Annotated in this window: 109 protein-coding genes and 2 pseudogenes (1 of these 111 running past the window's edge); 88 read left to right on the top strand and 23 right to left on the bottom strand. The window is 70.0% G+C overall.

All coding sequences use genetic code 11. The annotated features are described in order from the left end of the window. Together infB and rbfA are read left to right on the top strand one after the other, a co-directional pair. A protein-coding gene (gene infB, locus AC3RX1_RS13770) for a translation initiation factor IF-2 (protein WP_491501820.1) crosses the window boundary here: on the top strand, window positions 1-1663 show its 3' portion. The gene continues 1085 nt to the left of window position 1, outside the view; the window shows 1663 of its 2748 coding nt (coding positions 1086-2748); its start codon lies beyond the left edge, outside the window; the stop codon is at window positions 1661-1663. Between the two features lie 52 nt (window positions 1664-1715). Further along, window positions 1716-2147, top strand: a complete 432-nt coding sequence (gene rbfA / locus AC3RX1_RS13765; RefSeq protein WP_491501819.1) for a 30S ribosome-binding factor RbfA — start codon at window positions 1716-1718, stop codon at window positions 2145-2147. 141 nt (window positions 2148-2288) lie between these two features. Here rbfA and AC3RX1_RS13760 read toward each other — a convergent pair whose 3' ends face one another. After that, the gene (locus AC3RX1_RS13760; RefSeq protein WP_491501818.1) at window positions 2289-3173 is read right to left on the bottom strand and encodes an iron-sulfur binding domain-containing protein; all 885 of its coding nucleotides are present in this window, start codon (window positions 3171-3173) and stop codon (window positions 2289-2291) included. Window positions 3174-3250: 77 nt separating this feature from the next. Between AC3RX1_RS13760 and AC3RX1_RS13755 the strand changes: the two genes are divergently transcribed. From AC3RX1_RS13755 to AC3RX1_RS13745, 3 genes are read left to right on the top strand one after another with little or no spacing between them, the layout of a single operon-like run. Further along, window positions 3251-3772 carry a nucleoside/nucleotide kinase family protein gene (locus AC3RX1_RS13755; RefSeq protein ID WP_491501817.1) on the top strand — a complete coding sequence of 174 codons (522 nt, stop codon included), beginning with the start codon at window positions 3251-3253 and terminating at the stop codon, window positions 3770-3772. After that, window positions 3769-4692: a tRNA pseudouridine(55) synthase TruB gene (truB, locus tag AC3RX1_RS13750; protein WP_491501816.1), complete on the top strand. Its 924-nt coding sequence runs from the start codon at window positions 3769-3771 to the stop codon at window positions 4690-4692. The genes AC3RX1_RS13755 and truB overlap by 4 nt, the downstream gene beginning before the upstream one ends. After that, window positions 4689-5057 carry a hypothetical protein gene (locus AC3RX1_RS13745; protein WP_491501815.1) on the top strand — a complete coding sequence of 123 codons (369 nt, stop codon included), beginning with the start codon at window positions 4689-4691 and terminating at the stop codon, window positions 5055-5057. The genes truB and AC3RX1_RS13745 overlap by 4 nt, the downstream gene beginning before the upstream one ends. Window positions 5058-5088: 31 nt before the next feature. Here AC3RX1_RS13745 and AC3RX1_RS13740 read toward each other — a convergent pair whose 3' ends face one another. Then, entirely contained in the window at window positions 5089-6288 is a 1200-nt protein-coding gene (locus tag AC3RX1_RS13740) for a peptidoglycan DD-metalloendopeptidase family protein (protein WP_491501814.1), read from the bottom strand. Between the two features lie 160 nt (window positions 6289-6448). Here AC3RX1_RS13740 and AC3RX1_RS13735 point away from each other — a divergent pair, with 160 nt between their 5' ends. From AC3RX1_RS13735 to AC3RX1_RS13680, 12 genes are all read left to right on the top strand, one after another. Continuing rightward, window positions 6449-6898, top strand: a complete 450-nt coding sequence (locus tag AC3RX1_RS13735) for a hypothetical protein (protein ID WP_491501813.1) — start codon at window positions 6449-6451, stop codon at window positions 6896-6898. After that, window positions 6895-7869 carry a bifunctional riboflavin kinase/FAD synthetase gene (locus AC3RX1_RS13730; RefSeq protein WP_491501812.1) on the top strand — a complete coding sequence of 325 codons (975 nt, stop codon included), beginning with the start codon at window positions 6895-6897 and terminating at the stop codon, window positions 7867-7869. Before AC3RX1_RS13735 ends, AC3RX1_RS13730 begins: the two co-directional genes overlap by 4 nt. A 241-nt stretch (window positions 7870-8110) precedes the next feature. Next, window positions 8111-9142, top strand: a complete 1032-nt coding sequence (locus tag AC3RX1_RS13725; protein WP_491501811.1) for a galactitol-1-phosphate 5-dehydrogenase — start codon at window positions 8111-8113, stop codon at window positions 9140-9142. Between the two features lie 10 nt (window positions 9143-9152). After that, window positions 9153-10109 carry a sugar-binding transcriptional regulator gene (locus AC3RX1_RS13720; protein WP_491501810.1) on the top strand — a complete coding sequence of 319 codons (957 nt, stop codon included), beginning with the start codon at window positions 9153-9155 and terminating at the stop codon, window positions 10107-10109. Between the two features lie 37 nt (window positions 10110-10146). Beyond that, window positions 10147-11172: a deoxyribose-phosphate aldolase gene (gene deoC, locus AC3RX1_RS13715; RefSeq protein ID WP_491501809.1), complete on the top strand. Its 1026-nt coding sequence runs from the start codon at window positions 10147-10149 to the stop codon at window positions 11170-11172. Window positions 11173-11186: 14 nt separating this feature from the next. Beyond that, a complete protein-coding gene (locus tag AC3RX1_RS13710; protein ID WP_491501964.1) occupies window positions 11187-12656 on the top strand; it encodes an aldehyde dehydrogenase family protein in 1470 nt (489 codons plus the stop codon). Then, entirely contained in the window at window positions 12653-13516 is an 864-nt protein-coding gene (locus AC3RX1_RS13705) for an aldehyde dehydrogenase family protein (protein ID WP_491501808.1), read from the top strand. Before AC3RX1_RS13710 ends, AC3RX1_RS13705 begins: the two co-directional genes overlap by 4 nt. A gap of 346 nt (window positions 13517-13862) precedes the next feature. Then, window positions 13863-14852 carry a zinc-binding dehydrogenase gene (locus AC3RX1_RS13700; protein WP_491501807.1) on the top strand — a complete coding sequence of 330 codons (990 nt, stop codon included), beginning with the start codon at window positions 13863-13865 and terminating at the stop codon, window positions 14850-14852. Then, window positions 14849-16390 carry a xylulokinase gene (locus tag AC3RX1_RS13695; protein ID WP_491501806.1) on the top strand — a complete coding sequence of 514 codons (1542 nt, stop codon included), beginning with the start codon at window positions 14849-14851 and terminating at the stop codon, window positions 16388-16390. Before AC3RX1_RS13700 ends, AC3RX1_RS13695 begins: the two co-directional genes overlap by 4 nt. Before the next feature lie 48 nt (window positions 16391-16438). Then, window positions 16439-17395, top strand: coding sequence for a substrate-binding domain-containing protein (locus AC3RX1_RS13690; protein WP_491501805.1), 957 nt, complete (start codon window positions 16439-16441; stop codon window positions 17393-17395). A gap of 2 nt (window positions 17396-17397) precedes the next feature. Next, window positions 17398-18945 carry a sugar ABC transporter ATP-binding protein gene (locus tag AC3RX1_RS13685; protein ID WP_491501804.1) on the top strand — a complete coding sequence of 516 codons (1548 nt, stop codon included), beginning with the start codon at window positions 17398-17400 and terminating at the stop codon, window positions 18943-18945. Window positions 18946-19028: 83 nt separating this feature from the next. Further along, window positions 19029-19934 (top strand): ABC transporter permease subunit, encoded by a 906-nt coding sequence (locus AC3RX1_RS13680; protein WP_491501803.1) that lies wholly within the window; start codon window positions 19029-19031, stop codon window positions 19932-19934. On the opposite strand, the gene AC3RX1_RS13675 is transcribed toward AC3RX1_RS13680, so the two are convergent. Further along, window positions 19931-21343, bottom strand: a complete 1413-nt coding sequence (locus AC3RX1_RS13675) for an MFS transporter (protein WP_491501802.1) — start codon at window positions 21341-21343, stop codon at window positions 19931-19933. The two genes, AC3RX1_RS13680 and AC3RX1_RS13675, sit on opposite strands and share 4 nt — an antisense overlap. A 93-nt stretch (window positions 21344-21436) precedes the next feature. Here AC3RX1_RS13675 and AC3RX1_RS13670 point away from each other — a divergent pair, with 93 nt between their 5' ends. The 4 genes from AC3RX1_RS13670 to AC3RX1_RS13655 all read left to right on the top strand — a co-directional run bounded on the left by AC3RX1_RS13670 (window position 21437) and on the right by AC3RX1_RS13655 (window position 27429). Continuing rightward, on the top strand, window positions 21437-21655 hold the full coding sequence (locus AC3RX1_RS13670; RefSeq protein ID WP_491501801.1) for a heavy-metal-associated domain-containing protein: 219 nt from the start codon (window positions 21437-21439) through the stop codon (window positions 21653-21655). Next, the gene (locus tag AC3RX1_RS13665) at window positions 21591-23888 is read left to right on the top strand and encodes a heavy metal translocating P-type ATPase (RefSeq protein WP_491501800.1); all 2298 of its coding nucleotides are present in this window, start codon (window positions 21591-21593) and stop codon (window positions 23886-23888) included. Before AC3RX1_RS13670 ends, AC3RX1_RS13665 begins: the two co-directional genes overlap by 65 nt. Window positions 23889-24126: 238 nt before the next feature. After that, window positions 24127-26280 carry a DEAD/DEAH box helicase gene (locus AC3RX1_RS13660; protein ID WP_491501799.1) on the top strand — a complete coding sequence of 718 codons (2154 nt, stop codon included), beginning with the start codon at window positions 24127-24129 and terminating at the stop codon, window positions 26278-26280. A gap of 120 nt (window positions 26281-26400) precedes the next feature. After that, window positions 26401-27429 (top strand): ATP-dependent 6-phosphofructokinase, encoded by a 1029-nt coding sequence (locus AC3RX1_RS13655; protein ID WP_491501798.1) that lies wholly within the window; start codon window positions 26401-26403, stop codon window positions 27427-27429. Window positions 27430-27713: 284 nt separating this feature from the next. On the opposite strand, the gene AC3RX1_RS13650 is transcribed toward AC3RX1_RS13655, so the two are convergent. From AC3RX1_RS13650 to AC3RX1_RS13640, 3 genes are all read right to left on the bottom strand, one after another. Further along, complete coding sequence (locus tag AC3RX1_RS13650) at window positions 27714-27953, bottom strand: putative endonuclease domain-containing protein (protein ID WP_491501797.1); 240 nt, start codon at window positions 27951-27953, stop codon at window positions 27714-27716. Between the two features lie 32 nt (window positions 27954-27985). Next, window positions 27986-28249, bottom strand: a complete 264-nt coding sequence (locus AC3RX1_RS13645) for a hypothetical protein (RefSeq protein ID WP_491501796.1) — start codon at window positions 28247-28249, stop codon at window positions 27986-27988. 741 nt (window positions 28250-28990) lie between these two features. After that, complete coding sequence (locus AC3RX1_RS13640; protein ID WP_491501795.1) at window positions 28991-31126, bottom strand: S9 family peptidase; 2136 nt, start codon at window positions 31124-31126, stop codon at window positions 28991-28993. A 167-nt stretch (window positions 31127-31293) separates the two neighbouring features. Between AC3RX1_RS13640 and AC3RX1_RS13635 the strand changes: the two are divergent. From AC3RX1_RS13635 to AC3RX1_RS13615, 5 genes and pseudogenes are all read left to right on the top strand, one after another. Then, a pseudogene (locus AC3RX1_RS13635) lies at window positions 31294-32491 on the top strand (inorganic phosphate transporter); the annotation flags it as partial. 445 nt (window positions 32492-32936) lie between these two features. Next, complete coding sequence (locus AC3RX1_RS13630; RefSeq protein WP_491501794.1) at window positions 32937-33269, top strand: peptidase; 333 nt, start codon at window positions 32937-32939, stop codon at window positions 33267-33269. A 25-nt stretch (window positions 33270-33294) separates the two neighbouring features. After that, entirely contained in the window at window positions 33295-34218 is a 924-nt protein-coding gene (locus AC3RX1_RS13625; protein WP_491501793.1) for a phosphodiesterase, read from the top strand. A 112-nt stretch (window positions 34219-34330) separates the two neighbouring features. After that, on the top strand, window positions 34331-35803 hold the full coding sequence (locus tag AC3RX1_RS13620; protein ID WP_491501792.1) for an aspartate ammonia-lyase: 1473 nt from the start codon (window positions 34331-34333) through the stop codon (window positions 35801-35803). Between the two features lie 87 nt (window positions 35804-35890). Next, entirely contained in the window at window positions 35891-36427 is a 537-nt protein-coding gene (locus AC3RX1_RS13615) for a DUF4190 domain-containing protein (protein WP_491501791.1), read from the top strand. Window positions 36428-36511: 84 nt separating this feature from the next. Here the strand turns inward: AC3RX1_RS13615 and AC3RX1_RS13610 are convergent, their stop codons facing one another. The 3 genes from AC3RX1_RS13610 to AC3RX1_RS13600 all read right to left on the bottom strand — a co-directional run bounded on the left by AC3RX1_RS13610 (window position 36512) and on the right by AC3RX1_RS13600 (window position 38586). Then, window positions 36512-37378, bottom strand: coding sequence for a fumarylacetoacetate hydrolase family protein (locus AC3RX1_RS13610; RefSeq protein WP_491501790.1), 867 nt, complete (start codon window positions 37376-37378; stop codon window positions 36512-36514). 61 nt (window positions 37379-37439) lie between these two features. Continuing rightward, complete coding sequence (locus AC3RX1_RS13605) at window positions 37440-37628, bottom strand: hypothetical protein (protein WP_491501789.1); 189 nt, start codon at window positions 37626-37628, stop codon at window positions 37440-37442. A 112-nt stretch (window positions 37629-37740) separates the two neighbouring features. Beyond that, window positions 37741-38586 (bottom strand): endonuclease domain-containing protein, encoded by an 846-nt coding sequence (locus tag AC3RX1_RS13600; protein WP_491501788.1) that lies wholly within the window; start codon window positions 38584-38586, stop codon window positions 37741-37743. Between the two features lie 466 nt (window positions 38587-39052). Between AC3RX1_RS13600 and AC3RX1_RS13595 the strand changes: the two genes are divergently transcribed. Further along, window positions 39053-39421, top strand: coding sequence for an FKBP-type peptidyl-prolyl cis-trans isomerase (locus AC3RX1_RS13595; RefSeq protein WP_491501787.1), 369 nt, complete (start codon window positions 39053-39055; stop codon window positions 39419-39421). A 136-nt stretch (window positions 39422-39557) separates the two neighbouring features. Beyond that, a complete protein-coding gene (locus tag AC3RX1_RS13590; RefSeq protein ID WP_491501786.1) occupies window positions 39558-40121 on the top strand; it encodes a YceI family protein in 564 nt (187 codons plus the stop codon). A gap of 53 nt (window positions 40122-40174) precedes the next feature. Here the strand turns inward: AC3RX1_RS13590 and AC3RX1_RS13585 are convergent, their stop codons facing one another. Continuing rightward, on the bottom strand, window positions 40175-41485 hold the full coding sequence (locus tag AC3RX1_RS13585) for an MFS transporter (protein WP_491501785.1): 1311 nt from the start codon (window positions 41483-41485) through the stop codon (window positions 40175-40177). A gap of 178 nt (window positions 41486-41663) precedes the next feature. On the opposite strand from AC3RX1_RS13585, the gene rpsO reads away from it, so the two are divergent. Continuing rightward, a complete protein-coding gene (gene rpsO / locus AC3RX1_RS13580; RefSeq protein WP_491501784.1) occupies window positions 41664-41933 on the top strand; it encodes a 30S ribosomal protein S15 in 270 nt (89 codons plus the stop codon). Between the two features lie 205 nt (window positions 41934-42138). Here rpsO and AC3RX1_RS13575 read toward each other — a convergent pair whose 3' ends face one another. Further along, complete coding sequence (locus tag AC3RX1_RS13575; RefSeq protein WP_491501783.1) at window positions 42139-43149, bottom strand: isopenicillin N synthase family dioxygenase; 1011 nt, start codon at window positions 43147-43149, stop codon at window positions 42139-42141. A 220-nt stretch (window positions 43150-43369) separates the two neighbouring features. Here AC3RX1_RS13575 and efeU point away from each other — a divergent pair, with 220 nt between their 5' ends. From efeU to AC3RX1_RS13545, 6 genes are all read left to right on the top strand, one after another. Next, window positions 43370-44314 (top strand): iron uptake transporter permease EfeU, encoded by a 945-nt coding sequence (gene efeU / locus AC3RX1_RS13570; protein WP_491501782.1) that lies wholly within the window; start codon window positions 43370-43372, stop codon window positions 44312-44314. Continuing rightward, window positions 44311-45540, top strand: a complete 1230-nt coding sequence (efeO, locus tag AC3RX1_RS13565) for an iron uptake system protein EfeO (protein WP_491501781.1) — start codon at window positions 44311-44313, stop codon at window positions 45538-45540. The genes efeU and efeO overlap by 4 nt, the downstream gene beginning before the upstream one ends. Further along, the gene (efeB, locus tag AC3RX1_RS13560; RefSeq protein WP_491501780.1) at window positions 45537-46841 is read left to right on the top strand and encodes an iron uptake transporter deferrochelatase/peroxidase subunit; all 1305 of its coding nucleotides are present in this window, start codon (window positions 45537-45539) and stop codon (window positions 46839-46841) included. The genes efeO and efeB overlap by 4 nt, the downstream gene beginning before the upstream one ends. A 121-nt stretch (window positions 46842-46962) precedes the next feature. Next, window positions 46963-48180, top strand: a complete 1218-nt coding sequence (locus AC3RX1_RS13555) for an LLM class flavin-dependent oxidoreductase (RefSeq protein ID WP_491501963.1) — start codon at window positions 46963-46965, stop codon at window positions 48178-48180. Further along, entirely contained in the window at window positions 48177-48821 is a 645-nt protein-coding gene (locus tag AC3RX1_RS13550) for a CE1759 family FMN reductase (RefSeq protein WP_491501779.1), read from the top strand. The genes AC3RX1_RS13555 and AC3RX1_RS13550 overlap by 4 nt, the downstream gene beginning before the upstream one ends. Window positions 48822-48844: 23 nt before the next feature. Further along, complete coding sequence (locus AC3RX1_RS13545; protein ID WP_491501778.1) at window positions 48845-49609, top strand: fructosamine kinase family protein; 765 nt, start codon at window positions 48845-48847, stop codon at window positions 49607-49609. Here the strand turns inward: AC3RX1_RS13545 and AC3RX1_RS13540 are convergent, their stop codons facing one another. Both AC3RX1_RS13540 and AC3RX1_RS13535 read right to left on the bottom strand, forming a co-directional pair. Then, complete coding sequence (locus AC3RX1_RS13540) at window positions 49610-49786, bottom strand: hypothetical protein (protein WP_491501777.1); 177 nt, start codon at window positions 49784-49786, stop codon at window positions 49610-49612. It lies immediately after the preceding gene. 67 nt (window positions 49787-49853) lie between these two features. Further along, window positions 49854-50036 (bottom strand): DUF5302 domain-containing protein, encoded by a 183-nt coding sequence (locus AC3RX1_RS13535; RefSeq protein ID WP_491501776.1) that lies wholly within the window; start codon window positions 50034-50036, stop codon window positions 49854-49856. Window positions 50037-50392: 356 nt separating this feature from the next. Here AC3RX1_RS13535 and AC3RX1_RS13530 point away from each other — a divergent pair, with 356 nt between their 5' ends. The 3 genes from AC3RX1_RS13530 (at window position 50393) to AC3RX1_RS13520 (ending at window position 54654) form a co-directional block, all read left to right on the top strand. Beyond that, window positions 50393-52654 (top strand): polyribonucleotide nucleotidyltransferase, encoded by a 2262-nt coding sequence (locus tag AC3RX1_RS13530; protein ID WP_491501775.1) that lies wholly within the window; start codon window positions 50393-50395, stop codon window positions 52652-52654. A gap of 239 nt (window positions 52655-52893) precedes the next feature. Beyond that, entirely contained in the window at window positions 52894-53946 is a 1053-nt protein-coding gene (locus AC3RX1_RS13525) for an aldo/keto reductase (protein ID WP_491501774.1), read from the top strand. Window positions 53947-54051: 105 nt separating this feature from the next. Beyond that, the gene (locus tag AC3RX1_RS13520) at window positions 54052-54654 is read left to right on the top strand and encodes a histidine phosphatase family protein (RefSeq protein ID WP_491501773.1); all 603 of its coding nucleotides are present in this window, start codon (window positions 54052-54054) and stop codon (window positions 54652-54654) included. 216 nt (window positions 54655-54870) lie between these two features. On the opposite strand, the gene AC3RX1_RS13515 is transcribed toward AC3RX1_RS13520, so the two are convergent. After that, a complete protein-coding gene (locus AC3RX1_RS13515) occupies window positions 54871-55341 on the bottom strand; it encodes a GNAT family N-acetyltransferase (RefSeq protein ID WP_491501772.1) in 471 nt (156 codons plus the stop codon). Between the two features lie 54 nt (window positions 55342-55395). On the opposite strand from AC3RX1_RS13515, the gene dapB reads away from it, so the two are divergent. Both dapB and AC3RX1_RS13505 read left to right on the top strand, forming a co-directional pair. Then, complete coding sequence (gene dapB, locus AC3RX1_RS13510; RefSeq protein WP_491501771.1) at window positions 55396-56157, top strand: 4-hydroxy-tetrahydrodipicolinate reductase; 762 nt, start codon at window positions 55396-55398, stop codon at window positions 56155-56157. Then, window positions 56154-56603: a tetratricopeptide repeat protein gene (locus tag AC3RX1_RS13505; RefSeq protein WP_491501770.1), complete on the top strand. Its 450-nt coding sequence runs from the start codon at window positions 56154-56156 to the stop codon at window positions 56601-56603. The genes dapB and AC3RX1_RS13505 overlap by 4 nt, the downstream gene beginning before the upstream one ends. Here the strand turns inward: AC3RX1_RS13505 and AC3RX1_RS13500 are convergent. The 4 genes from AC3RX1_RS13500 to AC3RX1_RS13485 form a co-directional block, all read right to left on the bottom strand. Next, complete coding sequence (locus tag AC3RX1_RS13500) at window positions 56564-57514, bottom strand: TIGR01777 family oxidoreductase (protein WP_491501769.1); 951 nt, start codon at window positions 57512-57514, stop codon at window positions 56564-56566. The genes AC3RX1_RS13505 and AC3RX1_RS13500 overlap by 40 nt on opposite strands. Then, window positions 57507-57932 (bottom strand): OsmC family protein, encoded by a 426-nt coding sequence (locus AC3RX1_RS13495; protein ID WP_491501768.1) that lies wholly within the window; start codon window positions 57930-57932, stop codon window positions 57507-57509. The genes AC3RX1_RS13500 and AC3RX1_RS13495 overlap by 8 nt, the downstream gene beginning before the upstream one ends. 64 nt (window positions 57933-57996) lie before the next feature. Continuing rightward, window positions 57997-58575 (bottom strand): DUF4395 domain-containing protein, encoded by a 579-nt coding sequence (locus tag AC3RX1_RS13490; protein ID WP_491501767.1) that lies wholly within the window; start codon window positions 58573-58575, stop codon window positions 57997-57999. Then, on the bottom strand, window positions 58568-58996 hold the full coding sequence (locus tag AC3RX1_RS13485) for a TlpA family protein disulfide reductase (RefSeq protein ID WP_491501766.1): 429 nt from the start codon (window positions 58994-58996) through the stop codon (window positions 58568-58570). Before AC3RX1_RS13485 ends, AC3RX1_RS13490 begins: the two co-directional genes overlap by 8 nt. Before the next feature lie 40 nt (window positions 58997-59036). Here AC3RX1_RS13485 and AC3RX1_RS13480 point away from each other — a divergent pair, with 40 nt between their 5' ends. From AC3RX1_RS13480 to dapF, 16 genes are all read left to right on the top strand, one after another. Further along, entirely contained in the window at window positions 59037-59882 is an 846-nt protein-coding gene (locus tag AC3RX1_RS13480; RefSeq protein WP_491501765.1) for a thymidylate synthase, read from the top strand. 1 nt (window position 59883) lies between these two features. After that, window positions 59884-60387, top strand: coding sequence for a dihydrofolate reductase (locus tag AC3RX1_RS13475; RefSeq protein WP_491501764.1), 504 nt, complete (start codon window positions 59884-59886; stop codon window positions 60385-60387). Between the two features lie 60 nt (window positions 60388-60447). Next, window positions 60448-61206 carry an SDR family NAD(P)-dependent oxidoreductase gene (locus AC3RX1_RS13470; protein ID WP_491501763.1) on the top strand — a complete coding sequence of 253 codons (759 nt, stop codon included), beginning with the start codon at window positions 60448-60450 and terminating at the stop codon, window positions 61204-61206. Window positions 61207-61310: 104 nt separating this feature from the next. Next, entirely contained in the window at window positions 61311-62288 is a 978-nt protein-coding gene (gene dapA / locus AC3RX1_RS13465; RefSeq protein ID WP_491501762.1) for a 4-hydroxy-tetrahydrodipicolinate synthase, read from the top strand. Then, on the top strand, window positions 62285-63964 hold the full coding sequence (locus AC3RX1_RS13460) for a ribonuclease J (RefSeq protein WP_491501761.1): 1680 nt from the start codon (window positions 62285-62287) through the stop codon (window positions 63962-63964). Before dapA ends, AC3RX1_RS13460 begins: the two co-directional genes overlap by 4 nt. A gap of 196 nt (window positions 63965-64160) precedes the next feature. Next, the gene (locus tag AC3RX1_RS13455; protein ID WP_491501760.1) at window positions 64161-66869 is read left to right on the top strand and encodes a DNA translocase FtsK; all 2709 of its coding nucleotides are present in this window, start codon (window positions 64161-64163) and stop codon (window positions 66867-66869) included. A gap of 22 nt (window positions 66870-66891) precedes the next feature. After that, window positions 66892-67458 carry a CDP-diacylglycerol--glycerol-3-phosphate 3-phosphatidyltransferase gene (gene pgsA / locus AC3RX1_RS13450; protein WP_491501759.1) on the top strand — a complete coding sequence of 189 codons (567 nt, stop codon included), beginning with the start codon at window positions 66892-66894 and terminating at the stop codon, window positions 67456-67458. Further along, entirely contained in the window at window positions 67455-67940 is a 486-nt protein-coding gene (locus AC3RX1_RS13445; protein ID WP_491501758.1) for a CinA family protein, read from the top strand. The genes pgsA and AC3RX1_RS13445 overlap by 4 nt, the downstream gene beginning before the upstream one ends. A gap of 156 nt (window positions 67941-68096) precedes the next feature. After that, window positions 68097-68405 (top strand): helix-turn-helix domain-containing protein, encoded by a 309-nt coding sequence (locus AC3RX1_RS13440; protein ID WP_491501757.1) that lies wholly within the window; start codon window positions 68097-68099, stop codon window positions 68403-68405. Window positions 68406-68408: 3 nt separating this feature from the next. Next, window positions 68409-68633, top strand: a complete 225-nt coding sequence (locus AC3RX1_RS13435) for a DUF3046 domain-containing protein (protein ID WP_491501756.1) — start codon at window positions 68409-68411, stop codon at window positions 68631-68633. A gap of 232 nt (window positions 68634-68865) precedes the next feature. Next, window positions 68866-69918 carry a recombinase RecA gene (gene recA, locus AC3RX1_RS13430; RefSeq protein WP_491501755.1) on the top strand — a complete coding sequence of 351 codons (1053 nt, stop codon included), beginning with the start codon at window positions 68866-68868 and terminating at the stop codon, window positions 69916-69918. Window positions 69919-69920: 2 nt separating this feature from the next. Continuing rightward, entirely contained in the window at window positions 69921-70586 is a 666-nt protein-coding gene (locus AC3RX1_RS13425; RefSeq protein WP_491501754.1) for a regulatory protein RecX, read from the top strand. A gap of 65 nt (window positions 70587-70651) precedes the next feature. Then, on the top strand, window positions 70652-72205 hold the full coding sequence (miaB, locus tag AC3RX1_RS13420) for a tRNA (N6-isopentenyl adenosine(37)-C2)-methylthiotransferase MiaB (protein WP_491501753.1): 1554 nt from the start codon (window positions 70652-70654) through the stop codon (window positions 72203-72205). Between the two features lie 50 nt (window positions 72206-72255). After that, window positions 72256-73203: a tRNA (adenosine(37)-N6)-dimethylallyltransferase MiaA gene (miaA, locus tag AC3RX1_RS13415; protein ID WP_491501962.1), complete on the top strand. Its 948-nt coding sequence runs from the start codon at window positions 72256-72258 to the stop codon at window positions 73201-73203. Between the two features lie 61 nt (window positions 73204-73264). Next, entirely contained in the window at window positions 73265-73810 is a 546-nt protein-coding gene (locus AC3RX1_RS13410) for a dihydrofolate reductase family protein (RefSeq protein WP_491501752.1), read from the top strand. A 24-nt stretch (window positions 73811-73834) separates the two neighbouring features. After that, window positions 73835-74698: a diaminopimelate epimerase gene (gene dapF / locus AC3RX1_RS13405; protein WP_491501751.1), complete on the top strand. Its 864-nt coding sequence runs from the start codon at window positions 73835-73837 to the stop codon at window positions 74696-74698. 19 nt (window positions 74699-74717) lie between these two features. On the opposite strand, the gene AC3RX1_RS13400 is transcribed toward dapF, so the two are convergent. Then, window positions 74718-75365 (bottom strand): class I SAM-dependent methyltransferase, encoded by a 648-nt coding sequence (locus AC3RX1_RS13400; protein WP_491501750.1) that lies wholly within the window; start codon window positions 75363-75365, stop codon window positions 74718-74720. 53 nt (window positions 75366-75418) lie between these two features. Here AC3RX1_RS13400 and hflX point away from each other — a divergent pair, with 53 nt between their 5' ends. Further along, window positions 75419-76927, top strand: a complete 1509-nt coding sequence (gene hflX / locus AC3RX1_RS13395) for a GTPase HflX (protein WP_491501749.1) — start codon at window positions 75419-75421, stop codon at window positions 76925-76927. A gap of 219 nt (window positions 76928-77146) precedes the next feature. Here hflX and AC3RX1_RS13390 read toward each other — a convergent pair whose 3' ends face one another. Continuing rightward, the gene (locus AC3RX1_RS13390) at window positions 77147-79042 is read right to left on the bottom strand and encodes a prolyl oligopeptidase family serine peptidase (RefSeq protein WP_491501748.1); all 1896 of its coding nucleotides are present in this window, start codon (window positions 79040-79042) and stop codon (window positions 77147-77149) included. Between AC3RX1_RS13390 and AC3RX1_RS13385 the strand changes: the two genes are divergently transcribed. The 3 genes from AC3RX1_RS13385 (at window position 79041) to metE (ending at window position 82707) form a co-directional block, all read left to right on the top strand. Beyond that, window positions 79041-79214, top strand: a complete 174-nt coding sequence (locus AC3RX1_RS13385; protein WP_491501747.1) for a hypothetical protein — start codon at window positions 79041-79043, stop codon at window positions 79212-79214. The two genes, AC3RX1_RS13390 and AC3RX1_RS13385, sit on opposite strands and share 2 nt — an antisense overlap. A gap of 158 nt (window positions 79215-79372) precedes the next feature. Beyond that, window positions 79373-80371, top strand: a complete 999-nt coding sequence (locus AC3RX1_RS13380; protein ID WP_491501746.1) for a methylenetetrahydrofolate reductase — start codon at window positions 79373-79375, stop codon at window positions 80369-80371. After that, entirely contained in the window at window positions 80368-82707 is a 2340-nt protein-coding gene (metE, locus tag AC3RX1_RS13375) for a 5-methyltetrahydropteroyltriglutamate--homocysteine S-methyltransferase (protein WP_491501745.1), read from the top strand. The genes AC3RX1_RS13380 and metE overlap by 4 nt, the downstream gene beginning before the upstream one ends. 44 nt (window positions 82708-82751) lie before the next feature. Here the strand turns inward: metE and lexA are convergent, their stop codons facing one another. Beyond that, entirely contained in the window at window positions 82752-83450 is a 699-nt protein-coding gene (lexA, locus tag AC3RX1_RS13370; protein ID WP_491501744.1) for a transcriptional repressor LexA, read from the bottom strand. Window positions 83451-83705: 255 nt separating this feature from the next. On the opposite strand from lexA, the gene AC3RX1_RS13365 reads away from it, so the two are divergent. From AC3RX1_RS13365 to AC3RX1_RS13340, 6 genes are read left to right on the top strand one after another with little or no spacing between them, the layout of a single operon-like run. Further along, window positions 83706-84056, top strand: a complete 351-nt coding sequence (locus AC3RX1_RS13365; protein WP_491501743.1) for a LysM peptidoglycan-binding domain-containing protein — start codon at window positions 83706-83708, stop codon at window positions 84054-84056. Between the two features lie 43 nt (window positions 84057-84099). Next, window positions 84100-85194 (top strand): histidinol-phosphate transaminase, encoded by a 1095-nt coding sequence (locus tag AC3RX1_RS13360; protein ID WP_491501742.1) that lies wholly within the window; start codon window positions 84100-84102, stop codon window positions 85192-85194. After that, window positions 85191-85802 carry an imidazoleglycerol-phosphate dehydratase HisB gene (gene hisB / locus AC3RX1_RS13355; protein ID WP_491501741.1) on the top strand — a complete coding sequence of 204 codons (612 nt, stop codon included), beginning with the start codon at window positions 85191-85193 and terminating at the stop codon, window positions 85800-85802. The genes AC3RX1_RS13360 and hisB overlap by 4 nt, the downstream gene beginning before the upstream one ends. Before the next feature lie 25 nt (window positions 85803-85827). After that, complete coding sequence (gene hisH / locus AC3RX1_RS13350; protein ID WP_491501740.1) at window positions 85828-86478, top strand: imidazole glycerol phosphate synthase subunit HisH; 651 nt, start codon at window positions 85828-85830, stop codon at window positions 86476-86478. Between the two features lie 4 nt (window positions 86479-86482). After that, a complete protein-coding gene (gene priA, locus AC3RX1_RS13345; RefSeq protein ID WP_491501739.1) occupies window positions 86483-87232 on the top strand; it encodes a bifunctional 1-(5-phosphoribosyl)-5-((5-phosphoribosylamino)methylideneamino)imidazole-4-carboxamide isomerase/phosphoribosylanthranilate isomerase PriA in 750 nt (249 codons plus the stop codon). Continuing rightward, complete coding sequence (locus tag AC3RX1_RS13340; protein WP_491501738.1) at window positions 87216-87998, top strand: SseB family protein; 783 nt, start codon at window positions 87216-87218, stop codon at window positions 87996-87998. The genes priA and AC3RX1_RS13340 overlap by 17 nt, the downstream gene beginning before the upstream one ends. Before the next feature lie 7 nt (window positions 87999-88005). Here the strand turns inward: AC3RX1_RS13340 and AC3RX1_RS13335 are convergent, their stop codons facing one another. Beyond that, on the bottom strand, window positions 88006-88401 hold the full coding sequence (locus tag AC3RX1_RS13335; RefSeq protein WP_491501737.1) for a DUF1844 domain-containing protein: 396 nt from the start codon (window positions 88399-88401) through the stop codon (window positions 88006-88008). 234 nt (window positions 88402-88635) lie between these two features. Here AC3RX1_RS13335 and infC point away from each other — a divergent pair, with 234 nt between their 5' ends. The 22 genes and pseudogenes from infC to AC3RX1_RS13225 all read left to right on the top strand — a co-directional run bounded on the left by infC (window position 88636) and on the right by AC3RX1_RS13225 (window position 109993). Continuing rightward, window positions 88636-89259, top strand: coding sequence for a translation initiation factor IF-3 (infC, locus tag AC3RX1_RS13330; RefSeq protein ID WP_491501961.1), 624 nt, complete (start codon window positions 88636-88638; stop codon window positions 89257-89259). Between the two features lie 67 nt (window positions 89260-89326). After that, window positions 89327-89521 carry a 50S ribosomal protein L35 gene (gene rpmI, locus AC3RX1_RS13325; protein ID WP_491501736.1) on the top strand — a complete coding sequence of 65 codons (195 nt, stop codon included), beginning with the start codon at window positions 89327-89329 and terminating at the stop codon, window positions 89519-89521. A 33-nt stretch (window positions 89522-89554) separates the two neighbouring features. Next, window positions 89555-89935, top strand: a complete 381-nt coding sequence (gene rplT / locus AC3RX1_RS13320) for a 50S ribosomal protein L20 (protein WP_491501735.1) — start codon at window positions 89555-89557, stop codon at window positions 89933-89935. Window positions 89936-90003: 68 nt separating this feature from the next. Further along, window positions 90004-90819, top strand: a complete 816-nt coding sequence (locus AC3RX1_RS13315) for a TrmH family RNA methyltransferase (RefSeq protein WP_491501734.1) — start codon at window positions 90004-90006, stop codon at window positions 90817-90819. Window positions 90820-90872: 53 nt separating this feature from the next. Beyond that, a complete protein-coding gene (locus tag AC3RX1_RS13310; RefSeq protein ID WP_491501733.1) occupies window positions 90873-91664 on the top strand; it encodes an amino acid ABC transporter ATP-binding protein in 792 nt (263 codons plus the stop codon). 27 nt (window positions 91665-91691) lie between these two features. Then, window positions 91692-92606, top strand: a complete 915-nt coding sequence (locus tag AC3RX1_RS13305; protein ID WP_491501732.1) for a glutamate ABC transporter substrate-binding protein — start codon at window positions 91692-91694, stop codon at window positions 92604-92606. 71 nt (window positions 92607-92677) lie between these two features. Beyond that, window positions 92678-93325, top strand: a complete 648-nt coding sequence (locus AC3RX1_RS13300) for an amino acid ABC transporter permease (RefSeq protein WP_491501731.1) — start codon at window positions 92678-92680, stop codon at window positions 93323-93325. After that, window positions 93322-94248, top strand: coding sequence for an amino acid ABC transporter permease (locus tag AC3RX1_RS13295; RefSeq protein ID WP_491501730.1), 927 nt, complete (start codon window positions 93322-93324; stop codon window positions 94246-94248). The genes AC3RX1_RS13300 and AC3RX1_RS13295 overlap by 4 nt, the downstream gene beginning before the upstream one ends. 42 nt (window positions 94249-94290) lie before the next feature. Next, on the top strand, window positions 94291-95334 hold the full coding sequence (pheS, locus tag AC3RX1_RS13290; RefSeq protein ID WP_491501729.1) for a phenylalanine--tRNA ligase subunit alpha: 1044 nt from the start codon (window positions 94291-94293) through the stop codon (window positions 95332-95334). Next, window positions 95334-97859 carry a phenylalanine--tRNA ligase subunit beta gene (pheT, locus tag AC3RX1_RS13285; RefSeq protein WP_491501728.1) on the top strand — a complete coding sequence of 842 codons (2526 nt, stop codon included), beginning with the start codon at window positions 95334-95336 and terminating at the stop codon, window positions 97857-97859. Before pheS ends, pheT begins: the two co-directional genes overlap by 1 nt. A gap of 86 nt (window positions 97860-97945) precedes the next feature. After that, complete coding sequence (locus AC3RX1_RS13280; protein ID WP_491501727.1) at window positions 97946-98686, top strand: dienelactone hydrolase family protein; 741 nt, start codon at window positions 97946-97948, stop codon at window positions 98684-98686. Between the two features lie 262 nt (window positions 98687-98948). Next, complete coding sequence (argC, locus tag AC3RX1_RS13275; RefSeq protein WP_491501726.1) at window positions 98949-99992, top strand: N-acetyl-gamma-glutamyl-phosphate reductase; 1044 nt, start codon at window positions 98949-98951, stop codon at window positions 99990-99992. Further along, the gene (gene argJ, locus AC3RX1_RS13270; RefSeq protein ID WP_491501725.1) at window positions 99989-101146 is read left to right on the top strand and encodes a bifunctional glutamate N-acetyltransferase/amino-acid acetyltransferase ArgJ; all 1158 of its coding nucleotides are present in this window, start codon (window positions 99989-99991) and stop codon (window positions 101144-101146) included. Before argC ends, argJ begins: the two co-directional genes overlap by 4 nt. Then, window positions 101143-102042: an acetylglutamate kinase gene (argB, locus tag AC3RX1_RS13265; RefSeq protein WP_491501724.1), complete on the top strand. Its 900-nt coding sequence runs from the start codon at window positions 101143-101145 to the stop codon at window positions 102040-102042. Before argJ ends, argB begins: the two co-directional genes overlap by 4 nt. Further along, entirely contained in the window at window positions 102039-103262 is a 1224-nt protein-coding gene (locus tag AC3RX1_RS13260; RefSeq protein ID WP_491501723.1) for an acetylornithine transaminase, read from the top strand. Before argB ends, AC3RX1_RS13260 begins: the two co-directional genes overlap by 4 nt. Further along, window positions 103259-104179: pseudogene (gene argF / locus AC3RX1_RS13255) on the top strand (ornithine carbamoyltransferase); the annotation flags it as partial. The gene AC3RX1_RS13260 and the pseudogene argF, both read left to right, overlap by 4 nt. Window positions 104180-104256: 77 nt before the next feature. After that, a complete protein-coding gene (gene argH / locus AC3RX1_RS13250; RefSeq protein ID WP_491501722.1) occupies window positions 104257-105681 on the top strand; it encodes an argininosuccinate lyase in 1425 nt (474 codons plus the stop codon). 84 nt (window positions 105682-105765) lie between these two features. Continuing rightward, window positions 105766-106410, top strand: coding sequence for a SatD family protein (locus AC3RX1_RS13245; RefSeq protein ID WP_491501721.1), 645 nt, complete (start codon window positions 105766-105768; stop codon window positions 106408-106410). Beyond that, window positions 106407-107195, top strand: a complete 789-nt coding sequence (locus tag AC3RX1_RS13240) for a hypothetical protein (RefSeq protein ID WP_491501720.1) — start codon at window positions 106407-106409, stop codon at window positions 107193-107195. The genes AC3RX1_RS13245 and AC3RX1_RS13240 overlap by 4 nt, the downstream gene beginning before the upstream one ends. A gap of 42 nt (window positions 107196-107237) precedes the next feature. Continuing rightward, a complete protein-coding gene (gene tyrS / locus AC3RX1_RS13235; RefSeq protein WP_491501719.1) occupies window positions 107238-108545 on the top strand; it encodes a tyrosine--tRNA ligase in 1308 nt (435 codons plus the stop codon). A 2-nt stretch (window positions 108546-108547) separates the two neighbouring features. Further along, entirely contained in the window at window positions 108548-109357 is an 810-nt protein-coding gene (locus AC3RX1_RS13230; RefSeq protein ID WP_491501718.1) for a DUF4184 family protein, read from the top strand. Window positions 109358-109366: 9 nt separating this feature from the next. Further along, entirely contained in the window at window positions 109367-109993 is a 627-nt protein-coding gene (locus AC3RX1_RS13225; RefSeq protein ID WP_491501717.1) for a UdgX family uracil-DNA binding protein, read from the top strand. A 52-nt stretch (window positions 109994-110045) separates the two neighbouring features. Here the strand turns inward: AC3RX1_RS13225 and AC3RX1_RS13220 are convergent, their stop codons facing one another. Continuing rightward, window positions 110046-111389, bottom strand: a complete 1344-nt coding sequence (locus AC3RX1_RS13220) for a CoA transferase (RefSeq protein ID WP_491501716.1) — start codon at window positions 111387-111389, stop codon at window positions 110046-110048. Window positions 111390-111785: the final 396 nt, after the last annotated feature.

Below are 111785 nucleotides of genomic sequence, written 5' to 3'. Positions count from 1 at the left end.
GTTCGAGGTGCTGGGCGAGGAGCTCGGCTACAAGATCCAGATGGTGTCGCCCGAGGACGAGGACAAGGAGCTCCTCGAGGGCTTCGGTCTCGACCTCGAGGCGGAGCTCGCCGAGGAGGACGACGAGGACCTCGAGATCCGTCCTCCGGTGGTCACCGTCATGGGCCACGTCGACCACGGCAAGACGCGACTGCTGGACGCGATCCGGCAGACGAACGTCGTGGCGGGCGAGGCCGGCGGGATCACCCAGCACATCGGTGCGTACCAGATCTGGACCGAGCACGAGGGCAACGAGCGCGCGATCACGTTCATCGACACCCCGGGTCACGAGGCGTTCACCGCCATGCGTGCCCGCGGTGCGCAGGTGACCGACATCGCGATCCTCGTCGTCGCGGCCGATGACGGCATCATGCCGCAGACGGTCGAGGCCCTGAACCACGCGCAGTCGGCGGATGTGCCGATCGTGGTCGCGGTGAACAAGGTCGACAAGCCCGACGCCAACCCGGCCAAGGTGCGTCAGCAGCTCACCGAGTACGGACTGGTCGCCGAGGAGTACGGCGGCGACGTGATGTTCGTCGATGTCTCGGCGCGCGAGAACATCGGCATCCAGGAGCTGCTCGACGCCGTGCTGCTGACCGCCGACGCGGGTCTCGACCTGCGGGCCAACCCGAACAAGGCCGCCCGCGGCGTCGCGATCGAGGCGAAGCTCGACAAGGGCCGCGGCTCGGTCGCCACGGTGCTCATCCAGTCCGGAACGCTGCGTGTCGGCGACGCGATCGTCGCGGGCACGGCCTTCGGCCGCGTGCGGGCGATGGTCGACGAGAACGGCGACGCCGTCGAGGAGGCTCAGCCTTCGCGTCCGGTGCAGGTGCAGGGTCTGAACTCCGTGCCGCGCGCCGGTGACACGTTCATCGTGACCGACGACGACCGCACCGCCCGGCAGATCGCCGAGAAGCGCGAGGCTGCCGAGCGCAACGCGCAGCTGGCGAAGGCCCGCAAGCGCATCTCGCTCGAGGACTTCACGAAGGCGCTCGAGGAGGGCAAGGTCGAGTCGCTCAACCTCATCATCAAGGGTGACGTCTCCGGTGCCGTCGAGGCGCTGGAGGAGTCGCTGCTGAAGATCGAGGTCGACGACTCCGTGCAGCTGCGCATCCTGCACCGCGGTGTGGGTGCGATCACCGAGTCGGATGTGGACCTCGCGACGATCGACAACGCGATCATCGTGGGCTTCAACGTCCGCCCCGACCAGAAGGCGCGCGAGCGCGCCCAGCGCGAAGGCGTGGACATCCGGTTCTACTCGGTCATCTACTCGGCGCTGGAGGACATCGAGAACTCGCTGAAGGGGATGCTCAAGCCGGAGTTCGAAGAGGTCCAGTCGGGCGTCGCCGAGATCCGCGAGGTGTTCCGCTCCTCCAAGTTCGGCAACATCGCCGGTGTCATCGTGCGGTCGGGAACGATCACGCGCAACGCCAAGGCGCGGGTCATCCGCGACGGCGTCGTGCTGGCCGACGGCCTCGCGATCGAATCGCTGCGCCGCTTCAAGGACGACGTCACCGAGGTCCGCACGGACTTCGAGGCGGGCATCGGCCTCGGCAAGTTCAACGACATCCAGGTCGGCGACGAGATCGAGACCACGGAGATGGTGGAGAAGCCCCGCGCGTGAGCGCACCAGCGTGGGGGACGCGGGAGCGTCCCCCACGCACTCAGGAGGAATCATGTCTTCAGAGCGACAGGCACGCCTTGCCGACCGCATCCGCGTTCTCATCGCGCAGCGGCTCGAGAAGGGGCTGCGCGACCCGCGGCTCGGCTTCGTCACGATCACCGATGTCCGTGTGACGGGCGATCTGCAGCACGCGTCGGTGTTCTACACGGTGCTCGGGGACGAGAAGGAGCGGCAGGACACGGCCGAGGCCCTGCGGGCGGCGACCGGGATGCTGCGCAGCGAGGTGGGTCGACAGCTGCAGGTGCGGCTGACCCCGACGCTGGAGTTCATCCACGACGCGATCCCGGAGAGCGCCGGGCACATCGAAGACCTGCTGCGCGAGGCGCGTGAGCGCGACGAGCACGTGGCGGGTCTCGCCGCCGGCGCCACCCACGCCGGCGAGGCCGACCCCTACGTCAAGCCCCGCGAGACCGACGCGGAGTAACCCGCCTGGTTCGTCGAGATCGTACGATTTCGACGAGAGCACATCAGTCTGCGTGCGAATCGGTGTGCAGTCGAGAAGATGATGTGCAGTCACGGCGGGAGCGGTCGTCCCCGGCGGCTCCTCGCCCGGCATCCGCCGCCGTTACCGGGGGAGGCGCAGCATTCCGTCGACAGCTTCGGCCAGTCCGTCGGCGATGAGTGAGTCGATCGCCCGGTCGCGCTGCCGCTCGTCGTTCCAGTCGACGATCACGACGGGATGCGGCAGCTCGTGCCCCGGTGCATCCCGGAGCGCCCGGAGCACTGCGCCGCGCGCCTGCCGGTCGCTGCCCTCATAGCGCGCCTGCTTGCGGCGGGCGTCGCCGGTGTCGGGGTAGCCGGCGGCGCGCCACGCGCACAGTCCGGCGATCGGGCACGCCTCGCATCGGGGCGTCCGCGCGATGCACACGACGGCGCCCAGCTCCATCGTCGCGGCGTTCATGGTCGCGGCGTCGCCGTCGTCGGCGGGCAGCAGCCGCGCCATCCTGTCCAGATCGCGCGGCGACGGCGCGCCCGGCTGCGACCGCCCGTCGAGAGCCCGGGCGAGCACGCGACGCGTGTTGGTGTCGACGACGGGGTGGCGCTGCCCGTACGCGAAGACCGCGACGGCGCGCGCGGTGTACGCGCCGATCCCCGAGAGCGCGAGGAGCGCATCGACGTCGGCGGGAACGATGTCGCCGTGCAGGTCGCGCAGCTGCACCGCCGCGCGGTGCAGCCACAGGGCGCGGCGCGGGTAGCCGAGGTTCGCCCACTGCCGCACGGCCTCGGCCGGCGGCTCGGCGGCGAGAGCGCCGGGCGTCGGCCATCGTGCGAGCCAGGCGTCGAGGTGCGGGATGACCCGCGTCGTCGGCGTCTGCTGCAGCATGAACTCGCTGACCAGCACTCCCCAGCCCCCGAAGCGCTCGTGGAAGTCGGCGCGCCGCCACGGCAGATCGCGGGCATGGCGCCGGTACCAGGCCACGAGCGGCGTGGCGAGATCAGGTGCGGGCACGAGAACCAGCCTATGCACATGACCGCCGCCGGCAGCGATCGGGGGGCGCCGCCGCCGCGCCGCAATAGGCTGGAGGGATGCGCCTCCCGATCACTCCCGCGAACACGCTGTGGCGTGCGCTGCGCGACGAGATCCGCGCATCGCGACCCCGCGGTCGCGTGATCGTCGGGGTGGACGGCTCGAGCGCCGCGCTCATCGCCGACGGGCTGGCTGCGGCGTTCGCCGAGCAGGATGTCGCGGCCTTCCGCGCGTCGACGATCGACTTCCTGCTGCCTCGTGCCCAGCGCGCGCCGCACGACGATTACGACTGGACGGCGTTCCGTCGCGTGCTCGCCGATCCGTTCCGCGAAGGGTGGCAGACCTCGGCGACCACCGGATTCCAGCTCGCCGCCTACGACCCCGCGCGCGATGCCCCGGCCGAGGCGCGGTGGGTCACGACCGATGCCGATGCCGTGCTCGTCGTCTCGGGCCCCGACCTCAGCCTTCCCGCCCTCGCTGACGTGTGGGACTTCCGGGTGGGTGCGGCCGGCGCCGTCGACGCCGTGATCGATGCGACCGACCCGCTCCTGCCCGTCCGGCTCCCCGGGAAGGCCACGTGAACGATCCCTGCGGCATCCTGCTCGTCGACAAACCCGGCGGCATCACGAGCCACGACGTCGTCGCCCGCGCGCGGCGCGCGCTGAACACCCGCAAGATCGGCCACGCCGGCACGCTCGACCCGATGGCCACCGGACTGCTCGTCCTCGGCGTCGGCCCCGCGACGCGCCTGCTCACCTACCTCGTCGGCCTCGACAAGACGTACGCCGCGACGATCCGGCTCGGGCAGTCCACCGACTCCGACGACGCCGACGGCGCCGCCACCGCGCGGGCCGACGCATCCGCTCTCGCCGCCGTCACCCCGGAGCGCGTCGCCGCCGGCATCGGCCGGCTCACCGGGCCGATCGCCCAGGTGCCGAGCACTGTGTCGGCCATCAAGGTGAACGGCCGGCGGGCGTACGACCTGGCGCGGGAGGGCGCGACCGTCGACCTGAAGGCGCGGAACGTGGTGATCTCACGGTTCGACGTGCTCGAGACCCGCACGGCAGACGGATGCGTCGACCTCGACGTCGAGGTCGACTGCTCGAGCGGCACCTACATCCGAGCGCTCGCGCGTGATCTCGGCGGCGACCTCGGCGTCGGCGGTCACCTCACCGCCCTGCGCCGGACGCGCATCGGGCCCTTCTGGGTGTCGGATGCGGCATCCGTCGACGAGCTCGCCGCGGCGCCGCTGCTGACCCCGGCGGAGGTCGCTGCGGCGGTCCTCCCCGTCGTGCACGCCGATGCCGGGCAGGCGCGCGACCTGCGGCACGGCAAGCGCGTCACGGCGCCGGCGTTCGACGGCTCTCAGGCCGCGGCGATCGACCCCGACGGGGTGCTGATCGGCGTCGTGGAGCGTCGCGGAAGCCGGGTTGACTCGCCGGAATCGACCCTGACGACCGTCAAGAGCATCATGAACATGCCCGAGGAGCAGCCCCGATGATCCTGTGGTTCACCATCGTCACCGTCGCCGTCGCGGCGGTCGGCGGTCTGCTGTGCGTCGTGCTGGGCCTCGCCGGGCGACGTCCGAGCGACCTCGCCGTGGGTGCCATGGCCCTTGTCGAACTGCTGCTGATCGCCCAGGTGGTGATCGCGATCGTCGCGCCGCTCGCCGGGAACCCGCCGAGCGGCAGTCTGCTCGAGTACTGGGTGTACCTCGTGTCGGCCGTGCTGCTGCCCCCGGCGGGCGTCGCCTGGGCGCTCGTCGAGCGCAGCCGGTGGAGCACCGTCATCATGGGAATCGCTGCCCTCGCCGTCGCCGTGATGGTCTGGCGCATGCAGGTCATCTGGACCGTGCAGGGCGCCTGAGCGGCGCCCTGGCCACACCCCCGCGCGGCGGTCAGCGCCTCGCGAGATACGCCGAGTGCACCCACCCGGTCTTGCCCTTGTAGGTCACCTTGCGCCACACGCCGCTCGTGGCCTTGACGGTGCCGACGCTGGCGCCGCGGGGGATCACGAGGATCTTCGCCCCCTTCAGCGACGGGGACTTCCGCAGGTTCAGGGCGGCGGTCGTCTTGTAGCTCGCGGGCGCCGGCTTCACGACCGGCTTCGGGGCGGGCTTCACGACGGGCTTCGGGGCGGGCTTCACGACGGGCTTCGGCGTGCCGACGGATGCCGGCGCCGTGGGGCCGGGCTTCGGCGTGGTCGTCGGCGTGGGCTTCGCGGTGACGGAGGGCGCGGGCTTCGGCGTGGCCGTCGGCTTCGGCGCCGGCTTCGGAGCCGGGGGCTTCGTCGGGGAGACGTACGACGACGAGACCCAGCCGCTCTGCGACGCGACCTTCACCGGAAGGAACCCGTTCGTGCTCTGTCCGGGGACGTGCACCACCGCGGTGCCCGTCGGGAGCGTCCGGATGACCGCCGCCGAGAGGGAGGCGCCGGTGCGGAAGTTGACCGACGTCGTCGTGTAGTAGGTGCACGTGGCCGGCGCCCTCGTCGCCCAGATCGCCTTCGCGCCCGCGTACACGTCCTGGCCATGCGCCTTCAGGAACGGTGCCGGGTCGATCGAGCTCGCCGAGCCGGGGTTCCCCCTCCAGAGCTCGAGGTGCAGGTGGGCGCCGCTCGAGACGCCGCTCATCCCCACCTCGCTGATGCGCTGGCCGGCGGCCACCGTCTGGCCCACCTTGACGTGGGTCGTGGACTTCCAGATGTGGTAGTAGAACGACGTGTACGTGACGCCGCCGATCCGGTGCCGGATCTTCACGTAGCCCGCCTGCGACGAGGTCCCGTCGAGGGTGCCGACCACGACGCCGGCGGCGACGGCGTAGATGGGCGACCCCTGCGGCGCCGCCATGTCGAGGCCGAGGTGGAACGTCGATGCTCCCGGCAGCGGCATGCAGCGTCCGCCGTAGTACGACGAGACCGAGTAGCTCTTCGACTTCAGGGGCGTCGTGAACGTGGTCGCCGGGGGCGGGGTGGGCTCCGCCGCGGTGACGACGGCGGCGGCCGGAGCGGCGGCAGCGGGGAGGGCGGGGACGGCGAGGGTGCCGACGAGAGCGGCGGCTGCCAGCAGAGCGGGCAGGGTGGAACGGATCGATCGCATGAGCGCACTTCGGGGAGAGGGGTGGACGAGGGATGCGGTCGGGGGCCCGTGCGGTAAATATTGTCATCCAACGGTGTGTCTGTCTACTTCTGGGATCGATGAGGTGTATGTGGCTGGCGATGCGGAGGCCGTCGGAGTACGGAAGTAGGATCGACATGTCATGTCATCGCCCTCCCGCCCGCGCCGCCGGATGACCGGAATCGGTCGCGTCCTCGTCGTCGTCTACGCCGTTCTCGCGCTCGGCGCCACCGGCCGATCCCTCGTGCAGATCATCGAGCGGTTCGCGCACGCCCCGCTCGCCTTCACCCTCTCCGCGGCATCCGCCGTCGTCTACATCGTGGCGACCCTCGCGCTCATCTTCTCGGCGTCGCTCGCGTGGTACCGCATCGCCTGGGTCGCGATCCTGTTCGAACTCGTCGGCGTGCTCGCGATCGGCACACTGAGCCTCGTGCGTCCCGAGCTGTTCCCCGAGGCGACGGTCTGGTCGTCGTACGGCTTCGGGTACCTCTTCATCCCGCTCGTGCTGCCGTTCTGCGGTCTCTGGTGGCTCATCGCCCACCGCCCCTCGGTACCGGCGCGCGCGACCGACGAGACCGTGGCTGCGCGATGATCGTCTTCGACGACCCGGCCGAGGTGCCCGACGGCTTCGGCCCGTCGGTCGTCGCGATCGGGAAGTTCGACGGCGTGCACGCCGGTCATCGCGCGGTGCTGGAACGCGCGAAGACGGATGCCGCAGCCGACGGGGCGAAGGTCGTCGCCGTCACGTTCGACCGCAACCCGCTGGCCACGCTGCGGCCCGACGTCTGCCCCGAAGCGGTCGTCGGCCTTCATCAGAAGCTGCGGCTGCTCGCCGACACTGGCATCGACGCCGCGCTCGTGCTGCGCTTCGACGCCGAGATGGCGGCGCGCACCGCCGAGGAGTTCGTCGAGCACGTTCTCGTCGACGCGCTGGGAGTGGAGACGATCATGGTCGGCCGCGACTTCCGCTTCGGACGCGGCGGCGCAGGCAGTCCCGAACTCCTGAAGCAGCTGGGGGAGCGCTACGGCTACCGCGTCGATGTCGTCGACGACGTGCGGGCGATGACGGGGGAGCGCCGAGTGTCGTCGACGTGGATCCGCGAGGCGCTCGACGCCGGCGACGTCCGCGCCGCGGCGCGGCTGCTGGGCCGGCCGCACGCCGTGTGGGGCGAGGTCGTGCACGGTCGCGAACGCGGACGCGAGCTGGGCTTCCCCACGGCGAACCTGTCCCGCGACCTCGAGGGGTTCGTGCCCGCCGACGGCGTGTACGCGGGCTGGCTCGTCGACGAAGCATCGGAGGGCGGGGCATCCGCGGGCGGGCTGCGGCCCGGCACGCGGCATCCGGCTGCGATCAGCGTCGGCACGAACCCCACGTTCGACGACGTGCCCGAGCGGGTCGTGGAGGCCTACGTCCTCGACGAGACCGACCTCGACCTCTACGGTCACCGCGTCGAGATCGAGTTCACCGACCGCGTGCGCGGGATGGTGGCGTTCGAGGGCATCGAGGCGCTGAAGCGGCAGATGGCGGACGACGTCGAGCAGGTACGCGACGTGCTTAGCTGACCCCGCCACAGTGGACGCACGCAGGGGCGACGTGCACGTGACCGCGAAGGTCGGTGGTCTTGGTGCCCAGGTTCTGCTCAGCTGTGTATCGCGGACTGTGGGTCGTGCTCCAATGAGCAAACTTCAGTTCAACTGTTGTTCGCCGCGGTACCGCTTCCTAGTCTGATGACCGGTGCGAGGTGCACCGGTGGAGAGAGCGGCGCGACGAGGCCGAGACGGGAAGTGCTTGATGGAAGGGACGATGACGGCGGCGGTGCTCTACCAGCCTGGTGACATTCGCGTGGAGCAGATCGACATCCCATCGATCGGTCCCGAGGATCTCTTGGTCAAGGTCGCGGCCTGCGGAGTCTGCGGGTCGGACATCCCCCGTATGACATCGACCGGGGCCTACTATGCCCCGATTGTCTGCGGTCACGAATTTGCGGGACACATCGTCGAGAAGGGTGATGAGGTCACCGGGTTCTCGGTCGGCGACCTGGTCTCGGTTCCGCCCCTTCTGCCCTGCCGCGCGTGCGACAGTTGCCGTGCAGGGAATTTCAGCCTGTGTGAGGACTACGACTACTTCGGGAGTCGGCGGGAGGGGGCGTATGCCGAATACGTCAACGTGCCCGCAAACAACGCTCTTCTGATGCCGGAAGGTCTTGACCCGCGAGCCGCCGCGATGATCGATCCCGCCGCGATTGCGATGCACGCGATTCTGAAGACGGACCTGCGCCCGGGCCAGCGCGTCGCGGTGCTGGGGGCCGGCCCGATCGGCCTGTTCGCGATCGAGTGGGCTGTCCTCATGGGCGCATCGGAGGTTCTCGCTCTGGACGTCAACGAACAGAAGGCATCGATGGCTCGGGAGGCGGGAGCGACGATGACGGCGACAGACTCGGAGCAGGCTCTCGAACTGGCCGGAGATGGCTTCGACGTGCTCATCGAGACCGCGGGTGTCCCGCCCACGATCGCGCTTGCACCGCTCCTCCTCGCGCGTCACGGCCATGCGGCTTTCATCGGCATCCCACACAGCCCCATCGAGCTCGACAAGAAGACCTTCTCCATGTTCCTGCGCCGGGAGCAATCGCTGCACGGGAGCTGGAACTCGTTCTCGGCGCCGTTCCCCGGACGGGAGTGGACGGAGTCGGCCGCTCGGCTGGCCGACGGCAGCCTGGGCTGGAAGTTCATGGTGACGCATGAGCTCGGCCTTAACGCGCTGCCGAGCATGATGGAGCAGCTGGCCCAGCGCTCCATCTTCTCCTCGAAGGTCCTCTTCATGCCGAACGATCTCTAGGCTTGCGCCTATGAGCGAGGACGACGAGCTGCTGGCGGTGAAGGCGGCAGAGCTCTACTACCAGGAAGACAAGACGCAGGGGGAGATCGGCGCGCTGCTGCAAATCACTCGCTGGAAGGCTGGTCGTCTCATCGCTTTCGCCAAGGAGGCGGGGTTTGTCCGCATTGAGATCTACCATCCGCGGGCGCGCCGAGGACACCTGGAACGAGAACTGCGCGATCGATTCGATCTCGATGACGCGATCGTCGTTCCGGGGCTCGGAGAGATCGACTCCCCGCAGCTTCGTGGGAGAGTCGCACAGGCGGCGGCGGACTATCTCACGAGCATGCGGCCCGTCACGAAGGTGCTCGGTATCAGCTGGGGCCGCACGCTGCACGACGTGGCGGCGGAACTTCGTCAGGACTGGACGCGCGGAGTCCGCGTCGTGCAGATCAACGGCGGCGTGAGCCTGAATCGCCGTGCCAGCAGCGCGGCGAGCACGGCGATGTCCATCGCCCAGAAGGGACATGGATCGGCAGAGATGCTCCCCAGTCCTGCGATCCTGGAGCGACTGGAGACCAAGCATGCGATTGAGAGCGATCGGACGGTCGCAGCAGTTCTGGCTGCCGGACGGGCGGCGGATACCTACTTGTTCAGCGCCGGCGTCGTCGACCAGATGTCCGTACTCGCCGAGAGCGGCTATCTCTCGCCGGAGGACCTCGTCGGGCTCCGTGGCCGAGGCGCGGTCGGCGATGTCCTCGGCCGTTTCATCGATGCCAACGGATATCCCGTCGATCCCGAGCTCGACGAGAGGAGCGTGGGTCTGCGCTTGGATGAGCTTCACGCCGCTAGGCGGTCCATCGCCGTGATCTCTGGGGAGCAGAAGCATGACATCTGCCGTGCGGTCGTCACGAACGGCCTCTGCACAGTGCTTGTCACGGACGAGCTCACCGCCGAGCACCTGCTAGACGAATCGCTGTGTCTGTGATGATGACAATGAACCAAGCTTTGAGAAAGGACGCACCATGACTCAGCTGATTGAGGGCGAGCACAGCTCTGCGCTGGCCGCGCGACGTGCAGCGGCAATGGAACTGCTCGGCGGCGACACCAGCGACCTCAGCCTGCGCCGCTTCCTCCATGGACTGCCTGGCGTCGACGGCGTCGGCCTGGAGGCCCGCGCCGCGGGCCTGGGAACCAGATCGATCAAGACCACCTCAAAGTCGTGGGCTCTGGACCGCGTTGTCGAAATGATCGACCTGACCACGCTCGAGGGAGCCGACACGCCGGGGCGAGTTCGTTCCCTGGCCGCGAAGGCACTGGTGCCGGACCCGTCCGACCCGACCTGCCCGCAGGTAGCAGCGGTGTGCGTGTACGGCGACATGGTCGCGACGGCGATCGACGCCCTCGGTGCGGGGCACACTTCGCAGGGCGGCGCGATCTCGGTCGCCGCGGTGGCCACGGCCTTCCCGAGCGGTCGCGCGGCATTGTCGGTGAAGCTCGCGGACACTCGGGAGGCTGTCGCGGCGGGCGCCGACGAGATCGACATGGTCATCGACCGTGGGGCATTTCTGGCAGGTCGCTACGCGGAGGTGTTCGACCAGATCGTCGCGGTCAAGGAGGCGTGCCGCCGCAGCAACGGAACGGACGCTCATCTCAAGGTGATCCTTGAGACGGGCGAGCTGAAGACGTACGACAACGTCCGCCGCGCGTCGTGGATCGGTATGCTCGCCGGCGGCGACTTCATCAAGACCTCCACAGGCAAGGTGCAGCCAGCAGCTACGTTGCCGGTCACGCTTCTGATGCTGGAGGCTGTCCGCGACTGGTACTCGCTGACCGGTGAGCGCATCGGCGTGAAGCCGGCCGGCGGTATCCGCACCTCGAAAGACGCCATCAAGTATGTCGTGACCGTCGCTGAGACCGTTGGCGAGGACTGGCTGACGCCTGAGCTATTCCGCTTCGGCGCGTCGAGCCTACTGAACGATGTCCTGCTGCAACGGCAGAAGGTTGCTTCCGGTCGATACTCCGGCAACGACTACGTGACCATCGATTGAACTTGGAGTACTCGATGTCCTTTCTCGAATATGCCCCGGCCCCGGAATCACGGGCCATTCTGAAGCTGCAGGACGAGTACGGCCTGTTCATAGATGGAGAGTTCGTCGAGGGGCACGGCAGCCCGTTCGACACCATCTCGCCAGCCGACGGCGAGCGGCTGGCCACCATGTCCGCTGGCGACGCGAGCGACGTCGACCGTGCCGTCGCTGCAGCGCGGCGGGCCTACGAGCGTGTCTGGTCGAAGATGTCGGGATCGGATCGCGGAAAGTACCTGTTCCGGATCGCACGCATCGTCCAAGAGCGGTCCCGCGAGCTCGCCGTCGCCGAGAGCCTCGACAACGGCAAGCCGATCAAGGAGACGCGCGACTTCGACATTCCCACCGTTGCCTCGTGGTTCTTCTACTACGCGGGGTGGGCCGACAAGCTGGAGTATGCGGGCGTCCGCAACCCGCAGTCGCTCGGGGTCGCAGCTCAGGTGATCCCGTGGAATTTCCCGCTCATGATGCTCGCGTGGAAGATCGCCCCGGCGCTGGCTGCGGGCAACACGGTCGTACTGAAGCCCGCGTCTACGACGCCGCTGACCGCCATCCTGTTCGCGGACATCCTGCAGCAGGCCGACCTGCCGCCGGGCGTCGTGAACATTCTCACCGGCCCGGGAAGCATGGGCAACGCGCTCGTATCGCATCCGGACGTTGACAAGATCGCGTTCACCGGTTCCACCGCCGTCGGACAAAGCATTTCGCGTGCCGTCGCCGGCACGCGCAAGAAGCTGACGCTGGAACTCGGGGGCAAGGGCGCGAACATCGTCTTCGACGACGCCCCGGTGGATCAGGCGATCGAGGGGGTTGTGAACGGGATCTTCTTCAACCAGGGGCAGGTCTGCTGCGCCGGCTCCCGGCTTCTGGTCCAGGAATCAATCCACGAAGAGTTCGTCGAACGGCTCAAGCGGAGGATGAGCACGCTGCGGGTCGGTGACCCGCTCGACAAGAACACGGACGTCGGTGCGATCAACTCGGCTGCACAGCTGGCGACGATCACCGAGCTCACCCAGGCTGGCATCGACGAAGGCGGCACCGCCTGGGCGCCCGACTGCGCCCTGCCAGAGAACGGGTTCTGGTACAGACCCACCATCGTGACCGGTGTGGCCACCAGTCACCGGATCGCGCGCGAGGAGATCTTCGGACCGGTGCTGAGTATCCTCACCTTCCGCACTCCCGAGGAGGCCGTGGCCAAGGCGAACAACACCCCCTACGGCCTGTCGGCCGGGATCTGGAGCGACAAGGGTTCCCGCGTGCTCGCGATCGCGGATCAGCTCCGCGCGGGCGTGATCTGGACGAATACCTTCAACAAGTTCGACCCGGCTTCGCCGTTCGGCGGGTATCGCGAGTCGGGCTACGGCCGCGAAGGGGGTCGCCCCGGCCTCACCTCGTACCTGAAGGACGGCGACGCGGCGCAGCCGCAGACCAAGGAAGTGGAACGATGACCCGGCTCGAGATTCCAAAGACCTACAAGCTGTTCATCGGCGGCAAGTTCCCGCGCAGTGAGTCGGGCCGCTCCTACCCGGTGCTCTCGAAGAAAGGGGCGTTCGTGGCCAACGCTGCACAGGGTTCGAGGAAGGACGTCCGGGATGCTGTGCGCGCGGCGCGGGCTGCGTTTCCTGGGTGGTCCGGTGCGACGTCATACAACCGCGGTCAGATCCTGTACCGGATCGCCGAGATGCTCGAGGGTAGACGCGCGCAGTTCGTCGACGAGATCCATTCCCTGGAAGGTGGATCCGTTCAGGCGGCGCGACAGCAAGTCGACAGCGCCATCGACGGATGGGTCTGGTATGCGGGGTGGGCCGACAAGTACGCGCAGGTCGTAGGAAGCGTGAACCCGGTGTCGGGTCCATACTTCAACCTGTCCGCGCCCGAGCCCACGGGGGTTGTTGGCATCATCGCGCCTCAGGCCGCGACATACGCCCTGCTCGGCCTCGTCAGTGTGGTGGCACCTGCCATCACGTCCGGCAACACGGTTGTGGTGATCGCGAACGAGACAGCGCCCCTCCCGGCGATCTCGTTCTCCGAGGTGCTGGCCACCAGCGATCTGCCAGCCGGCGTCGTGAACATCCTCAGCGGGTCACCGAGCGAACTCGCCCCCTGGCTCGTGGGGCACGCGGATGTCAACGCAGTCGACCTCGCGGGCGCCGGAAATCTCGATTGGGCAGAACTCGAGCGTGCCGCTGCAGACACCGTCAAGCGTGTGCAGACGCCTTTGACGACCCCGAGTGCGCCATTGGGTCTCGACCGGATCACGGCCTCCGTGGAGATAAAGACCGTGTGGCATACCAAAGCCGTGCTCTGAGGAGCCCGCTTACCAGCCTGCGCTCTCGCACGTTGGGATAGCCGAGGTGTGTTCGAGCGTGCACCCCGCGCCTGAACCCACCGCTCCGCGGTGACCGTGGACCGCCGGCGGGCGCTTCGTTGCGCCAGCAGGCGGTCATCACGGCCCCCTCTGCTCACTTGAGCATGATTGCACCTTTACTGCGCGGAGATGTGGATTGCGTTGACGCGTCCGTTCGGCCCCCGATTGACTGGTGAAATCGACATCACCCGGCGCGACTCACCGGTCGCTCCCTACAACGAGGTATCACCTGATGCTTGCACTCGAGTTCCAATCTCCCGACGCGCTGCGTGCCGTCGAGCGTGCGGTGCCGACCGCCGACGACGGCGATATCCTCCTCGACGTCGTCGCTACGGGGATATGCGGCACCGATCTGAAGATCACTCGCGGCGAACACCGGCTCTACCCGGCCGGCACGGTCCGCGTTCCGGGTCATGAGATCGTCGGCCGCGTCCGTGAGAACCGTTCCCACCGGACGGAACTCACAGACGGGGCCCTCGTGGCTTTGGCGCCCAACATCGCCTGCGGTCACTGCCATGCCTGCGCCCGCGGTCGCGGGAACCTGTGCGAACGGTACGAGAGCGTCGGCCTGACGATGGACGGTGGGCTGGCGGAGGTCGTGCGGGTTCCCCGTGGCGCGGTGGATCAGGGCAATGCGATCCCGGTGCCGGACGGGATGGACGCGCTGGACGCCGTGCTCATGGAGCCGCTGGCAGCGGTTCTGCGTGGCTTGTCTGCTCTGGGTTTCCGAACCGGTGAGTCGTTGGCGGTCCTCGGGGCCGGGCCGATCGGCCTTCTCGCTGTGGCGCTCGCGCGCCAGCTCGGGGCATCCCGCATCATCGTCTCCCAGACTTCGGCGGCGCGCCGCGAGCTAGCGCACCGGTTCGGCGCCGACGTCACCGTCGATCCCCGGGGCCAGGATCTGCCGGCGGCAGTGCGCCAGGCCACGGACGGTGCAGGCGTCGACTGCGTGCTCGTCGCGGTTCCGGCAGTCGGCGCGTATGCAACGGCGCTGGAGCTGCCCGCCGTCGGCGGTCGCATCAATCTATTTGCCGGCCTTCCCGCCCTCGAGCGTGATGTCCTGATGGATGCCAACGCGATCCACTACCGGGAGCTCACCGTCACCGGATCGACGGCGAACACGACCGCCGACTGCCACGCGGCGCTGGAGATCCTGCAGGACCACGGCGAGCTTTACCGGCCCCTCATCACACATCGGTTCCCGCTTCGCGAGGGCGCGGAGGCATTCCGCGTCGCCGCGAGCGGCACGGCGCTGAAGGCGGTGGTTGAGCCATGAGCGAGCCGGTCTTCGTCGCGTGCGACATGGGGACGACGCTGATCAAGGCGGCTGTCGTGGACCTGTCGGGCGCAGTTCTCGCGTCCGCATCGGTGCCGGCACGCCTCGACCGTCCCGGCCCGGGCCTGATCGAGCAGGATCTGCTCGAGATCGAGAGTCAGGCGCACAACGCCATCGGCCGTGCGGTCCATGCGTCGAAGCGTGCGGTCGACATCGCGGGCGTGTCCTTCTCGAGTCAGATGTCGGGGATCGGCGCGGTGGGCGCTGACTTCGCACCGACCGCGCCGTTCGACTCCTGGCTGGACTCGCGATGCGGCACCGACGTCTACGAGATGATGCCGGAGGCGCGCCGCATCACCGAGCTTGCCGGCTGCCCTCCGACCTACTCGCACGGCACGAAGATCCGCTGGATGAAGCGCGAGCGCGCGGACGAGTACCGGCGGACAGTCGCGTTCCAGGTGCCCGGACCGTTCGTCGCCGGGCGGCTGGTCGGCCTGACGGCCGCCCAGGCGTACGTCGATCGCACGAACCTGTGCTTCTCGAACCTCTCCGAAACCGAGAAGGGTGTGTGGTCGCAGGAACTCATCGACGCGTTCGGCGTCGACGAGGAGAAGCTGCCACGCATCGTCGAACCACTTGACATCATCGGCACGGTCACGCGAGCCGCGTCCGAGTCGACCGGCATCCCGGAAGGGGTGCCGGTGGCGGCCGGAGGCGGCGACCAGATTGTGGCGTGCCTTGGGTCGGGCGTCGTGGTGCCTGGCCGCGCCTGCGACAGCGCGGGGACCGCGAGCCAGTTCTCGATGTGTATCGATCGATGGGCTCCCGACACTCAACGCATGTCGATGATCACCTCGACCGCCATACTGCCGGACACCTACATTGCCTTCGCGTTCATCAACGGTGGCGGCCTCGGACCGGAGTGGGTCCGGGGCACGATTGCCGAGCACCCGGGCGCGGCTGACGAGGCCTTCGCCGACCTGGAGCATCTCGCGATGGGGGTCTCCGCCGGCTCGGACGGCCTGATCTGGCTGCCTCACTTTCAGGGCGGTGTGCTTCCCCCGAAGCCTTATCTGCGCAGCGGATGGATAGGACTCACGTCGAGCCACACGCGCGGCCATCTGTATCGGTCCGTGCTTGAGGGCATCGCCTATCAGTATTCGGAATGGGCCGACCGCGCTCCTGTCATCAGCGGCAGTCTGCTCACCGAGATCCGCGCCATGGGCGGCGGCGCGAAGTCGGATCTGTGGGTCTCGATCAAGGCGGACGTCCTCGGCGTCCCGATCTCTCGACTTCGCAAGTCAGAATGCGCGCTTCTGGGTAATGCCCTCATCGGCGCTCACGTGGCTGGCGAGGTGGACGACCTGGCGGCGACGGTGGACGTGTGGCACGACCTCGTGGATGCGGTCCAACCCGACCCTGCGCGGGGCGCACACTATCGCCGATATGTCGACGTCTTCCGACGACTGTCCGACGATGTCGACCCAGTCTTCCGGCTGATCCAAGACCTCGTCAGCTCGCCGACCGTTGAGCATTGATCCCTTCCCTCCATCCCAACACCATCCCGAACAACAAGGAGAACCATCATGGCCAGAGTTGTCCATTCCTTCACTCGCACTTTCACGCTTGCCGCTCTCACCGCGGCCGTCGCCATCAGCGTGACGGCTTGCGCCGGCACTAACGACCCCGGTGCCTCAGGCGGGGATAAGAAGATGGGCGTCACCGTCTCCAACAGCACGAATCCCTTCTTTGTGATGGAATCGCGCACGGCCGAAAAGGCCGGGAAGGACGCGGGGTTCACCGTGCTCTCCCAAGAGGCGGGCGAAGACGTCCAGAAGCAGAGCAATCAGATCGACCAGTTCGTCACGTCCCAGGTGAGCTTCATCGTGATCGACCCGGTCGACTCGGATGGCGTGGGCCCTGCGGTGCAGCGTGCTGTCGCAGCGGGCATCCCGGTGGTCGGAATCGACTCGGTGACCAAGAACGCCGCGGTCTCGGTCACGACCAACAACGTGCAGGCTGGAGAAGTAAGCTGCAAGTCACTTGCCGAACAGCTTGATGGAAAGGGTAAGATCGCGATCCTTGACGGCACGCCCATCTCAGCGGTCGCCGACCGTGTCACCGGTTGCAAGAACGTGCTCAAGGACTACCCGGAACTCGAGGTCGTCGCCGAACAGCGTGGCGACAACAGCCGTGACAAGGCGCTGCCCGTAGCCACCGACATCTTGACGGCACACCCCGACATCGTCGGTATCTTCGCGATCAATGACCCCACGGCTGCCGGCGTGGAGCTAGCCGCGAAGCAGAAGGGGATGAAGATCATCATCACTTCGGTCGACGGCGCGAAGTCCGCCGTTGATTCGATTCTCAACGGTGGCATGATCACGGCGACCGCCGCTCAGGACCCGGCAGCGCTCGCGAGCAAGGGTGTGGAGATCGGTGTGTCGCTGGCCGGTGGCGGCAAAGCCGACGAGAAGGTCATCGAGCTGCCGACAGAACTGATTGACGCGTCGAACGCGGCCGACTACACGCCCTGGGGATAGTGATGACCGAGGTCGAGATCGATCCCGCGCCTTTGGTGCGGATGCGGGCAATCGTCAAGAGGTTCGCCGGGGTCACCGTCGTCGACGGGGTCGATCTCGACCTGAGGCCGGGCGAAGTGCACGTGCTCGCCGGTGAGAACGGCGCGGGCAAGTCCACCCTGATGAAAGTGCTCGCGGGCATCTACCAGCCGGACGGTGGCACCATCGAGGTCGCAGGCCAGATCCAGCAACTCGACGTGGCGACCGCGCGCGAGGCGGGAATCGCGATCGTCCATCAGGAACTGACGATCGCTCCGAACCTCTCCATAGCTGACAACCTGGCGATGGGACGCGAATACCGCAATCGCGTCGGCGGCCTCAGCCTGCGTCACACACGCGAGGCAGCTCGTCGACAGCTCGAGCGCGTCGGAGTCGACTTCCCGGTGTCCATGCGAGCAGGTTCGCTGAGCACCGGACAGCAGCAGCTCATCGAGATCGCGCGAGCGATCTCGGGCGACCCCAAGGTACTCATCCTGGATGAGCCGACGGCGGCACTGTCGACACGGGAGGTTCGCACGCTGTTCTCGATCGTCCGCGGGCTGCGGGAACTGGGATGCGCGATCGTATACATCACGCATCGTATGGACGAGATCGAGGAGCTCGCCGATGTCGTGACAGTGCTCCGCGACGGGAAGTTCGTCATCACGATGCCGAAGGCGGATGCCGCGCCCGACGTGATCGTCACAAAGATGGTCGGCCGTTCGGTCGAGTCCCTGTTCCCCGATCGCGACGCGCATCCGGGTGAGAACCGACTCTCTGTCCGCGGGCTGGGAAATGGAGACGGGATCGGTCCGGTCGATCTGGATGTGCGAGCGGGCGAGATCGTCGGCATCGCGGGGCTGGTCGGCTCTGGTCGGTCGGAGACGGCGCGACTGATCTTCGGTGCCGACCGGGCCGTCACCGGAACTGTGTCGGTCGACGGTGTGGAGGGATCGCCGTTCGGTTCGCCCGCTGCCGCGATCCGAAAGGGCGTCGCGCTCGTCCCGGAGAGCCGTAAGGAGCAAGGACTCGTCCTTGGGCGCAGCGTCGCCGACAACATCGTGATGGCCTCGTATCGCGACGTCTCCTCAGCCGGCATCATCAGGGCGCGCTCCGTGCGCGCCATCGCGCAGCGGCAGCGTCAGGCCCTGGGGATCAAGGCGGCGAGCCTCGATCAGGAGGTGCGTCGACTGTCCGGCGGCAATCAGCAGAAGGTCCTGCTCTCCAAATGGGTGGAGACGCGGCCGAAGGTCCTCATCCTCGACGAGCCCACGCGCGGAGTCGACGTTGGAGCGAAGGCCGACATCTATCGGATCATCGAGCACGCTGCATCCCAGGGAACTGCCGTCATCGTGATCTCCTCCGAGCTGCCCGAAGTCCTTGGTCTCGCCGACCGGGTCCTGGTCATGCGAACGGGACAGATCGTGGCCGACCTGCCGAACGTGGGCCTGACCGAGGAAGCCGTGATGGAACATGCCTTCGGCCTGGTGGGGGCAGCTGGATCGAACAACAGAGAGGAAGCGGCTTCATGAGTGTCGTACAAGCTCCCGTCGAAGGGCGAACGTCGCGCAAGAGCGGCGTCGCGCAGTTCTTCAGCCGGAACGAGCAGCTGGGGGTGGGGATCGCGCTCATCGTCCTGGTCGTCCTGATGGCCTTCATCGCACCGTACTTCTGGTCAGTGAACAACTTGCTCGAAGTGATGCGCCAGGTATCGGCGATCGCGATTCTCGCGGCCGGGGGCACGTTCGTGATCCTCACCGCAGGCATCGACCTGTCTGTCGGCTCTGCACTCGGCGTGACGGCGATGGTTGCGATTGTCTGCGCCAATGCGGGACTGCCCGCGGCGGTTTCGATCCTGTGTGCACTCGCCGCGGGGGTCGTCATCGGAGCGATCAACGGTGTGTTCATCGCCTACCTTGCCCTCCCCGCCTTCATCGTGACGTTGGCGGCGCTGACCTACCTGCGGGGAGTTGTCTACGTGGGGACCGGCGGTACGACCCTGATCCCGGCAGAGGTCGACTTCGCCTGGATCGGGCAGAGCTCATTGTTCGGCGTGCCGTACGCCGTTATCCTGATGCTGATCGTGTATGTCGCCGGCTGGTTCCTGCTGAACCGCACCGTGTTCGGCCGCCAGGTCTACGCGATCGGTGGAAACGCCGAGGCTGCGCGCCTGTCGGGCATCCCGGTGCGTCGGGTCATCATGCTGACGTACATCATCTCGGGAGCGGCCGCGGGCATCGCGGGTCTTATCGTCGCTTCTCGGCTGGAGAGCGCCGTCCCCGACCTCGGATCGGGATATGAGTTGAATGCGATCGCCGCGATTGTCCTTGGTGGCACGTCGCTCATGGGCGGTCGCGGTTCGCTAGTCGGCACATTCATCGGCGCACTCTTTATCGCGGTGCTCTCGAATGGCATGACGCTGATGAATCTCGCGTCGTTTTACCAGCAGATCATCATGGGCGTCGTCATCCTGCTCGCGGTGCTCGTGGACCGGCTGCGACGCGGGAGAGCGGCAGACTAGATTCTTCCGCTCCCGGTTCGCTCCGGCTCGCGGGCGGGGTTCCGGATTCCGACCAAGGAGACCATGCCGCCCAGCGCCATCAGCATCGCCGTCACGACGGCGGCACGCCAGAACCCGTGCAGATCGAGCGTTCCGCCGGCGATCACCCCGATCGTCGCGACGGCGACGAGCCCTGCGACACGTGCCACCGCGTTGTTCACGGCCGACGCGATGCCCGACCGAGCGGGGTCGATCGCCCCGAGGATCGCCGAGGTCAGCGGCGCCACGGTCAGCGTCAGCCCGACCCCGAACACCACGACGGCGGGTAGCACCTGCGTCCAGTAGTCGAAGTCCTCGCGCACCGTCAGCAGCAGTGCCGCCCCGCCCGCCATCACGAGCGGCCCGACCGTCATGAACAGCCGCGGGCCGATCGTTCCCGCCCACGTCCCCACGCGTGAGCTGAAGAAGATCATGATGACGGTCGACGGCAGGCTCGCGAGTCCCGCGAGGGTCGCGGGCAGCCCTGCTCCCTGCTGCAGGTAGACGCCGACGACGAAGCCGTTCAGCGACAGCGCGCCGTAGACGAACAGCGTGGCGAGATTGCCGGCGGAGAAGTTCCGGATGCGGAACAGCGAGAGCGGCATCATCGGCTGCGCCGCGAACCGCTGCCGAACGACGAATCCGACGAGGCACAGGATGCCCGCGCCCATCGGGCCCCAGATCGCGGGCGAGCCCCATCCCAGGCGCTCCTGCTCGATGAGGGCGAACACCGTCCCGGCGAGGCCGGCCGTGCACAGGATCGCACCGGTCCAGTCGACCTTCGCGCCCTCCAGCCGCTCGTCGCGCCGGTGCAGGACCGCGAGCAGCCACAGCGTCGCACCGATCGGCAGCACGTTGATGAGGAACACCAGCCGCCACGACAGCAGATCCACGAACACTCCGCCGAGCACCGGACCCACGAGCATCGCCGCCGTCGTCGCGCCGGTCCAGGTGCCGATCGCGCGGCTCTGCGCCGGCCCGCGGAACGTCGAGGTGATCAGGGCGAGGGAGCTCGGCACGAGCAGCGCCCCCGCCACGCCCTGCAGACCGCGCATGAGCACGAGGAAGAGCGGATCCGGTGCCGCCGCGATCGCGATCGACGTCACGGCGAAGCCGATCAGTCCCGCGCGGAGAACGACGATCCGGCCGAACACGTCGCTGAGCGACCCGGCCACGAGGATCAGCGCGCCGAGCGTGATGAGGTACGCGTCGACCACCCACTGCTGGGTGACGAGGCCGCCGCCGAGCTCCCGCTGGATCGCGGGCAGCGCGACCGTCACGACGGTGCCGTCGAGGAACGAGACGAACGACGCGAGGATCGCCACGAGCAGCACCAGACGCTGTGCCCGTGAGCTCACGGCGTCGGCCGCCGCATCCGTTCTCTCGTCCACTCCTGACACGATAGGCCCTCCTCCGACGCATCCGGGAATACCCCGAGGGGGTATATCGTTGTGGTGATCGAACCAACCACCAGGAGGATGTGGATGAGCACCATCACGTATCGCGTCGACGGCATGACGTGCGGACACTGTGCACAGTCGGTCACCCGCGAGGTGAGCGCGCTGGAGGGCGTCGCCGACGTCGCTGTCGATCTCGCCGCGAAGACCGTCGCCGTCACCGGCGACGCCGAGCAGACGGATGTCGCGGCCGCCGTGGCCGAGGCGGGTTACACCCTCGTGGGGCGTCGTGACGGCGACGCGTGAGACGACCCTCGACATCGAGGGGATGACCTGCGCGAGCTGCGTCGCGCGGGTCGAGAAGCGCCTGCAGGGGGTCGACGGCGTCACGGCAGCGGTGAACCTCGCGACGGAGTCGGCGCGGGTGAGCCATCCCGCCGACCTCGACGAGGAGCAGCTCATCGCCGCCGTGAAGCAGGCGGGGTACGACGCCCGGGTGCGCGTCGCCGCGCACTCCGCGCCGGACGAGCACGGCGAGGACTCCGGTCACGCGCACGACGTCGAGGACGCGCCCGGCGCCACGACGCTGCGGACCCGGCTCATCGTGAGCCTCGTGCTCGCGGTGCCGGTCGTCCTGGTCGGCATGGTGCCGGCGTGGCAGTTCCCCGGCTGGCAGTGGGCGTCGCTGGCGCTTGCGACTCCCGTCGTGCTGTGGGGCGGCTGGCCGTTCCACCGGGCGACGTTCGCGAACGCCCGCCACGGCGCGATGACGATGGACACCCTCATCACGCTCGGAACGGGCGCCGCATACCTGTGGAGCGTATGGGCTCTCGTCTTCGGCAGCGCGGGCCGCATCGGCCTGACGCACGGGTTCTCGCTGTTCGAGCGACCCATGGACGCCACGTCGCTGGTGTACTTCGAGGTCGCGGCGGCCGTCACGGTGTTCCTGCTGCTCGGGCGCTTCATCGAGCAGCGCTCCAAGCGCCGCGCCGGCAGCGCCCTGCATGCCCTCATGGAGCTCGGCGCGAAGGACGTCGAACTCGCCGACGGCACCCGCGTCCCCATCGAGCGGCTGCGCGTCGGGGACGAGTTCGTCGTCCGTCCGGGGGAGAAGATCGCCACCGACGGCACGGTGCGCCGTGGCGAGGCGTCCGTCGATCAGAGCATGCTGACCGGCGAATCGGTGCCGGTGGACGTCGCGCCTTCAGACGCCGTCACCGGGGGCACGATTGTCGCGGACGGCCGGCTCACCGTCACTGCCGCCGCGGTCGGGGCTGACACACGCCTCGCCCGCATCGCGCGCCTCGTCGAGGACGCGCAGACCGGAAAGAGCCGGGTCCAGCGGCTCGCCGACCGCATCTCGGGGGTGTTCGTGCCGATCGTGATCGCGCTCGCCGTCCTCACCCTCGTCGGCTGGCTCGTCGCGGGGCAGCCCCTCGCAGCGGGCTTCACTGCGGCGGTCGCGGTGCTCATCATCGCGTGCCCCTGCGCGCTCGGACTCGCCACCCCGATCGCGACGCTCGTGGGCACGGGCCGCGGAGCACAGCTCGGCATCCTCGTGACGGGACCCGAGGCGCTCGAGCAGGCGGAGCGCATCGACACCGTCGTCCTGGACAAGACCGGAACCGTGACGAGCGGACGGATGAGTCTCACCTCGGTGTTCACCGGATCGGCGGACGAGGGTGAGGCGCTCGGTCGCGCGCTGCGGCTCGTCGGCTCGCTCGAGGCGGCATCGGAGCATCCGATCGCCCGCGCGATCGCCGCCGCGGCCGACACATCGGCCGAGGTCGTGGGGTTCCGCAACCACGCGGGACGCGGCGTCACCGGCTTCGTCGACGGCGTCCCGGTCTTCGCCGGCCGGCCGGGGTTCGCCGCCGAGCAGGGCGCGACGACGCCGCCGGAGTTCGCGAAGGCGGTGGCCGCCGCCGAACGAAGCGGCACGGCGGTCGTGGCGGGATGGGCCGACGAGTCGGGACGTGCGCAGGTGCGTGCCGTGTTCGCCGTCGCCGACACCGCGCGACCGGAAGCCGCCGCATCCGTCGCAGCGCTGCACGCGCTGGGGCTGCACACCGTCCTCCTCACCGGCGACAACCCCTCGGTCGCGCGCGCCGTGGCCGACGAGGTCGGCATCGACGAGGTCATCGCCGGGGTGCTGCCCGAGGACAAGGTCGCCGAGGTCGACCGGCTCCGCACCGCCGGCCACCGGGTCGCGATGGTCGGCGACGGCGTGAACGACGCCGCCGCGCTCGCGACCGCGGATCTCGGCATCGCGATGGGCGGGGGGACGGATGCCGCGATGCACGCGAGCGACATCACTCTCGTGCGCGGCGACCTCGGTGCCGCTGTCGACGCGGTGCGGCTGAGCCGTCGCACGATGCGCGTCATCCGGGGAAACCTGTTCTGGGCGTTCGCGTACAACGTCGCGGCCCTGCCCCTGGCGGCGCTCGGGCTGCTCAATCCGATGATCGCCGGGGCGGCGATGGCGTTCTCGAGCGTCTTCGTCGTGCTCAACAGCCTCCGCCTGCGCAACGCCCCCTGAGCCGCGCCGCCGCGTTCCCGGCGCGTCGCACGGGCATCCCGCACACGGGAGGCCGGCCGCGTGCAGTAGACTGTGGGGCGGGTTCGCCACCGGCACATCGCAGAAGCGATGGATGCCGACCGGCGTCGCCCGCCCCGCGTCCGGTCCCGCTGTCCGAGTCGCCCGTGGGGCATCAGGACCCCCGATCCGGTCGCGCCGGCCCACACCGGCCCACCGGTCACTCACGCTCAGGAGGAGCATGCCGACCACGGCAACCGCCCAGCCGTCCGCCCGCCGCCGCAAATCGTCCGCGCGCCACGACGACGAGGCCCCCATCATCCCGATCCTCGCCCGCAAGGTCCGCGAGGTCGAGGCGAAGGCGCAGCGCGGAAAGCTGGGCCCCACGAACCGCACGAAGTTCCAGGTCATCGCGTTCCTGGTGCGCGAGGAGCGCGCCCGCGTCAAGGCCGACGCCGAGATCGGCGACGCCGCCCGCGCCGAGCTGCTGAAGCGTCTCGACGGCGTCGCGACGATCCTCGCGAAGACCGCGGCGCGCGACACGTCGCTCATCCAGCTGCTCGAGGCCGACCAGGCGACGTCGCCGGTCGCGAAGCGGATGCGGCGCGACTGGCTGCTCGAATCCGGCGCCGAGCTCGCGCCCGACGAGCTCATCATCACCGACATCGCACCGGTGCTCGCGGCTCCGGTCGTGCCGGCCGCGCTCGCTGAGCGTCAGGTCGTGCCGCCGCAGATCGACGCGCGCCGCGAGGCGAACCCCTTCCTCGCCCCGGACCTCTCCTGGCACGCGCCGTCGTCGACGCCCCGGCGTCGCCTGGACGGCTGGGAGCTCATGGGTCCGCTGTACAAGGCGTTCGAGTCCGGTGCCGGCGGGGGGTCGGCGACCATGGACCTGCCCGAGGTCCCCGAGTTCGACCACATCTCACCCAAGGGACTCGAGGTGATGAAGCACCAGTCGCGCTTCCTCGAGGCCGTCCGGGCGGGCCACCGCAGCTTCCTCCTGGCCGACGAGCCAGGCCTCGGCAAGACGGCCGAGTCGGTGCTCGCGGCATCCGTCGCCGAGGCCTACCCGCTGCTGGCCGTCGTGCCCAACGTCGTGAAGATGAACTGGGCTCGCGAGGTCGAGCGGTGGACGCCGCAGCGCCGAGCGACCGTCATCTCGGGCGACGGCGAAGACATCGACGCGTTCGCCGACGTGTTCATCGTGAACTACGAGATCCTCGACCGGCACCTGTCGTGGCTCGGCTCGATGGGGCTCAAGGGCATGGTCGTCGACGAGGCGCATTTCATCAAGAACCTCAGCTCGCAGCGTTCGCAGAACGTGCTGGCGCTGGCCGGACGCATCCGGGAGCAGTTCCGCAACCCGCTCATGCTGGCGCTGACGGGGACCCCGCTCATCAACGACGTCGAGGACTTCGACGCCATCTGGCGCTTCCTCGGCTGGACGAACGGCCAGAAGCCCGGCCCCGAGCTCATGGACAAGCTCGACGCGACGGGTCTCACCCCCGCCGACAAGGCGTTCTACCCCGAGGCGCGCGACGCCGTCATCTCGATGGGCATCGTGCGGCGCAAGAAGAAGGATGTCGCGAAGGACCTCCCCGACAAGCTCATCGCCGACCTCCCCGTCGAGCTCGACGACGAGTACGGCCGGTCGATCCGTGAGGCCGAGCGTGAGCTCGGCGAGCGGCTCGCCGCGCGGTACCGCCGCATCATCGAGGCGCGCGGCGACAGGGGGCTCGCGCCCGGCGAGGTCGACGACGACATCGTGCGCCTCGTCGCCCACAACGAGCTCGAGGAGTCGAAGGCGGCCGGCACCGGCAGCGAGAACGTCTTCACCATGGTGCGCCGCATCGGCCAGGCGAAGGCGCTGCTCGCCGCCGACTACGCCGTGCAGCTGCAGCGATCGGTCGACAAGGTCGTCTTCTTCGCCAAGCACATCGATGTGATGGATGCGGCCGAGGCACACTTCGCCGCATCCGGTCTGAAGTCGGTGTCGATCCGCGGAGACCAGTCGACCCCCGCCCGTCAGGAGGCGATCGACGCGTTCAACAACGACCCCGCAGTCGGAGTCGCGGTCTGCTCGCTGACCGCCGCCGGCGTCGGGCTGAACATGCAGGCCGCGTCGAACGTCGTACTCGCCGAGCTGAGCTGGACCGCGGCCGAGCAGACCCAGGCGATCGACCGCGTGCACCGCATCGGCCAGGACGAGCCGGTGACGGCGTGGCGGATCATCGCCGCGCACACGATCGACACCAAGATCGCCGAGCTCATCGACTCGAAGCAGGGCCTCGCGGCGCGCGCGCTCGACGGCGAAGCGGTCGACCCGTCCTCGAGCGATTCGGTGCAGCTGTCGGCGCTCATGCACCTCACCCGCGAGGCGCTCGGCGCCGACTGAGGCGGCCTGTCGCGTCCGCGCCCGTCCGGCCGCCCTCGGGTGGCAGGGCGGGCGCGTCCGGCAGTAGTGTCGTTCCAGGCAGCGTGGCCGACATCCCCCTTCGGCGAGACTAGGACGAACATGAAGATCGGCATCCTGACCAGCGGTGGCGACTGCCCCGGACTGAACGCTGTCATCCGCGGCGTGGTCCTGAAGGGGACGACGACGTACGATCTCGAGTTCGTCGGCATCCGCGACGGATGGCGTGGCGTGGTCGAGGGCGACTTCTTCCCGCTCACCCGGCACGAGGTGAAGGGCCTGTCGAAGGTCGGGGGCACGATCCTCGGGACGAGCCGGACGAATCCGTACGAGGGGCCGCGCGGGGGAGCGGAGAACATCGCGAAGACCCTCTACGGCCACCGGATCGACGGCATCATCGCGATCGGCGGCGAGGGGACGCTCGCGGCGGCGAACCGGCTCTCCGGCGACGGCATCAACGTGCTCGGCGTGCCGAAGACGATCGACAACGACCTGCGCGCGACGGACTACTCGTTCGGCTTCGACACGGCGGTGAACATCGCGACGGACGCGATGGACCGGCTGCGCACGACGGGCGATTCGCACCAGCGGTGCATGGTCGCCGAGGTGATGGGACGGCACGTGGGGTGGATCGCCCTGCACGCCGGCATGGCCGCCGGCGCGCACGCGATCTGCATCCCCGAGGTGCCGATGTCGATCGAGGACATCTGCGACCTGGTGACGCGTGCGCACGATCGCGGTCGGGCGCCGCTCGTCGTCGTCTCGGAGGGCTTCACCCTCACCGGGATGGAAGAGGCGTACAGCGACAAGGGCCTCGACGCGTTCAACCGCCCGCGGCTCGGCGGCATCGGCGACGTGATCGCCCCCGAGATCGAGCGGCTCACGGGCATCGAGACCCGGGCCACGGTGCTCGGCCACATCCAGCGCGGCGGCTCGCCCTCGGCGTTCGACCGCGTGCTCGCGACGCGGCTGGGACTGCACGCCGCCGACGCGATCGTCGACGAGGCGTGGGGTCAGATGGTGGCGTTGCGCGGCACCGACATCGTGCGCGTGCCGTTCGCGGAAGCGCTCGGCGAGCTGAACACCGTACCCCGCTACCGCTACGACGAGGCCGCCGCCCTCTTCGGCTGATATGCCGGCGTACTGTGCTCCCCGAGCGACGCCCGGCAGACGCGGGTGTCGCACAAGGCGCCCCGGTGCGGCGATCGAGCGGCAGCTTCTGAGACACGCGTAGCGGGTGTCTCACAAGCCACCCGGTCGAGGCGCGGGGGACGGCAGTTTCTGTGACACGACGCAGGGGATGTCTCGCAAGCTGCCCGGGCGAAGCGCGGCGACGCAGCTTCTGTGACACGCCGCAGGGCATGTCTCACGAGCCGCCCGCCCGAGGCGCGGGGCGGCGGCTTCTGTGACACGGGTCAGTCCTGCCCCGGGCGCCAGCCCGCGTCCCAGAGCGCGCGTGCGACCTTTTCGACGGCGCGGTGAGGATCGGGGTGCAGATGGTGGCTGAGGATGCGAACGTGGTTCCACCCCAGTGCTCGGATGTCGTCCCAGCGGTCCGCGTCACGCGCGAACTGCTGCTCGTCGAACGCGTGCGTGCGACCGTCGTGCTCCGGCGCGACGCGGTAGCGCGTGTACGCGAGGTCGAGGCGGGCCACGAAGCGGCCGTCCGGGGTGAAGACGTTGACGTTCAGCTCGGTTCCGGAAGCCCTGCCCGAACCAACTCGAGACGCAGCTGGGTCTCCTCGGGCGTCTCGGCGCCAACACGGATCTCCTCGAGGGCGCGCGCGAGCAGACCACCACGGAGGTCACCAGCGGCCGCTACCTCGCCTCGAAGGTTCTCGATCGTGATGAGCTTCCGTCGAGGCAGCACAAGGAAGTCACCAGCGGCGATGAGGTCATCGAGTTCCCAGAGTTCGCCGGCCTGGCGCCACATGCGTGCGGGATCTTCCACCGGCAGCCCGCGCGCTCGCCATCGGGCAGGAGACCGAGCCTGCAGTCGGTGCCCGACCACCCCCTGGCGACGAGGCTGCGCACTAGGGCGGCGCGCCGACACGTGCACCGGCCGTGACGACTGCCGAGTGAAGGGCAGCGGTGCGCCCACGGCGGCCAGTCCAGTGTCGTGGCTGAAGAACTGATCGGGAGTGAGCGCCGGCGCGATACGCGTAGCTCGTTCCAGCATCTCCTCGCGGAGGCGGACCATCCGCTCTGACACGGTCTCGACCTCTGCTGCTTGCCGGACAGGTACGGCGGGTGCCCGCACACCACGCGTCGGCGCCACAAGGTCACGCGCGCGCAGCCGCTTCGGCGACACGCCGGCAGCACGCGCATCGGCAACGCGGAACGGACGACCCGCGAAGGCGGAGGGCAAGGGCTGTGGACGCGTCATCCTCTCAGTAAGCAGTGCCGGAGGGTCCCGTGGTGGCGACGTGACTCTATCTGTGGAGAATCGCCGGATGACGGCCGGACTGGCGCCGGGCAGGGGAGGCGCCGGTGAGTCCCAGCGGCGCAGCAACCAACCCGTCGTTGCGACGCGTGTCTCAGAAGGCGCCGCCTCGGCGCCGCCCAAGCAGCGACTTGTGTGACACGAGCGTGCTGGTGTCACAGAGGAGGCCGCCGGTCCACGTCCTCGAGGGCGAGTTGTATGACACGAGGGCCCGGCGCCCCGGCCCCGCAGTGCCGCGGACGCGCCGCGCTACGCCTGTGCGACGCCGAGCACGTCGAGCAGCCACGCGAGCTCGAACGCGCGCTCGCGCCACGCGTTGTACCGCCCGCTGACGCCGCCGTGCCCGGCGACCATCTCGCACTTCAGCAGCGCGTCGACACCCTCCTCGCGCAGGCGCGCGACCCACTTTGCAGGCTCGACGTACAGCACCCGCGTGTCGTTCAGGGACGTCACCGCGAGGATGCGCGGATACTCCACCCCGGCGCGCACGTTCTCGTACGGCGTGTACGACTTCATGTAGTCGTACACGTCCGCGCCGTGCAGCGGATCGCCCCATTCGTCCCACTCGATCACCGTGAGCGGCAGCGACGGGTCGAGGATCGTCGTGAGCGCGTCGACGAAGGGCACGTCGGCGAGGATCCCGGCGAACAGCTCCGGCGCGAGGTTCGCCACGGCGCCCATGAGCAGCCCGCCCGCCGAACCGCCCTCCGCGACCATCCGGTCGGGCGAGGTGATGCCCGACTCCACGAGGTGCCGTGCACAGTCGACGAAATCCGTGAACGTGTTGCGCTTGCGCAGCAGCTTGCCGTCCTCGTACCACTGCCGGCCCATCTCGCCGCCGCCGCGCACGTGCGCCACCGCGAACACGACGCCCCGATCGAGCTCCGAGAGCCGCGGCACCGAGAAACCCGGCTCGATCGAGTGCTCGTACGATCCGTAGCCGTACAGATGCAGCGGCCGCGGCGCGTCGCCGAGGGCGCCGAACGACCGCTTCCACACCAGCGAGATCGGCACCCGGGTGCCGTCGGCCGCGGTCGCCCACACCCGCTTCTGGTCGTAGTCGGCGCTGTCGTAGCCGCCGAGCACCGGCTGGCGCTTGCGCAGCAGCCGCTCGCCGGTCGCCACGTCGTAGTCGTAGACGGTGCTCGGCGTCACGAACGAGGCGTACCCGAGACGGATGACCGGCGGCGCCCACTCCGGGTTGCCCCCGGCGCCGGCGGTGTACAGCGGCTCGTCGAACCCGATCTCGTCGATGCGGTTGCTCGCATAGTCGAACAGCCCGAGCCTGGCCAGGCCCTCCCGCCGGTAGCCGATCACGCCGAAGTCGCGGAACGTCGACAGCCCGAGCAGCCGGCGACCGGGTTCGTGCGCAACGACGACCTCACGGTCGCCCTGGGGGTCGGATGCCGCCACCCGCACGAGCTCGAAGTCGAGCGCCTCGTCATTGTGCAGCACGTAGAGCACGTCCTGCCCGTCCACGACGGCGTGGTCGGCCTCGTACTCGACGCCCTCGACACGCGGCCAGACCACGCGCGGCTCCCCGCGCAGATCGTCGGCGTCGAGGATCCACTCCTCCGACGTGATCGACGAGCCCACCCCGATCACGAGGTAGCGGTCGCTGCGGGTGAACCCGGCGCCGACCCAGTACCGCTCGTCGGGCTCGTGGAACAGCTTCGCGTCGTCATCGACCGGAGTGCCGAGCTCGTGCAGCCACACCGTGTCGGGGCGCCACGCGTCGTCGACCGTCGAGTATACGATGCAGCGGCCGTCGGGCGAGAACGAGGCGCCCGCGAACGTGCCCGGGATGACGTCGGGCAGCTGCTCCCCGGTCTCGAGGTCGCGCACCCGCAGCGTGTAGCGTTCGTCGCCCGCGACATCCACGCCGTACAGCATCAGGCGGCCGTCGTTCGAGACCTCGAAGCTGCCGAGCGAGAAGAACTCCTGCCCTTCGGCCTCGACGTTGGCGTCGAGCAGCACCTGCTCGCCGGGGACCTCGACGTCAGGGCGCAGCTCGGGGGGCGTCCAGTCGTCCGGCGAGGCGAGCGGCGCCCGGCACTGGATGCCGTACTGCTGTCCCTCGAGCGTGCGGCCGTAGTACCACCAGTCGCCGCGACGCGAGGGCACCGACAGATCGGTCTCCTGCGTGCGGCCCTTGATCTCGTCGAAGATCCGATTCCGCAGTCCCGCAAGGTGCGCCGTGCGCTCCTCGGTGTAGGAGTTCTCCGCCGTCAGGTGCGCGACGACCTCGGGGTCGTCCTTGCCGCGCAGCCACTCGTACGGATCGCTGAACGTGTCGCCGTGATGGGTGCGCGTCGTCGGGCGCCGGGGAGCGACGGGCGGGACGGGGGAGGAGGATGCCGCGGTCGCGGCCGAAAGCTCTGTCACGCCATCCACGCTACTGCCCGGGCCCGGACACCGGTTCACGGAAGCCCCTCGCTCATGAGAGGATTCAGAAGGCCCGGGAAGCCGGGGAACGTCCGATCCGTGAACTCTTCGTTCGCACCGCCGATCCCGTCGGCACTCCTTGACCTCTCTCATTCGGAAAGCGAACGGTGGAAACCGCAGCTCTCATCGTCGTGCTGGTCATCGCACTGGCCCTCTTCTTCGACTTCACCAACGGATTCCATGACACCGCCAACGCGATGGCGACGCCCATCGCGACGGGTGCCCTCAAGCCGAAGGTGGCCGTCGGGCTCGCGGCCGGTCTCAACCTCGTCGGAGCGTTCCTCTCGACCGAGGTGTCGAAGACCGTCTCGCACGGCATCATCCGCGAAGACCAGATCGCCGATCCGCTCACGTTCCTGCCGCTGATCTTCGCCGGGCTCATCGGCGCCGTCGCGTGGAACATGCTGACCTGGCTGCTCGGCCTTCCCTCCAGCTCGTCGCACGCACTGTTCGGCGGGCTGATCGGCGCGACCCTCGTCGGATTCGGCGTCGCCGGCGTCGACTTCGGCGTCGTGCTGAGCAAGGTGATCCTGCCGGCCGTGCTGTCGCCGCTGACGGCCGGGGTCATCGCGTTCCTGGTCACCAAGCTCGCGTACGTGCTCACGCGGCGCTACGACAACAAGCCCGACGGGCGCGACGGCTTCCGCTGGGGCCAGATCTTCACGTCGTCGATGGTCGCGCTCGCGCACGGCACGAACGACGCGCAGAAGACGATGGGCATCATCACGCTCGCGCTCATCATGGCCGGCTGGCAGAGCGCGGATCAGGCCGATCCGCACATCTGGGTCATCGTCGCGTGTGCCTCGACGATCGCGCTCGGCACCTACATGGGCGGCTGGCGCATCATCCGCACGCTCGGCAAGGGCCTCACCGACGTCAAGCCGGCGCAGGGCTTCTCCGCCGAGACCTCCACCGCCGCCACGATCCTCGCGTCCTCCGCCCTCGGCTTCGCCCTCTCGACGACCCAGGTCGCGTCGGGCTCGGTGATCGGCTCCGGCCTCGGCCGCCGCGGCTCGAAGGTGCGCTGGGGCACGGCCGGTCGCATCGCGATCGGATGGCTCCTGACGCTGCCGGCAGCGGGCATCGTCGGCGCCATCGCGGCTCTCATCGTCCGCTGGCTCGGCACCTGGGGCATCCTCGTCGACGCGGTCCTCGCCCTCGCGATCATCGTCGCGATCTTCGCGCGCTCCCGTCGCAGCCAGGTCACCTCGTCGAACGCCATGAGCGACGTCGCCGAGTCCGCACGCGCCGTGAAGGTCAAGAAGAACCCGCCGCCCACGCGCCGTCAGCGGGCGATCATGCGCGAGCAGGAGCGGCGGAAGGCGGAGGAGAAGGCCCGCCGCCGGGCCGAGGAGCGCGAGCGGGAGCGCCGTCGCACGGATGAGGAAGGCCGCGTGCGCGCCGAGAAGAGGGCGAAGGCGAGGGCCGAGGCGAAGAAGTCCTCGAACGACGAGAGGAACGCCGACGCCAAGAAGCGGGCAGCCGCCAAGAAGCGGGCAGCCGCCAAGAAGCGGGCAGACGCGACGAAGCCGGCGAAGAAGCAGGATGTCGCGAAGAAGCCCGTCGTCGGCAAGAAGCCGGCGAAGCCGGACGCCGCGAAGAAGTCCGTGAAGAAGCCGGAGCCCCCGAAGAAGAACGACCCCGCGAAGAAGCCCGACGCCGCGACGCAGTCCGTGAAGAGCCCTGACGGCAGGACGAAGAAGGTGCCGGCATCGCCCGGGAAGAAGGCTGCTGCCGGAAAGGACGCGAAGTGACCATCCAGATCGACTGGCTCGCCTTCCTCGCGGTCTTCGCCACCGCCCTCGTGGGTGCAGTCCTCGTCGTCGGGTTCTACGCCCTCGGACTGCGTCTGCTGGTGCGGGCCGGGCGGGTGCCGGTGGTGGCACCGGCGGAGTTCACCGACGCGATCACGGTCATCAGCGCCAAGCAGCACGCGCGGGCCGAGAAGGCCGCCGCGAAGGCGGCGCGCAAGAACCCGCTCACCCCGGCGCAGAAGCGTGTCGCGCAGATCGGTGCGTACACGTCGTTCACGCTGTGCGGGATCGCGGTGCTCGGCGGCATCCTGCTGATCGTCCTCCACTGACCGACCCCGCCCCTAGGCTGGCGGAATGAGCACCGATTCCCCCGTGCGGTTCGGCGCGCACGAACCCGCTCGCCGCGTCATCGTCCATGTCAGCGACACGCACCTCCTCGGCGGCGACGCCCGTCTCGGCGGCCGCTTCGACACGGCGGGGAACCTGCGGGCCACCCTGGAGGCGATCGAGGGTCTGGGCGTCTCGCCCGACGCGATCGTGTTCACCGGCGACCTCACCGACCTCGGCGAGCCCGAGGCGTACGCCGCGTTGAAGGCGGCCGTCAAACCCGTCGCCGCCCGGCTCGGCGCACAGCTCGTGTGGGTCGCCGGCAACCACGACGAGCGCCCGGCGCTGCATCGGGCCCTGCTCTCCGCCGAGCCCACCGAGGAGCCCGTCACCGGCGTCTGGGACCTCGACGGGCTGCGGCTCGTGGCGCTCGACACGTCGGTGCCGGGCTGGCACCACGGCGACCTCGATGAGAGGCAGCTGGCGTGGCTGCGCGACGTGCTCGCCGAGCCCGCGCCCCTCGGCACGGTGCTCGCGCTGCATCACCCGCCGCTGCCGAGCCACATCCCGTTCTTCGACATCCTCGAACTGCGGCATCAGGATGCGTTGGCCGCCGTGATCGAGGGAACCGATGTGCGCGGCATCCTGGCGGGCCACCTGCACCATTCCCAGTTCGGCATGTTCGCGGGCGTGCCCGTCAGCGTCGCGGCGGCCACCTGCTACACGATGAACCTCGCCCGTCCGGCCGCGGAGGTGAACGGGATGGACGCCGGCCAGTCGTTCCACCTCGTGCACGTGTTCGACGACACGATCACTCATGCGGTCGTGCCGGTGGTGGATGCGTCGACCTCCGACGTGTTCGACGAGGAGTGGGTGCGACGCATGGCGGCGCTGAGCCCCGAGGAGCGGCTGGAGGCGTTCTCGCGCAAGCCCGCGCGCCCCACCCCGTGACACGATGTACAGAACCACCGGGTGCCATGGACGTGGCGTACACCCGGAGTGCTCAGCGAGACGCGTTAGGCTCGAGGCATCCCGATCCGCTGTGACCCACAAGGACTCATCCATGGCACTGGACGCAACGACGCGCACCCGCATCGAAACCGACTCGCTCGGATCGATGGAGATCCCCGCCGATTCCTACTGGGGGATCCACACGGCGAGAGCCCTCGACAACTTCCCGATCGCCAAGCGTCCCATCTCGGTGTACAGCGACTTCGTGCGCGCCCTCGCGATGGTCAAGCAGGCGTCGGCTCGTGCCAACCGTGAGATCGGCGCCCTGTCGGCCGACAAGGCCGACCTCATCGATCGCGCGTCCCAGCTCGTGATCGACGGCAAGTACCACGACCAGTTCGTCGTCGGCGTCATCCAGGGCGGCGCGGGCACCTCGACGAACATGAACGCGAACGAGGTCATCACCAACATCGCGCTCGAACTCGCCGGGCGCGAGAAGGGCGACTACGCGTTCCTCAGCCCGCTCGACGCCACGAACCGCAGCCAGTCGACGAACGACGTGTACCCGACCGCGGTCAAGATCGGCCTCGCGCTCACGCTGCAGAGCATGCTCGACGAGCTGGATCTGCTCCGCAGGTCGTTCCTCGAGAAGGCGCGTGAGTTCCACGATGTGCTCAAGGTGGGCCGCACCCAGCTGCAGGATGCCGTGCCGATGACGCTCGGTCAGGAGTTCCACGGGTTCGCCACGACGCTCGGGTACGACCTGCAGCGCCTCAACGAGAACGCCTACCTGCTCTACGAGATCAACATGGGCGCCACGGCCATCGGCACGGGCATCACGACGCATCCCGACTACGCCCCGGCCGTGCTGCGCCACCTGCGCGAGATCACCGGGCTCGACCTCGCGACGGCGACCGACCTCGTCGAGGCGACGAGTGACACCGGGTCGTTCATGTCGTTCTCCTCCTCGCTCAAGCGCAGTGCGATCAAGCTGTCGAAGATCTGCAACGACCTGCGCCTGCTGTCCAGCGGTCCGCAGGCGGGCTTCGGTGAGATCAACCTCCCGGCCATGCAGGCGGGTTCGTCGATCATGCCGGGCAAGGTGAACCCGGTGATCCCCGAGGTCGTGAACCAGGTGGCGTTCTCGGTCGCCGGCGCCGATCTCACCGTGACGATGGCGGTCGAGGGCGGCCAGCTGCAGTTGAACGCGTTCGAGCCGGTCATCGCGCACTCGATCTTCCAGTCGATCACCTGGATGCGTCAGGCGATGTGGACGCTGCGGGTGAACTGCGTCGACGGCATCACGGCGAACCGCGAGCGGCTCGGCGCGATGGTGGGCTCGTCGGTCGGCGTCGTCACGGCGCTGACGCCGTTCATCGGCTACGCGGCATCCGCGGCCCTGGCGAAGACGGCGCTTCTCACGCACCGCAACATCGCCGACCTGGTGGTCGAGGCGGGACTCATGACCCGCGACGAGGTCATGAAGCAGATCTCGCCGGCACGCCTGTCGGGCCTGGAGACGGTCACGACGGCGATCCCGGTGGTGCAGGCGGCCGAAAACGTCGTGGCCGACGAACCGGTCTGAGCCGCGACACGGCGCCGCCCGGGGTGTCGGGCGCGGGCACTGCCCGCTAGCGTGGAGGGAATCGCACCGCCACACGGAGGTATTCCCATGACAAACGTCCCCGACTCCGAGAACCCGCGGCCGCCGGCGTCATCCGAGCCTCCGGCAGCTCCCACCGGCAACCCCTCTCCGGAGCCTCCGGCGCCCGAGCAGGCGCCGGCGTACGGCCAGGCGCCGGCCTACGGTCAGGCGCCCGCGTACGGTCAGGCGCCCGCGTACGGTCAGGCGCCCGCGTATGGCCAAGCCCCGGCGCCGGCCATCCCCGGTCGCATGATGGGCATCGTCGCGTTCATCCTGTCGCTCGCGGGTTTGATCACCGGGATCACCGCACTCGTCGGCCTGATCCTCGGCATCGTGGCGCTCGTGCAGAGCAAGAAGGCCGGGCACAAGAACGGCTACGCACTCGCGGCCATCATCATCGGCGCCGTGCTCGTCGTGCTCTCGATCATCGGCATCATCCTGCTGATCGCGTTCTTCAGCGCTCTCTATGGCGCAGCGACAGCGTGTCAGGCCGACCCGACGGGGGTCACCAGCGTATGGGGCATCCCGTTCCAGTGCGCGCAGCTGTACGACTCGTATCGCTGATCCGTCGGCGGATCAGCCCGGGCGGCGCGCACCTCACGGTGCCGCCGCCCTTCTGCTCCTCAGCCGGGGACTCGGCAGCGTTCCTCAGTCGAGGATCCGGCAGTGCGTCGTGAGCTCGCCGATGCCGTCCACGGCGACCGTGACCGTCGACCGGTCGCGCAGGAAGATCTGCGGGTCGCGGGAGTAACCGGCTCCTCCGGGCGAGCCGGTCGAGATGAGCGTGCCGGGCAGCAGCGTCACCGAGCTGGAGAGGTGGGCGACGAGGGTCGCCACCGAACGGATCATCTGCCCGGTGCTCGCGTCCTGCACGGTGTGACCGTCGACGACCGTCCAGATGTGGAGATCCTGCGGGTCGGGGATCTCGTCGGCGGTGACCACGAACGGTCCCGTGGGAGTGAACCCGTCGAACGACTTGCAGCGCGACCACTGTGCCTCGGAGAACTGGATGTCGCGCGCGGTGATGTCGTTCACGACGGTGTAGCCCCACACGTGGTCGAGAGCCTCGTCGGCGGTGACGTTCTTCGCGGGCGCGCCGATGATCACCCCGAGCTCGGCCTCGTAGTCGATCGACTCGCTCAGGGTGCGGGGCCACGAGGTGGTCGCCTCGTGGGCGCTCAGCGAATTCGGCCAGAGGGTGAACACGGTCGGAGCGGTGTCGGCCTTGAGTGCGAGTTCGCTCGCGTGCGCGGCGTAGTTCAGGCCGACGGCGAGCACGACCGGGGGAGCGAGCACGGCGGAGGCGTACGTCACGGACTCGAGCGCGTGACCGGCGGCGGCGTCCGCCGCTGCGGCACGCACCTCGGCGAGCAGCTCGTCGCCGCCGGCGATGAGCGCCTCGAGTGTGGCAGGCCCTCCGGACAGCAGCTCGGGGACCGGGTGCGCCTGTCCGTCCTGCACGACCGCCAGCGTCGGTTCGGTGCGGTCGGGAGTGATGACGTGGGCGAAGCGCATCCTTCCAGGCTACCGTCTGACCCTGAGCCGCGATTCCGCGGTGGCGGGGCGCGCGGGTCCGTCATGAGTGCCACCGGCAGAGGTCGCGGGGCGATGGCGGCGTGCCGGACGGCGCACGGTCGCTGCGCCACCCGGCGAGCTTCCCCGCCTCGGCGCGGACGGCGGACAGAGCCTTCCCCCTGCCGCCGATGTACCGTTCGCGGCACCCGGCCTTGTCGCACGTGAGCGTGACGACGTGATGCGTGCTCATGTCATCCCCCCCCCGCATCCCGGCCGCCCGTGACGGATTCAGGCAGAGACACCGGTTCAGGCGGGACGGTTGCATATCCGCCTGAATCCGTCGCTTCTCCGGAATCCATGACTCACCGTGCCCGGTGCAGTCCCTGGGCAACGGCGTCGAGGACGGTCGCCAGGACGGCGTCCCAGTCGAAGAGGATCTGGAAGTAGTCGAAACGCAGCACGGTGTATCCGTGCAGCACGAGCGCCGCGTCGTGCGCGATGTCACGTCGCCTGTCGCCCGCACTGCTGTGGAATGCGAACCCGTCGATCTGGACGACGAGTCGGTCGCCGACGAGGAGGTCGACGGGATGACCTTCGAGGCGGACCTGCTGGCGGATGCGCAGCCCGAAGGGTCTCAGCCCGTCAAGGAAGGTCGTCTCGAGTCCCGAATCGGACAGCGATGAGGCGACGGCGGCGAGTTCCGCAGCTCTGGTGCTGCGCCAGTCCACTCGCTGCAGCCGCTCACGCGAGACCAGTCCCGCGCGGATAGCCGATTCCCAGACGACGAGCGCGTCCCGCCGCGGCAGGCACCGTGCGACCTGGAACAGCGCGTTCAGCGGCGGGTCCTCGACGGCGTTGCGGGCGGTCGGAACCGGTCCCTGTGCCCAATGCACGACGAGCCCTTCGGAGTCGAAACGGGAGGCGCCGTGCGCGACGGCGATGTGCGTTCCGTCGTGCTTCGGCACCCAGATGCCGCGCAGGTCCGCCACGGTGACGCAGCTGACGCGGCCGCTGACGGATGCCGCTGCGGCACGTCGTTGATCGCACGAGCGTCCGACGAGCCATGATCGTCGAATGCGCCGCAGGGCGCCGGCGGCCACGGCCTCGCTCATGTCGCGGCTGGAGAAGCCGGCTGCGCGTGCATCCGCGCTGTGGGCGATCCCGTGGCGACGTGTCACCCATTCGGTCAGCAGTACACCTCGTGCCATGGGTTCAGCATCCGCCCGCGATGACCCGCGCAGCGGCCCGGCACCCGAATCTGTGGATGGATGCCGCCGCCGCCCGAGGTGGGGAGGCGCCGCCGCGCCCAGTGGACTCCGCGCCGCCGGGCCCGGTGCACTCATCGCCGCCGGGCCCGGTGCACTCATCGCCACCGCCGCGCGCGACGAATTCAGGCAGAGACACCGGCTCAGGCGGCTCTCGCCTGAAATCGCCTGAATCGGTCTCATCGCCTGAATTCGTCACCGGAACAGACGAATGCGCCAACAGCGACGGGGCGCTGCGGGTTGTCGGTGCTGCGGCAACCGCCCACACAAAGACTCAGCGCTCGGTGCCGCGGCGATGCCTGCGTGTCTACCGAGCGCTGAGTTGACCTGTACCCAGGGTGACACGAGGCGCATTCCTCGTCAAGAGGTCGCGTTGACCGCCCCGCCCGCGTCGGGTTGGATGGTTGTCATGACTGACAACCGCACGAAGCCCGAGATCGACGCACCCACCGAGCCGGCCCCGTCGGACCTCGTCATCCGCGACATCATCGTGGGCGACGGCGCCGAGGCGAAGCCGGGCGACACCGTCACGGTGCACTACGCCGGCGTCGAATACGAATCGGGAGAGGAGTTCGACTCCTCGTGGAATCGCGGCGAGTCCATCCAGTTCCCGCTGCGCGGCCTCATCCAGGGCTGGCAGGACGGCATCCCGGGCATGAAGGTCGGCGGTCGCCGCGAGCTCGTCATCCCGCCTCACCTGGCTTACGGCCCCGCCGGTGGCCACTTCCTCGGCGGCAAGACGCTGATCTTCGTGATCGACCTTCTCGCTGTGGGCTGACCGCCCGCGCACGACCCAGAACGGATGCCTCGGCCGAGGCATCCGTTCTTTTTTGCATTCATTGGAATAGACCCCGGCGAACGTCCGTTGTCCCCTGGGAACATGCCGCACAGGCATCCACGACGGAAGGATCAGTATGACCGACACCACCACGGCTCCCGAGATCGCCGGCTACCGCGCCGGGACCTGGACGCTCGACCCGGCCCACAGCGATGTGCGCTTCAGCGTGCGCCACATGATGATCTCGAAGGTGCGCGGGACGTTCGGGGTGAAGAGCGCCACGATCGTCGCGCCCGAGAACCCCCTCGAGGCCCGGGTCGAGGCGACCGTCGACGTCACCAGCATCGACACGAACGACGCGGGTCGCGACGCCCACCTGCGCTCGGCAGACTTCTTCGATGTCGAGAACTTCCCGACGATGGAGTTCCACTCGACCGGCGTGCGCATCGAGAAGGGCGACTTCCTCGTCGACGGCGACCTCACGATCCGCGGCGTCACCAAGCCGGCGACGTTCGAGCTCGACTTCGGCGGCTTCGGCACCGACCCCTACGGCAACTACAAGGCGGGCGCGACGGCGAAGACCGTCATCGACCGCGAGGACTTCGGCCTCACGTGGAACGCCGCGCTCGAGACCGGCGGCGTCCTCGTCGGCAAGGACGTCACGATCGAACTCGACCTGCAGGGCGCCTTCCAGGCCTGACCCGCAGCGAGACAGCGGAGGACGGATGCCACGCGCATCCGTCCTCCGTCGTCTCACGGCTCGGGATGAAGCGCGTCGTACGCGCGGAACCGCGGATGGAGGCGTCCCAGCATCGCCACGATGCCGATCACGATGAAGCCGCCCAGCAGCGGTGGGAACCAGAGTGCGGTGAACGTCGCGAGAGTGCCGGCGTAGAGGGCGCCGACCCGGGGCCCGCCCGCGACCACGACGATGAAGATGCCCTGCAGCCGGCCGCGCATCGCGTCGGGCACGGCCGACTGCATCATCGTGTTGCGGTAGATCGAGCTGATGTTGTCGGCGGCTCCCGAGCACGCCAGCAGGACCGCGGCGGCGCCGATGAGCACGACGTTCGCCGAGTCCTTCCCGACGTGCGCGGGGGCGAACCAGCCCGCCGTCGCGGCGACGAGGACGACCCCGAACGCGGCGATCGCGGCGCCGTAGGCGATCACCGCGCGCTCGATGCCGAGACCATGATGGCGCACCCGCCCGATCGGGCCGGAGAAGAGGCTCGACAGGAGCGTGCCCGCGGCGACCGCTGCCGTGAGCACGCCCGTCGTGATCGCTCCGCCGCCCAGCAGCACGGCGCCGATCGCGGGGAAGAGCGTCAGCGGCTGGCCGAACGTCATCGCGGTGATGTCCATGAGGTACTGCACGCGGATGTTCGACGCGCGCCTGAGGAAGCGCCACCCGTCCTTGAGCGACTCGAGTCCCGGGCGGACCACGACGCCCTCGGGCCGGATCGCCGGCAGCGTCCACAGCCCGAGGAACAGCGACGTCATGAGGATGACGTCGATCGTGTAGGTCCACGCGTATCCCATGGTGGCCACGAGCACGCCCGCGAGCGCGGGCCCCACCATCACCATGAGGCCGAAGCCGATGCCGTTCAACGCCGACGCCGCCGGCAGCAGTGTGACGGGGATGAGTCGCGGCACGATCGCCGACCGCGCCGCCATCACGATCGAGTTGGCCGCGGAGTTGACGATGCTGAGCGCGTACAGCCACCACTGGGTTTCCCAGCCGCCCCAGGTGAGCACGGCGAGCAGCAGCGTGGAGGCGAAGGTGACGGATGCGGCGGCCAGCGCCACGATCCGGCGGTCGAACGCGTCGGCGAGCATCCCGCCGTAGAGGCCCGCGAGGATCATCGGCACGAGGCCGGCGACGGCGATCATCGACACCGCGAACGTGTCGCCGGTGAGGGCGTACATCTGCAGCATCACGGCGACGAGGGTCAACTGCCCGCCGAGGCCCGAGAGGGTGGAGCCTGCCCACATGCGGGCGAAGGCGGGGGAACTGGTCAGCGGGCGGAGGTCGACGAAATGGTCACGGTTCAGTCTCGCCATCATAGGTTCGCATCCGCCCGCACCGTGTCCTGCACCAGGACAGGCTAGCCGCAGTGGACGTGCAGCTGAGCGCACCGCAGGGCTGGTAGACTCGTCCGGTTGCCGTTAGATCGGCCGCGGATGAAGAGAGCTCGCGCAGAAGGCGTCGGGCGCCGCGCAACGACGAGAAAGGGGATCACCTATGGCACTGGATGCAGAGGTCAAGAAGGCGATCATCGAAGAGTACGCGACGCACCCCGGTGACACCGGATCCCCCGAGGTGCAGGTCGCGATGCTGACGCAGCGCATCAAGGACCTGACCGAGCACCTGAAGGAGCACAAGCACGACCACCACTCTCGTCGTGGCCTCTTCCTGCTCGTCGGTCAGCGCCGCCGTCTGCTCGGCTACCTCCAGGACATCGACATCAACCGTTACCGGTCGCTGATCGAGCGTCTCGGACTCCGCCGCTAAGGCACGCGAACCAGCGTTCAATCGCTCAAAACATTCTTGGAAGGCCGCCCCGTGGTGTCGGGGCGGCCTTCGTCGTTCGGGCGGCCGGAGCTGCCAGGTCCCCGAGCGAGGAGCGCAGCGACGACTCGAGGGGCCGGCGCGCGGCGGGGCGGCCCTTCGACTCGCTTCGCTCGCTCAGGGACCTCAAGAGCTGTCGTCAAGGCGCTCACGGACTTGCCGCGGCCACGAGATCGGCGTGCCAGCGGGCTGCGACATCCGGATGCGCGCGCAGCCGCGACTTCAGCGCGTTCTCGCCGTACAGGGCGTGGATGGGGTTCGCCGGGTCCTGCGTCACGCCCGTCGCCTCCGCGGCGAGCTCCGGTGGCAGCTCGATGAGCGGCAGGCGCCGGTCGAGCTGCGGGTTGAAGAAGAACGGCACCGAGATGCGGTCGTCGGGCAGCCGCGGTGAGACGACGCGGTGGTTCGTCGCCTTGAGGTAGCCCTGCGTCGCGTGTTCCAGCTGCTCGCCGATGTTCACGACGAACGCGCCGGGCGCCGGCGGGGCGTCGACCCATCTGCCGTCGCGCTCGACCTGAAGTCCGCCCTTGCCGGGCTCGACCCAAAGCAGCGTGAGCACCCCTGAGTCCTTATGGGCGCCGACGCCTTGCGCCCACGGGTCGGCCTTGCCCGGGTAGCGCACGATCTTCGTGAGGGTCGAGGGCTCCCCGAAGTGCGCGTCGAAGTACGACTCGTCGGCGCCGAGCGCGAGCGCCCAGGCGCGCAGCAGTCGCCGCGAGACCCCGCGCAGGTGGTCCTCCCACTCGCCGACCACCGTGCGCAGCTCGGGAAGCGCCGCCGGCCACAGGTTCGGGCCGATCAGCCGCGCGTACGCGGGGGCTCCCTCCCATTGGACCGCGTCGCGCTCGGGCCCGATGTCGATCTGCTCGCGCCAGTCGACCTCACCCTGCGTGCGCTCGCCGCCCACGCGCGTGTATCCGCGGAAGTGCGGGCTGTTCACGTTCTCGATCGCGCGTTTGTCCTCCTCCGGCAGCGCGAACAGGGCGCGCGCCGTGCGCAGCAGGCGCTCCTCCAGCTCGGGGGAGACGCCGGTGCCCTTGAGGTAGAAGAAGCCCACGTCGTGCGTCGCCCCACGCAGCTCGTCGCGGAAGCGGGCCGCCGCCTGAGGGCCCTCATCGAGCAGTGACAGGTCGAGAATCGGCAGGGTGGTCTCGGTCATGGCACGACGGTAGACGGATGCGTCGGCCGACGCCCGAATGTTGCGGCGCATTGCCGTGGATTTCGGCGGGTGTCGATCTTCACGGCACCCTCGGGTTGGGCCGCTGACCGCCGACGCGGTAAGGTGGCACTTACTGAGGTTCGCCTAACCTGACTGCTCGGGTGTTCGACGCCACGGCGCAGAGCGGACCGCTCATCTGACGGATCGAGATCGGACGCCCGTGCTCGCAACCTTCCTCATCGGCCTGCGCGAGGGCCTCGAAGCGGCGCTCGTCGTCGGCATCCTCGCCGCCTACCTCGCCCGCATCGGACGCCGCGACGTGCTCCCGCGACTGTGGATCGGCGTGGGCCTCGCGATCGCCCTCGCGGTCGGCGTCGGCGCCGTGCTCACGTTCGGGGAGTACGCGATGACGTCGCAGGGCCAGGAGATCCTCGGCGGCACGCTGTCGCTCGCCGCGGTCGGCATGGTGACCTGGATGATCTTCTGGATGCAGAAGACCTCGCGCCACATGAAGAAGGCGCTCGAGGGACAGCTCGACCGCGCGATCGAGGCGGGCACGATCTGGGCCCTCATCCTCGTCGGGTTCGTGTCGGTGGCGCGGGAGGGCGTGGAATCGGCGCTGCTGCTGTGGTCCATGTCGCAGTCGTTCGGCAAGACGCCCACGGTGCTCCTCGGCGCCCTGCTCGGCTTCGCCGTCGCCGCCGTCGTCGGCTGGCTGCTCGCGAAGGGCATGGTCCGCCTCAACCTCCGCCTCTTCTTCGCGTGGACGGGGGGCTTCCTCGTGATCGTGGCGGCCGGCGTCCTCGCCTACGCGATCCACGACCTCCAGGAGGCGGGCGTCGTCCCCGGTCCGTTCACCGCGCTCGCGCCCGTCGCCGGCGGCACGGTCGCCGTCGGGTTCGCCGGATTCCCGTTCGGCTGGGCATTCGATGTCTCCAGCGTCATCGCCCCCGGCGGCGCGCTCGCCACGATCCTGCAGGCGCTCGTCGGATTCATGCCACGGATGAGCTGGCTGCAGGTGATCGCGTGGGCGCTCTACATCGCGGTCGTCGGCACCTTCTTCCTGCGTGGCATCCGCGTCCCGCGCCGCGCGGCCGCGCCTGCCTCCGTCACCCCGCCCACTCTCGTTCCCGCGCACCCGCACCCCACTCAAGGAGCCCGATGACCTCCCGCCGCGCCCTCGCGCTCTCGGCCGCCGTCGGCGTCACCGCCCTCGCCCTGACCGGATGCGTCGCGAAGAGCGACGTCGCCGCGGGTGACGCGCTGACCGTCACCTCGACCGACACCGACTGCACTGTCTCGGCGGCATCGGCGAGCAGCGGAACCGTCAGCTTCGACATCACGAACGCGGGCACCCAGGTCACCGAGTTCTACCTGCTCGCGAACGACGGGCTGCGCATCGTGGGCGAGGTGGAGAACATCGCCCCCGGCGCGGATCGCACGCTCACGGTCGTCGCCCAGCCCGGCGACTACTACACGGTCTGCAAGCCCGGGATGGTGGGCGACGGCGTCGGCCGCGCAGCCTTCACGGTCAGCGGCGAGAAGGTCGCCGCATCCGGCGACGACGCCGCGCAGAAGACCAAGGCCGTCGATCTGTACGCGGCCTTCGTGAAGGACCAGACCGGCCGGCTGGTGCCCGCCGTGAAGACGTTCGTCGCCGCCTACGAGGCGGGGGACGACGCGGCGGCCAAGGAGCAGTTCCCTCGGGTGCGCTCGTTCTACGAGCGCATCGAGCCCATCGCCGAGTCGCTCGGCGACCTCGATCCGAAGATCGACTACCGCGAGGTCGACGCGAAGGCGGAGGGGCTCGACTGGACCGGGTTCCATCGCATCGAGAAGGATCTGTGGGTGCCCGCGAAGGACGCCCTCAACGCCGACGATGCGACCCCGGCGTGGAAGGACTGGGCTCCGTCGACGGCCGCGCAGCGAAAGACGATCGGCGACCGGCTCCTGACCGATGTGCAGGCGCTGTACGACTACGTGCACGGCACCGAGTTCGTCGCGAACCTCGAGGAGCAGGGCGTGGCAGCGCTCTCGAACGGCGCGATCGGGCTGCTCGACGAGGTCGCCAAGGGCAAGATCACCGGCGAGGAGGACTGGTGGTCGGGCACCGACCTCTGGGACTTCGCCGCCAACGTCGAGGGTTCGAAGATGGCGTTCTCCCTCGTGCGCGACCTCGCGGAGAGCAAGGGCGAGAAGGGCGCGGCGCTCGTCGCGCGGATCGACAAGGGCTACTCCGCGCTCCAGGCGAAGCTCGCGACGTACGGTGACGCCGACAAGGGCTACGTGCCGTACGCGAAGATCACGGATCAGGATCGCAGCGACCTCACGAACCTCATCAACTCCCTCGCCGAGCCGCTCTCGCAGCTCACCGCGACAGTCCTGTCATGAGCGAAGAGCCCACGGTCACCGCCGAGCCGCCGGTCGACGCTCCCGTCACCGGTCTCAGCCGGCGCGGGCTGCTCGGCCTGTTCGGCGCCGGGGCCGGCGGGCTCATCGTCGGCGGACTGGGCGGCGCGGCGATCGGTGCCACCGCCGCCACCGCGTCGGGGCCGGGTGGGAGCGGCGGCACCGTGCATCCGTTCTACGGCGCGCACCAGTCGGGCATCTCGACTCAAGTGCAGGAGCACCTGCACTTCGCCGCGTTCGACATGGCCGACGGCGCCACGCGTGACGATCTGGTCTCGCTCCTGAAGGACTGGTCGTACGCGTCGTCCCGCCTCACGCAGGGGCTCGATGTCAGTGCGACGGGCGCCGTGCACGGTTCGCCGCAGGCGCCGCCCGATGACACCGGCGAGGCGCTCGGGCTCGCGGCGGCGGCCCTCACGATCACGATCGGGTTCGGACCGGGCCTGTTCGACGACCGGTTCGGCCTCGCCGCACACCGGCCCGCCGAGCTGCAGGATCTGCCGCCGTTCGTCGGCGAGCAGCTCGACGCCCAGCTGTGCGGGGGAGACCTGTGCATCCAGGCGTGCGCCGACGACCCCCAGGTCGCGTTCCACGCGGTGCGCAACCTCAGCCGCATCGCGTTCGGTCGTGCGCGCATCCGCTGGTCGCAGCTCGGCTTCGGCCGCACCTCGAAGACGACCGCCGACCAGTCGACGCCCCGCAACCTGTTCGGGTTCAAGGACGGCACCGCCAACGTCCTCGCCGAGGACGCGAAGGCGCTCGACGAGCACGTCTGGGTCTCGCCGGACGACGGACCCGGCTGGCTGGCCGGCGGCTCCTACCTCGCGGTGCGCAACATCCGGCAGCGCATCGAGACGTGGGATCGGGTGCGCCTCGTCGAGCAGGAGCAGATCATCGGGCGCGACAAGGGCGAGGGAGCCCCGCTTTCGGGCGGCACCGAGTTCACCGCGCTGGACTTCCACAAGAAGGATGCGTCGGGCAGGCCCGCGATCGATCCGAAGGCGCACGCGCGGCTCGCACATCCCGACCTCAACGGCGGCGTGCGGCTGCTGCGCCGCGGCTATAACTTCGTGAACGGGAACGACCTGACCGGCGATCTGTCGGCCGGGCTGTTCTTCCTCTCCTACCAGCGCGCTCCCGAGCGGTTCATCAGGGTGCAGCGCGCGGTCGCGAAGGACCTGCTCGCCGAGTACCTCGTGCACGTCGGCTCGGCGATCTTCGCGATCCCGCCCGGGGCGCAGCAGGGCTCCTTCGTCGGCGCGGGCCTGTTCGGCGCCTCCTGATCCGGGGAATAATCCCACGAGACGGACGTTGCATCAGATACATTCAGATGCATACAAACGGATGCTGCGGCATCCGGGAAGCGAGAATCCGATCGTGAGCGAGACCACCACGTCGCCGGCCGTGCAGTTCGGCATCTTCACGGTGAGCGACATCACGCAAGACCCGGTCACCGGGCAGACTCCCAGCGAGGCCGAGCGCATCCAGGCGACCCTCGCCATCGCGAAGCACGCAGAAGAGGTCGGACTGGACGTCTTCGCCATCGGCGAGCACCACAACCCGCCGTTCTTCTCGTCGTCGCCGACCACCACACTCGCCTACATCGCGGCACAGACCGAGCGACTCATCCTGTCGACCTCCACGACCCTCATCACGACGAACGACCCGGTGAAGATCGCCGAGGACTACGCGATGCTCCAGCACGTCGCCGGCGGCCGCGTCGACCTCATGCTTGGCCGCGGAAACACGGGGCCGGTGTACCCGTGGTTCGGCAAGGACATCCGGCAGGGCCTCCCGCTGGCCATCGAGAACTACGCCCTGCTGCATAAGCTGTGGCGCGAGGACGTGGTCGACTGGAACGGGAAGTTCCGCACGCCGCTGCAGGGATTCACCTCGACACCACGCCCCCTCGACGGCGTGCCGCCGTTCGTGTGGCACGGCTCGATCCGCACGCCTGAGATCGCCGAGCAGGCGGCGTACTACGGCGACGGCTTCTTCGCGAACAACATCTTCTGGCCTGCTGAGCACTTCCAGCGGCTCATCGAGCTGTACCGGCAGCGCTGGGCCCACTACGGGCACGGCGCGCCCGAGACGGCGATCGTCGGCGTCGGCGGCCAGGCGTTCATGCGGAAGAACTCGCAGGATGCGGTGGCCGAGTTCCGCCCGTACTTCGACAACGCCCCCGTCTACGGGCACGGCCCGGCGATGGAGGACTTCACGAAGATGACGCCGCTCACCGTCGGCTCGCCGCAGCAGGTGATCGACCGCTACGCCACGATGCGCGATCACTTCGGGGACTACCAGCGCCAGCTGTTCCTGATGGACCACGCCGGCCTGCCGCTGAAGACCGTCCTCGAGCAGCTCGACCTGCTCGGCGGTGAGGTCGTCCCCGTGCTGCGCCGCGAGTTCGCGAAGGACCGGCCGGCGGACGTTCCCGACGGTCCCACGCACGCGGCGCTCGTGAGGCGGACCTACGGCGACGGCCCCGTGCGCCAGCCCCGACCCAACGCGAACCGCGGCGACAATGTGACCGGCGGCTCGCCCTACCAGGACACCGCATCGGATGACGCCCCGGCCGCGTCGCAGACCGGCGCCGCCTTCGGGCTCGGCGGTGCGCGATGACGGCCCGCCGCGTCGCCGTCGTCTCGGCCGGCCTGTCGACGCCTTCGTCGACCCGGATGCTCGCCGACCGGGTCGGTTCCGCCGTCGTCGCGCAGCTGGCGGAGCGCGACATCGAGGCCACCGTCGACACGTTCGAGCTGCGCGACTACGCCCACGCCATCACCGACAACATGCTCACCGGCTTCGCTCCGTCGGAGCTGGAGTCGATGATCAACACCGTCGTGTCGGCCGATGCCGTCGTCGCAGTGACGCCGATCTTCTCGACGAGCTACTCCGGCCTGTTCAAGTCGTTCATCGACATCCTCGACAAGGAGGCGCTGGTCGGAAAGCCCGTGCTGATCGGTGCGACAGCCGGAACGGCACGGCATTCGCTCGCGATCGACTATGCCATCCGTCCGCTGTTCGCCTACCTGCACGCCGACGCCGTGTCGACCGGCGTGTTCGCCGCGAGCGAGGACTGGGGCGGCACGGGCGACCACGTCGCCCCGCTCGCCGCGCGCATCGAGAAGGGCGCCGCCGAGCTGGCCGACGCCGTGGCACGGCGGGATGCCGCGACGAGCTCCGACCCGTTCGACCCCGCGAACTACCTCCGTGGCGGCAGCTCGTTCGACGACCTGCTCGGCGGGCTGCCGCGGGACTGAAGCGGGGGAGTAGCGTCGGACGGGTGGATCCCGTCGTCAAGACCCGAAACGACGCCCCCGCCCGGTTCTTCGAGGCGGAAGCCGCGGGCCTGCGGTGGCTGGCCGCCGCCGGCGGCGCGCGCGTCGCCGAGGTCGTCGACGTCGCCGCGGGCCGCATCGCGCTCGAGCGCATCCCGCCCGGGCGCCCGGACGCCGCGGCGGCCGAGGCGTTCGGCGCGGCGCTCGCCGCCACCCACGATGCGGGAGCGGCGGCGTTCGGCGCCAAGCCCGACGGCTGGGACGGCCCGGTGTTCATCGGACGACTCGAGCAGCCGTGTCACCCCGAGCCGACCTGGGGCCGGTTCTACGCCGGCCAGCGCATACGCCCGTTCCTGAAGCCTGCCGTCGACGCGGGCAACCTCGACCCGGCCGACGCCGACGTCGTGGAGCGCGCGTGCGAGAGGATCGCCGCCGGGGCGTTCGACGACGATGACGCGCCGGCGCGTCTGCACGGCGATCTGTGGAACGGCAACGTGCTGTGGTCCCCGACAGGAGTCGTGCTCATCGACCCCGCCGCGCATGGCGGGCACCGCGAGACCGACCTCGCGATGCTCGACCTGTTCGGCTGCCCGCACCTCGACGTCATCCGGCGCGCGTACGAGGCGACGCATCCGCTCGCCGCGGGATGGCGCGACCGCATCCCGCTGCACCAGCTGCATCCGCTCGCGGTGCACGCCGTCGGCCACGGCCCGTCGTACGGAGCGGCGCTCGCCGACGCCGCGCGACGCACCCTCGCTCTCGCCGGCTGATCAGTCCTCGGCGCCGCCGGAGAACTCTTCGTACTCCTCGACGGCCTCGTCCTCGTCGTCGTCGAGCTCGACACGCTCATCGGGGTCGATCGTCGGCGGCGGTGCGTCGAACTCGGCCTCGTCTTCGAGCGGGACCTCGCGCTCGTCATCCGGATAGATCGGGATGTCGTCGTCCATGATCGCCTTCCCTGACGCTCCCCAGCCGCTGCTGCTGGTGTCCCTCGGCCGCTGTTGCCGACGCTCCTCAGCCGCTCTTGCGGCGGAACTCGCGCTTGTGTCCGGCGCGGCCGTGCGGCTCCTGGACCGCGCCCTTCCCGTCGAGGTGCGACTCGCCCGAGTAGTGGTTGGCGTTCTTCTTCTCCAGCGCCTCGCGGAACTTGCGCTTCACGTCGTCTGCGGCGCCCGCGGTCTTCTCGTCGTCGCTCATGCCCCAACCCTAGGCCAGGCGTGGGACAGCCGCCATCCCATGCGGATCCGGCAGAAACCGCGGCGGCGGCGAGAACCCCTGGTAGGCTCGTGAAGGCTGCCGTGTGGCGGCCGACCAATTCAACACTGAGCTCCCACACGGAGTTCAGGGGGAGCAGGCTGGCAGGAAGCTGGTCTCCTGTGGTGGGTTCCCCTCCGGGGCGGAGGGTGATCTTCTACTGGTGACCAGCGCAAGCGGCTCTCACGACGGTGTCCTGATCGGCACCCGTCGTGCGCTCATATCTGCCTGCTCGTGCTCCTTCGCATCCCTCGCCCGCGAAACGCGCGGACGAGTCTAAACAAAGAAGGAGAGACCTCTTGGAAGGTCCTGAAATCACCGCCGCCGAGGCCGTTCTCGACAACGGCCGCTTCGGCACCCGCACCGTCCGGTTCGAGACCGGTCGCCTCGCCCAGCAGGCGCAGGGCTCTGTCGCGGCGTACCTCGATGAGGAGACGATGCTCCTGTCGGCCACCAGCGCCGGCAAGCACCCCCGTGAAGGGTTCGACTTCTTCCCGCTGACCGTCGACGTCGAGGAGCGCTCGTACGCCGCCGGCAAGATCCCCGGCTCGTTCTTCCGTCGCGAGGGCCGCCCCTCGACCGACGCGATCCTGGTGTGCCGTCTGATCGACCGCCCGCTGCGCCCGTCGTTCGTCGACGGCCTGCGCAACGAGGTCCAGATCGTCATCACCGTGCTCTCGATCGCCCCGGGCGAGTTCTACGACGCGCTCGCGATCAACGCCGCCTCCGCCTCGACGCAGATCTCCGGTCTGCCGTTCTCGGGCCCGATCGCCGGTGTGCGCCTCGCGCTCATCCCGGGTCACGGCGAGCACGAGGACCAGTGGGTCGCGTTCCCGAACGCGAAGCTGCTCGAGGACGCCGTGTTCGACCTCGTGGTCGCGGGCCGCGTGCTCGAAGACGGCGACGTCGCGATCATGATGGTCGAGGCCGAGGCGACCGAGCACAGCTGGAACCTCATCAAGGGCGGCGCCACCAAGCCGTCCGAAGAGGTCGTCGCCGGCGGGCTCGAGGCCGCGAAGCCCTTCATCAAGCAGCTCGTCGAGGCGCAGGCCGAGATGGCGGCGAAGACCGCGAAGGAGCCGGGTGTGTACCCGGTGTTCCTGCCCTATTCGCAGGCCACTTACGACTTCGTCGCCGGCCGGGCCTACGACGAGCTCGTCGGCGTGTACCAGATCGCCGACAAGATCGAGCGCCAGAACGCCGACGACGCCGTCAAGGACCGCGTCAAGGGCGAGCTCGAGGCTGCCATCGCCGACGGCTCCGTCGACGCGATCGCCGCCGCGGAGTTCTCGGCCGCGTACAAGGCCGTCACGAAGAAGATCGTCCGCGGACGCATCCTGTCCGAGGGCGTCCGCATCGACGGGCGTGGGCTCGCCGACATCCGTCCGCTCGACGCCGAGGTGCAGGTCATCCCGCGCGTGCACGGCTCCGCCATCTTCCAGCGCGGCGAGACCCAGATCCTGGGTGTCACCACGCTGAACATGCTGAAGATGGAGCAGCAGATCGACTCGCTGTCGCCGGTCACGCACAAGCGGTACATCCACCATTACAACTTCCCGCCCTACTCGACCGGTGAGACCGGCCGTGTGGGAAGCCCGAAGCGGCGCGAGATCGGCCACGGCTTCCTCGCCGAGCGCGCGCTCGTGCCGGTGCTTCCGGGCCGCGAGGAGTTCCCGTACGCGATCCGCCAGGTCTCCGAGGCGCTGGGCTCGAACGGCTCGACGTCGATGGGCTCGGTGTGCGCGTCGACCCTGTCGCTGCTGAACGCCGGTGTGCCGCTCCGTGCGCCGGTCGCCGGCATCGCGATGGGCCTCGTGTCCGACACCGTCGACGGCGAGACCCGCTACGCCGCGCTGACCGACATCCTGGGAGCCGAGGACGCGCTCGGCGACATGGACTTCAAGGTCGCCGGCACGAGCGAGTTCGTCACCGCGATCCAGCTCGACACGAAGCTCGACGGCATCCCGTCGCAGGTCCTGTCGGCGGCGCTGCAGCAGGCGCACGACGCGCGCATCACGATCCTGAACGTCCTGAACTCGGCGATCGACGCCCCGGACGAGATGGCTCCGACCGCGCCGCGCGTGATCAGCGTGCAGATCCCGACCGACAAGATCGGCGAGCTGATCGGCCCGAAGGGCAAGACGATCAACGCGATCCAGGACGAGACCGGCGCCGACATCTCCATCGAGGAGGACGGCACCGTCTACATCGGCGCCGTCGACGGGCCGTCCGCCGAGGCCGCTCGCGCGCAGGTGAACGCCATCGCGAACCCCACGAACCCGGAGGTCGGGGAGCAGTTCCTCGGCACCGTCGTGAAGATCGCGACGTTCGGGGCGTTCATCTCGCTCCTGCCGGGCAAGGACGGTCTGCTGCACATCAGCGAGGTGCGCAAGCTCACCGGCGGAAAGCGCGTCGAGAACGTCGACGACGTGCTCTCGGTCGGCCAGAAGCTGCTCGTGCGCATCACGAAGATCGACGACCGCGGCAAGCTGTCGCTCGAGCCCGTGCTCGAGGAGGGCGAGGCTGCGGCCGAGCCGGAGGCGGCTCCCGCCGAGGCCTGATCGGCGAACACCGGATGCCCGTCCCCGCGTGGGGCGGGCATCCGTCGTCTGCGGCCCACGTCCGCCGTGGACGAGCCGGTCGCGGCGGGCCCGCCGCGGCGGGAAAGCGTTACGGAATGTTTACCGAACGGCCATCGCGGGGCAGGGAAACGTCACCGGTCTGACCTACCCTCGTAGTACGCGCCGGGGGGCGCAGAAGCAAGCGGCCGCGGATCGTGACGATTCGTGAGGGGGTGGGCATGACTGTCATCGGTGACGGCGCCGTCGCGCGAGCGGCCGGCGCGAGCCCGGCGGCGCCCACCACGACCCCTCGCCACGTGGCGGCGGAGCACCCGTCGGCGCCGATCCCCGTGCAGGGCGAGCCGATCGGGTCGCACGTGCGGGTGCCGTTGGGCGAGACCGGCGTGGAGGTGTTCCCGCTCCTGCTCGGCGGCGGCGAGTTCGGCTGGAACGTCGACCTGGAGTCGAGCCACGAGATCCTCGACGCGTACCTCGAGCGCGGCGGCAACGCGGTCCACACCGCCGACAGCTTCGCCGGAGGTCGCAGCGAGCACATCATCGGCGAATGGATGCGTACGCGCGGCGTGCGCGACGACCTCGTGCTCGCGATCCGCGTAGGCGCCCATCCCGACAACCCCGGCACCGATCCGGTGAACCTCGTGCGGGCGGTGGAGGCGTCGCTGACGCGCCTGGGCACCGACCGCATCGACGTGCTCTACCTCAATGCGTCCGACGGGATCGCGTCGGTGGAGGACACCCTCGCGACCGCGGAGTGGCTCGTGGAGTCCGGCAAGGCGCGCAGCATCGGCGCGTTCGGCTTCACCGCCGAGCAGCTCGTCGAGTCGCGCATCCTCTCCTCTGCCGGATACCCGCGCATCACGGTGCTCGATGTGCCGTTCAACATGCTGCGCCGCCAGGACTTCACGGAGGACCTCCGGCTCGTCGCCGGCGCGCAGGGCATGGCGGTGACGCCGTCGCACGCGCTCGAGCACGGCTACCTCGCCGGACGGCTGCGCACGCGCGGAGAGCTCGGCCGGTCGGTGCGCGGCGTGCAGATCGCGAGCAGCATGAACCGCCGGGGCACGCGCACGCTCCGGGCGCTCGACGCGATCGGGGCCGAGCTGGGCGTGCCGCCCGCCGCCGTGGCGGTGGCGTGGCTCCTCGCCCAGCGCACCGTGGTCGCGCCGATCGTCAACGCGTTCGCTCCCGCGCATGTCGAGGAGTTCGTGCAGGGCGTGGGAGTGCGGCTGAGCCGCGCGCAGCTGGCCGAGATCGCACGCGTCGCGGACTGAGGGCCATTTCATCGGCCGGCTTCGGCCCCCGGCGGGGCGACCTCGCTTAGGGTGGAAGAGGGGCCTTCGGGTCGGGGAAACCATTTCGCACGGGAGAGAGACGGCGTGACGCATTACATCTACCTCGTGCGGCACGGCGAGCATCAGGACGCCGAGCAGGGCGTCGCCGACGGGCCGCTCTCGCCGCGGGGGAAGCGTCAAGCCGAGGCGCTCGCCGATCGCCTCTCCGGCCTTCCGCTCTCCGCCGTCTGGCACTCGCCGCTCGAGCGTGCGGCTGAGACGGCGCGCGCCGTGGCCGACCGCCTGCCGGCGGTGGACCCGCAGCCGTCAGCGCTGCTGTTCGACTGCATCCCCACCGGCATGACGGACGAGACGCCCGCGGTGTACGAGCCGTTCTTCGGCTCCGTGACCGAGGCCGAGATCGAGGCGGGCCGGGCGCAGATGAACGATGCGGTGAACGCGTTCCTCGTGCGCAAGCCCGGCGATGTGCACGAGCTGCTCATCACCCACAACTTCGTGATCAGCTGGTTCGTGCGCGAGGTGCTGCAGATGCCGGAGTGGCGCTGGATGACCCTCAACCAGGCGCATTGCGGCCTCACCGTCATCGCCCAGAAGAACGGGCGGCCGTGGAGCCTGGTGACCCACAACGACCTCGGTCACCTGCCGTTCGAGCTGCAGACGGGCCTCCCCGAACCGCTCCCCGTCTAGCCTCCCAGCCGCTCCCGGTCGAGCCTCCCCGTCGCTCCCTGCCCAGCAGCGCGCTTGGTCGCTCCCGCCGGCAGGCCGGCGCTGCACATTCCCGCTGATGCGCGTGTCTTTTTCTGCCGCATCAGCAGGAATCTGCAGCACCCGGTGAAATCGCGGCGCATGAGCAGAATGCTGCAGCATTATGGGGACGCTCCTGGCCGGGGCCGCCGGGCCTCCTCAGCGGGCGAGGGTCTTGCCGTACCAGCGCGTCGCGTTGGGGTTGTCGTTGTACGGCTCGATCGCGACGAAGCCGGAGCTCGCGTAGAGGCCGCCGGCCGCCTCGAGCGTGTGGTGGGTGTCCAGGACGAGCTCGCTCGCGCCCCATTCGCGCGCGCACCGCTCCAGCTCCTGCAGCAGCAGCCTGCCCCAGCCGCGGCCCCGGGTCGAGGGGCGCAGGAACAGGTGCTTCACCTCGTAGCGGATGCCGGCGTCGCCGTCGTCGACCCGGCGGATGCCGCCGCATCCGACCGCCTCGCCCTCGTCGTCGTGCACCACGAGGAACACGCCGGCCGGCGGCTCGAACATCGACCGCGGCGGCTCGGCCGGCGTGTAGCGGCCCGGGAACGCCTCCGCACGCATCGCGACGTACTCGGCGAGCAGCCCGCGGGCGATCGGGTCGTCGACGGGGGTGGGGGACAGCGACACCATCTTTCGAGCGTAGCGCTGCGGCTGTGCCACCCTGGGGCGCCGTAGGCTTGAATCATGACGACACGTGTGGCGATCGTGGGCGGCACCGGCAAGCTCGGCGGCATCATCCGCGACGTGGTCGAGGCCGAGCCGGGCTTCGCCGTCCACGCGACGCTCTCGTCGCGCGACGACATCGGCCGGATCGCGGGCGCCGATCTGGTGGTGGATGCGTCGACCCCCGCCGTCTCGGTCGACGTGGTCCGCGCCGCCGTCGAGAGCGGGATCAACATCCTCGTCGGGACCTCCGGGTGGTCGGCCGAGCGCATCGCGCTCGTGCGTCCGCTCGTCGAGGCGGCGGGGACGGGGGCGGTCTTCATCCCGAACTTCTCCCTCGGCTCCGTGCTCGGCTCCGCGCTCGCCGCCGCCGCGGCACCCTTCTTCCCGTCGGCGGAGATCGTCGAGGCGCACCGCGACACGAAGGTCGACTCGCCGAGCGGCACCGCCGTGCGCACGGCCGAGCTGATCGCCGAGGCCCGCTCCGCGGAGGGGCCCGTGCTCGCTCCGCACGTCGATCAGCGCGCCCGCGGACAGCAGGTCGCCTCCGTGCCCGTGCACTCTCTGCGCCGCCCGGGCGTGATCGCCCGGCAGGAGGTCATCCTCTCCGGCGCCGGGGAATCGCTCTCGATCGTGCACGACACGGTCGACTCGGCGGCCGCGTACGCCCCCGGCATCCGTCTCGCGCTCGCGCACGCCGTCGATGCGCGGGGAGTGATCGTCGGACTCGACAGCTTCCTCGACATCGGCATCGGATCGCGTCCGAAGGCCGCCGACGCATGAGCACGCGCATCCTCGTCGCCATCCTCACCGTCGTCCTCGTCCTGTACATCGCCGTGACGGCGCAGTGGGCCTGGCTGCTCGTGACGAGCGGCCGCCCGGTCGCGTTCGGGATGGGAGCGCTGCTCATCGTGTTCCCGATCGTCGCGCTGTGGGGCATCGGCCGCGAGATCTGGTTCGGCGTGCGCGCCGAGCGCGTCGGTCGGCGCCTCGAGGCGGAGGGCGGACTGCCCGACGATGCCGTGCAGGTGCGGCCGAGCGGGCGCGTCGTCCGCGACGACGCCGACGCCGCCTTCCCGCGCTATCGCGACGAGGTGCAGCAGCATCCGGACGACTGGCGGGCCTGGTACCGCCTCGGCGTCGCGTACGACGCCGCGGGCGACCGAAGACGCGCGCGTGGCGCGATCCGTCAGTCGCTCAGGCTCGAGGCCGCCTCGCGCGCGTCCTGAGCCGGCACCGCGGCAGCGACGGCATCCTCGACCGTCGTATTCCGGAATCGGAATCCACTGCCCTCGAGGACGGACGGCGTGACATGCGCGTCGGACAGGAGCACGGCATCGGCGGCCGCGCGTCCGAGCACGAGGCGCAGCGCCCACGCGGGCGTCCGGATGAGATAGGGCCGGTTCATGCGCACCGCGAGGGCGAATCCGAGGTCGTTCGCCGTCGCCCGTGTCGGCCCCGCGAGGTTCACCGGACCGTCGATCTCCGCCTCCAGGACATGGCGGATCGCCCGCACCTCGTCGTCTAGCGAGATCCACGGCCAGGACTGCGTCCCCCGCCCGAGGGGCCCGGCGAGCCCGAGGCGCGTCAGCAGCACGAGAGGCCTCAGGACGCCGCGCGCGTGCACGATGGGAGCCGTGCGCAGGAGGGCGATCCGGGTACGAGGGCCGGCGCCCCGTGCCGCACGCTCCCACTCCCCGCAGACGTCGGCGAGGAACGTCTCGCCCCGCGGCGCATCCTCGGTGAGAACGCGGCCGGGAGCCGTGCCGTAGTAGCCGACGGCCGAGGCGCTGAGGAACGCGGGCGCGCCGTCGCCGAGCTCGCGGACGGCCCGGGCGAGCGTCCGGGTCGGGGTGATCCGGGACCAGAGCAGGGTGCTCCGATACCGCGGAGTCCACGGCATGCGCCCGATCGTCGCGCCGTTCAGTCCCACGACGGCGTCGGCGCCGTCGAGAACCGCGGGATCGAGCGGCTGGCTGTCGGTGAGCCACTCGACCTCGTCGTCGGCCCGTGCGGGACGGCGCACGAGGCGGGTGACCTCCACGCCGTCGGCGCGCAGCGACGCGACGAGCGCCGTCCCGATGAGACCGGATGCGCCCGCCACGACGACACGGCGGGGGCGCAGCGGGGCTTCAGCCAAGCGACGCCTCGAGGGTGATCTCGATGCCGGCGAGCGCCTGCGACACGGGGCAGCCGCTCTTGGCCTCCTCGGCGATCCGATCGAAGTCGGCCTCGTCGATGCGGGGCACGACGGCGGAGACGTTCAAGTGGCTCCCGGTGATCCCCGTTCCCGGGATGAAGGTGACCGCGGCCGACGTCTCCAGGCGCTCCGGCGGGGTGCCGTTCTGGGTGAGGGCGTTCGACAGGGCCATGCTGTAGCACGCGGCGTGTGCGGCGCCCAGCAGCTCTTCGGGAGTGGTGACCGAGTCGGATCCCTCGCTGCGCGCCTTCCAGTTCACGGGAAGGGGCCCCTGGCCGGAGCTCGTGAGACTCACCTCGCCGGACCCCTCGAACAGCGTTCCCTTCCAGTGCGCGGTTGCTTCGCTCGTGACGCTCATGTCTCCTCCGTCGGTCGGTGTGCCGCCAGCCTAACCAAGCGGCCGGGGCCACGACAGGGGGAAGTCAGGTGGTCATCGACGTGCGCCCGACCAGCCCGATGCGCTGCAGGAGCAGATAGACCTGGCAGCCGAGGCAGAAGCCGAACGCGGCGTTCAGGACCGCCGCCACGAAGGCCAGCGCGGCGGCGATCGGCAGCGCCCACGGCACACCGGCCAGCTGGAGGACGAGTCCCACGCCACTCACGAACAGGCCCACTCCCTGCGCGAAGCGCGGCGGACGCGGGTCCTCCCGGTCGGTCGCCGGGGCGAGTCGGGGCTGCACGACGCGACGGTAGATCACCCCCCACGGCGCGGTGCGCGGCGACAGCACTCCCCACAGGAAGAGCACCGCCACAGCGAGCAGAAGCAGGAACGCGGGATCGAGGACGCGCTGGAGCACCGACAGCAGTGGGAGCGCGTACGGCCCGGCCGGGACGAACACCTGGCCGGCCAGCGGCTGGTACGCGAACCATCCGAAGGACGCGTGCGCGGTCGACACGCCGAGCAGTCCCAGCAGCACGGTGACGAGCAGGAGCACCGACGTGATCCCGGCCGCGAAGCGCGGCCCGCGCGGGTCGATGCCGGACTGCGGCGGCTCAGACATGCGCGACCCCTCCGATCACGCGGTGGAGTTCGCGGGCGACGGCATCCCGCGTCGGCGCGCCGCTGAAGCGCGCACGCACGAAGCCGCTGTCGTCGACCAGGAACACCGTCGGCGTCTGCAGGATGTGCAGCCGCCGTGCGAGATCGCCGCGGTGGGTGAGGTCGACGTCGGCGTGCTCCACGCCGGCCGTCTCGCCCGCGAGGGCGCGCAGCATCCGTCGCACCTGCGGGCAGCGGGCGCACACGGCGGTGCTGAACTGCACGAGGGTCGCGCGCTCACCGCGCGGGACGTCGGCCAGGGCGCCGAGATCGAGGGCGCCGGCGGCGCGGGCGCGCCCGGCGCGGCGCTGCAGCGCCCACCCCAGCGCCAGCGTCACCGCGATCAGGGCGGCGACGGCCAGCAGCGCGGTCCAGGCGGGCATGTGCACGACCGTACCGGCACGCGCCGCGACGCGGGTCCGGATGACGGAGTATGTCGGGGTTCCGGCCGGTATCGTGGCGGGTGTGAGCATCCCGACGCCCTACGAGGACCTGCTGCGCGACGTGCTCGAGAACGGCACGCACAAGAGCGACCGCACCGGCACCGGCACGACGAGCGTGTTCGGTCGCCAGATCCGCTTCGACCTGGCCGACTCGTTCCCCCTCATCACGACCAAGCGCGTGCACTTCAAGTCCATCGCGTACGAGCTGCTCTGGTTCCTGCGCGGCGAGTCGAACATCGCGTGGCTGTCCGAGCACGGCGTCACGATCTGGGACGAATGGGCGGATGCGTCAGGGGAGCTCGGACCCGTCTACGGCGTGCAGTGGCGGTCGTGGCCGACGCCGAGCGGCGAGCACATCGACCAGATCGCGCAGGTGATCTCCCAGATCCGCGAGACCCCCGATTCGCGGCGGCTCATCGTGTCGGCGTGGAACGTGGCCGACATCCCGCAGATGGCGCTCGCTCCCTGCCACGCGCTGTTCCAGTTCTACGTCGCCGACGGCAGACTGTCGTGCCAGCTGTATCAGCGCAGCGCCGACCTGTTCCTCGGCGTGCCGTTCAACATCGCCTCATACGCGCTGCTCACCCTGATGGTCGCGCAGCAGACCGGTCTCGAGCCGGGGGAGTTCGTCTGGACCGGCGGGGACTGCCACATCTACGACAACCACCGCGAGCAGGTGCGCGAGCAGCTGAGCCGCGACCCGTATCCGTACCCCACGGTGCGCATCGCACGGAAGCCGGCGTCGATCTTCGACTACGCGTACGAGGACTTCGTCGTCGAGGACTACCAGCACCATCCCGCCATCCGCGGCGCGGTCGCCGTCTGAGATGCGGACCGGGCTCATCTGGGCGCAGGCCCACGGGGGAGTGATCGGCGCCCACGGGGGGATGCCGTGGAACGTGCCCGAGGACATGGCCCACTTCAGGCAGGTGACGACGGGCTGCCCCGTGGTCATGGGCCGGCGCACATGGGAGTCGTTCCCCGAGCGCTTCCGGCCGTTGCCGGGCCGACGCAACATCGTGATCACGCACGACGACGCCTGGCACGCCGACGGTGCCGAGCGCTGCGGCTCGCTGGATGCCGCGCTGGCGCTGGCGGCGGATGCGTCGGCCGACGCCGCGTGGACGTGGGTCATCGGCGGGGGACAGGTCTACCGGGAGTCGATCGACCGCGCCGACCGCCTCGAGGTCACCGAGCTCGACCTCGAGGTCGACGGCGACACGACGGCGCCCGGGCTCGACGGCTGGCGGCTCGTGACCGCCGATCCGGCGGACGGATGGCACATGTCGCGCTCCGGCATCCGCTACCGCTTCCTGCGCTACGAGCGCTGACCCCTCGGCGACACGCCCGCCCGTGTCCGCCGTCAGCAGACGCCCGGTAGCGTGTGACGAATGGTGACAGCCCTCGTGACGGGAGCCAGCTCCGGGCTCGGCGCGGAGTACGCGCGGCAGCTGGCCGAGCGCGGCGCCGACGTCGTGCTCGTCGCCCGCGATGCGGACGCGCTCGCCGCCGTCGCCGCCGAGGTGCGAGACCGCGGTCGTGCGGCGGAGGTGCTCGTGGCGGATCTCCTGGATCCCGGGGCCCTGGCGGCGGTGGTCGCCCGGCTCACAGACCCCGATCGGCCCGTCGAGGTCCTCGTCAACAGCGCCGGCATCGGCATGTCGCTCGACTTCGAGCGCAACGACGTCGAGGCCGAGGTGCGGCATCTGCGCCTGCACGACGAGGTCCCGCTGCGCCTCATCCATGCCGCGCTCGGCCCCATGCTCGCACGCGGGCACGGCCGCATCCTCAACGTCGCCTCCATCGCCGCGTTCATGCCGCGCTCGACGTACGGCGCCGTGAAGCAGTGGATCGTCGCGTTCAGCCGCTGGGCGAACGTCGCCTACGGCCCGCGCGGCGTGACGGTCACGGCGGTGTGCCCGGGCTTCGTCCACACCAACTTCCACTCCCGGCTCGGCCTGCCGCCGGGCGAGGAGGGCATCGCCGGCTGGATGTGGCTCGACGCTCCCGACGTCGTCCGCGAATCGCTGCGCGACCTCGCGCGCGGCCGAGCGGTGTCCATCCCATCGCTGCGCTACAAGCTCATGGCCCGTGCCGTGCGCCTGCTGCCCGACCGGCTCACGGCCCGGCTCGGCCGGCGGGGACGGTAGAGCCGACGCCGCGCCGTCCGCAGCGCCGCGCTCCACAGCAGACCAGGCCGTCGACCGCCCGGCATCGAGGCGGCGGGGCGGAGCGGAACCGATACCCTGAGAACATGACGCACGCGGGCAATCCCTTCGGACAGGTACTTGTGGCCCTCGTCACGCCCATGGCGGCGGACGGCGAGGTCGACTGGCCCGCCGTCGAGAAGCACATGGACGATGTCGTGACGGCGGGAGCCGACGGCATCGTCGTGACCGGCACGACGGGCGAGACCAGCACCCTCACCGACGCCGAGAAGATCCGCCTCGTCGAGGTCGGCAAGGATGTCGCGGCCGGTCGGGCGAAGATCATCACGGGCGGCGGATCCAACGAGACCGCGCACGCGATCGAGCTGTACAAGGCCAGCGAGAAGGCCGGCGCCGACGGCATCATGATCGTCACCCCGTACTACAACAAGCCCACCCAGGCGGGCATCCTCACCCACTTCCGCCTCATCGCCGACTCGACCGACCTGCCGGTCATCCTGTACGACATCCCCGGCCGCACCGGCGTGCCGATCGCCTACGAGACGATCCTGCGGCTCGCCAAGCACCCGAACATCCTCGCCGTCAAGGACGCGAAGGGGAACTTCAGCGAGGTCTCCCGGGTGCTCAACCAGACGGATCTGCTGTACTTCTCCGGCGACGACGCCAACGTGCTGCCGCATCTGGCGATCGGCGCGGCGGGCCTCGTCGGGGTGACCGCGAACATCGCCGCCCAGCCCTACCGCACGATCGTCGACGCGGTGAACCGCGGTGACCTCGCGACGGCGACCGCCGAGCACAAGAAACTCGAGCCGCTCGTGCGCGCCGTGATGACGCACGTGCCGGGCACCGTCTCGGCGAAGTACATCCTGCACGGTCTCGGCCGCATCTCGAGCCCCCGCGTGCGACTGCCGCTCGTCGGCCCAGAGGAATGGGAGGCGGCGAAGATCGAAGACGAGCTCGCCCTTGTGAAGGATGTCGCCGGCGTGGACTTCTCGAACTTCCGGCCTGACCGCAACGCGGCCGCCGGCGGCGCACTGCCCAAGGTCTCGGGGACCACCCGATGATCGCGCAGCAGGTGATCGATCCGCCGGCACTGGCCGAGGGCACGCTCCGGATCGTCCCGCTGGGGGGCCTCGGCGAGGTCGGCCGCAACATGACGGTGTTCGAGTACGACGGCAAGCTCCTCGTCGTCGACTGCGGAGTGCTGTTCCCGGAGGAGAACCAGCCGGGCGTCGACCTGATCCTCCCCGATTTCGAACCGATCCGCCGTCGCCTCGACGACATCGTCGGCGTCGTCCTGACACACGGCCATGAGGACCACATCGGGGCGGTGCCGTACCTCCTCAAGCTGAAGAGCGACATCCCCCTGATCGGTTCGGGCCTGACGCTCGCGCTCGTCGAGGCGAAGCTCAAGGAGCACCGCATCAAGCCCTACACGCTCACCGTGAAGGAAGGGCAGCGCGAGCAGGTCGGTCCGTTCGACCTCGAGTTCGTCGCGGTGAACCACTCCATCCCCGATGCGCTCGCCGTCGCGATCCGCACGCCCGCGGGAACCGTGCTCGCCACCGGCGACTTCAAGATGGACCAGCTGCCCCTCGACAACCGGCTCACCGACCTGCGCGCCTTCGCGCGCCTCGGCGAGGAGGGAGTCGACCTGTTCCTGGTCGACTCCACCAACGCCGACGTGCCGGGCTTCACCGCGCTGGAGCGCTCGATCGGCCCGGTGCTCGACCAGGTGATCGGCAAGGCGCCGCGACGCGTCATCGTCGCAAGCTTCTCGAGCCACGTGCACCGCGTGCAGCAGGTGCTGGATGCGGCGGCCGCCCACGGTCGCCGTCTCGCGTTCCTCGGACGCAGCATGGTGCGCAACATGACGATCGCCGAGCAGCTGGGCTACCTCAACGTGCCCGAGGGCGTGCTGATCGACTACAAGAAGGCGAAGGACCTGCCCGACGACCAGATCGTGTACATGTCCACCGGCTCTCAAGGCGAGCCGATGGCGGTGCTGAGCCGGATGGCGAACCTCGACCACGCGATCGAGCCCGGTCCGGGCGACACGGTGATTCTCGCCTCCAGCCTCATCCCCGGCAACGAGAACGCCGTGTACCGCGTGATCGACGGACTCACCAAGCTCGGGGCGAACGTCGTGCACAAGGGCAACGCGAAGGTGCACGTGTCGGGCCACGCCGCCGCCGGCGAGCTCCTCTATTGCTACAACATCGTCAAGCCGCGCAACGTCATGCCGGTCCATGGCGAGCACCGGCACCTCCGCGCGAACGCGCAGCTGGCTCAGGACACCGGCGTACCGGCGGCCCGGACGATCATCGCGGAGAACGGCACGGTGGTCGATCTGCGCGACGGCGTCGCCGAGGCCGTGGGCCAGCTCGACATCGGCTTCGTGTACGTCGACGGTTCGACGGTCGGCGAGATCACGGACGCGGACCTCAAGGACCGCCGGATCCTCGGCGAGGAGGGCTTCATCTCCGTCATCGTCGTCGTGGACTCCACGACCGGCAAGATCATCTCCGGCCCCGAGGTGCACGCCCGCGGCTTCGCGGAGGACGCCGCCGTGTTCGAGGACGTCAAGCCGAAGATCGCCGCCGCGCTCGCCGAGGCTGCGAAGCAGGGGGTGCGCGACAACCACGCGCTGTCGCAGGTGGTACGCCGCACGATCGGCCGCTGGGTGAACCAGTCGCTGCGTCGTCGGCCGATGATCGTGCCGTTGGTGATCGAGGCGTAGCCGTGACGTACCCCAGGTCCCTGAGCGAGGCCGCGCGCAGCGCGCCCGAGTCGAAGGGCGAGGCGCAGCCGCGACGTACCCCAGGCCCCTGAGCGAGGCCGCGCGCGGCGCGCCCGAGTCGAAGGGCGAGGCGCAGAGCGGTCCTCCTCCCGCGTCGTTCCGGGGCTGTGTCGCCCCGCCGCGATACCGTGGAGCAATGGCCAGGAGCACCACGAGCAGCCGCACGCCCGCGAAGGGGTCATCTTCGCGCGCGAAGAAGCCCGCGCCGACGCCGAAGCGCTACGTCGGCGAGCCCGAGAAGCCGCCGGTCGCGGTGCGCATGTGGCTCGCGCTCGCCCACGTCGTGGGCGGCCTGTTCCGGGCGTTCGGGCCCGAGACGCTCGAGAAGGATCAGCGCCGCGACGGGCTGCCCTTCCTCATCGTGCTGCTCGCGGTGGCCGGAGCCGTCGTCGAGTGGTTCCTCATCGGCACCGCCGCATCGGCAGGCATCAGCGCGTACTCGATCGGCGGGCTCGTGGGCCGCACGGCGTTCGTGCTCCCCGTGCTCCTCGTGCTCCTCGCCGGCTGGCTGTTCCGTCACCCCTCGTCGGTGAACGACAACGGCCGCATCGGCATCGGTTTCCTCCTGTTCGTGCTCTCGATCGCAGGCTTCTGCCACATCTACGGCGGCCAGCCCAATCCCCAGGACGGCCTGCCCGCCCTCAGCGCCGCCGGAGGACTGTTCGGCTGGATGATCGGCGCACCGCTGAGCTACCTCACGACGTTCGGCGCGACCGTCTTGCTGGCGCTGCTCGCGGCGCTGTCGGTGCTGATCGTCACCAAGACGCCGCCGAACCGGATCGGCCGGCGGCTCGGCGACCTGTACGCGTGGATGTTCGGTGCCGAGCGCGCTGAACGCGCCGAAGCGGGCGACAACACGACCGGCAAGACCGCGGTGCTGCCCGAGAACGACGACGACGAAGACGACAAGCTTCCCTGGTGGCGCCGCAACAAGACGGGCCGAGAGAAGGATGCGGACGGCGAGGTCGGCTCGCAGGACCTCACCGAGCTGCTGAGCTTCGACGACCACGACGACGATCACGGCGGTTTCGAGCAGGCGATCGAGCCCATCGCTCCACCGCCCGCGCCGAGGTTCTCCCCGGACGCCGCCACCGAGGTCATCGACCCGTCGGTGCTCGCCGGTGCCCAGCGCCAGGTCGCGGCATCCGCCACCGGTCTGCACGACGACAGCGACACCGGTCCCATCGACGGCGACGCCCTGCCCGGACTGACCGGGATCGGCAGCGGCGGAGACCGCGCCCCGTCGGCGCCGTACCAGCTTCCGTCGGCGCAGTCGCTCGCGGCCGGCCAGCCGGGCAAGACACGCTCCGAGGCCAACGACCGGGTCGTCGCCGCGATCACGGGTGTGCTGCAGCAGTTCAAGGTCGACGCGAAGGTGACCGGCTTCTCCCGCGGGCCGACAGTGACGCAGTACGAGATCGAACTCGGCCCCGGTGTGAAGGTCGAGCGCATCACCGCGCTCACGAACAACATCGCGTACGCGGTGGCGTCGAACGAGGTGCGCATCCTCGCGCCGATCCCCGGGAAGAGCGCGATCGGTGTCGAGATCCCCAACACCGACCGCGAGATCGTGACGCTCGGCGACGTGCTGCGCTCCGACAACGCGACGAAGTCGACGCATCCGATGACCATCGGCGTCGGCAAGGACGTCGGCGGCGGCTACGTCGTCGCGAACCTCGCGAAGATGCCCCACCTGCTCGTCGCGGGATCCACCGGGTCGGGCAAGTCGAGCTTCGTGAACTCGATGATCACGAGCCTGCTGATGCGCGCGAAGCCGTCGGAGGTGCGCATGGTCCTCATCGACCCCAAGCGCGTCGAGCTCACCAGCTACACGGGGGTGCCGCACCTGATCACGCCCATCATCACGAACCCGAAGAAGGCGGCCGAGGCGCTGCAGTGGGTCGTGAAGGAGATGGACATGCGGTACGACGATCTCGCGTCGTTCGGCTTCCGCCACATCGACGACTTCAACAAGGCCGTCATCGCCGACGAGATCCAGCTGCCCGCCGGCAGCGAGCGAGTCCTCAAGCCCTACCCCTACCTCCTCGTGGTGGTCGACGAACTCGCCGACCTGATGATGGTCGCTCCGCGCGACGTCGAGGACTCGATCGTCCGCATCACCCAGCTCGCGCGGGCCAGCGGCATCCACCTCGTCCTCGCCACTCAGCGCCCCTCGGTCGACGTCGTCACGGGCCTCATCAAGGCCAACGTGCCGTCCCGACTCGCGTTCGCCGTCACGAGCGTGACCGACTCGCGCGTCATCCTCGACCAGCCGGGTGCCGACCGCCTCATCGGCCAGGGTGACGGGCTGTTCCTCCCGATGGGCGCCTCCAAGGCCATCCGCGTGCAGGGTGCGTGGGTCAGCGAGCCCGAGATCGAGAAGGTCGTCAAGCACGTCACCGCGCAGGCTCGGCCGGAGTATCGCGCGGATGTCGCAGCCGTCGTGCAGAAGAAGGAGGTCGACGCCGACATCGGCGACGACCTCGAGCTGCTGCTCGCCGCCGCCGAGCAGATCGTGTCGACCCAGTTCGGATCGACGTCGATGCTGCAGCGCAAGCTGCGCGTCGGCTTCGCGAAGGCCGGGCGCCTCATGGACCTGCTGGAGTCGCGCGAGATCGTCGGCCCGTCGGAGGGATCAAAGGCGCGCGACGTGCTCGTGACGCCCGAGCAGCTGCCCGAGGTGCTGGCGCGGCTGCGCGGCGACGAGCCTCCCGCGCCGGCGCCGTCGTCGAACCCGCCGGATCCGTATAGCGGCGACCCGGTCGAGCGGCAGTTCGACGGGATGCCGGTCGTCGACGGGGATGACGACGACGAGGACGCCTGGGGTCTCACCGGCCGGGAATGACTCGGCCTGGAATACTGAGACAGTGGCCGTCCCCCGTCAGCTCCCCAACACGATCACCGCCGTGCGCATCCTGTGCGCGCCCGTCTTCCTCTGGATGCTGCTGGCCGACGCCGGTGCCGACGGACCGCTGCGCTGGTGGGCGGCCGTGCTGTTCATCCTCGCGATCGCGACGGACGGGATCGACGGTGCCATCGCACGCCGCAACGACATCGTCACCGACCTCGGCAAGATCCTCGACCCGATCGCCGACAAGGCCCTGACGGGCTGTGCGTTCGTGGGCCTGTCGATCCTCGGCGAGCTTCCCTGGTGGATCACGATCGTGGTGCTCGTCCGCGAGGTCGGTATCACGGTGTACCGGTTCGCCGTCGTGAGCGACCACGTGCTGGCGGCCGCCTGGATGGGCAAGCTCAAGACCGTCGCCCAGGCGGTCGCCCTCGCGCTCGCGCTGCTTCCCCTCCCTGCCGTCGTCGGCGCATGGATCTGGTGGGCAGGCGTCGTCACGATGACGATCGCCGTCGTCCTCACGATCGCGAGCGGCATCGACTACGCGATCAGCGAGGTGCGCGGGCGCCGCAGGGCCCGCACATGACCGCACTGCCCGAGGCGCGCGAAGTGCTCCGTCGTCTCGCCGCCCGCGGCTGGACGATCGGCGTCGCCGAGTCGCTGACCGGCGGCCTCCTGGCCGCATCCCTCATCGATGTGCCGGGCGCATCCGTCAGCATGCGCGGAGCCGTGGTGGCGTACGCCACCGACCTGAAACACGCCCTCCTCGGCGTGGACGCCGGCCTGCTCGCGGCGCACGGGGCGGTCCATCCCGAGGTGGCGCGCCAGATGGCCGACGGCATCCGCGCCGCCGCCGGGCCGGACGGGGAACGCACCGATGTCGGGGTTGCGACGACCGGCGTCGCGGGACCCGGCCCTGCGGACGGACATCCCGCCGGGACGGTGTTCGTCGGGGTCGCCACGCCCGACGGCACGCAGGCGGTGGAGCTGCACCTCGACGGCGACCGCGATGGCATCCGCCACGAGACCGTGCGGCGCGCGCTGCAGGCCGTGATCGACGCGCTGTGACCCCGCTCGCATCGCGCGGGAACAACCATGATTGCGGTTCGGTTGCAATGGGCGATTCCCATTCATTCCACAGCGCGTGGGATTAGTCTGACCCGCACGGGTGTTGTACTGTTAGGCACTCGCAAACGAGGGAATCACGGTGAGGAGGGGCCCGAAATGATCCTGGTTCGTCAAGAGATCGGCGAAGTCCTTCGGGACCTTCGCCAGCAGAAGGGGCACACCCTCCGTCAGGTGGCGGGACGCGCCAGCGTCGCGCTCGGGTACCTCAGTGAGGTGGAGCGTGGCCAGAAGGAGGCCTCCAGCGAGATCCTCGCATCGGTCGCCGAGGCGCTGAACGTCCCCATCTCCACGATCATGCGTGAGGTGGGCGACCGCATCTCGGTCCTCGAGGGCCTGCAGGGATTCCCCGACGTCGTGCCCGACGACCTCGTCGCCGAGGTCGGTCCCGAGCTGTCGCTGCGCTGACGCGTGCGGCGCAGCGAATTCCATCGCGCCGTGGCAGCCGAGTTCGGCAGCCGCGGCGCGAGCCTTGTCGCCGACCTGATCCTTCCCGGACTGGGCGACCGCACGGCGACGCAGGCCCTGGATGACGGCATCCCGCCGCGCGATGTCTGGCTCGCGCTGTGCGCGGAGACGGATGTGCCGGAGTCGCGCCGGCACGGCGTCGGTCGGCTGGAGCCCCGGCGCTCGTAGCACCATCCGGCGTGTCGTCGAAGATGCGTTCGAGGTCGGCGTAGGCTCCTGCACAGCAGGGGTCGTGAAGGCTTCTGTCCACAGATCGGTCGGCGCCGGGAACGGATGTCGGAGCCCGCTCGTACTGTGGACGACGTCGGATGACACCTCCGCCTTGTCGCAGACTCCCTCCCATCCCGGGCGGGGGCGCGACAGCCTACAGGCGACGGACCACGCACAAGAAGGAGCAGAAATGCCCAGTCCCGCAGACCGCGAGAAGGCCCTCGAATCGGCCCTCGCACAGATCGACCGGCAGTTCGGAAAGGGCTCGGTCATGCGACTGGGCAGCGACGAGCGCGCCCCGGTCGAGGTCATTCCCACCGGCTCCATCGCCCTCGACGTCGCGCTCGGCGTCGGCGGACTTCCGCGTGGCCGCATCATCGAGATCTACGGTCCGGAGTCGTCGGGTAAGACCACGCTCACCCTGCACGCGATCGCCAACGTGCAGCGCGCCGGCGGCATCGCCGCGTTCGTCGACGCCGAGCACGCCCTCGACCCCGACTACGCGAAGAAGCTCGGCGTCGACATCGACCAGCTGCTCGTCTCGCAGCCCGACACCGGTGAGCAGGCGCTCGAGATCGCCGACATGCTGATCCGTTCGGGTGCGATCGACCTCGTCGTGATCGACTCGGTGGCGGCGCTCGTACCGCGCGCCGAGATCGAGGGCGAGATGGGCGACTCGCACGTCGGCCTGCAGGCTCGACTCATGTCGCAGGCGCTGCGGAAGCTCACGGGTGGCCTGAACCAGACCAAGACGACCGCGATCTTCATCAACCAGCTGCGCGAGAAGATCGGCGTGTTCTTCGGCTCGCCGGAGACCACCGCGGGAGGCAAGGCGCTGAAGTTCTACGCGTCGGTGCGCCTCGACATCCGGCGCATCGAGACCCTGAAGGACGGATCGGAGGCGGTGGGAAACCGCACCCGCGTCAAGGTCGTGAAGAACAAGATGGCGCCGCCGTTCAAGCAGGCCGAGTTCGACATCCTCTACGGCGTGGGCATCTCGCGCGAGGGGTCGCTGATCGACTTCGGCGTGGAGCACGCGATCGTCAAGAAGTCCGGCGCCTGGTACACGTACGAGGGCGAACAGCTGGGGCAGGGCAAGGAGAACGCCCGCAACTTCCTCATCAAGAACCCCGACATCGCCGCCGAGATCGAGACGAAGATCAAGACGAAGCTCGGCATCGGCGTCCCCAAGGGCGTCGACGCGCCCGTCGAAGACGAGCTCGCTCAGCGCCGCCCGGCCTGATCATGAGCGACGAGACCGGGGGCGAGCGCGACGAGCTCGCCCCCGTGATCCCGCTGTTCGGTGGTGACGGCGTTGCCCGCCCGGTGCCGGAGCGCGGCCGCCCGGCCGCCGAGCGCCGGGTCGACAGCGCACCCACGTGGCGCACCACCTGGGACGACGACCCCACCGCCTCCGCCGCCGAAGAGCTCGGCCCGGTCGACGAGACCATGCGCTCCGAGCGGGAGGCGGCCGAGGGCATCCTGCTGCGAAAGCTGCGCACGAGACAGCTGTCGGTCAGCGAGGCGCGCGCCGTCGCGGCGGAACGGTCGCTTGACCGCGGCGAGGTCGACGCGCTGCTGCACGACTTCGTGCGGCGGGGCTACCTCGACGATGCCCGCCTGGCCGAGCAGCTGGTGACAGCAGCGGTGGAGCGCAAGGGACAGGGGCGGAGGGTCATCGCGCAATCGCTCGCCAAGCGCGGCATCCCGCGCGACGTCGTCGACGCGGCCCTCGTCGAGCTGCCCGACGACGATGCGGAACGTGCCCTCGCATACGCCCGCCAGAAGGCTCCGGCCATGGCACGGCTGGATCACGACGCCGCACTGCGGCGCCTGGCCGGGCAGCTCGCCCGCCGCGGATACGGAGCGGCCGCCCTCGACGCCGCCCGTCAGGCGCTCGCGGAGCTCTGAACGCCGACGCGACGGGCCGCGGTCGCGGAGCGGCCCCGGCCCGTCGCTCGTAGAATGGGAACGCTATGTCGACTCCCTCCGCCGCGCCGACCCTGATCGCGCCCTCGCCCGCTGCGCTCGACGTCTCCGGTCGCGCCCGCACCTATGAGGTGCGCACGTTCGGGTGCCAGATGAACGTGCACGACTCCGAGCGACTCTCGGGGTCGCTTGAGAGCGCGGGCTATCTGCCCGTCGCCGACGGCGAGGACGCCGACGTCGTGGTCATCAACACGTGCGCGGTGCGCGACAACGCCGCCGGCAAGCTCTATGGCACCCTCGGCCACCTCAAGAGCCGCAAGGACAAGCACGAAGGCATGCAGATCGCCGTCGGCGGCTGCCTCGCGCAGATGGACAAGCAGACGGTCCTCGACAAGGCACCGTGGGTCGACGTCGTGTTCGGCACTCACAACATGGGGTCGCTGCCGAGCCTCCTCGAACGCGCGCGCCACAACGGCGAGGCCGAGCTCGAGATCCTCGAGTCCCTCGAGGTCTTCCCCTCGACGCTTCCCACCAAGCGCGACAGCGCGTACAGCGGCTGGGTGTCGATCTCCGTCGGCTGCAACAACACGTGCACGTTCTGCATTGTGCCGAGCCTGCGTGGCAAGGAGAAGGACCGCCGTCCCGGCGACATCCTGAACGAGGTGCGACTGCTCGTCGAAGACGGAGCGATCGAGGTCACGCTCCTCGGGCAGAACGTCAACTCGTATGGCGTCGAGTTCGGCGACCGCCAGGCGTTCGCCAAGCTGCTGCGCGCCACCGGCGAGATCGACGGACTGGAGCGCATCCGGTTCACGAGTCCCCACCCGGCGATGTTCACGGACGACGTCATCGACGCGATGGCCGAGACTCCCACCGTCATGCCGCAGCTGCACATGCCGCTGCAGTCCGGCAGCGACCGGGTGCTGCGCGCGATGCGCCGTTCGTACCGCAGCGAGAAGTTCCTCGGCATCCTCGATCGCGTCCGCGCGAAGATGCCCGATGCGGCCATCACCACCGACATCATCGTGGGCTTCCCCGGTGAGACCGACGCCGACTTCGAAGACACCATGCGCGTCGTCGAACAGGCGCGGTTCTCGTCGGCCTTCACGTTCCAGTACTCCATCCGCGAGGGCACCCCGGCCGCGACGATGGAGAACCAGGTGCCGAAGGAGGTCGTGCAGGAGCGGTACGACCGGCTGATCGCGCTGCAGGAGCGCATTTCGCTGGAGGAGAATCAGAAGCAGCTCGGCCGCGAGGTCGAGGTGCTCGTCTCCACAGGCGAGGGCAAGAAGGATGCCGCGACCCATCGCCTGACCGGCCGTGCGCGCGACAACCGGCTCGTGCACTTCGAGGTGCCGGCAGGATCCGACCTGCCGCGGCCGGGCGACATGGTCACCGTGACGATCACTCATGCCGCGCCGTTCCACCTCCTCGCCGATGCGCCCGACGGTGCACCGCTGCGCATCCGCCGCACGCGTGCAGGCGATGCGGGCGAACTCGCCCAGGCCGACGCCTGCGGCGTCCCCGCGCACGGCGCCGCGGCGAGCGGGGCGGTGGCACTCGGCATGCCGTCCATCGGCGCACCGTCTCCGGGACGTTGACCGACCCCGACTCGGCGCCGGCGCCGAGCACCGACACGCCCCACCGGCCGTTGAGCGCGCGCGGCGAGTCGAAACGACCTGGACGCCTCTGGGCGCTGGTCGGAGCCACCGGCACCGGCAAGACCGCGCTGTCCCTCGATCTCGCCGAAGCCCTCGCCGCCCGCGGCATTTCCGCCGAGATCGTGAACGCCGACGCGATGCAGCTGTACCGCGGCATGGACATCGGCACCGCCAAGCTGCCCGAATCCGAGCGCCGCGGCATCCCGCACCACCTGTTCGATGTGCTCGAGGTCACGGAGGATGCCGCCGTCGCCCGCTATCAGCGGGAGGCGCGAGAGGCCATCGCCGCGACTCTCGCCCGCGGCGCCGACGCGATCCTCGTCGGCGGCTCCGGCCTGTACGTCTCGAGCGTGCTGTACGACTTCCGCTTCCCTCCGCGCGACGACGCAGCGCGCGCGCGGCTGGAGGCGGAGCTCGACGAGCACGGGCCCGCGCTGCTCTACGCGCGACTGCGGGAGCAGGATGCGGCGACCGCCGCCCGCGTCGACCCGCGCAACGGTCGGCGCATCGTGCGCGCCCTCGAAGTGCTCGCCCAGGGCGAGGCGACGCACGGCGCGGCCCTGCCCGACGAGCCGGTCCTATGGCACGCGGACAGCCGCCTCGTCGGCGTGCACGTCGACCGCGCGGAGCTCGTGCCGCGCCTCGACGCCCGTGTCGAGCACATGTGGCGGGCGGGACTGCTCGACGAGGTGCGGGCGCTGCGTGAGCGCGGCCTCGACCGCGGCACGACGGCCCCCCGCGCGATCGGCTACGCGCAGGCGCTCGCGCAGTTGGCCGGCGAGGTGAGCGAGGCGGAGGCGATCGCGCAGACGCAGGCGCTCACGCGCCGCTACGCGCGGCGCCAGGTGTCGTGGTTCAAGCGCTATCCCGGGCTGCGATGGGTCGATCCGGCAGCGGATGCCGCGGCCCTCGCGGAATCTCCGACGGCCGGCTCCTGACCGGCGCCGTGGCACGGTCGGCCCGCCAGACGATGTCCGCGGCACCGGGCATGATGTCGGCATGACGACGCACTACTACACCGCGTCGAGCCTCGACGGGTTCCTCGCGACCACCGATCACTCACTCGATTGGCTGCTGCACCAGGACATCGATGAGAACGGGCCGATGCACTATTCGGCGTTCATCGAGGGCGTCGGAGCTCTCGCGATGGGCGCCTCGACCTACGAATGGGTGCTCGCGCACGACGAGGGCCCGTGGCCGTACACGCAGCCGACCTGGGTGTTCACGCATCGGGCGCTCCCGATCCCCGACGGCGCCGACATCCGCTTCGCCCGCGACGACCTGCGCGCGGTGCACGCCGAGATGGCGGCTGCAGCGGCCGGACGTGATGTCTGGCTCGTGGGCGGGGGAGAGCTCGTCGGGCAGTTCGCCGACGCCGGACTGCTCGACGAGGTCTGGATCCAGTTCGCGCCGGTGACGCTCGGCGCAGGCGTGCCCCTCCTGCCGCGCGCGCTAGACCTCGAGCTCGTCGACGCCGCCCGCAACCGCGCGTTCCTGTGCGGCCGCTACCGCGTGCGCTCGGCGTCATCCGCCGTCGGCGGCTGAGACACCCCGCATAGGATGGACGCGATGTCCACGACCGTCTCGTTCACCAAGGGCCACGGCACCGGCAACGACTTCGTCATCGTCCCCGATCCCGATGGGACACTCGATCTCGACGCGACCCAGGTCGCCGCGCTGTGCGACCGGCACTTCGGCGTGGGCGGCGACGGCCTGCTGCGCGTCGTCCGCACGAGCGCCTTCGCGCCCGCAGCGGAGGTGCCGGCGTCGGGAGCCGAATGGTTCATGGACTACCGCAACGCCGACGGCTCGGTCGCGGAGATGTGCGGCAACGGCATCCGGGTCTTCCTCCACTACCTGCTGCAGACCGGGCTCGCCGACCTCGACGGCGACGGCGCGATCGCGATCGGCACCCGCAACGGCGTGCTCCGGATGACCCGCAGCGACCTCGGCTACGAGGTCGACCTCGGCGCGTTCGCGCTCACGTCGGACGACGTGCTCGTTCGCGCCCGGGGACTCGATGTCGCCCGCCCCGGTCAGGGAGTCGACGTCGGCAATCCGCACATCGTCGTGGCGCTCTCGTCGCGCACGGAGCTCGACGCGCTCGACCTCACCGTCATCCCGCACCTCGACCCGGTGCCGGCCGCCGGCGCGAACGTCGAGTTCGTCGTCCCGGCCGATCCGCTCGTCGCCGACGGGGTCGGCGTCATCGCGATGCGCGTGTTCGAACGCGGCGTCGGCGAGACGCTCAGCTGCGGCACCGGAGTCGCAGCGTCGGCGCTCGCGGTGCGCGGATGGGCGGGCGCGTCGGCTCCCGATCGCTGGCTGGTCGACGTGCCGGGCGGCCGCCTGGGCGTGCGCATCGAAGGAGACCACGTGTTCCTGTCGGGTCCGGCGCAGCTGGTGTTCTCGGGCGAGATCACCCTCGTCTGAGGAACCTCGCCACGGCCGGTCAGGACGTGGGCAGCTGGATCGTGTCGGTCGGCGGGGTGCCGTGGCGACGCACCTTCAGCACCCGGTAGCCGCGTCCGGTGGCGGCCCGGTGCACGCTGAACGAGGAGTCGAGCACCGACGCCAGCCAGCGCTGCAGCGAGTCGGAGCCGAGGTTCCGCTGCACGACGAACCATCCGTCGCTACGTTCGTCGAGCCGCGGGATCCAGCGCATCAGCATGCTGTGCAGCTCGCTCTTGCCGACGCGGATCGGCGGATTCGACCGGATGCCCCGGAACACGATGTCGTCGGGAACATCATCGGGAGTGACGGCGTTGACGTTCTCCAGACCGAGAGCCTGGGCGTTGCGGCGGACGAGGTCCAGCGCCCGCTCGTTCACGTCCACGGCCCACACGCGGGCGTGCGGGGAGTCGAGGGCGACGCTCAGCGCGATGGGTCCCCAGCCGCAGCCGAGGTCGAGGATGTCGCCGCCCGGGGGCGGCGGGGGAGTGTTCGCGAGCAGCACCTGGGTGCCGGCGTCCAGCCGATCGGGACTGAAGACACCGCCGGCAGTCGTGACCTCGACGTCGCGACCCGCCAACCGCACACGGATCGTGCGGAGGTTCTCGGCACTGGCAGGCGACGCGCTGAAGTAGTGGTCACTGGCCATGATTGCTCAGCGTACCGGAAGGAGAAGACGTGACCCAGGCTAGAGTGGTGCGAATGGATGAGAGCTCTTCCGACCCGGTCGAGCGCGTGCTGTCGCGTGCCGATGCGCACTCCGGCGTGCGCGTGTTCGGAGCTGCGCAGGCGATTCAGGATGCCGCGACGGCGGAGGGCGCCGACACCGATCGAGCGATGTACGACGGCGACCAGTGGGACCGCGAGGAGCGGGCCGCGCTGCGCCGGATCCAGGGTCTGTCAACAGAGCTCGAGGACGTCACCGAGGTCGAGTACCGCCAGCTGCGCCTGGAGAACGTCGTGCTCGTCGGCGTGCATCCGCAGGGCGCGACCGAGGAGGCGGAGAACTCGCTGCGCGAACTCGCGGCGCTCGCCGAGACGGCGGGAGCCGTGGTCCTCGACGGACTTCTGCAGCGGCGTCCGCATCCCGACCCGGCGACGTATGTCGGGCGCGGCAAGGCACAGGAGCTGCGCGACGCCGTGGCGGCGCTCGGCGCCGACACCGTCATCGCCGACACCGAGCTCGCCCCCAGCCAGCGTCGCGCGCTCGAGGACGTCGTGAAGGTCAAGGTCATCGACCGGACCACCGTCATCCTCGACATCTTCAGCCAGCATGCGAAGAGCCGCGAGGGCAAGGCGCAGGTCGAACTCGCGCAGCTCGAGTACCTCCTGCCGCGCCTGCGCGGCTGGGGTGAGTCGATGAGCCGTCAGGCCGGTGGCCAGGTGGGCGCCGGCGGCGCGGGCATGGGCTCGCGCGGTCCGGGTGAGACGAAGATCGAACTCGATCGGCGCCGCATCCGCACCCGCATGGCGCAGCTGCGGCGGCAGATCCGCGACTTCGCGCCGGCCCGCCAGGCCAAGCGGGCCGAGCGCAAGCGGCACACGGTGCCGTCGGTGGCGATCGCCGGATACACGAACGCCGGCAAGTCGAGCCTCCTGAACCGGCTCACCAGCGCCGGCGTGCTCGTCGAGAACGCGCTGTTCGCGACCCTCGACGCGACGGTGCGCCGGGCCGAGACATCCGACGGTCGCGTCTACACGCTGACCGACACCGTCGGCTTCGTGCGCAACCTGCCGCACCAGCTCGTCGAGGCGTTCCGGTCGACGCTCGAGGAGGTCGCCGACGCCGACATCATCGTGCACGTCGTCGACGCGGCGCACCCCGACCCGGCGGCGCAGCTGGCGACGGTGCGCGACGTGATCGGCGACGTCGGCGGGCGCGACATCCCCGAGATCGTCGTCTTCAACAAGGCCGATCTCGTCTCCGACGACACGCGACTCGTGCTGCGGGGTCTCGAGCCCGACGCGCTGTTCGCCTCGAGCCGCACCGGCGAGGGCATCGACGAGCTGCGCGCGGCGATCGAAGCGGCGCTGCCGCTGCCCGAGATCGAGATCGAGGCTCTCGTGCCCTACGACCGTGGCGATCTCGTCTCGGCCGTTCACGAGACCGGCATCATCCTGTCGCAGAGCCACGAGGCCGGCGGCACGCTCCTGCACGCCCGCGTCAGCGCGCAGCTCGGCGCGCAGCTGCAGCCCTTCGCGACCGCCTGACCGGCACGCGAGTCACCCCGCGTTTCGCCGAGTTGGCCCTCGGTTCGCCGAGTTGCCCCCGCGTTCGCCGAGTTGCCCCTCCGTTCGCGGAGTTGCCCCTCCGTTCGCGGAGTTGCCCCTCCGTTCGCGGAGTTGCCCCGCGGTTCGCCGAGTTGGCCCCGGGTTCGCCGAGTTGGCCCGGCGTTCGCGCGAGGGTGGAGCCCAGCAGCCCAGCCCAGCTCAGCTCAGCGCGAGCGGCTCCACGTCGGCCGGCGTGAAGCCGAACACCGCGCCGAGGAATGCGAGCTCGCGCCGCAGCACGTCGGTCACGGTCTCCGGCCGCCGGAAGCCGTGCGCCTCTCCGGGGTACACGACATACGCGTGCGGCACGCCGCGGGCGACCAGCGCGTCGCGGATGGCCTCGGCCTGGCTCGGCGGCACGACCGGGTCGTCGGCGCCCTGCAGCAGCAGCACCGGCACGCGGAACCGCTCGGGATGCGAGAGCGGCGACCGCTCGACGTAGAGCTCCTCCGCCTCGGGCAGCGGTCCGATGAGGCCATCGAGGTAGCGCGCCTCGAAGTCGTGCGTGTCGGTGGCGAGCGTCCGCGCGTCGCCGACCCCGTAGCGCGAGATGCCCGCCGCGAACACGTCCGTGTCGGTCAGGGCCGCGAGCACCGTCCATCCGCCGGCGGATCCTCCCTCGATCGCGAGGCGTGCGGGGTCAGCGCCACCGGTCGACGCGAGCCCGGCAGCCGCGGCGGCGACATCGTCGACGTCGACCACCCCCCACTGCCCCCGCAGTCGTTCCCGGTACGCGCGCCCGTAGCCGGTGGATCCGCCGTAGTTCACGTCGAGCACGCCGATGCCGCGGCTCGTGAAGAAGGCGGTCTTGGCGGATGCGGCGGCCGCCGTGTGCGAGGTGGGGCCGCCGTGCACGAACACGATGTACGGCGGCAGCTCACCGTCGGGCGCCCGGACGCCCGGGTTCGTCGGCGGGTAGTCGAACGCGTGCACCGGTCCGTGCGGTCCGTCGAACGTCACCGTGCGAGGGCGCGGGTTCCACTCCGGCGCCCACGCCGCCTCATCGCCGGTCAGCCGTGCGCGTCCGCCGTCGACATCGATCTCCCAGACCGTGGGCGGGCCGTCCATCCCCGCCGCCGTCAGGACCACGCGCGTGCCCCTCACGTCCTCGACCGACACGTTCGCGGTGGCGTCGATGCCGAGCGTCGTCGCGACCCCGGTCGCGGGGTCGACCACGACGACCTCGTCGCTCCCGTTCGTGCGGACGGCGACGATGCGTCCGTCCTCCAGCGGCTGGTACCAGCGCGTGCCGAGCACCCACACGGCGCCACCCGTGTCGGCGTCGGCCAGCGACGCGGGCGAGCGGTCGAGGTCGGCGGTCGTCCGCACCCGCCAGAGGTTCCAGCGTCCGGTCACGTCGTCGCTGTAGAGCAGCTCGTCGGCGCCGGTCCACATCGGCTGCACCACCGACGAGTCGCCGCCGGCGATCGTCATGGCATCCGCATCGTCGGCGAGCCGGCGCAGCCGGAGGCGGGTGCGGTCCCACGGCATGTCCGGGTGGTCCCACGCGATCCAGGCGAGGCGGTCGCCGTCGGGGGAGAGAGCGGGATGGGCGACGAAGTCGCTGCCGCCGGCCAGCGAGACCACGGCGGGCGACGCATCCGGCACGATCTGCACGATGTCGCGCACCGGAGTGCGGGATGCGTCTGCCGACGGATGCGTCTCGCGGATCGCGATCAGCCGGCCGTGCTGCCATGACAGCCCGCCGTAGCGCTCACCGCGGTCGGGATCGGTGAGCTGCCGCGTCCTGCCGCCGGCGAGCTCCCAGACGCCCTGATCGCTCTTCTCCACGAAGAAGAGCCGGCCATCGTCCGACGCCGTCCACGCACCGCCGCCGTACTCGTGCACGCGGGAACCGACGTTCCACGGAGCCGGCAGAAGAATGCCGTTGCGGCGCGATCTGACCGTCATCCGCCCGCCCTCTGACGGCACCGACTCGCCCCACCACACGTCGTCGCCGACGAAGCGCGCTCCGTCGATCCGCGGCGCCGATGACGCGGCGATCTCGGCGGTGATGGGGGAGGGCCACGAGCCGAAAGGAAGCGTCTGCACCATGATCCCCACCGTAGCCGCAGCCGCCAGGAAGGGCCCTGCGTCGGGAGGCTCACGGATGCAGCGGCGTCGCGGGGAGGGGCGCTGGGGCGGCCCGATCGGCGGCGCGGCGGCATCCCTCTCGATATATGCCTTCGTCGATATTGACCTCGAAACAGTGCGCAACACCGTGTGACGGGCATCGAGGGATGCGCCTACCGTGGTCGCATCGCTCGGGGTTCCCCGGGCAGGAGCGACAGCCGAGCCCGGCACCCGCCCGCGATCAGACCGCGTCCGTGCGTGCGGTCCGCGGCCGCCCGGCCACCCGCCCTTGCCACCGAACAGGAACCCCCCATGTCCGTCGCCTTCGACCCGCACCGCACGAGCCGCGCTGTGCCCGGCAGCACTGTGCCCAGCAGCACTGTGCCGTTCTCGTTCGAGCTGTACCCCCCGCGAACGGCCGGCGGCGCCCCGGCGCTGCACGAGACGATCCGGCGGCTGGCCGGCGCCGGGCCGCGGTTCCTCTCCGTGACGTACGGAGCCGGCGGCTCGACCGGCGGACGGTCGCTCGAGGTGCTGCGCCACATCCGCGCCCACACCGACGTGGAGCCGCTCGCTCACCTGACCTGCGTCGGCAACACCTACGCGGGAGCAGCCGGCCTCATCCGTGAGTTCCTCGACGCCGGAATCCTGAGCTTCCTCGCCCTGCGCGGAGACCCGCCGTCCGGCTGTGAGGACGACGACCACCTCATCGGAGACCTCGAGAGCGCGGCCCAGCTCGTCCAGCTCATCGACCGGGTGCAGGCCGAGCGTGCACCGTACCAGGAAGCCCGCATCCCCGGGATCCCGGGCGCCGCCCGGGTCGTGCCCCGCCGCGACGTGGAGATCGCCGTGGCCGCATTCCCGAACGGGCATCCGCGATCGCGGCATCCTCGCGAGCACATCGACGCGCTGCTCGCCAAGCAGGCCGCCGGCGCGACGTTCGCGATCACACAGCTGTTCTTCCATGCCGACGCGTATCTGGGCTTCGTCGACCGCTGCCGCGCCGCAGGGGTGACGATCCCCATCCTCCCCGGGATCATGCCCATCACGAGCCCGGCGCGACTGCACCGGGTGCTCGAGCTCAGCGGCGAGGAGATCCCGGCCGAGCTCGCGATCCCGCTCGAGATCGAACCGGACCCCGCCGCGCAGCGGGCGCTCGGCGTCGACTACGCCGCGCGACTGGTCGCCGACGTGGTCGCCGGGGGCGCGCCCGGCGTGCATCTGTACGCGTTCAACAGCCACGACACGGTGCTCGCGGTGCTCCGCGAGGCCGGCATCCCCACCCTCACCGACAAGGAGACACCACGATGACAGCATTTCCCGCAGGAACGATCCTGGGCTACCCCCGGATCGGCCGCCGCCGCGAGCTCAAGCGCGCCGTGGAGGCGCACTGGGCGGGCCGGATCAGCGTCGAGGAGCTCGAGCGGGCGGGCGCCGATGTGCGACGGGCCACGCGGCAACGTCTCGCCGACCTCGGAATGGGCCGTGCCGACTCGGCGATCCCCGAGTCGTTCTCGTTCTACGACCAGGTGCTCGACGCCGCGCTCGCCGTCGGCGCGCTGCCCGAGCGGTTCGCCGACCTCCGCGCCGCCGACGGAACGATCGGCCTCGACGCGTACTTCGCGGCGGCGCGCGGCGACGCGGGCCGGCCGCCTCTCGAGATGACGAAGTGGTTCGACACGAACTACCACTACCTCGTGCCCGAGATCGGACCCGAGACGACGTTCGCGCTCTCGACCGACCGCTTCGCGCGACAGGTCGCCGAGGCGCGCGCCGAGGGATTCACGACCCGCCCGGTCGTGGTCGGTCCCGTCACTCTCCTCGCGCTGGCGAAGGCGACGGATGCCCCTGCTCGCGTGGAGACGGAGGAGCGAGACGGCTTCGACCCGCTCTCCCGCCTCGACGATCTCCTGCCGGTCTACGCAGAGCTGCTCGCGTCGCTGCGGGCGGCGGGCGCCGACTGGGTGCAGCTCGACGAGCCCGCGCTCGTGAGCGAGAGCCTGCCGGCCGACGCGGCGACGCTCGCGGAAGCCGCGCAGCGCGCCTACGCCGTACTCGCCGCGGCGACGGACCGCCCCGCGATCCTGGTCGGCGCGGGGTACGCACAGCTGAGCGACGAGGCATGGCAGGTGCTCGCCGCCTCCGGTGTCGAGGCGCTCGCCGTCGACCTCACCCGCGGAGATGTTCCCCGCGCAGTGCCGGGCCTGGCGGACAAGACGCTCGTCGGCGGTGCGATCGACGGGCGCAATGTCTGGCGCGGCGACCTGCAGCGCGCCTGGCAGACGCTCGGGCGGCTTCGCGGTCTCGGCGCACGAGCGGTGGCCGCCGGCACGTCCACGTCGCTGCAGCACGTGCCGCACGACGTCCGCGACGAGCCCGACCTCGACGAGCGGCTGGTCTCGTGGCTCGCGTTCGCCGACCAGAAGGTGGAGCAGGCCGCGATCCTCGCGCGGGGCCTCGAGGCCGGCGCGGAGGCGATCCAGCCGGAGCTCGACGCCGCGTCGGCGGCGCTCGCCGATCGCCGCAGCGCACCCGGCGTGCGCGACGGGGCGGTGCGAGCCGAGGCGGCCGCATTGACGGACGCGTCCTTCTCCCGGGGCGACTACGCCGCCCGCGTCGACGCGCAGGATGCCGCGCTCGGGCTGCCGGTGCTGCCGACCACGACGATCGGGTCCTTTCCCCAGACCGGCGACATCCGCCGGACCCGGGCGGCTCACGACCGCGGGGAGCTCTCGACGGCCGAGTACGAGGACCTGCTCCGGCTCGAGATCACGACGGTCATCGGCCTGCAGGAGGAGCTCGGTCTCGACGTGCTCGTGCACGGCGAGGCGGAGCGCAACGACATGGTGCAGTACTTCGCCGAGCACCTCGACGGCTTCGCCGTGACCCGCAACGGCTGGGTGCAGTCGTACGGCTCCCGTGCGACGCGTCCCTCGATCCTCTGGGGCGACGTGTCGCGCCCCGCGCCGATCACGGTGGACTGGTCGGCCTACGCGCAGTCGCTGACGGCGAAGCCCGTGAAGGGCATGCTGACCGGCCCCGTGACGATCCTCGCGTGGTCGTTCGTGCGCGACGACCAGCCGCTGGGCGAGACGGCGAACCAGGTGGCACTTGCGCTTCGCGACGAGATCGCCGACCTCGAGGCCGCGGGGATCGGCATCATCCAGGTCGACGAACCGGCGCTGCGTGAGCTGCTGCCCCTGAAGAAGGCCGACCAGCCGGCGTACCTCGACTGGTCGGTGGGCTCGTTCCGGCTCGCGACGGCAGGGGCGGCCGCCGCGACGCAGGTGCACACCCACCTCTGCTACTCCGAGTTCGGTGTCGTGATCGACGCGATCGCCGCCCTCGACGCCGATGTCACATCGATCGAGGCGGCGCGCAGCAGAGGCGAGGTGATCGGAGACATCGCGGCGTCAGGGTTCTCTCACGCCGTCGGTCCCGGCGTCTACGACATCCACTCGCCGCGCGTGCCGTCGGTCGACGAGGTCGCCGGCCTCCTCGAACGTGCGGCGGCCGAGCTGCCGCTGCGCCAGGTGTGGGTGAACCCCGACTGCGGCTTGAAGACGCGCGCGTACCCGGAGACGGTCGCGTCGCTGCGCAACCTCGTCGAGGCGACGCAGCGGGTGCGGGCGCTGCAGACCGTCTGATCCGGATGCTCTTCGTGTGTTAAGCGGGTGCTGCACGAGGCGGGTCAGACCGCCCGCAGCACTGCGACGACCTTGCCCAGGACGACGGCGTCATCGCCGAGGATCGGCTCGAACGCCGAGTTGCGCGGCAGAAGCCAGGTGTGTCCGTCGCGCTGCCGGAAGGTCTTGACAGTGGCCTCGCCCTCCAGCATCGCCGCGACGATGTCGCCGTTCTCGGCTGTCGCCTGCGACCGCACGACGACCCAGTCGCCGTCGCAGATGGCGGCGTCGATCATCGACTCGCCCTGCACCTTGAGCATGAACAGGTCGCCCTTGCCGACCAGCTGACGCGGCAGCGGGAAGATCTCCTCCACCTGCTGCTCCGCCGTGATCGGCACGCCCGCCGCGATGTGCCCGACGAGCGGGACGAGCGCCGCGTCGCCGACGCTCGGGGCGACGTCAGCGGGGTTCTCGCCCGACGCGCCGGGAAGGTCGATCAGCACCTCCATCGCCCGGGTCTTGCCGGCATCGCGACGCAGGTACCCGCTCAGCTCCAGCTGGTTCAGCTGGTGGGTCACGCTGGAGAGCGACTTCAGCCCGACCGCATCGCCGATCTCGCGCATGCTCGGGGGATAGCCGTAGCGCGCGATCGACCGCTGGATGACCTCGAGGATGGCCATCTGCTTGTCGCTCAGGCTCTTGCGCCGCCGCGTCTGCCGGCGCGGCTTCGCGCCCGTCGCGGCGTCGTGCGTTGCATCGCTCATGTCAGCTCCCGTCGTGCCGCGCATCGCAGCGTCTTCGAATGTCGGAGGTCGGTGATGGGGTGTCCTCATCGAAACGGTATCCGCTTCCCGCTCCGATCGGCAGCAGCCCGTGCGCGTGTCGCTTTCGACCGGATTCGGAACGGACTCCACTTGACATTATACAGAATCGAAACTAGGTTCGGAAGAGAAGTTCGGGCCCGGGCTCTCCCGACCGAGAGTCGGGCCCGAACCTTCCCCTCATCCCCTGGAGGACACATGAGCACCATCGGCATCGCACCCGCACCGGTCAGCACGCGCCTGCGCATCACCGCGCGCGGACGCCGTGTGCTCGCCGCGCTCGTCTCCCTTCCCCTCGCCGTCGGCATCGCCCTCGCCGCGATCGGCGGCGGGGCGGCGATCGCCTCACGCGATGACGGAGCCCCCGCGGGAACCTTCCAGACCGTCACGGTGGCAGCCGGCGACTCCCTGTGGTCGATCGCTCGCTCTGTCGCGCCGCAGGCAGATCCGCGCGACGTCGTCGACGCGCTCGTGCGCCTCAACGCCCTCGACGGTGTGACGGTGGTGCCGGGAGAGAAGCTCTCCATCCCCAGCGAGTACGCCCGGTAACGAGCGGCGTCACGGCGCGAGCGGCACAGTCCCGCGCTCTACGATGGGTGAGGTGAGCCCCCGCTTGGAAGACCTCCCGATTCGCGACGATCTCCGCGGGCTGACGCCGTACGGCGCACCGCAGGCGCCCCTCCCGGTGGCGCTGAACGTGAACGAGAACACTCATCCGTTCCCCAAGGACGTCGCCGACGACATCCTCGACGCCGTCGCGATCGCCCTGCGCGACGTCAATCGCTATCCCGACCGTGAGTTCACCGCGCTGCGCGAGGGATTCGCCGAATACCTCGGCCACGGGCTCACCCGCGACCAGATCTGGGCCGGCAACGGGTCGAACGAGGTCCTGCAGCACCTGCTGCAGGCGTTCGCCGGTCCTGGTCGAACCGCGTTCGGATTCGCACCCACGTACTCGATGTATCCGCTGCTGACCCGCGGTACCGGCGCCACCTGGATCGCCGGGGAGCGGGGACACGATTACACGATCGATCCCGAGTCCGCTGCCGCTCAGGTGTCGGAGGCGAAGCCCGACGTCGTCTTCCTCTGCTCGCCGAACAATCCCACCGGGACGCCGATGACGCTCGAGGTGATCGAGGCCGTGTACCGAGCGACCGACGGGGTCGTGATCGTCGATGAGGCCTATTGGGAGTTCGCTCCCCGCGACGAGCGGTCGGCTCTCACGCTCCTGCCCGACCGCGAGCGGCTCGTCGTCTCCCGCACGATGAGCAAGGCGTTCGCGTTCGCGGGCGCGCGTGTCGGCTACCTCGCCGCCGACCCCGCGGTGATCGACGCCCTCCGCCTCGTGCGCCTTCCGTATCACCTGAGCGCTGTCACCCAGGCCGCCGCATCCGCCGCTCTGCGGCACGCCCCGACGATGCTCGCCACCGTGGACGACATCGTAGAGCAGCGTGACCGCATCTCGGCGACACTGCCCGCCCTGGGCTTCAGCCCGTACGAATCGTGGACGAACTTCGTGCTCTTCTCCGGTGTCGACGACCCCGCCGCGACGTGGCAGGCGCTATACGACCGCGGCGTGCTCATCCGCGACATCGGACTTCCCCGCAGCCTGCGCGTCACCGCCGGCACGGAGGAGGAGACCAGCGCGTTCCTGGATGCGCTCGCCTCGCTAGAATCGGCGTCATGACGAGCCCCGAGTCCCGGACCGCGGAGCGCACCCGCACCACGAGCGAATCGACGGTCGAACTCGAGCTGAACCTCGACGGCACGGGCGTCGCCCGCATCGACACGACGGTGCCGTTCTTCGATCACCTCCTGACGGCGTTCGCGAAGCACTCGCTGACCGACCTCACCGTGCGCGCTTCGGGCGACACCGAGATCGACGTGCACCACACGGTGGAGGACGTCTCGATCGTCCTCGGGCAGGCGATCCGCGCGGCGCTCGGCGACAAGAGCGGCATCTCCCGCTACGGTGATGCGCTCGTGCCGCTCGACGAGGCGCTCGCCCAGGCCGTCGTCGACATCAGCGGCCGGCCCTACCTCGTGCACGACGGCGAGCCCGCCGGCTTCGAACTTCACCTCATCGGCGGCCACTTCACCGGCTCGCTCGTGCGCCACAGCTTCGAGGCGATCACTCTCAACGCGGGTCTCACGACGCACGTGCGCGTGATCTCCGGCCGCGATCCGCACCACATCGCCGAGGCCGAGTTCAAGGCCTTCGCCCGCGCGTTCCGTCAGGCGAAATCGCTCGACCCGCACGTGGTGGGCGTCCCGAGCACGAAGGGCGCACTGTGAGCATGCGCGGCACGAGAGGTGCGCCGTGAGCGACCGTCCCCTGGTCGCCGTCCTCGACTACGGATCGGGCAACGTGCACTCCGCGGTCAAGACGCTCGTCGCCGCCGGCGCCGACGCCCGCCTGACCGCCGACCGCGGTCTCGTGATGGACGCCGACGGCCTGGTCGTCCCGGGCGTCGGCGCGTTCGCCGCCGTGATGGAGCAGCTGCGTGCGATCCGCGGCGACGAGCTCATCGACCGACGTCTGGCCGGCGGCCGGGCGGTGCTGGGCATCTGCGTCGGAATGCAGGTGATGTTCGAGCGCGGCGTCGAACGCGGCACCGACACGGCGGGCTTGGGGGAGTGGCCCGGCGTCGTCGCCGAGCTCGATGCGCCGGTGCTGCCGCACATGGGCTGGAACACCGTGCGCGCCGCCGAGGGCTCGCGCCTGTTCGACGGCATCGAGGACGAACGGTTCTACTTCGTGCACTCCTATGCGGCGTCGCGCTGGACCATGGAGTCACAGGAGCCGTTCGCGCCGCCCCGTCTCACGTGGTGCGACTACGGCTCGCCGTTCCTCGCCGCGGTGGAGAACGGTCCGCTGTCGGCCACGCAGTTCCATCCCGAGAAGTCGGGGGATGCCGGCATCCGGCTCCTGTCGAATTGGATCGCCGGGCTGCGCGCGGCTACCCTGTGACCTCGTGCCCAGTGAATTCGCCGCCACCCCCGAACTGATCCTGCTTCCCGCCGTCGATGTGGCCGACGGCAAGGCGGTGCGGCTGACCCAGGGCGAGGCGGGCAGCGAGACCGACTACGGCGATCCCGTCGACTCCGCACTGCAGTGGGTGCATCAAGGGGCGCAGTGGATCCACCTGGTCGACCTCGACGCGGCGTTCGGCCGCGGCAGCAACGCCGGCGTCATCCGCAAGGTGATCAAGCAGGTCAAGGGCGTGCAGGTGGAGCTCTCCGGCGGCATCCGCGACGATGCGTCGCTGGAGGCTGCCCTCGAGACCGGCGCGAGCCGCATCAACCTCGGCACCGCCGCGCTGGAGAACCCGGAGTGGTCGGCCGACGTCATCAGCCGGTACGGCGACGCGATCGCCGTCGGCCTCGATGTGCGGGGCACCACTCTGGCGGCTCGCGGGTGGACACGCGAGGGCGGCGACCTGTGGACCGTGCTCGACCGCCTCGAGGACGCGGGATGCAGCCGGTACGTCGTCACGGATGTCACGAAGGACGGCACCCTGCGCGGGCCGAACCTCGACCTCCTGCGCCAGATCACCGAGCGCACCCCGAAGCCCGTCGTCGCCTCCGGCGGAGTGTCGAGCCTGGACGACATCATCGCGCTGCGCGAACTCGTTCCGCTCGGCGTCGAGGGCGCGATCGTCGGCAAGGCGCTGTACGCCGGCGCCTTCACGCTCGCCGAGGCGCTGGATGTCGCACGAGACTGACTCCTGCAGTCACGACCCGCATCGCGCCGACTCGGCGGGTGTCCCGTGGGAGGGGCGCAGCTTTCAGCAGAACCCGCACGCGGGCGACGATGGATCGGCCGACCCTGCGCTGCTCGCGGCGCTGACCGCGTACGCCGCGGGAACGGGCGACGCCGTCGCGATCGTCGAGGCATACCGCTCGGCGCGACTGCTGATCCCGCTCGTGGCCGAGAAGGGCGAGGAGGGCGTCGCGCCCAGCGGCCTGACGGTCGACAAGACCCAGGAGCTGTCGATCGTGACGGTCGCCGCCCCCGACGGTCGGCGGGTGCTGCCGGTCTTCAGTTCCGTGACCGCGATGGGGCGGTGGGATGCCGCGGCCCGGCCGGTGCCGGTCGACGGCGTCCGCACCGCGTTGGCGGCGGCGGACGACGACACCGATCTCATCGTGATCGACCCGGGATCAGCCACCGAGCATGTGCTGCGCCGGCCCGCCGTGTGGGCGATCGGACAGCAGGTGCCGTGGGAGCCGAGCTACCGCAGCCCCGACGTGTTCACCGGGCTGCAGGAGAGCATCGCGCGCGAACTCGCCGTCATCGACCTGCAGGTCGCACCGGGCGATCCGTCGGGGAGGCTGCGCGGACCGGAGCTGCTCGTGCGGCTCCGGCTCGTCGACGGTCTCGACCAGCAGGCGCTCGACGGCGTGCTGCAGCGGCTGGCGAAGCGCTGGGCCGCCGACGACCGCATCGCGACGCTCGTCGACTCCCTGAGCGTCAAGCTCTCGCGCTGAGCGCCGGTCAGCTGACGGGCCCGGTCCACTTCTCGCCCGGGCCCTGGCCGATCGGGTCGGGGATGGCGGACGACTCCCGGAACGCGAGCTGCAGGGAACGAAGGCCGTCGCGCAGGGGCGCGGCGTGTGCGCTGCTGATCTCCGGCGCGCCGGCGGTGATGAGCCCGGCAAGGGCGTTGATGAGCTTGCGCGCCTCGTCGAGGTCGAGCTGGTGCTCCGGGTCGTCGGCGAGCCCGAGCTTCACGGCGGCGGCGCTCATGAGGTGCACGGCGGTCGTGGTGATGACCTCCACCGCCGGCACGTCGGCGATGTCGCGGGTGGCCGCCTCGGCGGCACGCGCCTGCTCGTCCCAGCGCGCCTGGCGCTCGTCATCCGCTGCGGTACCGGGGGGAATCGTGCTCACGTCGTTCTCTCTGCTAGACTTGGCGGGTTCCATGGCTTTCTGCCGTGGTTCGAAAGAGGATCACATCCCACCCGCGCTTGCCGTTCCAGGCTACCGGGTCGTTGCACTCCGCCGGTTCGCCGGCAGTCAGGGTGCGGAAAGCCGGTGCTTCGGGCATCGTGCGGGTGGAATCGTGGCCGCCCGTGACGCATCCTGCGTCGCGGTTACAATCACCGCACGACAGAGGAGTTCCGCATCAGCGATCCCCGCACCAACGAGCGCATCCGCGTCCCCGAGGTCCGACTCGTCGGGCCGAACGGTGAGCAGGTCGGCGTCGTCGCCATCCAGGTTGCGCAGCGTCTGGCTCAGGAGGCAGACCTCGACCTCGTCGAGGTCGCGCCCAACTCGAAGCCTCCCGTGGTCAAGATCATGGACTACGGCAAGTTCAAGTACGAGGCTGCACAGAAGGCCAAGGAAGCCCGCCGCAACCAGGCGAACACGATCCTCAAAGAGGTCAGGTTCCGTCTGAAGATCGAGGCGCACGACTACACGACCAAGCTCAAGCGCGCCGAGGGATTCCTGCAGGGCGGCGACAAGGTCAAGGCGATGATCCTGTTCCGCGGCCGCGAGCAGTCGCGTCCCGAGCTGGGCGTGCGCCTCCTCAAGAAGTTCGCCGAAGACGTGGCCGAGTTCGGCGTCGTCGAGTCGAACCCGCGCATCGACGGCCGCAACATGGTGATGGTGATCGCCCCGCACAAGAACAAGTCCGAGGTCAAGACCGAGCAGAACGCGCAGCGAGCTGCGAACAAGGAAGCCGCCCGCCAGGCGAAGGCCGCGGCATCCGGAACCTCAGACGCCTCCGAGTCGGACGCCGAATAGGCCCCCACGCTCCCGCATCGCGGGATGACCATTCCCGCACCGCGGGATGCACAACGAAGGAAGAGAAATGCCGAAGCAGAAGACGAACTCGAGCGCCAAGAAGCGCTTCAAGGTCACCGGCAGCGGGAAGATCATGAAGCAGCAGTCCGGGATGCGTCACCACCTCGAGGTGAAGCCCAGCAAGCGGACCCGTCGCCTGAACAAGGACGAGGTCATCTCTGGCAACGACGCGAAGAACGTCAAGAAGCTCCTCGGACGCTGAGCGCTCCGGAACGCACGTTAGGAACGAAACGAAATGGCAAGAGTCAAGCGGGCCGTCAACGCCCAGAAGAAGCGTCGCGTCATCCTCGAGCGCGCCTCCGGCTACCGGGGTCAGCGTTCGCGTCTGTACCGCAAGGCGAAGGAGCAGGTCACCCACTCGCTCGTCTACGCGTACCGTGACCGTCGTCAGCGCAAGGGCGACTTCCGTCGCCTGTGGATCCAGCGCATCAACGCGGCGAGCCGTCAGAACGGGCTCACCTACAACCGCTTCATCCAGGGCCTCGGTCTCGCGGGCGTCCAGGTCGACCGTCGCATGCTCGCCGAGCTCGCCGTGAACGAGCCGGCCACCTTCGCCGCGCTCGTCGCGACCGCGAAGAACGCGCTCCCGGAGAACGTCAACGCGCCCAAGGCGTAAGTCCTCCGCAGCCACCCGAAGGAGTCCCTCCATACGGAGGGGCTCCTTCGTCGCTCTATGCTGAAACCGTGCTCGAGAACCCCCGGTCGGCCCGCGTGCGCGCTGTCGCACACCTCTCCAAACGCCGCGTGCGCGACGAGTCGGGGCTGTTCCTCCTCGAGGGCCCGCAGGCGGTGCGCGAGGCCCTGACGTATCGGCCGGAGGCGATCGTCGACCTCTTCGCGACGCCCACCGCAGCCGAGAAGCACGTCGACCTGCGCGAGAGCGCCCAGGCCGAGGGCATCGCGCTCGAATACACCACCGAGCAGGTGCTCGAGGCGATGGCCGACACGGTCACCCCGCAGGGGGTGCTCGCGGTGGCGCGGCAGTTCCCGGTGCGGGCGCGCGACGTGTTCGCCGCATCCCCTCGTCTGATCGCGATCTGCGAGCAGGTGCGCGACCCCGGCAACCTCGGCACGATCATCCGCGCGGCCGACGCCGCCGGCGCCGACGCGGTGATCCTCACCGGCCGCACCGTCGACCCGTACAACCCGAAGGTCGTGCGCTCCACGACCGGATCGCTCTTCCACGTGCCGATCGCGCTCGGCGGCGATCTGGCGGATGTCGTGACCGCCGCCCGCGCCGCCGGGCTGTGGGTCGTCGCCGCCGACGTGAAGGGCGACGATCTGCTCGCCGCCCGCGAGTCCGGCAGGCTGGCCGCCCCGACGGCCTGGCTCTTCGGCAACGAGGCACGCGGCCTCGACGACGACTCGCTCGCCCTCGCCGACGGAGCCCTGCGACTCCCGATCTACGGTCGCGCCGAATCGCTCAACCTCGCCACGGCCGCGAGCGTGTGCCTGTACGAATCCGCATTCGCCCATCGCGCATCCATCACGGATCGGTAAATCTGCCGCGCTCAAGTCGCGAATCTCCTGGGTGGTTCCCTAGGGTTGTCTCCATGACGATCCCCGATGACGCGGCTCCGAAGACGTCGAACATCTCGGTGCGGCGCGGCGACCCGCTGGTCGTGGTCGAGAACGTGCAGAAGCACTACGGCGACTTCCAGGCCCTGAAAGACATCGATCTGGTGGTGAACAGGGGCGAGGTCGTGGTGGTCATCGGCCCCTCCGGCTCCGGCAAGTCCACCCTCTGCCGCACGATCAACCGCCTCGAGACCATCACGAGCGGCACGATCACGATCGACGGCAAGGAGCTCCCCAAGGAGGGCAAGGGCCTCGCGCAGCTGCGCAGCGACGTGGGAATGGTGTTCCAGTCGTTCAATCTCTTCTCGCACCTGACGATCCTCGAGAACGTCACGCTGGGGCCCATCAAGGTCCGCAAGATGAAGAAGGCGGATGCCGAGAAGGAGGCGCGCATCCTGCTCGACCGCGTGGGCGTCGGCCCGCAGGCCGAGAAGCTTCCCGCACAGCTCTCCGGCGGGCAGCAGCAGCGCGTCGCGATCGCGCGCGCCCTCGCGATGAACCCCAAGGTCATGCTGTTCGACGAGCCGACGAGCGCCCTCGACCCGGAGATGATCAACGAGGTCCTCGACGTCATGGTCGGCCTCGCGCAGGACGGCATGACGATGATCGTCGTCACCCATGAGATGGGCTTCGCGCGCAAGGCCGCCGACCGCGTCGTCTTCATGGCCGACGGGCAGATCGTCGAACAGGCGTCTCCCGAGGACTTCTTCACCAACCCCCAGTCGGATCGCGCGAAGGACTTCCTCTCGAAGCTCCTCACGCACTGATCCGGCCCGCACGAAAGAGAGAGACACATGCGAAAGACCCGCATCATCGCGAGCCTGAGCGTCGCGGCGGCAGCGCTGCTCGCGCTGACCGCCTGCAACAGCGGAACCCCGGGCGACACCGGAAACGGCAACGGCAACAACGGCGACGGCGGCTCGAGCACTCCGTGGACGGTCGCGTCGAACGTCGACCTGACCGGCAGCCCGACCTTCGACCGCATCAAGAAGGCCGACAAGGTCACGATCGGTGTGAAGGAAGACCAGCCCGGTCTCGGCTACCTCGATGCCACCACCGGCAAGCGCACCGGCTTCGACGTCGACATCGCGCGCTGGATGGCCGCATCGCTCGGCTACGGCGAGGACAAGATCGACTTCAAGCCCATCGCGTCGGCCAACCGCGAGCAGGCGATCGTGAACGGCGACATCGACTACTACGTCGGCACGTACTCGATCACCGACAAGCGCAAGCAGCAGATCTCCTTCGCCGGCCCCTACTTCATCACCGGCCAGGGCCTGCTCGTCGCGAAGGACAACGACAAGATCACCGGCAAGGACTCGCTCACGAAGGACGACGTGGTCTGCTCGGCGACCGGGTCGACCTCCATCCAGCGGATCAAGGATGAGACCCCGGCCAAGACCAAGGAGTACGACACGTACTCCACCTGCGTCGAGGACCTGAAGAACGGCCAGGTCGACGCGGTCACCACCGACCAGGCGATCCTCCTCGGCTATGCCGCGCAGGACCCCGACAAGCTGAAGACCGTCGGCGACGTGTTCAGCGAGGAGCGCTACGGCATCGGCCTCGCGAAGGACGACGCCGCGCTGCAGTCGTTCTTCAACAACGTCCTGACCGACGGTCACGACGTCTGGCAGAAGATCTTCGACAACAACCTGGGTGCGTCGGGCGTGAAGGCCGAGCAGCCCAAGGTCGACGCCGTCGGCTGATCTGAGGCAGGGGCGGCGGCACGCGCCGCCGCCCCATCCCGTTTCCCGTTCGCAACGCAGAGAGGCGCCCTGTGGGAGTCATCACCGACAACTGGGACCTGTGGTGGGATGCCATCGCGGGAACGCTCATCCTGTTCTTCGTCGGCGGGCTGATCGCACTCGTGCTGGGGATCATCGTGGGCGCCATGCGGGTGTCGCCGATCCCGGTCGCGCGCGCCGTCGGGACGCTGTACGTCAACTGGATCCGCAACACACCGCTCACGCTCGTGATGTTCTTCTTCGCGTTCTGCATGCCGATCCTGCTGCACCAGCGGTTCGATGCCATCGCGCTGGCGACTGTCGCGCTCGGGATCTACACCGCCACGTACGTGGCCGAGACGATCAGGTCGGGCGTCAACACGGTGCCGATCGGACAGGCCGAGGCAGCGCGGGCCCTCGGTCTCGGATTCGGACAGGTCATGACGCTCGTCGTCATGCCGCAGGCGTTCCGCTCGGTGATCCCGCCGATGATGAGCGTGTTCATCGCCCTGCTGAAGAACACCACCGTGGCAGCGGGGTTCTCGGTGTTGAACCTCGGCTCCATCCGCGCATGGCTCAGCGAGCGCGGTGAGAACCAGCTCGTCGTGCTGATCTGGGTGGCAGTGATCTTCGTCGTGCTCGTGCTGCTGCTCGCCTGGCTGCAGCGCGTGCTCGAGCGCCGTTGGAGGGTGGCACGATGAGCAGTTCGGTCCTGTACGACGCGCCCGGCCCCCGGGCGGTGCTGCGCAACCGCATCCTCGGGATCATCACGGTCCTCGTGGTGCTCGCGATCATCGGACTGGCGATCTGGCGACTTGCCGACACCGGCCAGTTCGATGCGCGCAAGTGGGCGATCTTCACCTACACGCGCCCGTGGCTCCTGATCCTCGACGGCCTCTGGCACACGCTCTCGGCGTTCATCGTCGCGGCGATCGGATCGCTGATCCTCGGCTTCATCCTCGCTGTCGGAAGGCTCTCCGACCACGCCTGGGTCCGCGTGCCGATCGGTTGGATCGTGGAGATCCTGCGTGCCATTCCGGTGCTGATCTTCATGATGCTGCTGTACTACGGCCTCCCCGTCGTCGGCATCAAGATGGAGCCCTACTACGCCGTGGTGATCGCCCTCATCGCGTACAACGGCTCGGTGCTCGCCGAGGCGATCCGCGCCGGCGTCGAGTCGCTGCCGACAGGTCAGCGCGAGGCCGGCTACGCCATCGGCCTCCGCAAGAACGCCGTGATGCGGCTGATCCTGCTGCCTCAGGCGGTGAGGGCCATGATGCCCGTCATCATCTCGCAGCTCGTGGTCGCGCTGAAGGACACCGCCCTCGGGTTCATCATCACGTACCCCGAACTCCTGTACGTGATCAAGCTGCTCGGCAACCAGCCGGAGTTCGGCTCGCCGCTGGTGCCTTCTGCGATCGTCGGCGGTGCCATCTACGTCGCCCTGTGCCTCCTGCTCTCGTACGCGGCCTACCTCGTCGAGAAGCGCACGCGCCGGTCGCCGAAGGTGCACACCACCGCCGGCGGTGGCGGAGACGACGCGACCACCGAGACCGAGGCCATCGCCGTGCGCCGGGGCCTCGGCAAGTTCGACGGGACATCACAGGGCGGGCTGTCCGCCTGACCGCGTGAGGGCGATCCTCACCCGCCGGTAGACTCGGTTCTCGTGTCCGACGAGGTTTCTGAGATTTCTCCCGAGGCGGTGGATGCCGCGGTCACCGCCGCGCTCGCAGCCATCGCCGCCGCATCCGATACCGGCGAACTGAAGGCCGCCCGCGCAGCCCACACCGCGGAGGGCTCGCCCCTGGCGAGGCTCAACGCGCGGATGCGCGAGGTCGCTCCCGAGCACAAGGCGACGTTCGGCAAGCTCATCGGCCAGGGCCGCGGATGCGTCAGCCAGGCTCTCGCCGCGCGCGAGGCGGAACTGGCGGCGGCCGAGACGACGGCACGACTGGAGGCGGAGCGCGTCGACATCACCGCCGTCGCCTCCCGGTCGCGCGTCGGCGCGCGGCATCCGCTGACCCTCCTGCAGGAGCAGATCGGCGACATCTTCATCGGCATGGGGTGGGAGGTCGCCGAAGGACCCGAGCTCGAGCACGAGTGGTTCAACTTCGACGCCCTGAACTTCGACGAGGACCACCCGGCGCGGCAGATGCAGGACACGTTTTTCGTCGACCCGACCGCCCGCCATCTCGTGATGCGCACGCACACCAGCCCGGTGCAGATGCGATCGATGCTCACCCGCGACCTGCCGATCTACATCGTGTGCCCGGGGCGCGTGTACCGCACCGACGAGTTCGACGCGACGCACCTGCCGGTGTTCATGCAGGTGGAGGGCCTCGTCGTCGACAAGGGCATCACGATGGCGCACCTCAAAGGCACTCTCGATCACCTCGCCCGGCAGCTGTTCGGCGCCGAGGCGAAGACGCGGCTGCGCACCAACTACTTCCCGTTCACCGAGCCGAGCGCCGAGTTCGACCTGTGGCACCCGACGTTCAAGGGCGGCGCCCGCTGGATCGAGTGGGGCGGCTGCGGCATGGTCAACCCCAACGTGCTGCGCGCGGCAGGGATCGACCCCGAGGTGTACTCGGGCTTCGCATTCGGGATCGGCGTCGAGCGGGCACTGATGTTCCGCAGCGACGTGAAGGACATGCGCGACATGGCCGAGGGCGATGTCCGCTTCAGCGAGCAGTACGGAATGGTGGTCTGATGCGCGTCCCTGTCTCCTGGCTGCGCGAATACGTCGATGTGCCGCAGGACGCGTCGCCCGACGACATCCTCGCGTCCCTCGTGTCGGTCGGCTTCGAAGAGGAGGACGTGCACCGCTTCGAGGTGTCGGGTCCCATCGTCGTCGGGCAGGTGCTCTCGGTGGAGCCCGAGCCGCAGTCGAACGGCAAGACCATCAACTGGTGCCAGGTCGACGTCGGCGAGCAGAACGGCGGCGTGCGCGGCATCGTGTGCGGCGCACACAACTTCGGCGTCGGCGACAAGGTCATCGTGACCCTGCCCGGTGCCGTGCTCCCCGGGCCGTTCCCGATCGCTGCGCGCAAGACGTACGGCCACGTCTCCGACGGCATGATCGCCTCCGCTCGGGAGCTCGGCCTCGGCGACGAGCACAGCGGCATCCTGCGCCTGGTCGACCTCGGCATCGACGCTCCGGTCGGCGCGGACGCGATCGCGCTGCTCGGCCTCGACGACGTGGCGGTCGAGATCAACGTCACTCCCGACCGCGGCTATGCGCTGAGCCTGCGGGGCGTCGCCCGCGAGTACTCACACGCCACGGGCGCCGCGTTCCGCGATCCGGGGGAGCGCGCGTGGGGCGAGCTGGGGCAGCCCGAGGGCGGATTCGCCGTCGCGGTGGAGGATGCGTCGCCCATCCGCGGCAACGCCGGTGCGAGCGAATTCGTCGTGCGCATCGTCCGCGGCGTCGATGCCGGCCGGCCGACCCCGCCGTGGATGATCGCCCGGCTCGTGCTCGCCGGCATCCGGTCGATCTCCCTGCTCGTCGACATCACGAACTACGTCATGCTCGAGCTCGGCAATCCGATCCACGGCTACGACCTCGACAAGCTCACCGACGGGATCACGGTCCGCCGCGCCCGCGCGGGTGAGAAGCTCACGACCCTCGACGAACAGGTGCGTGATCTCCACCCGGAGGACCTGCTCATCACCGACGGCTCGGGCCCGATCGGCCTCGCCGGGGTCATGGGCGGCGCCGCCACCGAGATGAGCCTCGAGACGACGAACGTGCTCATCGAAGCCGCGACGTTCGACCCGGTGACGATCGCGCGCACGGCGCGGCGGCACAAGCTCCCCAGCGAGGCGTCTCGCCGCTTCGAACGCGGCGTCGACCCCGCGATCCCGTTCGTCGCCGCTCGCCGGGTCGCCGACCTCATGGTCGAGCTCGCCGGCGGCACCCTTGACACCGAGGTGGGCGGTGCCCTGTTCGCCGACTACTCGCAGAAGGGCATCCTGCTGCCCAAGGACTTCGTCGGCGCGCTCATCGGCGTCGACTACACGCCGACGGAGGTCACCGGCGCGCTCGAGATGATCGGCTGCGACGTCGTCGACCTCGACGGCATCGGCGAGGACGGTCCGCAGTGGGTCGTCACGCCGCCGTCGTGGCGTTCGGATCTCACCGACAAGTGGACCCTCGCGGAAGAGGTCGCGCGCATCCACGGGCTGGACCGCGTGCCGAGCGTGCTGCCGACGCCGCCGTCCGGCCGCGGCTGGACCTCCGCGCAGCAGGGCCGCCGCCGGGTGGCGAATGCGCTCGCCGCCGCGGGATTCGTCGAGACGCCGTCGTTCCCGTTCACCACGGCGGCGCAGAACGACCTGCACGGTTCGCCGTCGGGGGAGCCGCTGCCGAGCGTCAAGCTCGCCAATCCGCTCGACGGACAGGCGCCGTACCTGCGCCGCTCGCTCATCCCCGGTCTCGTCCAGACGGCGCACCGCAACCTGTCGCGAGGGTTCACCGATCTGGGGCTGTTCGAACTCGGCGCGGTGTTCCTGCCCGAGCCCGGGGTGCAGTACGGCACCGACACGGTGCCCCCGCTCGCCGTGCGGCCCGACGATGCGACGCTCGCCGAGCTGGACACCTCGCTTCCGCCGCAGCCCCGCCATGTCGCGGTCCTGCTGGCAGGCAACGCGATCGCCAAGCAGCCGGGTCAGCCGGCGGTGCCCGTCTCGCTCGCGGATGCGATCGACGCCGTCCGCGCGATCGCTGCGGCGGCGGGCGTCCAGGCCGAGATCGCCCAGTCCAGGCGCGCCGCGCTGCACCCGGGCCGCACGGGCACCGTCTCGGTCGGCGGACGCGAGATCGGCTACGTCGGCGAGCTGCTGCCCGCGGTCGCCGAGGAGGCGTCGCTGCAGGGGCGTGTGTACGTCGCCGAACTCGACCTCGATGCGCTGCTGCAGGCGCAGTCGCGGGTCGTCGCCGGCTCGCTGTCGACGTATCCCGCGGCGACGCAGGACGTGTCGCTCGTCGTTCCCGCCGACGTGCCGGCCGGAGCGGTGCGCGACGCGCTCGTCGCCGGATGCGGCGGACTGCTCGAATCGCTCCGCCTGGTCGACGACTATCGCGGCGAGGGGATCGTCGAGGGACACAAGAGCCTGACCTTCGCGCTGCTGTTCCGGGCGGCTGACCGCACCCTGACCGCGGCGGAGGCGACCGAGGCGAAGCTGCAGGGAGTGGAACTGGCGGCGGAGCGGTTCGGCGCGAAGATCCGCGACTGACCGACGTGTCTTCGTGTCGTCGGCGCGCGGCGGCGGATCACGGTGGGACGGATCCCGCTCCACCGGGTGCGGCGTAGCGTGAGCGTATGGGCGAGATGATCACACTCACGGCGGCCGACGGCGAGGAGTTCGGCGCGTTCGTCGCGCGGCCGGACGGTCCGCCGCGCGACGCGCTCGTCGTCATCCACGAGATCTGGGGGCTGACACCGCACATCGAGGACGTCGCGACACGGTTCGCGCAGGAAGGCTATCTCGCAGTCGCGCCCGACATCCTCAGCCACGGCGGCGTGGAGCCCGCGCTCGGCGGCGAGCTGTTCGCCCTCATGAACTCGCCCGACGAGCGCACGCGCGCGGAGGGTCAGCCCCGGATGCGGGAAGCCCTGTCGAGCACGAAGGCCCCGGAGTACGCGGAGTGGGCCACCGGCGCGCTGCGCGCGAGCGTCGACTGGCTCGCCGATCAGGCCGGCGTCGACGGACGCATCGGCACGGTCGGCTTCTGCTTCGGGGGGACGTACGCGTTCCTGCTCGCAGCGTCCGACCGACGCATCCGGGCCGCCGTGCCCTTCTACGGCACGGCGCCCGATCCCGTCGCCATGGCGCGCATCGGCTGCCCCGTCCTCGCGCTCTACGGCGGCCACGATCCGGCTCTCATGGAGGCGCTGCCGGGCGTGCGCACCGCGATGGCCGCCGCGGGCGTCGACTTCACACCCGTCGTCTACGCCGACGCATCCCACGCGTTCTTCAACGACGCCGGCAGCCGCTACGACCCGGATGCCGCAGCCGACGCCTGGCGGCGGGTGACGGCGTTCCTCGCCGAGCGTCTCTGACCGCCTCCCGACCGCGAACGCGACGCCCGTATGACATCGCCAATTTGGCGCATCGCGGAGCGGGCGCTAACCTCGGGCCATGCCGCAGGCCGCGCACAACCTCGAGATGCTCACCACGAGCCTCGGTTCCGCGCGCCGACGTCGGGGCGACCGCCGACTCTAGGCGGCCCTGTGCCGTGCCCGTGTGAGGGCGCGCACGGAGTCGCCGTCATCGGCCCGTGCCGGCTCAGTCCGGCGTCTCCTGCGAAACTAAGGTAGAAGAATGACCTATTCGGTCGCCGTCTCCGGCGCCTCCGGCTATGCCGGGGGAGAGATCCTCCGCCTCCTCGCCGCCCACCCCGACATCACGATCCGCACCGTCACGGCCCACGCGAACGCCGGCCAGCCCCTCATCGCGCACCAGCCGCACCTGCGCTCGCTCGCGCATCTGCAGCTGCAGGACACCACGCCGGAGGTGCTCGCCGGGCACGACATCGTCTTCCTCGCTCTGCCGCATGGCCAGTCGGGGCAGTACACCGAGGCGCTCGCCGACACCCGGCTCGTGATCGACGCCGGAGCCGACCACCGCCTGGAGTCCGCCGCCGACTGGCACGACTTCTACGGCGGCACTTTCCACGAGCCGTGGGCGTACGGCGTGCCCGAGCTGCCCACCCCCACCGGGAAGCAGCGGGCGAACCTCGTCGGCGCCGCCCGCATCGCCGCCCCCGGCTGCAACGCGTCGACGGTGAGCCTCAGCCTGGCGCCGGGCGTGGCGGCCGGCGTGATAGATCCGACCGACCTGGTGAGCGTGCTCGCGGTCGGCCCGTCGGGCGCAGGCAAGAGCCTCAAGCCGCACCTGCTCGGCAGCGAGATCCTCGGCTCGGCGAATCCGTACGCCGTGGGCGGGGTGCACCGTCACATCCCGGAGGTCAAGCAGGCGCTGCGGGCCGCCGGCGCCGACGAGGTGCACCTGTCGTTCACGCCCGTGATCGTGCCGATGGCGCGCGGCATCCTCGCCACCAGCTCCGCGCCGATCGCCGGCGCTGCGTCGGACGCCGAGATCCGCGAGGCCTGGGAGCAGGCGTACGCCGACGAGCCGTTCGTGCAGCTGCTGCCCGCGGGCGTCTATCCGCGCACGGCCGACGTCATCGGCGCGAACACCGCCCTGATGGGGCTGCACGTCGACCGCGACACGCGGCGCGTGACCGTCGTCACCGCCGTGGACAACCTCGTGAAGGGCACCGCCGGCGCCGCGGTGCAGTCGATGAACATCGCGCTCGGCCTTCCCGAGGACCGTGCCCTGACAGTGAACGGAGTCGCGCCGTGAGTGTCACCGCGCCGCAGGGATTCGAGGCGGCCGGGGTTGCCGTCGGCCTGAAATCGACCGGCAAGCCCGACGTCGCCGTGGTCGTCAACCGCGGTCCCGACAAGGTGGGCGCGGCAGTGTTCACCGGCAACCGGGCGAAGGCGAACCCGATCATCTGGTCGCAGCAGGCCATCGCCGACGGCGTCGTCGAGGCCGTCGTGCTGAACTCGGGGGGCGCGAACTGCTTCACCGGGGCGTTCGGCTTCCAGACCACGCACCTCACGGCCGAGAAGGCTGCGCAGCTGCTCGACGTCAGCGCCGCCGATGTCATCGTCTGCTCGACCGGGCTCATCGGCTCCGGCGACCAGATCTTCCGCGACCGGGTGCTCGACGGTGTCGAGAAGGGCATCGCCGCGCTGTCGGTCGACGGCGGACAGGAGGCCGCTGCCGCGATCATGACCACCGACACGGTGAGCAAGACCGCCGAGCGCCACGTCGACGGCTGGACGATCGGCGCCATGGCGAAGGGGGCCGGGATGCTGGCGCCCGGCCTCGCGACGATGCTCGTCGTGATCACGACCGACGCGGTGCTGACCGCCGCCCAGGCCGACACCGTCCTCCGCGCCGCCACCCGCGTCAGCTTCGACCGGCTCGACTCCGACGGCTGCATGTCGACGAACGACCAGGTCACGCTTCTGGCCAGCGGCGCCTCGGGCGTCACTCCCGACCTCGCGCGGTTCGGTGCGGAGCTCGCCGACCTGTGTGCGGAGCTCGCGCGCAAGCTGCAGGCCGACGCCGAGGGCGCGAGCCACGACATCACGATCGAGGTGCGGTCGGCGGCAACCGAAGCCGACGCTCTGGAGGTCGGCCGCTCGGTCGCGCGCAACAACCTCTTCAAGGCGGCGATCTTCGGCAACGACCCGAACTGGGGCCGGGTGCTCGCGGCGATCGGCACGACACAGGCGGTGTTCGACCCGTACGACACCGACGTGTGGATGAACGGTGTGCGGGTGTGCACCAAGGGCGGCCCCGACGCATCCCGCGACGACGTCGACCTCACCCCGCGGGCGACGCACGTGCTGATCGACCTCAAGGCGGGCGACATGACCGCGACGATCCTCACGAACGACCTCACCCACGACTACGTCCACGAGAACAGCGCCTATTCGTCATGACCGACATCCAGGACACCGATCCGGCCGAGGCATCCGCCAAGGCCACCACGCTCATCGAGTCGCTGCCATGGCTGCGCCGCTTCAGCGACCAGATCATCGTGATCAAGTACGGCGGCAACGCCATGGTGTCGGAAGAGCTGCAGGATGCGTTCGCCGCCGACATCGCGTATCTGCGCTACGTCGGGGTGCGGCCGGTCGTCGTCCACGGCGGCGGACCGCAGATCTCGTCCATGCTCGACCGACTCGCCATCCCGAGCGAGTTCAAGGGCGGCTACCGGGTCACCTCCACCGAGGCGATCAACGTCGTCCGCATGGTGCTCACCGGGCAGATCAATCCGCAGCTCGTGGGCAAGATCAATGCGCACGGCCCGATCGCGACCGGGCTCTCGGGTGAGGACGCGGGGCTGTTCGGCGGCCGCCGCCGCGGCGTCGTGATCGACGGCGTCGAGCACGATCTCGGCCGCGTCGGCGACGTCGTCCAGGTCGACCCGCAGCCGATCCTCGACCACCTCGTCGCCGGACGCATCCCCGTCGTGTCGTCGATCGCCCCCGATCTCGACAACCCGGGGCACTCCCTCAACGTGAATGCGGACGCGGCGGCCGCCGCCCTGGCCACAGCCCTCGGCGCGACGAAGCTCGTGATCCTCACCGACGTCGCCGGGCTGTACGCGAACTGGCCGAACCGCGATTCGCTCGTCTCGCGCATCACAGCGCCCGAGCTCACCGAGATGCTGCCGCGCCTGGAGTCGGGGATGATCCCGAAGATGCGCGCGTGCCTCGACGCCGTGACCGGCGGCGTCGATACGGCGGCGATCATCGACGGCCGCGTGCCGCATTCGGTGCTCGTGGAGATCTTCACCCAGAACGGCATCGGAACGGAGGTGGTCGCACAGTGAACGACACGACGGTGAGCGACACCGCGGCGAGCACATGGCAGGACGACGCGGCCCGCGATCTGCTGAACCTCGGCGGGCGGCTCGCGCTTCTCGTGCGCGGTGAGGGCTCTCACGTGTGGGATGCCGACGGCACCCGCTATCTCGACTTCCTCGGCGGCATCGCCGTGAACTCGCTCGGTCACGCTCATCCGGTGTTCGTGCAGGCGGTGGCGGAGCAGGCCAAGACCCTCGCGCACGTGTCGAACTACTTCGCGACCCCGCAGCAGCTGCGGCTGGCCGCCCGGCTGAAGCGGCTCGCCAGCGCCGGGGACGACGGTCACGTGTTCTTCGCCAACTCGGGATCCGAGGCGAACGAGACGGCGATCAAGCTCGCCCGGCTGCACGCGCACGCCACCGGCAAGAAGACGATCCTGAGCCTCAACGGCGCGTTCCACGGCCGGACGATGGGCTCGCTCTCGCTCACGCCGAAGCCCGCGTATCAGGATCCGTTCCGCCCGCTGCTGCCCGATGTCGCGCACATCGACGGCACGATCGCCGCGCTCGAGGACGCCGTCGACGACACCGTCGCGGCGCTCGTCGTCGAGCCGATCCAGGGCGAAGCCGGTGTGGTCGAGCACCCGGAGGGGTTCCTGCGCCGGGCGCGGGAGCTCACGGCGGAGCACGGCGCGCTGCTCATCGTCGACGAGGTGCAGACCGGCGTCGGCCGCACGGGCAGCTGGTTCGCGTTCCAGCGCGAGGGGATCGTCCCCGACGCGATGACGCTCGCGAAGGGCATCGCCGGCGGCTTCCCACTCGGCGCCCTCATCACGTTCGGGCGGAGCGATCTGTTCTACCCTGGCACGCACAACTCGACGTTCGGCGGCAACCCGCTCGCGACCGCGGTCGGCGAGGCGGTGCTCGACGAGATCGAGACCGGCGATCTGCTCGCGAACGTCACCGCGCGCGGCGAGCAGCTGCGCGCCGCGGTGGCGGACATGCCGCTCGTGACGGGAACCCGCGGCGCGGGCCTGCTCATCGGCATCACCTTGAGCGCGCCCGTGGCGGCCGAGGTGCGGGATGCCGCGCAGCGGCGCGGGCTCATCGTCAACGCGCCGACGGCCGACGTCATCCGCATCGCTCCCGCCTACACGATCGGCGACGCCGAGGTCGACGAGTTCACCACCCTCTTCTCCGCCGCCCTGCACGAGGTCGCGGCGGCCGACCCCAAGGAGCCCAAGTGACACGCCACCTGCTGCGCGACGACGACCTGAGCCCGGCTGAGCAGGCCGAGATCCTCGACCTGGCGCTCGAGCTGAAGAAGGACCGCTGGGCCGACAAATCGCTCGCGGGCCCGCAGACGGTCGCGGTGATCTTCGACAAGTCGTCGACCCGCACGCGCGTGTCGTTCGCCGTCGGCATCGCCGACCTCGGCGGGTCGCCCCTGATCATCTCCACGGCGAACAGCCAGCTCGGCGGCAAGGAGACGCCGTCCGACACGGCGCGCGTCATGGAGCGTCAGGTCGCGGCGATCGTGTGGCGCACGTACGCGCAGGCGGGCCTCGAGGAGATGGCACGGGGCACTCGGGTGCCCGTCATCAATGCGCTCTCCGACGATTTCCACCCCTGCCAGCTGCTGGCCGATCTGCTGACGATCCGCGAGCACAAGGGCGACCTGCGGGGCCTCACTCTCGCGTTCTTCGGCGACGGCCGCTGCAACATGGGGCACTCGTACGTGCTCGCCTGCGTCACGGCGGGGATGCATGTGCGGGTCGCGTCGCCCGAGGCGTATGCGCCGCGCGAGGACGTCGTCGCCGACGCCGATCGCATCGCCGCCGACACGGGCGGTTCGGTGACGCTCTACACCGACGTGAACGAGGCGATCGCGGGAGCCGACGTCGTGGTCACCGACACGTGGGTGTCGATGGGCAAAGAGGAGGAGAAGCTCGCGCGCCTGCGCGACCTGGGCGGGTACAAGGTGACCAGCGAGCTCATGGCGCAGGCGAAGGACGACGCGATCTTCATCCACTGCCTGCCCGCCGACCGCGGCTACGAGGTCGACGCGGAGGTCATCGACGGCCCCCAGTCGGTGGTGTGGGACGAGGCCGAGAACCGCCTGCATGCGCAGAAGGCGCTGCTCGTCTGGCTGTTGCGGCAGAACGGGACGGCGTCGGCCGGTGCTGCTTCCGCCGCCACGCCTTCCGTCGTCGCCACGCCGGCCCAGACGGGAGCGCGCGCGTGACCGAGTCGCACGGCACCAACGAGGGCGCGCTCTGGGGCGCGCGGTTCGCTTCCGGCCCGTCGCCGGAGCTGGCCGCGCTGAGCGTCTCGACGCACTTCGACTGGGCGCTCGCCCCCTACGACATCGCGGGCTCACGGGCGCACGCCGCCGCGCTGCACGCCGCGGGGTACCTCACCGACGGGCAGCTCGCCGGCATGCGGGCGGCGCTCGACCGGCTCGAGGCTGACGTCGCATCGGGGGCCTTCGCCGCTGCCGACACCGACGAGGACGTGCACGGCGCCCTCGAGCGGGGGCTCATCGAGCGGGCGGGCGGCGATCTCGGCGGCCGTCTGCGCGCCGGTCGCAGCCGCAACGACCAGATCGCGACTCTCGTGCGGCTGTATCTCCTCGACCACGCGAAGACGATCGCGCACGGCATCCTGCGCCTGATCGACGCGATCGTGTCCCAGGCGGAGGCACATCCCGAAGCGATCATGCCGGGGCGCACCCACCTGCAGCATGCGCAGCCGATCCTGCTCGCCCACCACCTTCAGGCGCACGGGTGGCCGCTCGTGCGCGACCTGGAGCGGCTGCGCGACTGGTCGGCGCGTGCCCGGGTGAGCCCGTACGGCGGGGGAGCGCTCGCCGGGTCGAGCCTCGGACTCGATCCCGTGCTCGTCGCGCGTGAACTGGGACTCGACCGTCCGGCGGAGAACTCTCTCGACGGCACCGCCGCCCGCGACGTGGTGGCCGAGTTCGCCTTCATCGCCGCGCAGATCGGCGTGGACCTGTCGCGGTTCGCCGAGGACATCATCCTCTGGAACACCCGCGAGTTCGGGTTCGTCACGCTCGACGACGCGTTCTCGACGGGCTCGAGCATCATGCCGCAGAAGAAGAACCCCGACATCGCCGAGCTCGCCCGCGGCAAGGCGGGACGGGTCATCGGCAACCTCACCGGACTGCTCGCGACGCTCAAGGGGCTCCCGCTCGCCTACAACCGCGACCTGCAGGAGGACAAGGAGCCGGTGTTCGACTCCGTCGAAACCCTCGAGCTGCTGCTGCCGGCGTTCGCGGGCATGGTCGCGACGCTGCGCTTCGATACCGAACGGATGGCGCGGCTCGCGCCCGAAGGCTTCTCGCTCGCGACCGACGTGGCCGACTGGCTGGTGCGGAAGGGGGTTCCGTTCCGCGATGCGCATGAGATCTCCGGCGCGCTGGTGCGGGAATGCGAACGGCGCGGTATCGAGCTGTCGGATGCCTCTGACCAGGTGCTCGCCGAGGTCTCCGAGCACCTCGCGCCCGCGGTGCGGGATGTTCTCACGGTCTCGGGTTCGGTCGCGAGTCGCGACGGTGCCGGCGGCACCGCTCCGGTGCGGGTGGGAGAGCAGCGCGCGGAACTCATCGCGCGCGCGCAGAGCGCGGTGCACGCCCTCGGTCTCTGATCGCCGGCATGCCCCTTCGGCGCATATCTGTCTGAAATAACCGATTTGTGCATATCCATTGGATATGCATGCTATGGTTATGTCATGGTCGCCGCTGTGATCGCCGACATCGTCGGATCCCGGAGGCTGCCCGACCGCACGGCCGCGCAGCGAGCATTCGACGCCGCCATCGCGCGGGTCGAACGCGACCATCCGCTCGCCGTGCAGCCGCTCACCGCCACGGTCGGCGACGAACAGCAGGGCGTCTATCCCGGGCTGGCAGAGGCGATGGCTTCGCTGCTGCTGCTGCAGTTCGCCCTCCCCGAGGGCCTCGAGTTCCGGTTCGGACTCGGGATCGGCGAAGTGAGACCGGTGGCAGCGGCCGAGCGAGAGCTGTCTGACGGGCCGGGATGGTGGGCGGCGCGCACCGCGATCGAGATCGTGCACGATCGGCAGAAGCGCGCCGTGCCGACGTCGCGCACCTGGATCGTCGGCGCCGACGGGCAGGATGAGGTCATGGACACCGTCGTGGCGGCCAGCAACGCGTACCTCCTCGCGCGCGACGCCCTCGTCGTACGGATGAGCGAACGGGAACGCCGCATCGCGTATGGGCGCGCCGCAGGGCTGTCGCAGACGCAGCTCGCCGCGCAGGAGGGGATCACCCAACCCAGCGTGTCGAAGTCGCTGCGCAGCTCCGGAGCGGCGGCGCTGCTCGACGGCCTCGATGAACTGCTCGGAGAACGAGGATGACCATCGCCGGTCTCCTGCTGCTCGCGATCGGCTGCGCCGATCTCGTGCGCCAGTTCGTGCCGCGCCGTCGACAGTGGATCGGCTATGTCGCGGTGCTCGTGCTGGTTCTCGCCGTGGGCGTCGGGAGCGGCGCCCTCGCGGCGACGATCCTCGCTCCGGTCCTCGGTGCGGTGTGGATCTGGGCGATGCCCGTTCGCCGACCGGCGCCGCTTGCGTTCTGGCCGGCGGTGGTGCTGGCGCTCGGCTGCGTGCTCGCGGTGGTGCTGGTGGGCGACCGAAGCGCCGCCGGCCTCCTCGACGGCATCTGGCAGGTGGACTCGCCGTTCGGGCCGGTGCCGTTCGACCTCGCGGTCCTCGTCGTCGGTGTCCTCCTGTTCCTGCTCGAATCGGCGAATCTCGTCGTGCGCGCGGCGCTCGCCGGTGAACGCGTCTGGCGACCGGCCGAGGAGTCCGGACGGGCTGACGAGACGGACACGGAGGACGCCGCGCCGCCGACGCATCCCGCCGATGACGGTGCCGAAGCGGTCGCCCGTCCGGCCGTCGCCTTCTCGGGCGGGCGCCTCATCGGCCCGTTGGAGCGCGTCCTCGTGTTCCTCCTCACGCTCGTCCCCGCCTATCCGCTGCTGGCGGCGATGCTCGCGGCGAAGGGCATCGTGCGGTTCCCCGAGATCTCCCGCGACGGTGAGACGGGGGCGCGTGCCGAATACTTCCTCATCGGGAGCCTGGTCAGCTGGGTGTGCGCGCTGGGCGGAGCGCTGCTGGTGTGGTGGGCGGCGAACTCCTGAGCCGGACGGGGCGGGGCATCGGCCGCTGATACGCTGAAACGCGTGTCAGAATCCGCTCTGAGCGCGACGGCGCCCGCGAACGACCCGACGTTCTCGAACGTGTGGGACGAGATCGTGTGGCGCGGGCTCGTGCACGTGTCCACCGACCAGGATGCTCTGCGCGAGCTGCTCGGCGGGGACCCGATCACGTATTACTGCGGCTTCGACCCGACGGCACCCAGCCTGCACCTCGGCAACCTCGTGCAGCTGCTTCTGCTGCGCCGTCTGCAGCTGGCGGGGCACAAGCCGCTCGGGCTCGTCGGCGGATCGACCGGCCTCATCGGCGACCCCGGCGGACGCGACAGCGAGCGGGTGCTGAATCCCGTGGAGACCGTCGCGGAATGGGTCGGTCGGCTGCGGGCGCAGGTCGAACGGTTCCTGAGCTTCGAGGGCGCCAATGCGGCACGCCTGGTGAACAACCTGGACTGGACCGGTCCGATGTCCGCAATCGACTTCCTCCGCGGCATCGGCAAGCACTTCCGTGTGAATGCGATGATCAAGAAGGATGCTGTGGCATCCCGCCTGAACTCCGACGCGGGCATCAGCTACACCGAGTTCAGCTACCAGATCCTGCAGGGACTCGACTACCTCGAGCTGTACCGGCAGTACGACTGCGTGCTGCAGACCGGCGGGTCAGACCAGTGGGGCAACCTCACGAGCGGCACGGACCTCATCCACCGGGTCGAGGGCGCGACCGTTCACGCGATCGGCACACCGCTGATTACCAACAGCGACGGGACCAAGTTCGGCAAGAGCATGGGCAACGCGGTCTGGCTCGACGCGGACATGTGCAGCCCGTACGCGTTCTACCAGTTCTGGCTCAATGTCGACGACCTCACGGTGGTGCAGCTGCTGAAGGTCTTCACCTTCCTGACGCGCGCCGAGATCGAGGAGTACGAACGCCTGGTCGAGGCCGAGCCGTTCCGTCGCGCCGCGCAGCGGCGTCTGGCCGACGAGGTCACGACGTTCGTGCACGGCGAAGACGCCACGGCGGCAGCCGCAGCCGCGTCCGAGGCGCTGTTCGGCAAGGGCGATCTCACCGCACTGGACGCCGACACCCTGCGCAGCGCGCTCCGCGAGCTGCCGCATGTCGACGCATCCGTCGACACGACAGTGGCGCAGGCACTCGTCGAGACCGGCCTGGTCTCGAGCCTCTCCGAGGCGCGGCGTGCCATCGCGCAGGGCGGCGTCTCGCTCGACGGCGCCCGCGTGGAGGACGACGGTGCGTTCGTCACCGGTGCGCTCCCCGGTGGCGTCTCGGTGCTGCGGCGCGGAAAGAAGACGCTCGCGGGCGTGTTCGTCGCCCGCTGACGATGCCGTTCACGCCCAGCCACGCGATCGTCGCGCTCCCGTTCGTCCGCACTCCTCTCGTGCCGGCCGCCATCGCGGTGGGCGCCATGGCTCCGGATCTTCCGCTGTTCCTGCGCGGCACGGTGCTCGGCACCGTGATCGACTACGGGTGGACGCATGATGTGGCCTGGCTGCCGGTCACGGTGGTGCTCGCGTTCGCGCTCCTCGTCCTGTGGCGCTGTCTGCTGCGTCCCGCCGTCGGCGAATTGGCGCCGGCGGCGATCGCGCGCCGGATCCCGGCTGACTGGGACAGGGGACCGGGCGCCGGGATGCGTGAGACGCTCGCCCGTCGCGGCAGCATGCGCCCGTCGCCGAGCGGCATCCTGCTGCTCCTTCTGGCGCTCGCCCTCGGCGTGCTCAGCCACATCGTGTGGGATGCGTTCAGCCACGAGGGGCGGGCGGGAGTGTCGCTCATCCCGGCGCTGGATCAGCAGTGGGGTCCGCTGCCCGGATACAAGTGGGTGCAGCACGGCTCCAGCGTCATCGGCGTCGCGATCCTCCTGGTGTGGGCGGTGCTGTGGCTGCGACGCGCCCGCCCGAAGGCGCTGTACCGTGTGACTCCGGCCGCATTGCCTTGGGTCTGGCTCGCATCCCTCCCGATCGTCCTCGCCGTGACCTGGATCGTCGGATTGGCGCTGTTCGGCCCGCTGACGCCGGTGTTCACTGCGCAGCACCTGGCGTACCGGGTGCTGCCACCGGCGTGCGGAGTGTGGGGGGCGTTCACGGTCCTGCTGTGTCTCGTGGTGCTCGTGCAGCGGCGCCGGCGGTCGTAGACTCCCCAGGTGACCGATGCGGAGCGACCCGGCGCCGACGCCTGGGTGCCCGAGACCGACGACGTCGACACTCTGCGGGAGGCGTCGCAGAGATGCCGCGGTTGCGAGCTGTGGCGGGATGCGACGCAGACGGTCTTCGGCGACGGTGCGGCGCCGGCACCACTCATGCTCGTGGGCGAGCAGCCGGGCGACAAGGAGGATCTCGCCGGTGAACCGTTCGTCGGGCCGGCGGGGAGGATTCTGCATGACGCCCTCCACGCGGCGGGAATCGACGCAGCGCGCGTCTACGTCACCAACGCGGTCAAGCACTTCCGGTTCGAGCAGCGTGGCCGCAGACGCATCCACGAGAAGCCGCAGGTCGCGCACATCAAGGCATGCCATCCCTGGCTCGAGGCAGAGATCCGCAGCGTGCAGCCCTCGATGATCGTGTGCCTGGGCGCCACGGCGGGCCGCGCGGTGCTCGGTCGGGACGTGCGCATCGGCCAGGAGCGGGGCATCCGGCAGGAGGCCGGCCGCCGTGGGGTCGTCGTCACAGCCCACCCATCGGCGATCGTGCGGATGCGGGGTCATGACGAGCGTGAGAAGGCATTCGCCGAGCTCGTCGCCGACCTGCGGACGGCGGCGGCCGACGCGTGATCCACGGCCACCCGGGGCCGCCGTCGCGCAGTCGGGCGGGGACGACCCCGGCCTAGCGTGGAAGCCACTCAGCGGAGTCGCGCCCCCACGCGCGCGGAGGCGCGAATGCGGTGGGGCCGCCGGCGTAGGCAAGCGCAGGGCCGACCGTCGCCAGTCGCGATCCCTCGACGTCGAACTCCTGCAGGTGCGGTGCCGGGTCGACGAGCGCCGCGTCAGGGGGAGTGGCGCTCCGCGGCATCCCGAGCAGTTCCGCCCCGACGCGCCGCAACGACGTGGACACAGCCCAGGATCCACCCTCGGCGCCGCGGCGGGCGAGGGCGGCCATGACGCCGGTGGCGAGCAGATAGCCCGTGGTGTGATCGAGAGCCTGCGCGGGAAGTGCGCCCGGCTCGTCGATGCTGCCCTCGAGCACCGCGATTCCGCACGCCGCCTGCACGAGGCTATCGAACCCGCGTCGGTCGGGATCTCCCCACGCCGTGTGCTGGGCGACGACCAGGCCGGGACGCCGGCCGGCGAGCGTTGCGGGCGACAGTCCGAGCCGCGCAAGCGAGGCCGCTCGGTAACCGAGGGCGACGACGTCGGCGGTGCGCAGAAGCTCGTCGAACTTCTCGCGGTCGGCCGCAGCGTTCAGGTCAAGCAGCGACGAGCGCTTCCCATGGCCGGTGTCGAGATGCTGAGCTGCGATCTCCGGGAGACCGGGTGGGTCGATGCGCAGGACGTCCGCGCCCAGAAGGGCAAGCGTCCGGGTCGCGACGGGGCCTGCGATCACGCGGGTGAGATCGAGCACGCGGATGCCGCGCAGCGGCGCCTCCGGAGGGCCGACCGGCGTCGGACCCGCCGGTGCAGGTCCGATCTGACGCACGTCGATGAGAGGTTCGGTGCGCAGCCGTTCGTCCTGATCCGGATCCTCAGGTGCGACGGTGACGCAGAGACCGCCTTCCGCGGTGACCCGCCGAGACGCATCCTCCGCAGCGAGGCGGGATAGCGCAGAGGCGACGTCTTCCCGTGCGACCGACTCACCGAGCTCGAGGGCGCGGCGAAGCGCGGCGGCGTGGTGCGCATAGTTGCCGTGCGTGCGCACCCAGCCGTCGGCGGTCCGGAAGAAGCCGGACAACGGCGCGAACGAGGTGTGGTGCTCGCCATCGATGAGGAGGCACCGGTCGCTGGCGTAGGCGAGTGCGACTCGGTCGGGGTCGGGACGCGCGGCACCGCCGGCCGCCAGAGCCGAGGATGTGGCGGACGCGGCCGCCACGGCGGCCCACGCGAGATCGGCGACAGCGGTGCGCGCTGCCAGCGGTACGGGGTGAGGCGGCGCAGCCACGGGGTCGGCCGTGAAGCCGAGGTGGCGCAGGACGTCCGCCGCGAGGCGCGAGCCCGTATGGTCGATGCTCGTCATAGGGCGACAGTACTCCGCGCACGCTGCGGCCGAAACCGGCCCCGATCAGGGCGACACGCCCGGGATGCAGCCCCGATTCGTGCAGAGTGCGCACCCCGCGTACAGTATTACTTGTTCGCCCCAAAGGGGAGAGCGGAGAGGCCGGAAGGCCCCGCCCCCTCAAGCAGCGAACGAACCCCGTTCCTCCACCACGACCGGTGATCTCTCGGTCGATCGGTGATACGATGGGGACTCCGACTCTCGCAGTCGGCGTGTCGATTGACCGCCGCCAGGAGTCGGGTATGATTGTGAAGTTGCCCTGCGATGCTGGCTCCCTTGGTTGGGGTTGGGTTGTGGGTGCGTCCGATCCTTGAGAACTCAACAGCGTGCACTTGTCAAATGCCAATTAACCTCGTC

The sequence above is a fragment of the Microbacterium altimontanum genome, assembly GCF_058349865.2.
This window is presented reverse-complemented; position numbering and strand designations above follow the sequence as displayed.

What these genes read in the sequence shown, in the direction of transcription:
- rbfA (WP_491501819.1), top strand. Translation starts at nt 1,716, where the DNA reads ATGTCTTCAGAGCGACAGGCACGCCTTGCCGACCGCATCCGCGTTCTC.
- AC3RX1_RS13755 (WP_491501817.1), top strand. Translation starts at nt 3,251, where the DNA reads ATGCGCCTCCCGATCACTCCCGCGAACACGCTGTGGCGTGCGCTGCGC.
- AC3RX1_RS13745 (WP_491501815.1), top strand. Translation starts at nt 4,689, where the DNA reads ATGATCCTGTGGTTCACCATCGTCACCGTCGCCGTCGCGGCGGTCGGC.
- AC3RX1_RS13740 (WP_491501814.1), bottom strand. Translation starts at nt 6,288, where the DNA reads ATGCGATCGATCCGTTCCACCCTGCCCGCTCTGCTGGCAGCCGCCGCT.
- AC3RX1_RS13735 (WP_491501813.1), top strand. Translation starts at nt 6,449, where the DNA reads ATGTCATCGCCCTCCCGCCCGCGCCGCCGGATGACCGGAATCGGTCGC.
- AC3RX1_RS13730 (WP_491501812.1), top strand. Translation starts at nt 6,895, where the DNA reads ATGATCGTCTTCGACGACCCGGCCGAGGTGCCCGACGGCTTCGGCCCG.
- AC3RX1_RS13725 (WP_491501811.1), top strand. Translation starts at nt 8,111, where the DNA reads ATGACGGCGGCGGTGCTCTACCAGCCTGGTGACATTCGCGTGGAGCAG.
- AC3RX1_RS13720 (WP_491501810.1), top strand. Translation starts at nt 9,153, where the DNA reads ATGAGCGAGGACGACGAGCTGCTGGCGGTGAAGGCGGCAGAGCTCTAC.
- deoC (WP_491501809.1), top strand. Translation starts at nt 10,147, where the DNA reads ATGACTCAGCTGATTGAGGGCGAGCACAGCTCTGCGCTGGCCGCGCGA.
- AC3RX1_RS13710 (WP_491501964.1), top strand. Translation starts at nt 11,187, where the DNA reads ATGTCCTTTCTCGAATATGCCCCGGCCCCGGAATCACGGGCCATTCTG.
- AC3RX1_RS13705 (WP_491501808.1), top strand. Translation starts at nt 12,653, where the DNA reads ATGACCCGGCTCGAGATTCCAAAGACCTACAAGCTGTTCATCGGCGGC.
- AC3RX1_RS13695 (WP_491501806.1), top strand. Translation starts at nt 14,849, where the DNA reads ATGAGCGAGCCGGTCTTCGTCGCGTGCGACATGGGGACGACGCTGATC.
- AC3RX1_RS13690 (WP_491501805.1), top strand. Translation starts at nt 16,439, where the DNA reads ATGGCCAGAGTTGTCCATTCCTTCACTCGCACTTTCACGCTTGCCGCT.
- AC3RX1_RS13685 (WP_491501804.1), top strand. Translation starts at nt 17,398, where the DNA reads ATGACCGAGGTCGAGATCGATCCCGCGCCTTTGGTGCGGATGCGGGCA.
- AC3RX1_RS13670 (WP_491501801.1), top strand. Translation starts at nt 21,437, where the DNA reads ATGAGCACCATCACGTATCGCGTCGACGGCATGACGTGCGGACACTGT.
- AC3RX1_RS13665 (WP_491501800.1), top strand. Translation starts at nt 21,591, where the DNA reads ATGTCGCGGCCGCCGTGGCCGAGGCGGGTTACACCCTCGTGGGGCGTC.
- AC3RX1_RS13660 (WP_491501799.1), top strand. Translation starts at nt 24,127, where the DNA reads ATGCCGACCACGGCAACCGCCCAGCCGTCCGCCCGCCGCCGCAAATCG.
- AC3RX1_RS13655 (WP_491501798.1), top strand. Translation starts at nt 26,401, where the DNA reads ATGAAGATCGGCATCCTGACCAGCGGTGGCGACTGCCCCGGACTGAAC.
- AC3RX1_RS13625 (WP_491501793.1), top strand. Translation starts at nt 33,295, where the DNA reads ATGAGCACCGATTCCCCCGTGCGGTTCGGCGCGCACGAACCCGCTCGC.
- AC3RX1_RS13620 (WP_491501792.1), top strand. Translation starts at nt 34,331, where the DNA reads ATGGCACTGGACGCAACGACGCGCACCCGCATCGAAACCGACTCGCTC.
- AC3RX1_RS13615 (WP_491501791.1), top strand. Translation starts at nt 35,891, where the DNA reads ATGACAAACGTCCCCGACTCCGAGAACCCGCGGCCGCCGGCGTCATCC.
- AC3RX1_RS13610 (WP_491501790.1), bottom strand. Translation starts at nt 37,378, where the DNA reads ATGCGCTTCGCCCACGTCATCACTCCCGACCGCACCGAACCGACGCTG.
- AC3RX1_RS13605 (WP_491501789.1), bottom strand. Translation starts at nt 37,628, where the DNA reads ATGAGCACGCATCACGTCGTCACGCTCACGTGCGACAAGGCCGGGTGC.
- AC3RX1_RS13600 (WP_491501788.1), bottom strand. Translation starts at nt 38,586, where the DNA reads ATGGCACGAGGTGTACTGCTGACCGAATGGGTGACACGTCGCCACGGG.
- AC3RX1_RS13595 (WP_491501787.1), top strand. Translation starts at nt 39,053, where the DNA reads ATGACTGACAACCGCACGAAGCCCGAGATCGACGCACCCACCGAGCCG.
- AC3RX1_RS13590 (WP_491501786.1), top strand. Translation starts at nt 39,558, where the DNA reads ATGACCGACACCACCACGGCTCCCGAGATCGCCGGCTACCGCGCCGGG.
- AC3RX1_RS13585 (WP_491501785.1), bottom strand. Translation starts at nt 41,485, where the DNA reads ATGATGGCGAGACTGAACCGTGACCATTTCGTCGACCTCCGCCCGCTG.
- rpsO (WP_491501784.1), top strand. Translation starts at nt 41,664, where the DNA reads ATGGCACTGGATGCAGAGGTCAAGAAGGCGATCATCGAAGAGTACGCG.
- AC3RX1_RS13575 (WP_491501783.1), bottom strand. Translation starts at nt 43,149, where the DNA reads ATGACCGAGACCACCCTGCCGATTCTCGACCTGTCACTGCTCGATGAG.
- efeO (WP_491501781.1), top strand. Translation starts at nt 44,311, where the DNA reads ATGACCTCCCGCCGCGCCCTCGCGCTCTCGGCCGCCGTCGGCGTCACC.
- efeB (WP_491501780.1), top strand. Translation starts at nt 45,537, where the DNA reads ATGAGCGAAGAGCCCACGGTCACCGCCGAGCCGCCGGTCGACGCTCCC.
- AC3RX1_RS13550 (WP_491501779.1), top strand. Translation starts at nt 48,177, where the DNA reads ATGACGGCCCGCCGCGTCGCCGTCGTCTCGGCCGGCCTGTCGACGCCT.
- AC3RX1_RS13540 (WP_491501777.1), bottom strand. Translation starts at nt 49,786, where the DNA reads ATGGACGACGACATCCCGATCTATCCGGATGACGAGCGCGAGGTCCCG.
- AC3RX1_RS13535 (WP_491501776.1), bottom strand. Translation starts at nt 50,036, where the DNA reads ATGAGCGACGACGAGAAGACCGCGGGCGCCGCAGACGACGTGAAGCGC.
- AC3RX1_RS13525 (WP_491501774.1), top strand. Translation starts at nt 52,894, where the DNA reads ATGACTGTCATCGGTGACGGCGCCGTCGCGCGAGCGGCCGGCGCGAGC.
- AC3RX1_RS13515 (WP_491501772.1), bottom strand. Translation starts at nt 55,341, where the DNA reads ATGGTGTCGCTGTCCCCCACCCCCGTCGACGACCCGATCGCCCGCGGG.
- dapB (WP_491501771.1), top strand. Translation starts at nt 55,396, where the DNA reads ATGACGACACGTGTGGCGATCGTGGGCGGCACCGGCAAGCTCGGCGGC.
- AC3RX1_RS13505 (WP_491501770.1), top strand. Translation starts at nt 56,154, where the DNA reads ATGAGCACGCGCATCCTCGTCGCCATCCTCACCGTCGTCCTCGTCCTG.
- AC3RX1_RS13495 (WP_491501768.1), bottom strand. Translation starts at nt 57,932, where the DNA reads ATGAGCGTCACGAGCGAAGCAACCGCGCACTGGAAGGGAACGCTGTTC.
- AC3RX1_RS13490 (WP_491501767.1), bottom strand. Translation starts at nt 58,575, where the DNA reads ATGTCTGAGCCGCCGCAGTCCGGCATCGACCCGCGCGGGCCGCGCTTC.
- AC3RX1_RS13485 (WP_491501766.1), bottom strand. Translation starts at nt 58,996, where the DNA reads ATGCCCGCCTGGACCGCGCTGCTGGCCGTCGCCGCCCTGATCGCGGTG.
- AC3RX1_RS13480 (WP_491501765.1), top strand. Translation starts at nt 59,037, where the DNA reads ATGACGGAGTATGTCGGGGTTCCGGCCGGTATCGTGGCGGGTGTGAGC.
- AC3RX1_RS13475 (WP_491501764.1), top strand. Translation starts at nt 59,884, where the DNA reads ATGCGGACCGGGCTCATCTGGGCGCAGGCCCACGGGGGAGTGATCGGC.
- AC3RX1_RS13470 (WP_491501763.1), top strand. Translation starts at nt 60,448, where the DNA reads ATGGTGACAGCCCTCGTGACGGGAGCCAGCTCCGGGCTCGGCGCGGAG.
- dapA (WP_491501762.1), top strand. Translation starts at nt 61,311, where the DNA reads ATGACGCACGCGGGCAATCCCTTCGGACAGGTACTTGTGGCCCTCGTC.
- AC3RX1_RS13460 (WP_491501761.1), top strand. Translation starts at nt 62,285, where the DNA reads ATGATCGCGCAGCAGGTGATCGATCCGCCGGCACTGGCCGAGGGCACG.
- AC3RX1_RS13455 (WP_491501760.1), top strand. Translation starts at nt 64,161, where the DNA reads ATGGCCAGGAGCACCACGAGCAGCCGCACGCCCGCGAAGGGGTCATCT.
- AC3RX1_RS13445 (WP_491501758.1), top strand. Translation starts at nt 67,455, where the DNA reads ATGACCGCACTGCCCGAGGCGCGCGAAGTGCTCCGTCGTCTCGCCGCC.
- AC3RX1_RS13440 (WP_491501757.1), top strand. Translation starts at nt 68,097, where the DNA reads ATGATCCTGGTTCGTCAAGAGATCGGCGAAGTCCTTCGGGACCTTCGC.
- recA (WP_491501755.1), top strand. Translation starts at nt 68,866, where the DNA reads ATGCCCAGTCCCGCAGACCGCGAGAAGGCCCTCGAATCGGCCCTCGCA.
- AC3RX1_RS13425 (WP_491501754.1), top strand. Translation starts at nt 69,921, where the DNA reads ATGAGCGACGAGACCGGGGGCGAGCGCGACGAGCTCGCCCCCGTGATC.
- miaB (WP_491501753.1), top strand. Translation starts at nt 70,652, where the DNA reads ATGTCGACTCCCTCCGCCGCGCCGACCCTGATCGCGCCCTCGCCCGCT.
- AC3RX1_RS13410 (WP_491501752.1), top strand. Translation starts at nt 73,265, where the DNA reads ATGACGACGCACTACTACACCGCGTCGAGCCTCGACGGGTTCCTCGCG.
- dapF (WP_491501751.1), top strand. Translation starts at nt 73,835, where the DNA reads ATGTCCACGACCGTCTCGTTCACCAAGGGCCACGGCACCGGCAACGAC.
- AC3RX1_RS13400 (WP_491501750.1), bottom strand. Translation starts at nt 75,365, where the DNA reads ATGGCCAGTGACCACTACTTCAGCGCGTCGCCTGCCAGTGCCGAGAAC.
- hflX (WP_491501749.1), top strand. Translation starts at nt 75,419, where the DNA reads ATGGATGAGAGCTCTTCCGACCCGGTCGAGCGCGTGCTGTCGCGTGCC.
- AC3RX1_RS13385 (WP_491501747.1), top strand. Translation starts at nt 79,041, where the DNA reads ATGATCCCCACCGTAGCCGCAGCCGCCAGGAAGGGCCCTGCGTCGGGA.
- AC3RX1_RS13390 (WP_491501748.1), bottom strand. Translation starts at nt 79,042, where the DNA reads ATGGTGCAGACGCTTCCTTTCGGCTCGTGGCCCTCCCCCATCACCGCC.
- AC3RX1_RS13380 (WP_491501746.1), top strand. Translation starts at nt 79,373, where the DNA reads ATGTCCGTCGCCTTCGACCCGCACCGCACGAGCCGCGCTGTGCCCGGC.
- metE (WP_491501745.1), top strand. Translation starts at nt 80,368, where the DNA reads ATGACAGCATTTCCCGCAGGAACGATCCTGGGCTACCCCCGGATCGGC.
- lexA (WP_491501744.1), bottom strand. Translation starts at nt 83,450, where the DNA reads ATGAGCGATGCAACGCACGACGCCGCGACGGGCGCGAAGCCGCGCCGG.
- AC3RX1_RS13365 (WP_491501743.1), top strand. Translation starts at nt 83,706, where the DNA reads ATGAGCACCATCGGCATCGCACCCGCACCGGTCAGCACGCGCCTGCGC.
- AC3RX1_RS13360 (WP_491501742.1), top strand. Translation starts at nt 84,100, where the DNA reads ATGGGTGAGGTGAGCCCCCGCTTGGAAGACCTCCCGATTCGCGACGAT.
- hisB (WP_491501741.1), top strand. Translation starts at nt 85,191, where the DNA reads ATGACGAGCCCCGAGTCCCGGACCGCGGAGCGCACCCGCACCACGAGC.
- AC3RX1_RS13340 (WP_491501738.1), top strand. Translation starts at nt 87,216, where the DNA reads ATGTCGCACGAGACTGACTCCTGCAGTCACGACCCGCATCGCGCCGAC.
- rpmI (WP_491501736.1), top strand. Translation starts at nt 89,327, where the DNA reads ATGCCGAAGCAGAAGACGAACTCGAGCGCCAAGAAGCGCTTCAAGGTC.
- rplT (WP_491501735.1), top strand. Translation starts at nt 89,555, where the DNA reads ATGGCAAGAGTCAAGCGGGCCGTCAACGCCCAGAAGAAGCGTCGCGTC.
- AC3RX1_RS13310 (WP_491501733.1), top strand. Translation starts at nt 90,873, where the DNA reads ATGACGATCCCCGATGACGCGGCTCCGAAGACGTCGAACATCTCGGTG.
- AC3RX1_RS13305 (WP_491501732.1), top strand. Translation starts at nt 91,692, where the DNA reads ATGCGAAAGACCCGCATCATCGCGAGCCTGAGCGTCGCGGCGGCAGCG.
- AC3RX1_RS13295 (WP_491501730.1), top strand. Translation starts at nt 93,322, where the DNA reads ATGAGCAGTTCGGTCCTGTACGACGCGCCCGGCCCCCGGGCGGTGCTG.
- pheT (WP_491501728.1), top strand. Translation starts at nt 95,334, where the DNA reads ATGCGCGTCCCTGTCTCCTGGCTGCGCGAATACGTCGATGTGCCGCAG.
- AC3RX1_RS13280 (WP_491501727.1), top strand. Translation starts at nt 97,946, where the DNA reads ATGGGCGAGATGATCACACTCACGGCGGCCGACGGCGAGGAGTTCGGC.
- argC (WP_491501726.1), top strand. Translation starts at nt 98,949, where the DNA reads ATGACCTATTCGGTCGCCGTCTCCGGCGCCTCCGGCTATGCCGGGGGA.
- argB (WP_491501724.1), top strand. Translation starts at nt 101,143, where the DNA reads ATGACCGACATCCAGGACACCGATCCGGCCGAGGCATCCGCCAAGGCC.
- AC3RX1_RS13245 (WP_491501721.1), top strand. Translation starts at nt 105,766, where the DNA reads ATGGTCGCCGCTGTGATCGCCGACATCGTCGGATCCCGGAGGCTGCCC.
- AC3RX1_RS13240 (WP_491501720.1), top strand. Translation starts at nt 106,407, where the DNA reads ATGACCATCGCCGGTCTCCTGCTGCTCGCGATCGGCTGCGCCGATCTC.
- AC3RX1_RS13230 (WP_491501718.1), top strand. Translation starts at nt 108,548, where the DNA reads ATGCCGTTCACGCCCAGCCACGCGATCGTCGCGCTCCCGTTCGTCCGC.
- AC3RX1_RS13220 (WP_491501716.1), bottom strand. Translation starts at nt 111,389, where the DNA reads ATGACGAGCATCGACCATACGGGCTCGCGCCTCGCGGCGGACGTCCTG.